This window comes from Dyella thiooxydans (genome assembly GCF_001641285.1).
GTDB classification, from domain to species: Bacteria; Pseudomonadota; Gammaproteobacteria; order Xanthomonadales; family Rhodanobacteraceae; genus Dyella_A; species Dyella_A thiooxydans.
Genome location: NZ_CP014841.1, coordinates 3,598,483 through 3,711,099, shown reverse-complemented (window position 1 = coordinate 3,711,099; position 112,617 = coordinate 3,598,483). Strand labels below are relative to the sequence as shown.

General features: G+C 69.2%; 106 protein-coding genes (2 of these 106 cut by a window edge). 66 read left to right on the top strand and 40 right to left on the bottom strand.

The annotated features are described in order from the left end of the window. Window positions 1-1,090 carry the 3' portion of a hypothetical protein gene (locus ATSB10_RS16660; RefSeq protein ID WP_063673848.1) on the top strand. The gene continues 323 nt to the left of window position 1, outside the view, so only the last 1,090 of its 1,413 coding nucleotides appear in the window; the start codon falls outside the window, past its left edge; the stop codon is at window positions 1,088-1,090. Window position 1,091: 1 nt separating this feature from the next. Here ATSB10_RS16660 and mpl read toward each other — a convergent pair whose 3' ends face one another. Both mpl and ATSB10_RS16650 read right to left on the bottom strand, forming a co-directional pair. Then, complete coding sequence (mpl, locus tag ATSB10_RS16655) at window positions 1,092-2,456, bottom strand: UDP-N-acetylmuramate:L-alanyl-gamma-D-glutamyl-meso-diaminopimelate ligase (protein WP_063673847.1); 1,365 nt, start codon at window positions 2,454-2,456, stop codon at window positions 1,092-1,094. A 120-nt stretch (window positions 2,457-2,576) separates the two neighbouring features. Next, complete coding sequence (locus ATSB10_RS16650; RefSeq protein WP_063673846.1) at window positions 2,577-3,161, bottom strand: adenylate kinase; 585 nt, start codon at window positions 3,159-3,161, stop codon at window positions 2,577-2,579. A 186-nt stretch (window positions 3,162-3,347) separates the two neighbouring features. Between ATSB10_RS16650 and ATSB10_RS16645 the strand changes: the two genes are divergently transcribed. The 6 genes from ATSB10_RS16645 (at window position 3,348) to ppa (ending at window position 11,314) form a co-directional block, all read left to right on the top strand. Further along, window positions 3,348-4,619, top strand: a complete 1,272-nt coding sequence (locus ATSB10_RS16645; RefSeq protein WP_063673845.1) for a 6-phosphofructokinase — start codon at window positions 3,348-3,350, stop codon at window positions 4,617-4,619. 137 nt (window positions 4,620-4,756) lie between these two features. Further along, window positions 4,757-5,215 carry an RcnB family protein gene (locus ATSB10_RS16640; protein WP_063673844.1) on the top strand — a complete coding sequence of 153 codons (459 nt, stop codon included), beginning with the start codon at window positions 4,757-4,759 and terminating at the stop codon, window positions 5,213-5,215. A gap of 212 nt (window positions 5,216-5,427) precedes the next feature. Next, window positions 5,428-7,497, top strand: coding sequence for a sodium-translocating pyrophosphatase (locus ATSB10_RS16635; RefSeq protein WP_063673843.1), 2,070 nt, complete (start codon window positions 5,428-5,430; stop codon window positions 7,495-7,497). 182 nt (window positions 7,498-7,679) lie between these two features. Next, window positions 7,680-9,791 carry a prolyl oligopeptidase family serine peptidase gene (locus ATSB10_RS16630; protein WP_063673842.1) on the top strand — a complete coding sequence of 704 codons (2,112 nt, stop codon included), beginning with the start codon at window positions 7,680-7,682 and terminating at the stop codon, window positions 9,789-9,791. 75 nt (window positions 9,792-9,866) lie between these two features. After that, entirely contained in the window at window positions 9,867-10,700 is an 834-nt protein-coding gene (locus ATSB10_RS16625; RefSeq protein WP_063673841.1) for a 2OG-Fe(II) oxygenase, read from the top strand. A gap of 77 nt (window positions 10,701-10,777) precedes the next feature. Then, the gene (ppa, locus tag ATSB10_RS16620) at window positions 10,778-11,314 is read left to right on the top strand and encodes an inorganic diphosphatase (RefSeq protein WP_063673840.1); all 537 of its coding nucleotides are present in this window, start codon (window positions 10,778-10,780) and stop codon (window positions 11,312-11,314) included. A gap of 69 nt (window positions 11,315-11,383) precedes the next feature. Here the strand turns inward: ppa and ATSB10_RS19490 are convergent, their stop codons facing one another. The 3 genes from ATSB10_RS19490 to ATSB10_RS16610 form a co-directional block, all read right to left on the bottom strand. After that, window positions 11,384-11,764, bottom strand: a complete 381-nt coding sequence (locus ATSB10_RS19490) for a GFA family protein (protein ID WP_157469335.1) — start codon at window positions 11,762-11,764, stop codon at window positions 11,384-11,386. 48 nt (window positions 11,765-11,812) lie between these two features. Then, on the bottom strand, window positions 11,813-12,388 hold the full coding sequence (locus ATSB10_RS16615) for a ferritin-like domain-containing protein (RefSeq protein ID WP_063673839.1): 576 nt from the start codon (window positions 12,386-12,388) through the stop codon (window positions 11,813-11,815). Between the two features lie 130 nt (window positions 12,389-12,518). Then, entirely contained in the window at window positions 12,519-13,169 is a 651-nt protein-coding gene (locus ATSB10_RS16610; protein WP_063673838.1) for a TetR/AcrR family transcriptional regulator, read from the bottom strand. 80 nt (window positions 13,170-13,249) lie between these two features. On the opposite strand from ATSB10_RS16610, the gene ATSB10_RS16605 reads away from it, so the two are divergent. From ATSB10_RS16605 to ATSB10_RS16595, 3 genes are all read left to right on the top strand, one after another. After that, window positions 13,250-13,633, top strand: coding sequence for a hypothetical protein (locus ATSB10_RS16605; protein ID WP_157469333.1), 384 nt, complete (start codon window positions 13,250-13,252; stop codon window positions 13,631-13,633). 111 nt (window positions 13,634-13,744) lie between these two features. Beyond that, window positions 13,745-14,404: a protein-L-isoaspartate O-methyltransferase family protein gene (locus ATSB10_RS16600; protein WP_063673836.1), complete on the top strand. Its 660-nt coding sequence runs from the start codon at window positions 13,745-13,747 to the stop codon at window positions 14,402-14,404. Between the two features lie 27 nt (window positions 14,405-14,431). Next, window positions 14,432-15,850, top strand: a complete 1,419-nt coding sequence (locus ATSB10_RS16595; protein WP_063673835.1) for a TolC family outer membrane protein — start codon at window positions 14,432-14,434, stop codon at window positions 15,848-15,850. A 71-nt stretch (window positions 15,851-15,921) separates the two neighbouring features. Here ATSB10_RS16595 and waaA read toward each other — a convergent pair whose 3' ends face one another. Further along, the gene (gene waaA, locus ATSB10_RS16590; RefSeq protein WP_205631068.1) at window positions 15,922-17,196 is read right to left on the bottom strand and encodes a lipid IV(A) 3-deoxy-D-manno-octulosonic acid transferase; all 1,275 of its coding nucleotides are present in this window, start codon (window positions 17,194-17,196) and stop codon (window positions 15,922-15,924) included. 80 nt (window positions 17,197-17,276) lie between these two features. Here waaA and lpxL point away from each other — a divergent pair, with 80 nt between their 5' ends. The 3 genes from lpxL to ATSB10_RS16575 all read left to right on the top strand — a co-directional run bounded on the left by lpxL (window position 17,277) and on the right by ATSB10_RS16575 (window position 20,213). Beyond that, window positions 17,277-18,194, top strand: coding sequence for an LpxL/LpxP family Kdo(2)-lipid IV(A) lauroyl/palmitoleoyl acyltransferase (lpxL, locus tag ATSB10_RS16585; protein WP_083966270.1), 918 nt, complete (start codon window positions 17,277-17,279; stop codon window positions 18,192-18,194). A gap of 133 nt (window positions 18,195-18,327) precedes the next feature. Further along, on the top strand, window positions 18,328-19,086 hold the full coding sequence (locus ATSB10_RS16580; protein ID WP_063674547.1) for a polysaccharide deacetylase family protein: 759 nt from the start codon (window positions 18,328-18,330) through the stop codon (window positions 19,084-19,086). Continuing rightward, the gene (locus ATSB10_RS16575; protein ID WP_063673833.1) at window positions 19,083-20,213 is read left to right on the top strand and encodes a glycosyltransferase family 4 protein; all 1,131 of its coding nucleotides are present in this window, start codon (window positions 19,083-19,085) and stop codon (window positions 20,211-20,213) included. The genes ATSB10_RS16580 and ATSB10_RS16575 overlap by 4 nt, the downstream gene beginning before the upstream one ends. On the opposite strand, the gene ATSB10_RS16570 is transcribed toward ATSB10_RS16575, so the two are convergent. The 6 genes from ATSB10_RS16570 to ATSB10_RS16545 form a co-directional block, all read right to left on the bottom strand. Continuing rightward, window positions 20,175-20,969: a glycosyltransferase family 2 protein gene (locus ATSB10_RS16570; RefSeq protein ID WP_063673832.1), complete on the bottom strand. Its 795-nt coding sequence runs from the start codon at window positions 20,967-20,969 to the stop codon at window positions 20,175-20,177. The genes ATSB10_RS16575 and ATSB10_RS16570 overlap by 39 nt on opposite strands. After that, the gene (locus ATSB10_RS16565) at window positions 20,959-22,227 is read right to left on the bottom strand and encodes an O-antigen ligase family protein (RefSeq protein WP_063673831.1); all 1,269 of its coding nucleotides are present in this window, start codon (window positions 22,225-22,227) and stop codon (window positions 20,959-20,961) included. The genes ATSB10_RS16570 and ATSB10_RS16565 overlap by 11 nt, the downstream gene beginning before the upstream one ends. Before the next feature lie 77 nt (window positions 22,228-22,304). Further along, complete coding sequence (locus tag ATSB10_RS16560) at window positions 22,305-23,456, bottom strand: glycosyltransferase (RefSeq protein ID WP_425478136.1); 1,152 nt, start codon at window positions 23,454-23,456, stop codon at window positions 22,305-22,307. Window positions 23,457-23,531: 75 nt separating this feature from the next. Continuing rightward, window positions 23,532-23,741 carry a zinc-finger domain-containing protein gene (locus ATSB10_RS16555; protein ID WP_063673830.1) on the bottom strand — a complete coding sequence of 70 codons (210 nt, stop codon included), beginning with the start codon at window positions 23,739-23,741 and terminating at the stop codon, window positions 23,532-23,534. Window positions 23,742-23,922: 181 nt separating this feature from the next. Continuing rightward, a complete protein-coding gene (locus tag ATSB10_RS16550) occupies window positions 23,923-24,501 on the bottom strand; it encodes a YceI family protein (RefSeq protein ID WP_063673829.1) in 579 nt (192 codons plus the stop codon). Between the two features lie 35 nt (window positions 24,502-24,536). Beyond that, on the bottom strand, window positions 24,537-25,130 hold the full coding sequence (locus ATSB10_RS16545) for a malonic semialdehyde reductase (RefSeq protein WP_063673828.1): 594 nt from the start codon (window positions 25,128-25,130) through the stop codon (window positions 24,537-24,539). 136 nt (window positions 25,131-25,266) lie between these two features. Between ATSB10_RS16545 and ATSB10_RS16540 the strand changes: the two genes are divergently transcribed. After that, window positions 25,267-26,241 (top strand): mitochondrial fission ELM1 family protein, encoded by a 975-nt coding sequence (locus tag ATSB10_RS16540; protein ID WP_063674544.1) that lies wholly within the window; start codon window positions 25,267-25,269, stop codon window positions 26,239-26,241. Here ATSB10_RS16540 and glnE read toward each other — a convergent pair. Further along, a complete protein-coding gene (gene glnE / locus ATSB10_RS16535) occupies window positions 26,238-29,084 on the bottom strand; it encodes a bifunctional [glutamate--ammonia ligase]-adenylyl-L-tyrosine phosphorylase/[glutamate--ammonia-ligase] adenylyltransferase (protein WP_063674545.1) in 2,847 nt (948 codons plus the stop codon). The genes ATSB10_RS16540 and glnE overlap by 4 nt on opposite strands. Window positions 29,085-29,198: 114 nt before the next feature. Between glnE and ATSB10_RS16530 the strand changes: the two genes are divergently transcribed. Then, window positions 29,199-31,088 (top strand): LTA synthase family protein, encoded by a 1,890-nt coding sequence (locus tag ATSB10_RS16530; protein WP_063673827.1) that lies wholly within the window; start codon window positions 29,199-29,201, stop codon window positions 31,086-31,088. A 45-nt stretch (window positions 31,089-31,133) separates the two neighbouring features. Here the strand turns inward: ATSB10_RS16530 and ATSB10_RS16525 are convergent, their stop codons facing one another. The 6 genes from ATSB10_RS16525 to groES all read right to left on the bottom strand — a co-directional run bounded on the left by ATSB10_RS16525 (window position 31,134) and on the right by groES (window position 40,747). Continuing rightward, entirely contained in the window at window positions 31,134-34,418 is a 3,285-nt protein-coding gene (locus tag ATSB10_RS16525) for an autotransporter family protein (RefSeq protein ID WP_063673826.1), read from the bottom strand. A gap of 136 nt (window positions 34,419-34,554) precedes the next feature. Next, window positions 34,555-36,915 (bottom strand): TonB-dependent siderophore receptor, encoded by a 2,361-nt coding sequence (locus ATSB10_RS16520; RefSeq protein WP_063673825.1) that lies wholly within the window; start codon window positions 36,913-36,915, stop codon window positions 34,555-34,557. A 65-nt stretch (window positions 36,916-36,980) separates the two neighbouring features. After that, entirely contained in the window at window positions 36,981-37,952 is a 972-nt protein-coding gene (locus ATSB10_RS16515; protein WP_063673824.1) for a FecR family protein, read from the bottom strand. Next, window positions 37,952-38,506 carry an RNA polymerase sigma factor gene (locus tag ATSB10_RS16510; RefSeq protein WP_063673823.1) on the bottom strand — a complete coding sequence of 185 codons (555 nt, stop codon included), beginning with the start codon at window positions 38,504-38,506 and terminating at the stop codon, window positions 37,952-37,954. The genes ATSB10_RS16515 and ATSB10_RS16510 overlap by 1 nt, the downstream gene beginning before the upstream one ends. Before the next feature lie 250 nt (window positions 38,507-38,756). Then, window positions 38,757-40,400: a chaperonin GroEL gene (groL, locus tag ATSB10_RS16505; protein ID WP_063673822.1), complete on the bottom strand. Its 1,644-nt coding sequence runs from the start codon at window positions 40,398-40,400 to the stop codon at window positions 38,757-38,759. Between the two features lie 53 nt (window positions 40,401-40,453). Next, on the bottom strand, window positions 40,454-40,747 hold the full coding sequence (groES, locus tag ATSB10_RS16500) for a co-chaperone GroES (protein ID WP_049623107.1): 294 nt from the start codon (window positions 40,745-40,747) through the stop codon (window positions 40,454-40,456). A gap of 219 nt (window positions 40,748-40,966) precedes the next feature. Here groES and cutA point away from each other — a divergent pair, with 219 nt between their 5' ends. The 12 genes from cutA (at window position 40,967) to ATSB10_RS16440 (ending at window position 52,153) form a co-directional block, all read left to right on the top strand. Then, window positions 40,967-41,323 (top strand): divalent-cation tolerance protein CutA, encoded by a 357-nt coding sequence (cutA, locus tag ATSB10_RS16495; RefSeq protein WP_063673821.1) that lies wholly within the window; start codon window positions 40,967-40,969, stop codon window positions 41,321-41,323. Window positions 41,324-41,363: 40 nt separating this feature from the next. Next, a complete protein-coding gene (locus ATSB10_RS16490; protein WP_063673820.1) occupies window positions 41,364-43,517 on the top strand; it encodes a protein-disulfide reductase DsbD family protein in 2,154 nt (717 codons plus the stop codon). Next, window positions 43,517-44,059 (top strand): TlpA family protein disulfide reductase, encoded by a 543-nt coding sequence (locus ATSB10_RS16485; protein ID WP_063673819.1) that lies wholly within the window; start codon window positions 43,517-43,519, stop codon window positions 44,057-44,059. The genes ATSB10_RS16490 and ATSB10_RS16485 overlap by 1 nt, the downstream gene beginning before the upstream one ends. Before the next feature lie 147 nt (window positions 44,060-44,206). Continuing rightward, a complete protein-coding gene (gene aroQ / locus ATSB10_RS16480) occupies window positions 44,207-44,668 on the top strand; it encodes a type II 3-dehydroquinate dehydratase (RefSeq protein ID WP_063673818.1) in 462 nt (153 codons plus the stop codon). Between the two features lie 72 nt (window positions 44,669-44,740). Beyond that, on the top strand, window positions 44,741-45,208 hold the full coding sequence (accB, locus tag ATSB10_RS16475) for an acetyl-CoA carboxylase biotin carboxyl carrier protein (protein ID WP_063673817.1): 468 nt from the start codon (window positions 44,741-44,743) through the stop codon (window positions 45,206-45,208). 19 nt (window positions 45,209-45,227) lie between these two features. Next, window positions 45,228-46,595 (top strand): acetyl-CoA carboxylase biotin carboxylase subunit, encoded by a 1,368-nt coding sequence (gene accC, locus ATSB10_RS16470; RefSeq protein WP_063673816.1) that lies wholly within the window; start codon window positions 45,228-45,230, stop codon window positions 46,593-46,595. Between the two features lie 103 nt (window positions 46,596-46,698). Further along, window positions 46,699-47,595, top strand: coding sequence for a 50S ribosomal protein L11 methyltransferase (gene prmA / locus ATSB10_RS16465; RefSeq protein WP_063673815.1), 897 nt, complete (start codon window positions 46,699-46,701; stop codon window positions 47,593-47,595). An 80-nt stretch (window positions 47,596-47,675) separates the two neighbouring features. After that, window positions 47,676-48,479, top strand: coding sequence for a zinc-ribbon and DUF3426 domain-containing protein (locus ATSB10_RS16460; protein ID WP_063673814.1), 804 nt, complete (start codon window positions 47,676-47,678; stop codon window positions 48,477-48,479). 159 nt (window positions 48,480-48,638) lie between these two features. Beyond that, on the top strand, window positions 48,639-48,926 hold the full coding sequence (locus tag ATSB10_RS16455) for a helix-turn-helix domain-containing protein (RefSeq protein WP_052329393.1): 288 nt from the start codon (window positions 48,639-48,641) through the stop codon (window positions 48,924-48,926). 148 nt (window positions 48,927-49,074) lie between these two features. Further along, a complete protein-coding gene (purH, locus tag ATSB10_RS16450; protein WP_063673813.1) occupies window positions 49,075-50,685 on the top strand; it encodes a bifunctional phosphoribosylaminoimidazolecarboxamide formyltransferase/IMP cyclohydrolase in 1,611 nt (536 codons plus the stop codon). 13 nt (window positions 50,686-50,698) lie between these two features. Further along, window positions 50,699-51,376, top strand: a complete 678-nt coding sequence (locus tag ATSB10_RS16445; RefSeq protein ID WP_063673812.1) for a GNAT family N-acetyltransferase — start codon at window positions 50,699-50,701, stop codon at window positions 51,374-51,376. 72 nt (window positions 51,377-51,448) lie between these two features. After that, on the top strand, window positions 51,449-52,153 hold the full coding sequence (locus ATSB10_RS16440; RefSeq protein WP_063673811.1) for a glutathione S-transferase: 705 nt from the start codon (window positions 51,449-51,451) through the stop codon (window positions 52,151-52,153). Between the two features lie 116 nt (window positions 52,154-52,269). On the opposite strand, the gene ATSB10_RS16435 is transcribed toward ATSB10_RS16440, so the two are convergent. Further along, window positions 52,270-52,701, bottom strand: coding sequence for an EamA family transporter (locus ATSB10_RS16435; protein WP_063673810.1), 432 nt, complete (start codon window positions 52,699-52,701; stop codon window positions 52,270-52,272). A 10-nt stretch (window positions 52,702-52,711) separates the two neighbouring features. Continuing rightward, window positions 52,712-53,227: a DUF2782 domain-containing protein gene (locus ATSB10_RS16430; protein ID WP_063673809.1), complete on the bottom strand. Its 516-nt coding sequence runs from the start codon at window positions 53,225-53,227 to the stop codon at window positions 52,712-52,714. A gap of 114 nt (window positions 53,228-53,341) precedes the next feature. Here ATSB10_RS16430 and polA point away from each other — a divergent pair, with 114 nt between their 5' ends. From polA to ATSB10_RS16405, 5 genes are all read left to right on the top strand, one after another. Next, the gene (polA, locus tag ATSB10_RS16425; RefSeq protein ID WP_063673808.1) at window positions 53,342-56,089 is read left to right on the top strand and encodes a DNA polymerase I; all 2,748 of its coding nucleotides are present in this window, start codon (window positions 53,342-53,344) and stop codon (window positions 56,087-56,089) included. A 351-nt stretch (window positions 56,090-56,440) separates the two neighbouring features. Further along, on the top strand, window positions 56,441-56,659 hold the full coding sequence (locus ATSB10_RS16420; protein WP_063673807.1) for a hypothetical protein: 219 nt from the start codon (window positions 56,441-56,443) through the stop codon (window positions 56,657-56,659). A gap of 94 nt (window positions 56,660-56,753) precedes the next feature. Beyond that, window positions 56,754-58,961: a DNA helicase II gene (gene uvrD / locus ATSB10_RS16415; protein ID WP_063674543.1), complete on the top strand. Its 2,208-nt coding sequence runs from the start codon at window positions 56,754-56,756 to the stop codon at window positions 58,959-58,961. An 88-nt stretch (window positions 58,962-59,049) separates the two neighbouring features. Continuing rightward, on the top strand, window positions 59,050-59,388 hold the full coding sequence (locus ATSB10_RS16410) for a hypothetical protein (RefSeq protein ID WP_063673806.1): 339 nt from the start codon (window positions 59,050-59,052) through the stop codon (window positions 59,386-59,388). A 103-nt stretch (window positions 59,389-59,491) separates the two neighbouring features. Further along, the gene (locus ATSB10_RS16405; protein WP_063673805.1) at window positions 59,492-60,706 is read left to right on the top strand and encodes a hypothetical protein; all 1,215 of its coding nucleotides are present in this window, start codon (window positions 59,492-59,494) and stop codon (window positions 60,704-60,706) included. 25 nt (window positions 60,707-60,731) lie between these two features. Here the strand turns inward: ATSB10_RS16405 and ATSB10_RS16400 are convergent, their stop codons facing one another. Genes ATSB10_RS16400 through ATSB10_RS16390 form a run of 3 tightly spaced genes read right to left on the bottom strand, consistent with a single transcriptional unit; the run spans window position 60,732 to window position 63,898 of the window. Continuing rightward, entirely contained in the window at window positions 60,732-61,985 is a 1,254-nt protein-coding gene (locus ATSB10_RS16400; protein WP_063673804.1) for a heme biosynthesis HemY N-terminal domain-containing protein, read from the bottom strand. Then, complete coding sequence (locus tag ATSB10_RS16395) at window positions 61,982-63,094, bottom strand: uroporphyrinogen-III C-methyltransferase (RefSeq protein ID WP_063673803.1); 1,113 nt, start codon at window positions 63,092-63,094, stop codon at window positions 61,982-61,984. Before ATSB10_RS16395 ends, ATSB10_RS16400 begins: the two co-directional genes overlap by 4 nt. A 36-nt stretch (window positions 63,095-63,130) precedes the next feature. Next, window positions 63,131-63,898 (bottom strand): uroporphyrinogen-III synthase, encoded by a 768-nt coding sequence (locus tag ATSB10_RS16390; protein ID WP_063673802.1) that lies wholly within the window; start codon window positions 63,896-63,898, stop codon window positions 63,131-63,133. A gap of 134 nt (window positions 63,899-64,032) precedes the next feature. On the opposite strand from ATSB10_RS16390, the gene ATSB10_RS16385 reads away from it, so the two are divergent. The 4 genes from ATSB10_RS16385 to ATSB10_RS19485 all read left to right on the top strand — a co-directional run bounded on the left by ATSB10_RS16385 (window position 64,033) and on the right by ATSB10_RS19485 (window position 66,206). After that, the gene (locus ATSB10_RS16385; RefSeq protein WP_063673801.1) at window positions 64,033-64,527 is read left to right on the top strand and encodes a YiiD C-terminal domain-containing protein; all 495 of its coding nucleotides are present in this window, start codon (window positions 64,033-64,035) and stop codon (window positions 64,525-64,527) included. Window positions 64,528-64,600: 73 nt separating this feature from the next. Then, entirely contained in the window at window positions 64,601-65,017 is a 417-nt protein-coding gene (locus tag ATSB10_RS16380; protein WP_063673800.1) for a hypothetical protein, read from the top strand. 91 nt (window positions 65,018-65,108) lie between these two features. Further along, entirely contained in the window at window positions 65,109-65,549 is a 441-nt protein-coding gene (locus ATSB10_RS16375) for a rhodanese-like domain-containing protein (RefSeq protein WP_063673799.1), read from the top strand. A 396-nt stretch (window positions 65,550-65,945) separates the two neighbouring features. Further along, window positions 65,946-66,206, top strand: coding sequence for a hypothetical protein (locus ATSB10_RS19485; RefSeq protein WP_157469329.1), 261 nt, complete (start codon window positions 65,946-65,948; stop codon window positions 66,204-66,206). 356 nt (window positions 66,207-66,562) lie between these two features. On the opposite strand, the gene ATSB10_RS16370 is transcribed toward ATSB10_RS19485, so the two are convergent. Then, window positions 66,563-67,639 carry an IS110 family RNA-guided transposase gene (locus ATSB10_RS16370; RefSeq protein WP_063673798.1) on the bottom strand — a complete coding sequence of 359 codons (1,077 nt, stop codon included), beginning with the start codon at window positions 67,637-67,639 and terminating at the stop codon, window positions 66,563-66,565. Between the two features lie 755 nt (window positions 67,640-68,394). On the opposite strand from ATSB10_RS16370, the gene ATSB10_RS16365 reads away from it, so the two are divergent. After that, entirely contained in the window at window positions 68,395-68,766 is a 372-nt protein-coding gene (locus ATSB10_RS16365) for a hypothetical protein (protein WP_063673797.1), read from the top strand. Between the two features lie 140 nt (window positions 68,767-68,906). Here ATSB10_RS16365 and ATSB10_RS16360 read toward each other — a convergent pair whose 3' ends face one another. Beyond that, on the bottom strand, window positions 68,907-69,959 hold the full coding sequence (locus ATSB10_RS16360; RefSeq protein WP_083966352.1) for a 2Fe-2S iron-sulfur cluster-binding protein: 1,053 nt from the start codon (window positions 69,957-69,959) through the stop codon (window positions 68,907-68,909). A gap of 64 nt (window positions 69,960-70,023) precedes the next feature. Here ATSB10_RS16360 and ATSB10_RS16355 point away from each other — a divergent pair, with 64 nt between their 5' ends. From ATSB10_RS16355 to ATSB10_RS16320, 8 genes are all read left to right on the top strand, one after another. Then, window positions 70,024-70,467 carry a hotdog fold thioesterase gene (locus ATSB10_RS16355; protein ID WP_063673795.1) on the top strand — a complete coding sequence of 148 codons (444 nt, stop codon included), beginning with the start codon at window positions 70,024-70,026 and terminating at the stop codon, window positions 70,465-70,467. Between the two features lie 13 nt (window positions 70,468-70,480). After that, a complete protein-coding gene (locus ATSB10_RS16350; protein ID WP_063673794.1) occupies window positions 70,481-71,428 on the top strand; it encodes a serine/threonine protein kinase in 948 nt (315 codons plus the stop codon). 133 nt (window positions 71,429-71,561) lie between these two features. Next, the gene (locus ATSB10_RS16345; RefSeq protein WP_063673793.1) at window positions 71,562-71,999 is read left to right on the top strand and encodes a hypothetical protein; all 438 of its coding nucleotides are present in this window, start codon (window positions 71,562-71,564) and stop codon (window positions 71,997-71,999) included. Between the two features lie 39 nt (window positions 72,000-72,038). Next, entirely contained in the window at window positions 72,039-72,374 is a 336-nt protein-coding gene (locus ATSB10_RS16340) for a VOC family protein (protein WP_063673792.1), read from the top strand. 38 nt (window positions 72,375-72,412) lie between these two features. Continuing rightward, window positions 72,413-73,594, top strand: a complete 1,182-nt coding sequence (locus ATSB10_RS16335; protein WP_063673791.1) for a class I SAM-dependent rRNA methyltransferase — start codon at window positions 72,413-72,415, stop codon at window positions 73,592-73,594. A gap of 78 nt (window positions 73,595-73,672) precedes the next feature. Further along, window positions 73,673-74,581, top strand: a complete 909-nt coding sequence (locus tag ATSB10_RS16330; protein ID WP_063673790.1) for a hypothetical protein — start codon at window positions 73,673-73,675, stop codon at window positions 74,579-74,581. Window positions 74,582-74,626: 45 nt separating this feature from the next. Further along, window positions 74,627-76,057: a DNA recombination protein RmuC gene (locus ATSB10_RS16325; protein WP_063673789.1), complete on the top strand. Its 1,431-nt coding sequence runs from the start codon at window positions 74,627-74,629 to the stop codon at window positions 76,055-76,057. Further along, window positions 76,054-76,644 (top strand): FUSC family protein, encoded by a 591-nt coding sequence (locus tag ATSB10_RS16320; RefSeq protein ID WP_063673788.1) that lies wholly within the window; start codon window positions 76,054-76,056, stop codon window positions 76,642-76,644. The genes ATSB10_RS16325 and ATSB10_RS16320 overlap by 4 nt, the downstream gene beginning before the upstream one ends. Here the strand turns inward: ATSB10_RS16320 and ATSB10_RS16315 are convergent. Then, window positions 76,641-77,486: an energy transducer TonB gene (locus tag ATSB10_RS16315; protein WP_063673787.1), complete on the bottom strand. Its 846-nt coding sequence runs from the start codon at window positions 77,484-77,486 to the stop codon at window positions 76,641-76,643. The genes ATSB10_RS16320 and ATSB10_RS16315 overlap by 4 nt on opposite strands. Window positions 77,487-77,670: 184 nt before the next feature. On the opposite strand from ATSB10_RS16315, the gene folE reads away from it, so the two are divergent. From folE to ATSB10_RS16275, 8 genes are all read left to right on the top strand, one after another. After that, a complete protein-coding gene (gene folE / locus ATSB10_RS16310) occupies window positions 77,671-78,270 on the top strand; it encodes a GTP cyclohydrolase I FolE (RefSeq protein ID WP_063673786.1) in 600 nt (199 codons plus the stop codon). A gap of 2 nt (window positions 78,271-78,272) precedes the next feature. Further along, window positions 78,273-78,614, top strand: coding sequence for an EF-hand domain-containing protein (locus tag ATSB10_RS16305; RefSeq protein WP_063673785.1), 342 nt, complete (start codon window positions 78,273-78,275; stop codon window positions 78,612-78,614). A gap of 68 nt (window positions 78,615-78,682) precedes the next feature. Continuing rightward, on the top strand, window positions 78,683-80,014 hold the full coding sequence (locus ATSB10_RS16300) for a TCR/Tet family MFS transporter (protein ID WP_157469327.1): 1,332 nt from the start codon (window positions 78,683-78,685) through the stop codon (window positions 80,012-80,014). Continuing rightward, complete coding sequence (locus ATSB10_RS16295; RefSeq protein WP_063673784.1) at window positions 80,011-80,517, top strand: DUF1993 domain-containing protein; 507 nt, start codon at window positions 80,011-80,013, stop codon at window positions 80,515-80,517. Before ATSB10_RS16300 ends, ATSB10_RS16295 begins: the two co-directional genes overlap by 4 nt. A gap of 65 nt (window positions 80,518-80,582) precedes the next feature. Next, window positions 80,583-80,885, top strand: a complete 303-nt coding sequence (locus tag ATSB10_RS16290; RefSeq protein WP_063673783.1) for a hypothetical protein — start codon at window positions 80,583-80,585, stop codon at window positions 80,883-80,885. A 345-nt stretch (window positions 80,886-81,230) separates the two neighbouring features. Beyond that, a complete protein-coding gene (locus ATSB10_RS16285; RefSeq protein WP_063673782.1) occupies window positions 81,231-81,455 on the top strand; it encodes a hypothetical protein in 225 nt (74 codons plus the stop codon). Window positions 81,456-81,667: 212 nt separating this feature from the next. Further along, window positions 81,668-83,299, top strand: coding sequence for an NAD(P)/FAD-dependent oxidoreductase (locus ATSB10_RS16280; protein WP_063673781.1), 1,632 nt, complete (start codon window positions 81,668-81,670; stop codon window positions 83,297-83,299). A gap of 71 nt (window positions 83,300-83,370) precedes the next feature. Next, window positions 83,371-84,021, top strand: a complete 651-nt coding sequence (locus ATSB10_RS16275; RefSeq protein WP_063673780.1) for a DsbA family oxidoreductase — start codon at window positions 83,371-83,373, stop codon at window positions 84,019-84,021. Between the two features lie 7 nt (window positions 84,022-84,028). On the opposite strand, the gene ATSB10_RS16270 is transcribed toward ATSB10_RS16275, so the two are convergent. Then, complete coding sequence (locus tag ATSB10_RS16270) at window positions 84,029-86,968, bottom strand: bifunctional diguanylate cyclase/phosphodiesterase (RefSeq protein ID WP_063673779.1); 2,940 nt, start codon at window positions 86,966-86,968, stop codon at window positions 84,029-84,031. Between the two features lie 131 nt (window positions 86,969-87,099). On the opposite strand from ATSB10_RS16270, the gene dinG reads away from it, so the two are divergent. The 6 genes from dinG (at window position 87,100) to ATSB10_RS16240 (ending at window position 91,936) form a co-directional block, all read left to right on the top strand. After that, window positions 87,100-89,205 (top strand): ATP-dependent DNA helicase DinG, encoded by a 2,106-nt coding sequence (gene dinG, locus ATSB10_RS16265; protein WP_063673778.1) that lies wholly within the window; start codon window positions 87,100-87,102, stop codon window positions 89,203-89,205. Then, a complete protein-coding gene (locus tag ATSB10_RS16260; protein ID WP_063673777.1) occupies window positions 89,202-89,768 on the top strand; it encodes a HutD/Ves family protein in 567 nt (188 codons plus the stop codon). The genes dinG and ATSB10_RS16260 overlap by 4 nt, the downstream gene beginning before the upstream one ends. Window positions 89,769-89,816: 48 nt before the next feature. Next, on the top strand, window positions 89,817-90,395 hold the full coding sequence (locus ATSB10_RS16255) for an NnrU family protein (protein ID WP_063673776.1): 579 nt from the start codon (window positions 89,817-89,819) through the stop codon (window positions 90,393-90,395). A gap of 45 nt (window positions 90,396-90,440) precedes the next feature. Continuing rightward, window positions 90,441-90,638, top strand: coding sequence for a hypothetical protein (locus tag ATSB10_RS16250; protein WP_063673775.1), 198 nt, complete (start codon window positions 90,441-90,443; stop codon window positions 90,636-90,638). Between the two features lie 265 nt (window positions 90,639-90,903). Next, window positions 90,904-91,470 (top strand): lipocalin family protein, encoded by a 567-nt coding sequence (locus tag ATSB10_RS16245; RefSeq protein ID WP_063673774.1) that lies wholly within the window; start codon window positions 90,904-90,906, stop codon window positions 91,468-91,470. A 73-nt stretch (window positions 91,471-91,543) separates the two neighbouring features. After that, entirely contained in the window at window positions 91,544-91,936 is a 393-nt protein-coding gene (locus tag ATSB10_RS16240) for a YchJ family protein (protein ID WP_063673773.1), read from the top strand. A 7-nt stretch (window positions 91,937-91,943) separates the two neighbouring features. Here the strand turns inward: ATSB10_RS16240 and ligB are convergent, their stop codons facing one another. The 4 genes from ligB to ATSB10_RS16220 form a co-directional block, all read right to left on the bottom strand. Next, window positions 91,944-93,638 (bottom strand): NAD-dependent DNA ligase LigB, encoded by a 1,695-nt coding sequence (gene ligB, locus ATSB10_RS16235; protein ID WP_063673772.1) that lies wholly within the window; start codon window positions 93,636-93,638, stop codon window positions 91,944-91,946. A 143-nt stretch (window positions 93,639-93,781) separates the two neighbouring features. After that, the gene (locus tag ATSB10_RS16230; RefSeq protein WP_063673771.1) at window positions 93,782-94,546 is read right to left on the bottom strand and encodes an NRDE family protein; all 765 of its coding nucleotides are present in this window, start codon (window positions 94,544-94,546) and stop codon (window positions 93,782-93,784) included. Between the two features lie 259 nt (window positions 94,547-94,805). After that, window positions 94,806-95,675 (bottom strand): methylglyoxal synthase, encoded by an 870-nt coding sequence (locus ATSB10_RS16225; protein ID WP_063673770.1) that lies wholly within the window; start codon window positions 95,673-95,675, stop codon window positions 94,806-94,808. 23 nt (window positions 95,676-95,698) lie between these two features. Beyond that, complete coding sequence (locus ATSB10_RS16220; protein ID WP_063673769.1) at window positions 95,699-96,928, bottom strand: nucleoside recognition domain-containing protein; 1,230 nt, start codon at window positions 96,926-96,928, stop codon at window positions 95,699-95,701. A gap of 112 nt (window positions 96,929-97,040) precedes the next feature. Here ATSB10_RS16220 and ATSB10_RS16215 point away from each other — a divergent pair, with 112 nt between their 5' ends. From ATSB10_RS16215 to ATSB10_RS16205, 3 genes are all read left to right on the top strand, one after another. Beyond that, a complete protein-coding gene (locus tag ATSB10_RS16215) occupies window positions 97,041-97,274 on the top strand; it encodes a hypothetical protein (protein WP_063673768.1) in 234 nt (77 codons plus the stop codon). A gap of 123 nt (window positions 97,275-97,397) precedes the next feature. Further along, the gene (locus ATSB10_RS16210) at window positions 97,398-97,763 is read left to right on the top strand and encodes a hypothetical protein (RefSeq protein WP_157469325.1); all 366 of its coding nucleotides are present in this window, start codon (window positions 97,398-97,400) and stop codon (window positions 97,761-97,763) included. Between the two features lie 59 nt (window positions 97,764-97,822). After that, window positions 97,823-98,362 (top strand): hypothetical protein, encoded by a 540-nt coding sequence (locus ATSB10_RS16205; RefSeq protein ID WP_063673766.1) that lies wholly within the window; start codon window positions 97,823-97,825, stop codon window positions 98,360-98,362. 21 nt (window positions 98,363-98,383) lie between these two features. Here the strand turns inward: ATSB10_RS16205 and ATSB10_RS16200 are convergent, their stop codons facing one another. Beyond that, the gene (locus ATSB10_RS16200) at window positions 98,384-99,805 is read right to left on the bottom strand and encodes an FAD-dependent oxidoreductase (RefSeq protein WP_063673765.1); all 1,422 of its coding nucleotides are present in this window, start codon (window positions 99,803-99,805) and stop codon (window positions 98,384-98,386) included. A 100-nt stretch (window positions 99,806-99,905) separates the two neighbouring features. Further along, window positions 99,906-104,351 carry a glutamate synthase large subunit gene (gene gltB / locus ATSB10_RS16195; RefSeq protein ID WP_157469323.1) on the bottom strand — a complete coding sequence of 1,482 codons (4,446 nt, stop codon included), beginning with the start codon at window positions 104,349-104,351 and terminating at the stop codon, window positions 99,906-99,908. 237 nt (window positions 104,352-104,588) lie between these two features. Between gltB and ATSB10_RS16190 the strand changes: the two genes are divergently transcribed. Then, a complete protein-coding gene (locus tag ATSB10_RS16190; RefSeq protein ID WP_063673764.1) occupies window positions 104,589-105,779 on the top strand; it encodes a murein hydrolase activator EnvC family protein in 1,191 nt (396 codons plus the stop codon). Between the two features lie 121 nt (window positions 105,780-105,900). Further along, window positions 105,901-107,247, top strand: a complete 1,347-nt coding sequence (locus tag ATSB10_RS16185; RefSeq protein WP_063673763.1) for a S41 family peptidase — start codon at window positions 105,901-105,903, stop codon at window positions 107,245-107,247. A 10-nt stretch (window positions 107,248-107,257) separates the two neighbouring features. Here ATSB10_RS16185 and ATSB10_RS16180 read toward each other — a convergent pair whose 3' ends face one another. The 5 genes from ATSB10_RS16180 to ATSB10_RS16160 form a co-directional block, all read right to left on the bottom strand. Continuing rightward, window positions 107,258-107,725, bottom strand: a complete 468-nt coding sequence (locus ATSB10_RS16180) for a cupin domain-containing protein (RefSeq protein ID WP_063673762.1) — start codon at window positions 107,723-107,725, stop codon at window positions 107,258-107,260. Window positions 107,726-107,729: 4 nt separating this feature from the next. Further along, window positions 107,730-108,494 (bottom strand): twin-arginine translocase subunit TatC, encoded by a 765-nt coding sequence (tatC, locus tag ATSB10_RS16175; protein ID WP_063673761.1) that lies wholly within the window; start codon window positions 108,492-108,494, stop codon window positions 107,730-107,732. Further along, entirely contained in the window at window positions 108,481-108,933 is a 453-nt protein-coding gene (tatB, locus tag ATSB10_RS16170; protein ID WP_063673760.1) for a Sec-independent protein translocase protein TatB, read from the bottom strand. Before tatB ends, tatC begins: the two co-directional genes overlap by 14 nt. A gap of 21 nt (window positions 108,934-108,954) precedes the next feature. After that, window positions 108,955-109,206 (bottom strand): twin-arginine translocase TatA/TatE family subunit, encoded by a 252-nt coding sequence (tatA, locus tag ATSB10_RS16165; RefSeq protein ID WP_063673759.1) that lies wholly within the window; start codon window positions 109,204-109,206, stop codon window positions 108,955-108,957. Between the two features lie 64 nt (window positions 109,207-109,270). Beyond that, entirely contained in the window at window positions 109,271-109,960 is a 690-nt protein-coding gene (locus tag ATSB10_RS16160) for a lipid-binding SYLF domain-containing protein (RefSeq protein ID WP_063673758.1), read from the bottom strand. 117 nt (window positions 109,961-110,077) lie between these two features. On the opposite strand from ATSB10_RS16160, the gene hemH reads away from it, so the two are divergent. Both hemH and ATSB10_RS16150 read left to right on the top strand, forming a co-directional pair. Then, complete coding sequence (gene hemH, locus ATSB10_RS16155; protein ID WP_063673757.1) at window positions 110,078-111,196, top strand: ferrochelatase; 1,119 nt, start codon at window positions 110,078-110,080, stop codon at window positions 111,194-111,196. Continuing rightward, window positions 111,193-112,044, top strand: coding sequence for an alpha/beta fold hydrolase (locus ATSB10_RS16150; protein ID WP_063673756.1), 852 nt, complete (start codon window positions 111,193-111,195; stop codon window positions 112,042-112,044). Before hemH ends, ATSB10_RS16150 begins: the two co-directional genes overlap by 4 nt. 169 nt (window positions 112,045-112,213) lie before the next feature. Here the strand turns inward: ATSB10_RS16150 and ATSB10_RS16145 are convergent, their stop codons facing one another. Beyond that, window positions 112,214-112,617, bottom strand: partial view of an ABC transporter permease gene (locus ATSB10_RS16145; protein ID WP_063673755.1) — the final stretch only. The gene runs 802 nt beyond the window's last position; the window shows 404 of its 1,206 coding nt (coding positions 803-1,206); the start codon falls outside the window, past its right edge — the gene reads right to left on this strand; it ends in the stop codon at window positions 112,214-112,216.

The following is a 112,617-nucleotide window of genomic DNA, read 5'->3' as shown; positions in this document are numbered from 1 at the left end:
GCCTCATGCCGTCATGGGCGCCGCCGGACTGTTGCTGGTGACCGCGGTCGGGCTGGCCAGCGGCACAGGCAAGCGGGTCGGGCTATTCATCTGGGCGGGTTTCATCGCCGTCGGCTGGAAGCCGCATCTGGCCGCGCAGGTGGTCGACATCGCCATGCACTCGCCATGGACGCCTGCACTGCTGGCACTCGCCGCCGTGCTCGTGTTCCGGCTGGCGCTGCGGCCGCTGCTGCGCATCGAGGACATCGAACCGGATACCTCGCCGCTGGAGAGCACGGGGCTGGGCCGGATGCAATCGCAGGCCATGCAGGGACGTCCCGCGCGCGGGGCGATCGGCAAGCGCATCCAGGGCTGGTTCGACGGCATGGCGCAGCGCGCGATGGAGCGGGCCTTGGCCGCATACCGCCGACATCCCGGCACGCGCCAGCGGATGACGCTGATCCGCAGCCTGCTGCTGCCCCACGACAACCCGGAGGCGATCGCGCTGCGCCTGGTGCTGGTCGCGGCGATCGTCGGGGTGTACTTCTTCGCCATCCTGCACCGCCCGCACTACAACGCGGCGGTGATCGGCGCCTACGCCGTGCTGCTGTCGCTGACCCGCTTCCCACAGCTGGGGCGCGGCATGCTGCGGATGCGACCGAACCTGGCCGACCTCTATCTCACGCTGGCGCCGGAGAGCCGCGCCGACTACCAGCGGACCCTGGTGCATGCCCTGCTCCTGCTGGTACCCGTCACCGTGCTGAGCGCGCTGGCCTACACCGCGCTGGGCATCGTGCTGGTGCACGCCACCGAACCGGGCCGGATGTTGCTGACCGCGGCGATCGTCGGTGCCGCCGCCAGCCTGGTGGCGCTGGCGGTGCACCTGATCGGCCCGGAAGGCAGCTTCGGCCGCGGCCTCGTCAACATTGCCGTGGTGCTCGGCGCGATGGCCAGTTACTGGGGCGGCTACCTGCTGCTCGGCCTGCTCGGCGTGGAGCTGGGCGGTGCACTGCTGGCACTGGTGGCGATCAGCTTCGGGCTGGGCGTGTGGTTCGCCGCGCAGCGCGAGTACCAGCGCCGCACCCCCTGCTTCGATCCACCGCCGGCCTGAATCAGCCGCCGCGCTGCCTCAGCGCCTCGGCGAAGCGCCGTGGTGCCGCCTCGAAGCCGCCGTTGGACATGAACACCACGTGGTCCCCGGGCCGGACCGCCGCCTGCAGCGCATCGATCAACGCATCGACGGTGGGCACGGTACGGCCGCGACCGCCCAGGGCACCGGTGATCTTCTGCGCATCCCACGGCAGCTCCGGACGATGCAGGAACACCACCGCATCGGCATCGGCCAGCGAGGGGGCAAGGCCTTCTGCGTGCGCGCCCAGCCGCATCGAGTTCGAGCGCGGCTCCAGCGCCACCAGGATGCGCGCATCGCCGACCTTCGCCCGCAGCCCGGCCAGCGTGGTGGCGATGGCCGTGGGGTGGTGGGCGAAGTCGTCGTAGATGGTGATGCCCGACGTCTCGGCCACAACCTCCATGCGGCGCGCCGCGCTGCGGAAATCGGCGAACGCCGGCAGCAGCGCGACCGGATCGGCACCGGCCGCCGCCGCAGCAGCGAGTGCGGCCAGTGCGTTCATCACGTTGTGCCGGCCCAGCAGCGGCCAGGCGACCTCGCCCAGCCGCTTGCCACGATGGCTCACCGCGAACCGCGTGCCGTCCGCCTCGACCAGCTCGGCCTGCCAGTCGCCCTGGCCGATGCCGAACGTCTCCACCGGCGTCCAGCAGCCCATCGCCAGTACCTCGGCCAGGTAGGTGTCGTGCGCGTTGACGATCAGCCGGCCGTTGCCCGGCACGGTGCGCACCAGGTGATGGAACTGGCGCTGGATCGCCGCCACGTCGGGGAAGATGTCCGCGTGGTCGTACTCGAGGTTGTTGAGGATGGCGATGCGCGGACGGTAGTGCACGAACTTCGAGCGCTTGTCGAAGAACGCGGTGTCGTACTCGTCCGCTTCGATCACGAACGGCTGGCCCTCGCCCAGTCGCGCCGACACCCCGAAGTTGCCCGGCACGCCGCCGACCAGGAAGCCCGGCGCCAGTCCGGCGCTCTCCAGCAGGTGCGCCAGCAGGCTGGTGGTCGTGGTTTTGCCGTGGGTGCCGGCTACCGCCAGCACCTCGCGACCGGGCAGCAGCGTCTCTCCCAGCCACTGCGGGCCGGAGACGTAACGCAACTGCTCGTCCAGCATGTACTCGATGGACGGGTTGCCGCGCGTCATCGCATTGCCCACCACGACCAGATCCGGCGCCGGCTGCAGGTGCTCGGCCGCGTAGCCCTCCATCAGGCGGATGCCGAGCGCCTCGAGCTGGGTGCTCATCGGCGGATAGACGTTGGCGTCGCTGCCTTCCACGGTCTGGCCGAGCTCGCGCGCAAGCGCCGCCACGCCGCCCATGAAAGTGCCGCAGATGCCGAGGATGTGCAGACGCATGAAAAGTCCTTCTGGAAACCCGCGCGGAGCGCGTCGTCGCGAGTATGCCCGCCGGATACGACGACGGCAGCGCACCAGGCGCTGCCGTCGCGGAAACGTGCCCCCGGATAGGAAGCCGGATCAGCCGTTGACCGTCGCCGAGTCGCCCGCCAGTGCCCGCTTCACGCGCGCGGTGACTTCGTCCAGGTCGCCGACACCATCGACCACCTGCAGCTTGCCGCGGCTGGAATAGAAATCGGCCACCGGAGCCGTCTGCTCGGCATACACACCGAGACGGCGACGCACGGTGTCCGGGTTGTCGTCGGCCCGGCCCTCCGCCGCGAAGCGGAGCTCGCAGCGTTCGATGATCGCCTGGTTCGGCACCTCGAGCTTGACCACCGCGTCCAGCGGCTGGCCGATCTTGGCCAGCAGCTCGTCCAGCGCGGCGGCCTGGGCGAGATTACGCGGGTAGCCATCGAGGATGAAGCCGGCGCGGGCGTCATCCTGGGCCAGGCGCTCCTCCAGCATGCCGAGCAGGATGTCGTCGGACACCAGATGCCCGGCATCCATCACGGCCTTGGCCTTCATGCCCAGGGCGGTACCGGCCGCGACGGCGGCGCGCAGCATGTCACCAGTGGAGATGTGCGGAACGCCGAGTTCGGCCTTGAGACGGCCAGCCTGGGTTCCCTTGCCCGAACCGGGCGCGCCGAGTAGCACGAGTCGCATAATGCTCCACACCATCCGCGTCGGGCCGCACGCTGCGGCGCTTCGCCGGATTCATCAAAATGACGCTCAAAGTACCGTCTGGCCCCGGGGTCGTCAAACCAATCTGGCGCCCGCGATGCGGCAAGTGTCTGTCTGTCCTGCCAAAGTCGAATTGACGCGGCGCAACGAGTGAATCAAGGAGCCCGTATGACCCGTGCTACTCGCAGTCCCCAAGGCCGCCTCCTCTACGCGCAGTCCGGCGGCGTCACCTCGGTGATCAACGCCACCGCGGCCGGCGTGATCGAAGCAGCGCGCGCGAAAGGGGTGCCGGTCTATGCCGCCCGCAACGGCATCCTCGGCGCACTGCGCGAGGACCTGATCGACACCACCAAGGAAACCCGGTCCGCCATCGCCGCCCTGCGCCACACCCCGGGCGGGGCATTCGGCAGCTGCCGCTACAAGCTCAAGTCGCTGGAGGCGAACCGGGCCGAATACGAACGGCTGATCGAAGTGTTCCGCGCCCACGACATCCGCTGGTTCCTCTACAACGGCGGCAACGATTCGGCCGACACCGCGCTGAAGGTCTCGCAGCTGGGCAAGGCGATGGGCTACGACATCCGCTGCATCGGCGTGCCGAAGACGGTGGACAACGACCTGGCGATCACCGACTGCTGCCCGGGTTTCGGCTCGGTGGCCAAGTACACGGCGGTATCAACGCTGGAGGCGAGCCTGGACGTCGCCTCGATGGCCGAGACCTCGACCAAGGTATTCATCCTCGAGGTGATGGGCCGCCACGCGGGCTGGATCGCCGCGGCCGCCGGCCTGGCCGGCGACGGGGTGGACGGCGCGCCGCACGTCATCCTGTTCCCGGAGGTGCCGTTCGACGAAGCCGCCTTCCTGGCCAAGGTGAAGGCCACGGTCGAACGCGTCGGCTGGTGCACCGTGGTCGCCTCCGAGGGCGTGCGCAACGCGCAGGGCCAGTTCCTTGCCGAGGCCGGCACGCGCGATGCGTTCGGCCATACCCAGCTCGGCGGCGCCGCACCGGTGCTGGCGCAGCTGGTGAAGGACAAGCTCGGCTACAAGTACCACTGGGCGCTACCGGACTACCTGCAGCGCTCGGCCCGCCATGCCGCCTCGAAGGTGGACGCCGAGCAGGCCTACGCGGTCGGCAAGGCCGCGGTCGATTGCGCGCTGGCCGGCATGAACGCGGTGATGCCGGTGATCGTGCGCACGTCCGATGCGCCCTATCGCTGGAAGGTGGAACCGGCACCGCTGGCGAAGATCGCCAACAAGGAAAAGAAGATGCCGAAGGGCTTCATCCGTCGTGATGGCTTCGGCATCACCGCCGCTGCCCGCCGCTACCTGTCGCCACTGATCGCCGGCGAGGCTCCTCTGCCGTGGAGGCGTGATGGACTTCCCGCTTACGGCACTCTGCGCCTCGCCTCCGTAGCCAGGCGGCTCCCTCCGAAGCAAGAATGAACGACTCGCTCAGCTTGATGACCCCTGTCTGAAAAGCTGCCGGACACGACAGGTATTTGATTCAGGCTCGACTCCCTAGGCTCACAGTCGCATTACCGCAAAGGCCAATCCCGGCCGACGTCCAGAAGGAGGACGCCATGAAACTGCTCACTTCCATGCTGCTTGCGACTGCGCTGGTGACCTGCAGCGGGCTGGCCATGGCGCAGCCAGACCATGGTGATCGCGGTGACCACGGCTGGCACGATCAGGATCACGACCGTGGCCACGGTCATGACCGTGGCCACGGTCATGACCGTGGCGACGATCGCGACCACGACCGCTATGACGACAGGCGCCGGTACGAAGGCCGCCGGGACGATGACTACCGGGAACACGGTCACGGTCACGGCCGCGGCCACGATCGGGACTGGGTGCCGCCGGGCCACCGTTGGGAGCGCGGCCATCGCTATGAAGGACCGGTCTACGTGGTTCACGACTATCGCGAGTACCGGCTGCGCACGCCGCCGCGCGGCTACCACTGGGTTCGCGCCGACGATGGCGATTACCTGCTGGTCGGTATCGCCACCGGCATCATCCTGGACATGGCGCTGCACTGATACCGCGGCGAAGTGATGTATGTCCGGCAAGGCGGCGCTTCGGCGCCGCCTTTCTTTTTGCGCCACGCCCGCGGCCCCGGCATTGCAGCGCACAACGGCGAGCGTCACACGCTCTGCCTATACTCGCCGGGACCGCCTGATCTCTAGACGGCCATCTCGGGCGCGTTCCCGAACCGCCCGGCACCACGGTGACTACTCATGGGGAGGTTCCGATGCTGCAGCAGTATGGCGTGTGGTTGGTATTGGCTTGTGCGGTGGTAGCGATTCTTTACGGGGGATTGTCGGTGCGCTGGGTCCTGACGCAGTCGGCCGGCAACGAGCGGATGCGGGAAATCGCTGCAGCCGTGCAGGAAGGCGCCCGCGCCTACCTGAACCGCCAGTACTCCACGATCGCGATTGCCGGCGTGGTGCTGTTCGTGGTCATCGGCTTCGGTCTGAACTGGCTTACCGCGGTGGGCTTTCTCGTGGGTGCGGTGCTATCCGGCGCCGCCGGCTACATCGGCATGAATGTCTCGGTGCGCGCCAACGTGCGTACCGCCGAGGCGGCACGCCATGGCATGCGGCAGGCGATGGACGTGGCGTTCCGGGGGGGCGCGATCACCGGCATGCTGGTGGTCGGCCTGGGCCTGCTGGGCGTGGCCGGCTACTACCTGGTGCTCGGCCACCTGGGCGCCAGCGGCGAGTCTGCGCTGCACGCGCTGGTTGGGCTGGCCTTCGGCTCCTCGCTGATCTCGATCTTCGCGCGTCTCGGCGGCGGCATCTTCACCAAGGGTGCGGACGTCGGCGCCGACCTCGTCGGCAAGGTCGAAGCAGGTATCCCCGAGGACGACCCGCGCAACCCGGCTGTGATCGCCGACAACGTGGGTGACAACGTGGGCGACTGTGCCGGCATGGCCGCCGACCTGTTCGAGACCTACGCGGTGACCATCATCGCCACGATGCTGCTGGCCGGCCTGAGCTTCGCCGGCAACGTCGACGCGGTGATGTACCCGCTGCTGCTGGGCGGCGTATCGATCATCGCCTCGATCATCGCCACCTTCTTCGTCAGGGTGAAGGAAGGTGGCTCGATCATGGGCGCGCTGTACAAGGGCGTGATCGTCTCGGCGGTGCTCTCGGCGATCGCCTTCTGGTTCGTCACCGCGGGCCTGCTGCCACAGGGGCTGACCGACGCCGACGGACTGGTCATCTCCAGCCACGCGATCTTCTACTGCTCGCTGATCGGCCTGGTGCTGACCGGCCTGATCGTGTGGATCACCGAGTACTACACCGGCACCCAGTTCAAGCCGGTGCAGCACATCGCGCAGGCCTCGACCACCGGTCACGGCACCAACATCATCGCCGGCCTCGGCATTTCGATGAAGGCCACCGCGCTGCCGGTGATCGTGATCTGCGCGGCGATCTGGAGCGCCTATGCGTTCGCCGGGCTGTACGGCATCGCCATCGCCGCCACGGCCATGCTGTCGATGGCCGGCATGATCGTCGCGCTCGATGCCTACGGCCCGATCACCGACAACGCCGGCGGTATCGCCGAAATGGCAGAACTGCCGCCGGAGGTACGTGCGATCACCGATCCGCTCGATGCAGTGGGCAACACCACCAAGGCGGTGACCAAGGGCTACGCGATCGGTTCGGCGGCGCTGGCGGCACTCGTGCTGTTCGCCGACTACACGCACAACCTGGCCACGCACTTCGGCGGCCACGCGCCGTCGTTCGACCTGTCCAACCGTTACGTGATCATCGGCCTGCTGATCGGCGGCCTGATCCCGTACCTGTTCGGCGCGATGGCGATGGAGGCGGTCGGCCGCGCGGCCGGTGCGGTGGTCGAGGAGGTGCGCCGCCAGTTCCGCTCCATCCCCGGCATCATGGAAGGGACCGCCAAGCCGCAGTACGACAAGGCGGTGGACATGCTCACCCGCGCAGCGATCAAGGAGATGATCGTGCCGTCGCTGCTGCCGGTGCTGGTGCCGGTGGTGGTGGTGGTGGGCTTCAAGTGGCTGGGCGGCTCGGAAGCCGGCGCGCAGGCGCTGGGCGGCGTGCTGATCGGCACCATCGTCACCGGCCTGTTCGTGGCGATCTCGATGACCACGGGCGGCGGCGCCTGGGACAACGCCAAGAAGTACATCGAGGACGGCCACCACGGCGGCAAGGGCTCGGAAGCGCACAAGGCCGCCGTCACCGGCGACACCGTGGGCGACCCCTACAAGGACACCGCCGGTCCGGCGGTGAATCCGCTGATCAAGATCATCAACATCGTGGCACTGCTGCTGATCCCGCTGCTGTAGAGGCACTGCGCCCGGCCGCATCGTCGCTGGCCGGGCGCATCACCCCCGTCGCCCACCTGCCACGGTGGTGCTCGCAGCCCATGGATCCGGCAGGCCACGCATCTTCGGTCACCGGCCGGAGAACACAGGGCACTACCGGCCCCTCATCCCTGCATGACACGCCTTTGGCAAGGATCTCCCACATGACTTCGAGGCCCTCGATCTGGCTCGCACTGGCTGCCAGTGTCACCCTTGCCGGCATGAGCCACGCACAAGCACCCGCCGTACCGACAGGCGACGGCAATGACCCCTATCTCTGGCTGGAGAATATCCACGGACAGAAGCCGCTGGCCTGGGTGGAGCAGCAGAACGAGGCCACCGCCAAGCGGTTCGCCGACGACGCCCCGTTCGAAAAGACGCGCAAGCAGATTCTCGAGGTGCTCGACTCGGACGAACACATCCCCTACGTCAGCCGGATGGGGGGGTATCTGTACAACTTCTGGCGCGACAAGGCGCATCCGCGTGGCCTGTGGCGTCGCACCACGCTGGCGGAGTTCCGCAAGGAAAAGCCGCACTGGGACGTGCTGCTGGACGTCGACGCACTGAACAAGGCCGAGAACAAGCGCTGGGTGTTCAAGGGCGTGCAGTGCCTGAAGCCCGATTACACGCGCTGCCTGGTCTCGTTGTCACCGGACGGCGGCGACGCGGTGGCCGTGCGCGAGTTCGACCTGCCCTCGCGCTCCTTCGTCAAGGACGGCTTCGTGCTGCCGGTCGCCAAGAGCGAAGTGGACTGGATCGATCGCGACACCCTCTACGTGGGCACCGACTTCGGCCCGGGTTCGATGACCGAGTCCAGCTATCCCCGCATCGTCAAGGAATGGCGTCGCGGCACACCACTGGACCAGGCGACGGTCGTATACGAAGGCACCCCCAAGGATCTGGCCGTGGGTGCCAGCCACGACGACACCACCGGATTCGAGCGGGACTTCGTCTCGGTCGCCAAGGACTTCTTCCACAGCCAGCTGTTCCTGCGCAAGGACGGCAAGCTGCAGCGGGTCGAGGTGCCCGAGGACGCCACCGCCGACGCCCATCGCGAGTGGCTGCTGGTCGAGACGCGATCGCCGTGGACCGTGGGAGACACCACCTATCCCTCCGGTGCCCTGCTCGTCACCCGCTTCGACGACTTCATGGCAGGCAAGCGGCAGTTCGAGGTCCTGTTCCGGCCCGATGCGCACACCTCGCTGGCGTCCTACAGCTGGACGCGCCACCACCTGATCCTCGACGTGCTGGACGACGTGAAGAGCCGGCTGGAAGTGCTGACCCCGGAAGCGGGCGGCTGGAAGCGGGCCCCGATGGAAGGCGCGCCCGCACTCAGTACGGTCAGTGTGGTGGATACCGACCCGGACCACAGTGACGAATACTGGCTGGGCGTCACCGGCTTCCTCACCCCGTCCTCGCTGCAATACGGCGTCATCGGGGGCGCGGCCCCGGAAACCCTCAAGCGCGAACCGGCGTTCTTCGATGCGTCGAAATTCGTGGTCAGCCAGCACTTCGTGGCCTCGAAGGACGGTACCCGCGTGCCTTATTTCGAGATCGCGCCGAAGACGATGAAGCTGGACGGCAGCAACCGTACGCTGCTCTACGGCTACGGTGGCTTCGAAGTCTCGCTGCTCCCTACCTACAGCGGCAGCATCGGGCGCGCCTGGCTCGATCGCGGCGGCGTCTACGTCATCGCCAACATCCGCGGCGGCGGCGAGTACGGCCCGGCCTGGCACCAGGCCGCACTCAAGGCCAAGCGGCTGCGCGCCTACGAGGATTTCGCCGCAGTGGCGCAGGATCTGGTACGCCGGGGGATCACTTCGCCGAAACACCTAGGCGCCGAGGGTGGCAGCAACGGTGGCCTGCTGATGGGCAACATGCTCACGCTGTACCCGCAACTGTTCGGGGCGATCGCCTGCGAGGTGCCGCTGCTGGACATGAAGCGGTACAGCCACCTGTCCGCCGGCGCTTCGTGGATGGCCGAATACGGCGACCCCGACACCTCGGACTGGAACTTCATCCGCACCTTTTCGCCGTACCAGAACGTCAAGCCGGGCATGCACTATCCGCCCGTGCTGTTCTACACCGCTACCAGCGACGACCGCGTCGGTCCGGTGCAGGCACGCAAGATGGCCGCGAAGATGCAAGGCATGGGCTACCGCAACGTCTGGTTCTACGAGAACACCGAGGGCGGTCACGGCGCGGGTGCGGACAACCGCCAGTCGGCGTACATGCACGCACTGGCCTACTCGTTCCTCTGGGATCAGCTGCACTGATTGCGAAGCCCCGCTGCCGACACAGGCGGCGGGGCTGGCTTATCATCGGATTTTCAGCTTTCCCCCGGTTCCGGTATGAAGCGAAATACCAGCATCCGTCCCGAACTGCGCCAGTGGATCCTCGACTCCACCCGCAACGGCCAGAGCGTCGACCAGATCCTGCAGCAACTGAAGGAAGCTGGCTACGACCCGCGGGAGAGCCGCAGCATGGTCGCCACGGTCCTCAAAATGCCGCTCGCGGCCTTGACCGGCGTGGCACATCCCCATGCCCTGCGGCCACGCCACCCGGAGGCACCGGCAACCCACGCCGGCGACCGCGACGTGCGGGTACTGGCCTCGCTGGATGAACCGGTGGTGCGCGTGCTCGATCAGCTGCTCGATCCGCAGGAATGCGACGAGCTGATCGCGCTGGCCCGTCCCCGCCTCGACCGGGCCCGAACCGTCGACGCCCAGGGCGGGCAGCAGGTGGACCAGCGCCGCACCAGCGAGGGCATGTTCTTCCGGCTCGGCGAGACACCGCTGATCGAGCGGATCGAGTCCCGACTAGCCGCCCTGCTCGGGATTCCAGTCAGTCATGGCGAGGGTCTGCAGGTGCTTCACTACGGCCCAGGCCAGGAGTACGAGCCGCATTACGACTGGTTCGATCCGACCCAGCCCGGCTTCGAGGCGGTTACCGCCCACGGCGGGCAGCGCATTGCCAGCGTGGTGATGTATCTCAATACCCCCGAGGCCGGTGGCGGCACCGGCTTCCCCAACGCCGGACTCACCGTCACGGCGCTCAAGGGGGCGGCCGCCTATTTCGCCTACGAGACGAACGACACGTCCTCCCTGCATAGCGGACTGCCGGTGGAACGCGGCGAAAAATGGATCGCCACCAAATGGCTGCGTGAACGCCCGTTCGTCCGCTGACCGCGGGAGTGCTGCGTCGCAACAGCAGTTGCCTTATCCTATCCGGCCCTACTTTCTCCTAGTGCAGGATCACCTTCATGGGTCTGGATCTGGTCAGCGCCGGCCGCAACGTGCCGGACGAAATCAACGTCATCATCGAAATCCCCAAGGACGCCGAGCCGGTCAAGTACGAAGTCGACAAGGCCTCGGGCGCGATCTTCGTCGACCGCATCCTGTCCACCCCGATGCGCTATCCGTGCAACTACGGCTACGTGCCGGGCACGCTGGGCGACGACGGCGACCCCCTCGACGCGCTGGTCATCCTGCCGCTGCCGCTGATTCCGGGCTCGGTGATCCGCTGCCATCCGGTCGGCATGCTCCGCATGACCGACGAAGCCGGCGGCGACGAGAAGCTGGTGGTGGTGCCGGTGGAGAAGATCTTCGCGGGCTACGCCCACATTCAGGACATCGATGGCGTCTCTGGCCACTGGCTCGAACGCATCGGCCACTTCTTCGAGCACTACAAGGATCTGGAGAAGGGCAAGTGGGTCAAGCTCGAGGGCTGGGCCAAGGCGGCCGAGGCCAAGGCGGAAGTGCTCAAGGGCATCGAGCGCTACGTGCAGGACAAGGGCTGATCCATCCCTCCGCAGGAATGAAAAGGCGCGCCCGGGGCGCGCCTTTTTCGTTTCCGGTCGTCGATACGACTATCCGGCAGGGGCCGGCGTGACGCTGATCAGCGGAACCCGCGGCAGAGGCCGCACGTGCGAGCGTGAGCCGATTGCCCCCTCGTCATCCAGCAGGCTCGCATCCAGATCCACGAGGCTTCCACCGGGCGACCATGTAGCCAGCGTACTACCGCAGACACCGCAGACCGCACGCACGCCCCTACCCTCGTCCTCGTAGAGGACCGGCGCCTGGCCATGCCAGCTCAGGCCACCTCGCGGCACGACCATCACGCCCACCACCACACGGTGATCGAGCAATCCGCGACAAAGCGGGCATTCGCAAAAGCGGCGATCGAGGTAATCCACGCGTGCCTCGTAAACGATCGTTCCACAGGCACAACGTCCGTGCAGGATGCTCATGGGGTGGCCTCTCGGTTCGATGCCGGAGATGGCCCGGCGCACGTCGGATCAGTGAGTCTTCCGGGCGGGCCGGGCAGGCTCACCTTTCTTGCCGAGCTCCTCCAGCAGGGTGGCCATGTCCTCGGCGTGCTCTTCCTCCATGGCGAGGATCTCTTCCATCATCCGCCGGGTGGTCGGGTCGTCGTTGCCCAGGAAGCGGATGATGGCCCGATAGCTGTCGATCGCGATGCGCTCGGCGACCAGGTCCTCCTTGATCATGTCGACGAGGTCGTCGCCTTCCACGTAGTCGGCATGGGCGCGGGTGAGCAACCCGTCCGGATTGAAATTGGGCGCGCCGTCGAGCTGGGTAATGCGTTCGGCGATGCGATCGGCATGCGATTGCTCCTCGTTGGCATGTTCGAGGAACTCGGCCGCGACACTCTTGGCATGGATGCCGGAGGCCATGAAGTAGTGCCGCTTGTAGCGCAGCACGCAGACGATCTCGGTCGCGAGGGCCTCGTTGAGCAAATTGACCACGGTATCGCGGTCGGCGCCGTAGCCGGCGGTCACGGCGCCGCGCTCGATATGCTCGCGGGCGCGCTTGCGGATCGTCTCGATATCGCTGACGAAAGGTTTGCTGGACATACCGCAACTCCTTGGCTTGATCAGGGGCTCGCCTGCCTTTGGCGGCAGGCACCCGTACCATCCTAGGAATTCGGTGCGAAGCGCCGGTGAAGCCGACGCGAGGATTTCGCGAGGGAGGCCTGGGGCCAGCTCAGTGTTGCTGGTAAGCCCGCAGGAATGTCGACACGCCTGCCCTGGCGGTCGCCTCGATCTCCTCCGCGTAGGCCTGCTGGCAATCGTCACAGCCGAACATGCGGCGCAGGACCAGATCCCCCTTGATCAGCGAAAGGAACTGCACGGCGGCGCGCGGAATGTCTTCTATGCAGAGCAGGCCTGCGTCAACGGCACGCTGCAGCAGGCGTTCCATCAGCCTGTGCGTGCGCATCGGGCCCTCTTCCCACAGCAGGCGCCCGTAACGGGGGTTGCCCTGGCGACAGTCGCTGAGGATGGCGCGGAACGTGCCGACGGTCTCGCGATCGCAATCCAGTCGCGCGTGGGTCAGCGCGATCCGGAGCAGGGTCTGGCCGATGTCGGTGGAGGGGTCGAAGTCGTAGATGTTGTCCGGAATGAGATCCTGCACGCGGGCACGGATGACCTCGCGGAACAGGTTGTCCTTGTCGCCGAAATGGCTGTAGACGGTCAGTTTGGAGACGCCGGCCTCGGAGGCCACCGCGTCCATGCTGGTGCCGGCGAAGGCATTCCGGACGAACAGCGCCTTGGCCGCTTCGAGGATAGCGGCGCGCTTCTCCATGTCTTTCGGGCGGCCCGGGCCTTGGCACTTCACGGGCGAGGCAGAACTCATCGACACACCTTCACATTGCTCGGCAGCAAAATTATTATACGGTTCGGTCCAATTATTTCCAGCTCAGGGAAATTCCGCCGGTGCAGACGACATTCATGGAACTGACCCTCTCGCCAGTGTATCGCCACGCGCAGCGCGTACTTTCGCAGTGGATCGATGCCCGGCATGCGGCCGCGCGACGCGAGGCGTTCAGGACACGGGCCGCCGTGGCCCAACTGGGCCCGGCCGATCGACACCGGCTCGCCCGCTGGCTGGCGTGGATCGTCAGCGCCGAGCGCTGCCGGGGTAGCCGGCGCCTGGACGAACGCCTGCGACAACTGGACGCATCCCTGCATGCCCTGATGCGGACCACTCTGGCAACATTGCCGCCCATGTCGCCGGCGGATGTCGTGCGTCTGGCCGTCGAACCGCCGGTGTCCGCGGACACCGCGCCACGCATGACTTCCGTCAGCGCCACGCGGTGACTTCCGGCACTTCGGCCGCGCGCGCTCAGCCCGCACGCTAACGATTGTCGGAAATGGCCTAAGCGCTTATCCTTTTTGACCTTTTTCGATCCGTACGGGACGTGACAGAACATGGCGATGAACTTCGAACAGGCGCGGCAGAACATGGTGGAAAACCAGGTGCGCCCCTGGGAGGTGCTTGACGCGCGGGTGCTGGACGTCCTTGCACGGGTGCGGCGCGAGGATTTCGTGGCAGCCGAACATCGCCAGCTTGCCTTTGCCGACGTATGCCTGCCGCTGGGCCACGGCGAAGTAATGATGAAGCCGGTACTCGAGGGTCGCCTGCTGCAGGCGCTCGAGCTCAATCCGGATGACCGGGTGCTGGAAGTCGGCACCGGTTCGGGCTTTTTCACGGCCTGCCTGGCGGGTCTTGCCGGACAGGTGGTCAGTGTGGATATCCATGCCGACTTCACCCACTCCGCCGCGCAGCGGCTGACCGCCGCCGGCGTCGGCAATGTCACGCTGGATACCGGCGATGCCGTGATCGGCTGGTCGCCCACCGGCCAGTTCGACGTGGTCGTGCTGACCGGCGCCGTGGCCCACCTGCCTGAACGCATGCTCGCCTGGCTCAAGCCCGGCGGTCGCCTGCTGGCGATCCGAGGCATGTCTCCGGCGCAGCAGGTCGTGCTGATGACCCAGGAAGGCGCCGGCCGCTATCGCGAAGAGGTGCTGCTGGAAACCGACCTCCCCTACCTGGTGCACGCTGAACCGCCGCGCCAGTTCGTTTTCTGACCCCATTCGAGACCTGCGAGGCACCTCATGCGTTTGAAGCTTCTCACTCTTGCCCTGGCTCTGTCGGCAATCTCGCTGCCCAGCCACGGCGAGGATTTGCTGGATGCTTATCGGGAAGCGCGCGCCAATGACCCGGTGCTTTCCCAGGCAGATGCCCAGCGCCTGTCGGTCGGCGAGGGGGTAACCCAGGCACGTGCGCTGCTGCTGCCGCAGATCTCGGCGGGGCTGACGCTGAGCCAGACCAATGGCACCAGCAGCAGCACCAGCAGCAGCTCGCAAAATTACGGCGCCGACAGCTACCTCTGCAGCGGCATCGCGGCGGGGAGCGGCAGCTACAACTGCACTGGCCCGTTGCAGTCGAGCGCGGCCAACAGCAATGTCGGCCACTCTCGTACGCGGGATATTTCGGCCACTCTCAGCCAGAGCGTCCTCGACCTGAGCAAGATTGCCGATCTCAAGGCCGCGCATTCCCAGGCGAACGCGCAGGATGCGCTGTACCAGGCGGCGCTGCAGGATCTGTTCGTACGCGTGGCCACCGCCTATTTCAACGTGCTCACCAGCCAGGACTCGTTGACCTTCGCCAAGGCCAATGAAGAAGCCTACCGGCAGCAGTACGAGCAGTCGGACCAGCGCTACAAGGTCGGCCTGTCGGCGATCACCGACGTCTACCAGGCCAAATCGTTCTACGAATCGGCCAAGGCGCAGACCATCGCCGCACAGAATGCGTTGGACGACGCGCGCGAAGCGCTCGCGCAGATCACCGGCAAGCCCACCGGCGAGCTGAAGAAACTTCGCGACGACCTGCCGATGGATCCGCCGCAGCCGAACGACCAGAAGGCCTGGGTGCAGCAGGCGCTGCAGAACAATCCCAACCTCTTGTCCGACAAGTACAGCGTGGATGCGGCCGAACACAGTATTTCCGCGGCGCGCGCCGGCCACCTGCCGACGATCAGCGCAACGGTGAACTATGGCAAGGGCGCGACCTGGTACCAGAACTCGACGGACCATTTCCGTCGCCCCAGTTCCACCACGGTCGGCCTGACGCTGTCGGTGCCGCTGTTCTCCGGTGGCGCTACCCAGTCGCGGGTACGCCAGTCGATCTATCAGCGCGATGCCGCCCAGGACTCGCTGGAAGCCGATCGTCGCCAGGTCCAGCGCAACACGCTGAACTACTACCGCTCGGTGATTGCCGGGATCAGCCAGGTCGAGGCGGCCAAGTCCGCCGTCGAGGCGGGCCAGAAGGCACTGGACGCCACGCGAGCCGGCTTCAGCGTCGGTACCAAGACCATCCTGGACGTGCTGACCGCCATCCAGACCCTGACGTCCTCCGAAAGCCAGTACTCGCAGGCACGCCACCAGTTCATCCTCGACAAGCTGCTGCTGAAGCAGGCCGCGGGTGCGGCGGACTTCAAGGACATGGAGTCGATCAACACCCTGCTCGAGTGACGCCGCTGGCGGGCGACCCTCGCAGACCCGTCAAGGAAGGCCGCCTCCGGGCGGCCTTCCTGTTTCCGCACTCACTCCTGCAGCATGCGGTCGATCAGGGTCATCACGCGTTGTACCGCGCCCTGCTCGCTGGCAAAGACATAGTGCGCGCACCGCCCCATCTGCCCCAAGCTCGGAGCGTCCCGCAGCAACTGCTGAACGGCGGCGCCGAGTCGATCGCCACTCCCGATCCGGACGGCCCCTCCCTCGCGAACCAGCGTCTGCGTGATGTCGTCGAAATTGAAGGTATGCGGCCCCACCAGCACCGGCCGCGAAAGCGACGCCGGCTCGAGCACGTTGTGGCCGCCGATCGGCACCAGGCTGCCGCCGACAAACGCAAGATCCGATGCGGCGAAAAACGGCATCAGCTCGCCCATCGCGTCGATCACGAACACCTGGTGCCCCGCCGCGGGAACCCGGTCGGCGCTGCGCGTGCCCGCGGTGAAGCCGAGATTTCGCACAAGATGTTCGACCAGCCGGAAGCGGTCGGGGTGGCGCGGCGCCAGCAGCAGCAGGGCATCGGGGAGGCGTTGCAGCACTTCCAGGTGAGCCTCCAGCACGGCCAGTTCCTCACCCTCATGGGTGCTCGCCGCCATCCAGACGGGGCGCAGGCGTCCCCAGCGATCACGCATCGCCTCGCCGTCCACCTTCGCCTGCGCGGGCACCGGCATGTCGAACTTGAGGTTGCCGCTGACCACCACCCGCTCGGCCGGTGCGCCGAGCACCCGATAGCGCGCGGCATCGGTCCGCGACTGCGCCGCCACCAAGCTCACGCAACGCAGCGCGGCCCGCACCAGTCCGCGTGCGGGCCGGTATCCGCGCATCGAGCGCTCCGAGAGCCGCGCGTTGACGATCATCAGCGGAATGCCGCGCCGGCGGCAAGCAAAGTAGAGGTTCGGCCAGATCTCCGTCTCCACGATCACCGCCAGCCGCGGACGCACCCGGAGCAGAAAGCGCCGCACCGCGAACGGCAGGTCGTAGGGCAGATACACATGGAACACGCTGTCGCCGAACAACTGGCGCACGCGCTCCGAGCCGGTCGGCGTCACCGTGGTGATCACCAGTGGCGCGTGCGGGTAGGCCAACCTGAGCGCCTTGATCAGGGGCTCGGCCGCATTGACCTCGCCGACGGAAACCGCATGCACCCACAACGAGCCGCTCAGCCCGGGCGCGGGGAACAGTCCGAACCGCTCCGGCCAGCGCTGGTGGTAGCTGCCATAGCGGATCCCGCGCGTGAGCAGTCGCAACACGATCACCGGTGTCGCCAGGTACATCAGCAAGGTGTAGAGATAACGCAACGGCAGCATCCCCTGTGCGGTCCGCCAGTATAAAGCGCGCACCCCGCGGCTCGGCGCGATGCCTTGGCTACAATGAGCGGATGCCCGGCATGCCCCGCCCCCCTTTTCGTGCCTCCCTGCTGTCTCCCCGCCATTGGCCCGCCTGGCTCGGCGTGGGATGCATCTGGCTGATCGCCCGCCTGTCCTATCCCGCGCTGATGCGCGTGGGACACTGGTTGGGCGCGCTCGCCATGCGCATCGACTCGGCCCGTCGTCCGGTGGCCGAGGCGAACATCGCGCTGTGCTTCCCCGAACTCGACGCGGACCAGCAGGCTGCGCTGGTCGATGCCCACCTGCGCGACATCGGCCTCATGCTGGTCGAGTTCGCCCTCGGCTGGATGGGGCGGGACGAGGCGATCGCCCGCCTGCCGCTGAGCATCGAGGGACTGGAGCATCTGGAACAGGCGCGCGCCGCAGGCAAGGGCGTATTGCTGGTCGGCGGTCACTTTTCGCACCTGGAACTGTGCGCCCGGCTGGTCTCCCAGCGCATCCGCATTGCCGGCATGTACCGCCGCATGGACTCGACCGTGTTCGAGTGGGTGGTGCTGCGCTCGCGCCTGCACTATGCCGACGCGATGTTCGAGAAGGACGACATCCGCGGCACCGTCAAGTACCTGCGCGGCGGCGGCACGCTCTGGTACGCCCCGGACCAGGACATGCGCAGCAAGGACAGCGTGTTCGTGCCGTTCTTCGGCGTGCCGGCGGCCACCATTACCGCCACACATCACCTGGCGCGCATGGGCAACGCCGTGGTGATCCCGTTCTTCCACCGTCGCCTGCCCGGCAACGGTGGTTATGCGCTGCGCCTGGGCGCCCCGCTGCTGGGCATTCCAAGCGACGACGTGCTGGAGGACACCGCGCGGGTCAACGCCTGCATCGAGCAGATGGCGCGCGAGGCACCCGAGCAGTACCTGTGGGTACACAAGCGGTTCAAGACCCGCCCCGAAGGTAAACCGTCGGTGTACTGAGCACACGCCAGCGCCTGTATCGACAGCCGGCTGAAAGTCACGGCGCGGAAGCTCCGCGCCACAGCCGGCGCAGGCCAGGGAAGTGGTGCAGCGGCACCCGCCATGGCGCCGGCACGCGCTCAGCAGCATGACCATGCCCTCGTCCCTTAAACAGCAGCACGTGGAACCCACCTTTCCCGTGCCCATCCTCATGTATCACAACGTCTCCCGGCCGCCGCGGGAGGCACGCGTCTACCGTAGCCTGTATGTCGCACCGCGAGCCTTCGCGCGTCAGATGGCCCTGCTGCGACGCGCCGGCTACACCGGCCTGTCGATGCGCGACGCGATGCCTTACCTGCGTGGCGAGCGGCGCGGCCGCGTCGCCGTGATCACGCTGGACGACGGCTACCTGGACAATCTCGAGAACGCGCTCCCGGCGCTGCTCGCCCAGGGTTTCACCGCCACCTGCTACGTGGTCAGTGCCACCCTGGGAAGCCACAACCTTTGGGACGAGCAAAAGCTCGGGGTGCGCAAGCGGCTGATGGACGGCGCCCAGCTGCGCCAGTGGCACGACGCCGGCATGGAGGTCGGAGCGCACAGCCGCAGCCATCCGCGCCTGACCCGATGCGACGAGCCGTCGCTGCGCGACGAGATCGCCGGCTCGCGCGCCGAGCTCGAGGACGTGATCGGCGCGACCGTGAACCAGTTCTGCTACCCCTACGGCGACACGGACCAACGGGTCGCCGAGGCCGCGCGCCAGGCCGGTTATGAAGCGGCCACGGCTACCCGGCGCGGCCGTGCCCGACCCGGCATGGACCTGTTCCAGCTTCCGCGCGTGCAGGTAGCCCGTCACCACTGGCTGCTGCCGTTCGCCCAGCGGGTGTTCACCGCTTACGAGGACCGCCGCGCATGAGGTTCCTGTTCGTGGGCACCCATCCGGAGAACACCGGCGCGGCCACGCATTTCGTGGCGCTGGCGCAGGCGCTGGTCGAATCGGGACATGACGTGGACGCGATCCTGCGTCCGGACACCCTGATCTGGCAGGGGCTGGCCTACAGCGGCGTGCGCTGCCGGCCAGGCTTCTTCCGCAACGCGCTGGACCCGCGCGGCTACGCCACGGTGCGACGGCAGATCGCCGAAGCACGACCGGACTGGATCGTTGGCAACTTCGGCAAGGAGTACTGGCCACTGGTGCTGATCGGCCGTGCCCTCGGCATTCCGGTGGCGCTCTTCCGGCACCGCACGCCGCCGATGAAACGGTTGTCGGCGCTGCTCCTGCCGCGGCTGGCCTCGCGTTTCTTCGCGGTCTCGCAGCACGCGCGCCAGGCCTACCTGGACCGCGGCATCCCTGCGCAGCGGGTGCAGGTGCTGTACAACCCGGTGAACGCCTCATTGTTCCGGCCGGACGCGGATGCCGGCGCCGCCATGCGCGCGTCGCTGGGGATCCCCGATGACGCGATCGTGCTCGGCTACGTCGGCCGCATGCACACCGGCAAGGGCGTGTTCCCGCTGCTGGAGGCGGCCAGCGCGGCCATGCGACGCGAACCCCGCCTGTACTGCCTGTGGGTCGGCGACGGACCGGACGCGGCCCGGCTGCAGGCGCTGGCGGCCGCGGACACCGGCGTCGGCAGCCGGCATCGCTTCGCCGGCTGGAACAACCACACCGCGGACTACTTCCGCAGCCTGTCGATGCTGGCCTTCCCCTCGATCGCCACCGAGACGTTCGGCCGGGTTTCGATCGAGGCGCAGGCCTGCGGGGTGCCGGTGCTGGCCAGCGACATCGGCGGCGTGCCGGAAACCCTCGCCGACGGGGAGAGCGGGCGGCTGCTGCCCCCAGGTGACGTGGCCGCATGGTGCGAGGCGATCCTGGCCCTGTGCAACGACGCTACCCGCCAGCACATGGGTTCGACGGCCCGCGAGTTCGTGCTGCAGCACTTCGCGACCCACGTGATTGCCCGCGAGTTCGTGGTCCAGCTGCAACCGGCAGCCGCCGGCCAGGCCTCAGCGGGGCTCGACCGGCTCGGAGCCACGTCGGGATGAAGCGCGCTGACGCTCACGCGCTTCGTGCAGCTTGGCGTATTTGAGAAAGGCGTAGAACGCCCCGGTGACGCTGGCGATGAAGCCGGCCCAGCCATTGAGGAAGTAGCGCTTGCCGATGTACTGGCGCAGGAAGAACACCGGCGGGTAGAGCACCATGCGCAGGCCGGTGAAGCGCTGCCGCCTGCGCAGTTTGTACGCCACCATGCCGGTCGTGTAGCGATTGATCTTGTCCACCCGGGTGGTGATGTCGCCATCGCCATCGTTGACGAAGTCGGCCGCGCGCAGGGTCTTCACCGGGCCGTCCACCTCGACCGCGGCATGCACCTCGACGTCGTTCATGCGGCCGCGCCGGCGATCGAACAGGCGCAGGTGGCCGTTGCGCCAGCTGCGCCGGTGCTGCACGGTCCAGAACATGCGCTCGCGGCGCGGCAGTCGATAACCCGCGTGGCGGGGGTGCTCCAGCGCCCGCTCGATCACGCCGCGCGTGCCCGGCGAGAGGATCTCGTCGGCATCGAGGTTGAGCACCCAGTCGTGGCGCGCCAGGTCGATCGCGCGCTGCTTCTGCGGACCGTAGTCGTCGAACGGATGCACCGCCACCCGCGCACCATGGCGCTCGGCGATGGCCACGGTGTCGTCGGTGGAGCCGGAATCGAGCACCACGATCTCGTCAGCCCAGTCCACTTCCCGCAGGCAGGCGTCGAGGGTGTCGGCGTTGTTGTAGGTGATCACCACCACCGACAGCGGTTCACGCGGCATCGGCGCGCTCCTCCGGCAGCGCGCCGAGCGACGCGCACCACAGGCCGAGCAGCCAGGCAAACAGCAGCCCCCACCAGGCCGAATAGAACGCCAGGTGCGTGTTCAGCGGAAACAGCATCGCGCCCAGCGCCACCGTGGCCGGAAAAGCCAGCGCGCGCGCCTCGTGCCCGACCCGTCGCCAATAGCGCAGCGCCCAGGCCAGCGCGGCCAGCCACAGCAGCAGCCCGATCGTGCCGGTCTCGGTCAGTACCTCCAGCACCACCTGGTGGGCGTGGCAGGCGCCCTCGCCCACGCCACAGGCCTCCGCCGTGACGAAGTGGTCGTTGGCCGGTGCGAACTCCGGGTAGGCATAGCGATAGCCGCGCACGCCGACGCCGTTCACCGGGTGCGCCGCGATCATGCGCAGGCTGGTGCCCCAGATGTCGAGCCGCCCGGTGAGCGCCTGATCCACCGCGTGCTCGCTGCCGTTGAAGACTTCCAGCGTGCGCTCCATACGTGCATGGAAGCGGGTCGACGTCTTCCAGGCCAGCGCGCCGGCCAACGCCAGCACCACGGCGGCAACCAGCCCGAACGTCAGGAACCGGCGCAACGAGCCCAGATCCCGCCAGGCGAACGCCAGCACCACCACCGCGTAGCAGACCCACGCCGCGCGCGAACCGGCCAGCAGCACCGGCCCGAGCAGCACCAGCGCGGCCAGCCACAACGCCCAGCGCCCCCACCGTGCGTGCGCAGCCCACAGCACGAACGGCGAGAGCACGGCGAGGGTCGGCCCCAGCTTGAGATTGTCGGCGCCGAAGATGCCGGACAGCCGTTCGGCGTCGGCATGTCCGCCCAGGCTCCAACCGGTCAGTGCCTGGACCCAGGCGTCGAGCACCCAGAGCGCGACTACCGCGGCCACCGCGATGTAGAGCGTGCGCACGCGGTCGGCCCGCCGCAGGGCGAAGCAGGCGTAGATGCCCAGCGGCGCGAAACGCAGCAGGCCTGCGACCGTCTCCCAGCTCTTGCCCGGCGCCACCGAATCCGGCGAGGAAACCAGTGCCGCACCCACGTAGCCGGCCAGGATCACCAGCAGGCATCGCGCGCCCTCGTGCTGTGACAGCGCATGCGGGAAGCGCAGGAACAGCATGACCGTGCCGAACAGGCACAGCGCGGTTCCCAGCTCGGCACTGCGTCCGAACGGCAGCAGCGCCACCACCAGCCAGAACGGCAGCAGCGGCGAGCGCAGCGCGGCGACAAGAGACGAGGCAAACGGGGGCATGCTGCGACCGGCCTGGAGGAAGCCGGCATTGTAGGGGAGCGCTCGAACGCGGAGCGATGGCTCGCGCAGGGAGTGGGTCAGCGCTTGTCCGCGCCCGCCACTTCCTCGTACAGCTCCAGCGTGGCCTGTTGCATGTCGGCCAGCCGGTAGCTTTGCAGCATCGGGATCGGGGGCGCGACACGCAGCAATTCCGCAGCCCGCTCGACCAGCTTTTCACGGTCGCCCAGCGGCACCCGGCCAGCCGGGTAGAGCTCGGCCAGCAATTCGCCAACCCCGCCGTGCGCATAACCGAGCACCGGCCGGCACAGCGACAGCGCCTCCACCACGGTCCGCCCGAAGGCTTCCGGTTTGTTCGACAACTGCAGCACCAGCGCGGATATCGCGTAGATGTCGCGGATATCGTCGCGCGGCGGCGTCATCACCACCTCTGCCTGCAGTCCGCGCGAGCGGACCAGCTCACGCAATTCCTCGGCATAGGCCTCGCGCCCGGGTTCGAGCACACCCAGCAGAAGCAGCCGGGCCGCCACGCCCCGATCGCGCAGGTCGGCCAGCAGTTCGATGGCGTCGTGGTGACCCTTCAAGCGGGTGCCGCGCCCGGGGAGGGTGAGCAGGGGGGCACCGTCGAGCTGCGGGAATTCGGCGAAGAACGCCTTCTGCCAGGCATCGTCGGGGCGGTGACCGTAAGGGAAGGCCTCGGGATCGATGCCGCGGGGTATCACCCGCACGCGCGCCGGCTCCAGCCACCGGTAGTGACCCAGTACGTAGGCGCGCACGGTCTGCGACACCGCGATCACCCGCTCGCCGCGAAGCATCACCGCGCTGTATCGGCCCGGCGAGTTGAGCCCGTGCACGGTCGTGATGAAGTGCGGCTTGCGCTCCATGCCACGGATCGCCAGACGACCGATCCAGGCCGGCATGCGCGAGCGGGCGTGCACGATGTCGGCATCCAGCGACTTCAGCACCCGGCGCACCGCGCCCACCCGGGTGAGCGTGCCGAGCGACTTGCGGCCGATATCCAGCGTGACGTGCTCGCTGCCCTCGGCCAGCAGGCGGTCCACCAGACGGCCGCCGGCCGACACCACCACTGAACGATGCCCCGCCGCCACCAGCGCACGGGCAATCTCCAGCGCGGACCGTTCGGCCCCGCCGGAATGCAACGCCGGGATCAGCTGGACCACGGTCAGGACCCGGGCGGGATGACTGGCGGCTGCAGGCATGGTGTCTTGCATCAAGGCCTTCATCCCTTCAGGCAAGCAGCGATCGTGCCTAAAGCCGCGATCCGGCCGAAGTTCCCGGCCCCATGATCAGTCGCGCAGGACGTAATGCGCGCCGCAGTAGGGACAGGTGGACTCCCCGCCATCGTCGACGATCGGCAGGTAGACCTTCGGATGGGAGTTCCACAGGGCCATGCCAGGCATCGGACAGGACAACGGAAGGTCGCTGAGCGTCACTTCGTAACGATTTTGGGCATTCGCCGGGATCGGGGTGACCGCCGCTGCAGAGGGGGACGACATGGATCGGGCTCCGGGAGGGGATGCAAGAAGGCGATCTTAGCAGGCGATGGGGAGAACCCTCCGTGCCAACGCCGCACGGACACCCCGGCCGGGCCCGGGGTGGACCCGACGCCCGACCCAATGACAAGGGCCGCACCCGGAGGTACGGCCCTTGTCCAGACAGGTACCGCAGGTAACCGGATTACTTGGCGATTTCGCCTTCGGTGGTGATCTGCAGCTTGATCTCGTCGCTGACGTACGGCACGTAGTTCGACACACCGAAATCCGAGCGCTTGAGGGTACCGGTGGCGTCGAAGGCGATCGCCTCGACCTTGGCCATCGGGTGCATGCCGAGCTTGTTCAGGTGGGCGGTCAGCACCACCGGCTTGGTCACGCCGTGCAGGGTCAGGTCACCGGTCACCTTGTACTTGTCGCCACCCAGCGCCTGCACCTTGGTGCTCTTGAACACGGCGTTGGGGTACTTCGCGGCGTCGAAGAAGGCCGGCGACTGGAATTCCTCGTTGAGCTTGGCCACGTGGGTGTCGAAGCCGGACACCGGCAGGGTCACGTCGACCGAGGACTTGGACGGATTGGCCTTGTCGAACACCACCGTGCCCGAGCCCAGTGCTGCGTAGCCGCTGGGGTTGGAGAAGCCCAGGTGGTTCCAGGTGAACGTCACCACGGTGTGGGTGGGATCGAGGTTGAAGGTCTGCGGGGCCGCCTGGGCAGCGAACGCGGCGCCAAGCAGGCCGGCGAGGGCGAATACTTTCAATGCACGCATGGGAAAACTCCGAAGGGAAAGGGAGGAACGGCCGATCAGGCGATCGTGCACGCTTCGTCGAACGACAGGCGCGGGCTGCGCGGGAACAGGTCGCGGCTGGCATCGCCGTAACCGATGTTGATCAGGAAGTTGGACTTGACCGAGGTACCGGCGAAGAACGCGGCATCGACGCCGGCGTTGTCGAAGCCGGACATCGGGCCGCAATCCAGGCCCACCGCACGGGCCGCCAGGATCAGGTAGGCGCCCTGCAGCGTGGCGTTGCGGAACGCGGTGGTGTCGATCAGCGGCTGGTTGCCCTCGAACCAGCTCTTTGCGTCGGCGTGCGGGAACAGCTGCGGCAGCTTCTCGTGGAAGGCGTGGTCGTTGGCGACGATCGCGGTGACCGGGGCCGCCATGGTCTTGGCGCGATTGCCCTCGGACAGGAATGGCGACAGCTTCGCCTTCGCCTCGGCCGACTTCACGAACACCAGCCGCATCGGCGAGCTGTTCGCACTGGTCGGGCCGAACTTCAGCAGGTCGTACAGCTGGTGCAGCTGCGCGTCGGTCACCTCACGGTCCAGCCATGCATTGAAGGTGCGCGCATGGCGGAAGAGCTGGTCGAGGGCGGTATCGGAAAGCATCTCGCTCATGGGTATCCTTGTTCCGGCGTGACGCGCCGATGCTGGCGCAGGAAGCCGTCAGTTTACGTGGACGGCCCAGCCCACAGGACCCCGCCGCGTGGAACGAACTGTGCTCGATCCGGAAACAATCGCCGCGGCGACGCGCATGCTGAGGTCCGCGGGCGAATGCTGGGCGATCACCGACGACGCCGCCGGCAACCAGCGGCAGGCGCTCGCGCTGGCCGAGCGGCTGGCCATGCCCGTCCGCCACCTGGTGCTGGAGCCGCGCGCCCCCTGGTCGTGGTTCGCGCCACGCCTGCTCTCCGGCGGCCGGCTTGCCCTGCCCGCAGCGCAGCGTGAACTGTTCGCCCCACCGTGGCCAGTGGCCGCGATCGGCTGCGGTCGCGCCGCGGCGCTGTTCACGCGGATGCTGCGCAGACTCTCCGACGGTGACTGCTTCACCGTGCAGATCCTCGATCCGCGCATCGATCCGGGCGAATGGGACCTGGTCATCGCGCCACGGCACGACGAGCTCGCCGGCCCCAACGTGCTCCACCCGGTCGGCTCGCTGAATCCCGTCGACGACGCCTGGCTGGACGACGCCCGCGAGGCGTTTCCCGCCCTGGGCGAGCTGCCGGGGCCACGCCTCGGCGTGCTGCTCGGCGGTCCGCGGCGTGGCATCCCGATGGACGCCGGCTACGCCCGCGCGCTGGGCGACGCGGTGCGCCGGCAGATCGCCGGAAACGGCGGCAGCGCCATGGTGGTCGCATCGCGACGGACGCCCTCGTCGCTCTGCGATGCAGTGGGTCATGCCGTGCGCGACCTGCCCGGCCTGTTCTGGCGTGGTCCATCGGATGGGCCCAACCCCTACCCGGGCGTGCTCGGCTGGGCGAACCGGCTGCTGGTGACGCCGGACTCGGTCAACATGCTGAGCGAGGCCTGTGCGGTCGGCTGCCCGGTCGAAACACTGGCACCCGCTCCGCTGCCACCGCGCATCGCCAGCTTCCACCGGACCCTGCGCGACGGTGGCTGGCTCGGCGATGGCGGCCCTGCCGCCGGACCGCTGCGCGAAACCGCCACCCTCGCTGCCCGGGTGAGCCAGGCGATCCGTGCCCGGCACCCGGACATCGACGCCTCCTAGGATTCGAAGGCGAAACCCAGCGCACGCGTCACCGCCTGCACCGTGGCGACCCGCTGCATCAGCTCGGGCTCGCGTTCGCCGATGCGCGAGCGCAGGTCGAGTGTGCAGGTCAGCGCGCGCTGCAGCAGCTCGGCATGGGCATGCAGGAACACCTCCGCCTGGCCGGCATCGAGCAACGCTGCTTCGCGACAGGCTTCGATCAGGGCTGCATTGCTGGTCATCTCGAGCAGGCTCGGATGGCGCACCGCATGGGCGAGCACCAGTCCCTGCAGGGCGAACTCGATGTCGAGCAGGCCACCCGGCCCCTGCTTCAGGTCGAAGCGTGACGGGTCCGAACGATCGCGTTCGGCGCGCCAGCGGCGACGCATGCTCGACACTTCGTCGTACACCACGTCCACATCGCGCGCGATCGCCAGGATCTCCCGCCGAAGCGCCGCCAGGTCGGCATGCAACGCGACGTCGCCGGCCACCGGCCGCGCACGCAGCAGGGCCTGATGCTCCCAGGTCCAGGCGCGCCCCCGTTGATAGGCGGCGAACGCATCGAAGCTGGATACCAGCAGGCCCTTGGAGCCATCCGGGCGCAGCCGGGTATCGACTTCGTACAGGCGTCCGGCGCGGGTCATCACGGTGAGCCAGTTCATCACCCGCTGCGCCAGCCGCTGGTACCAGCGCGAGCCTTCCAGCGGCCGGGCACCATCGCTCATCGCCTGCGCGCGACGGCCGTCATAGACGAACACCAGGTCGAGATCCGAGGCGAAACCCAGCTCTTCGCCGCCCAGGCTGCCGTAGCCCAGCACCGCGAAGCCCGAGCCCGAGCCCGGCAATCTTCCATGCTGGGCAGCGAGTTCGCGCTCGGCCAGCGCGGTCACCGCCACCACCACCGATTCGGCCAGCGCGGCCAGCCGGCGCGCGGTCGACACCGCGTCGGCACGCCCGTCGCTGAAGGCCAGGCCCAGCCGGAACGCCACGCTGGCCTTGAACTCGTTGATGCGATCGAGCTCGGCCTCGGCCTCGCGCTCGTCGAGCGTCGACAGCACACGGGCGATCTCCGCGCTGATGTCGGCGCGCTTGAGCGGCAGTTGGTCGATCCGCGGATCGAGCACGTCGTCCAGCAGCAGCGGCTGGGCGATCACCCGCTCGGCGAGGAAGGCCCGGTCGGCGAACAGCCGTGCCAGCCGCCGCCGCGCCGCCGGCTGCTCCTCCAGCAGCGCCAGATAGGACGAGCGCCGCGCCACCGCCTGCACCAGTTGCACCAGCCGCAGCAGGCAGGCCACCGGCGCGGCGGTCTGCCGCGCAGCGATCAGCAGCTGCGGCATCACCCGGTCCAGCCGCTCGCGCGAACCGGGCGACATCGCCTTCACGTTGGAGCCCTGGGGCAGTTTCACCAGCGCCTCGGCCGCGGCGTCGCCGGGCACGAAGCCGGAACCTTCCATCGCCGCCGGCTCCAACGTGCCGGCGCAGGCGTCGTGCCACAGCCGGGTGTCGGCGACCGGGGCGCTGGCGGCGCGTCCGCCCTGCGGCATCAGCACCGCGGCGAACTCCTCGCTGACCACGGCCCGGTGACGCGCCAGCTCGGCGGCCAGCGACAGCCAGTCGTGATGGCCCAGGCCACGGGCGATCCGCTCGCGGCTGAGCGCGTCCTCGGGAATGTCGTGGGTCTGCGCGTCGCGCAGCATCTGCACCCGGTTCTCCACCCGACGCAGGCAGAAGTACGCCTCGCGCAGGGCGCGTGCGCGGGCCGCCGGGATGTGTCCGCGTGCCTCGCAGGCGGTGAGCGCCGGCAGCAGTCCGCGCACGCGCAGGGTCGGCTCGCGGCCGCCGCGGATCAGCTGGGTGAGCTGCACGATGAACTCAATCTCGCGGATGCCGCCCGGACCGAGCTTGAGGTTGTCGGCCAGGTCCTTCCGGGCCACCTCCGCGTCGATCAGCGCCTTCATCTCGCGCAGCCCGGCGAACGCCGTGTAGTCGAGGTACTTGCGATAGACGAACGGGCGCAGCAGCTCCTGCAATTGCTTGCCTGCCACGCGGTCGCCGGCGACCGGGCGTGCCTTGATCCAGGCATAGCGCTCCCAGTCGCGTCCCTCGCTCTGGTAGTACTGCTCCATCGCGGCGAACGGCAGCGCCAGCCGCCCGGCCGTGCCGAACGGGCGCAGGCGCAGATCGACCCGGGCGCAGATCCCGTCGACGGTCGGCTCGTTGAGCAGGCGTACCAGCTGGCGCACCAGCCGCACGAAGTATTCGCTGTTGTCCAGGCTGCGCGAACCGTCACTCTGGCCTCCCTGCGGATAGGCCATCACCAGGTCGATGTCGGAGGAGAAGTTCAGCTCGCTGCCGCCGAGCTTGCCGAAACCGACCACGACCAGCCGCTGCAGGCTGCCGTCGGCTCCGCGCGGCTGGCCGTAGCGGCCGGCCAGCATCTGCTCGGACCAGGCCAGCGCCCGGTCAAGCAGCACCTCGTACAACACGCTGGTGTCGGCCAGCGTGGTTGGCACGTCGTCCAGGTCGTTGACGTCGCGGAACACCAGCCGCAGCGACTCGGCCCGGCGGAACCGGCGCAGCAGCGACAGCGTTTCGGCCTCGTCCACCGGCAGACGCAAGGCCTCGCCGCGCGACGCCGCGTCGGAAGAGGAGCGCAGGCGTTCCAGCCCCGCCGGGGCGAGCAGTTGCGGCTGGCTGCGCCAGACTTCGAACGCAAAGTCGCTGGCCAGCAGGGTGCGCCGGATGCGCTCGGCGACACCGGCATCGTCCTGCACGGCCACGCCCGCGCTGCGGCAGGCCGCCACCAGCTGGGCATAGCGATCGTCGATCAGCGCCTGCAGCGCGGTGGATTCGGGAGCATTCATGGCGACCATTGTGCCGCAGCAACCGACGCCGACCGGCGATCCGGCCCCATGCCGGCGGTTCATCTGGACGGCGTTACATTCGTGCGTCCAGATCGTGACATCTTACGGACAGCCATGAACCCCTCTCCGGATCGCCCGGTTCGCCTGCGCCCCGCCTGGCAGAAAGCCCTGGCGCTGGCGGTCATGGTGCTGGCGTTCACCCTGCTCACCGGCACCATCGACGGTGGTGTCGGCGTGGTACCGCGACGGCTGCTGGATCAGCCGTTCTACGTGTTCGCCAATGCACTGCCGGGCCTGCTGCTGGCGTTCACCCTGCTGGCACTGACCCGCCGCGCATTGCTGTCCTTCGGCCTGGCGCTGGCCGCCGAGGGGCTGGTGTACGCGGTGAATGGGCTGAAGGTCGACAACCTCGGCACTCCGCTGATTCCGGCGGACTTCCACATGCTCGGCCAGCTCGACAAGGGCGGCATGCACGTGCTGGGCGCCTATCTGCCGCACAGTCCGTGGCCTTACCTGGCGATCGTCGCCGCCATCGCACTGGTGGTGGCGCTCTGGCGGCTCGAGCCGGCCTTGCTGGCCAGACGGCCGCGCTCGCCCAGGATGGCCGCAGGCGCCGTTTCGTTCGTCCTGCTGGCGACGCTGCTGGCCGGCACCCCGGCCTGGGCGAAGCTCTACAACGGACGCACGCTGTGGCTGGAGCCGTGGTCGGCCAGCTCGACCGCCACCCACTCGGGCCTGGTCAGCTCGCTGATGATCTACCACCTGCAGTACGGCAAGCACGACCGCAAGCCCGACCCCAGCGCCGCGCGCGAGCTGATCGGCCGCAACGACGACGCGCTACGGCAGGAGCTGCAGACGCCGGCCGCCGATGGCGCGCAGCCGGACATCGTGGTGGTGCAGAGCGAATCGTTCTTCGATCCGCGCATCCTCAAGGGCTACCAGCATGCCGACCTGACCCCGAACCTGGATCGCCTGGCCCGCCACGGCATCAGCGGCGCGCTGCACGTGCCGACCTTCGGCGGCGGCACCATCCGCACCGAGTTCGAGGTGCTTACCGGGTTGTCGCTGCGCTACTTCCGCAACCTGCAGTTCCCCTACCTGCAGCTCAACGCCAAGGTGGTGCCGAGCCTGGTGCGCACGCTGCGCGCGCATGGTTACGAGACGGTGGCGATCCACGGCAACGACCCGTCGTTCTGGAACCGCACCAGCGCATTCAAGGCGATCGGCTTCGACCGTTTCGTCTCGCAGTCGTCGTTTCCGGCCAGCGCCACCAACGACGGCCAGTACATGGCCGACCGCGGCATGACCGACGAGATCCTGACCCAGCTGAAAGACAGCGGCCCGCCGCAGTTCCTGTTCGCGATCAGCATCGAGGCGCACGGTCCGTACGACACGGTGCCTGCCGATCCGGCCGCGCGCGACGCGATCCCGGTGCCGGCCGGCATCACCGGCAAGGACAAGCTGGAATTGCAGAACTACCTCTACCACATCGGCCACGCCGACCAGGAACTGGGGCGCCTGGCCGCTGCGCTGGCCCGGCGCGACCGGCCGACCCTGCTGATGTTCTACGGCGACCATCTGCCCGCGCTCAGCGGGGTGTTCCAGACCGACGGCTTCGTCGATGGCGGCGACATGCTGGGCGAGCCCGGCACCTGGCTGCTGGTCGACCCGCGCAAGGCGATGACACCGCAGCACGTGGACACCGCCTCGTGGATGCTGCCTGGCCGTCTGTTGCAGGCGGCCGGCATCCACGATGCCTACTTCGCGCTCACCCAGGTGGTCGGTCCGGACCTTGCGGCGCTGACCCGCGCGCCCGATGCACCGCCGCCGCCGGAAGACGCTCAGGAGCGCCAGACCGACCACGAGATGTCCGATGTCGCGCTGCTCCGCCTGGACGGCAAGCTGGAAGCACTGCTTCCGCAGCAGCAGCTGGCCACGTCCCCGGCCACGAACGCGCCGCCGCCGCACGGACCGTCCGACGGCAGCGTCGGCGCCACGCAATGAACGCACTCGTCCGGTCGGCGATCCGCCGACCGGACGAGCCACGGCTCAGAGCCTCCAGACGATCCCGCCCCGGACGGCACCGTCCACGCTGCGATGGCCGAGCAGGCCGTCGTACGCCAGGGTGAGGGTGGTGCTGCGCGACAGCGGCAAAGCCAAGTCCGCGTCCAGCACCATCGCATCGCGCGCCATCGGCACGCCGTCGACGACGAAGCTCGAGCTGCCTTCGAACGCCACCGCCGCATCCGGCCGCATCCGGCCGAAGCCGTGGCGCCAGCCCAACTGCACGTGCGCGTCGAGCACGCTGTGGCGGAAGGCGAAGCGGGTGCCCGCGCGAGCGCCCAGCGTGCCATAGGCCACCACATCGTCCTGCCCCTGCACGGCCAGGGCGGACGCACCGCCGCGCTCGGCAAAGGCGGGGCTGGCCAGGCGCACGTAGGCCGCGCGGGCAAACGGCTCCAGCGCCACGCCGTGCCACGAGACCCGGCGGCCCACTTCGGCAAACGCCTGCGAGGTGGTCGCGCGACCGTGCGCGAACAGGCGCTCGGAGAGACCGGTGAAGGCGACGGTGCGTGCCGCGTCGAACCGGTGCCAGCTGAAGGCGAGACCGCCGCGCAGACGCCAGTCGCCGCGCTGCTGCCCGGCGTAGAAGCCCAGGTGCGTGTCGTCGCTGCGGTCGGTGCCGGCGCGGCTGGGCACGCGCAGCGAGGTGCGGGTATAGCCCGCCATCGCACCGATGCGGGATGCCTCGCCCACCGGCAGGTCGCCACCGACCATCGCGCCGCCCAGCGAGCGGGCTGCGCCGGCCGCGTTGCCGTCGCCGGCACGGTGACCCCAGGCGCCGAGCACCTGGCCCCACGCGGTGAAGCCGTGGCTGCCCGGCGTACCGGTCGCGGGGCCGGCGGCAAGGTCGTCGCCACTGGCCTGCACCAGTCGGCTATCGGCCGCATCGCGGATGAAGCGGCTGTCGTCGAGCAGGGTGCCTCGAAAACTCGGATGGATGTCGCCGGAAAGCGCATCGCCCGCGTTGCGGATCGCGGCATCGGTCGGCTGGTTGGCGACCGCGGTGAACACCGGGTTGGCAACGGCAAGCGTCTGCAGGCCACCGAGCACGGCGCGCTGGTTCCGGGTCCCGTCGATGCTGGCGAGGCTGCGCTGCTGGACCACATCGAGATAGACGTGATCGGCATCGTAGGCAGGCGCCACGCCGAGCACCGCGCTGACCGCACCGTTGCCGGCCAGGGTATACCGCCCCTGCACGCCCCGCCCCGCGCTCAGCACGGTGTAGCGCGCGCCAGCCTGATAGAACCGGCCGGGCACAGAGGGTGCCGCTCCGAGCAGGGCCCCGGCGGCCAGGTACGCCGAACCGTCGACGGCGATGCCGGCGGCGGCGTCCGGCTGGCTGGCCAGCGGCTGCACGCGGAGGGTCGCCCCGGCGGACTGGCGGTAATCCCCTGCGCCGAGCAGGCCCCTTCCATCCGGTGCGATGCCGCCGGCGCTGGCCAGCAGATCGCCGCCGATCCGGCCCTGTCCGGCAAGGATGCCGCTGCTGTCCAGGCCACCGCCGATGTCGCCACTGTCGTTCAGCAGTCCCTGGTTCACCACCGAGCCACCGATACGGCCCTGGTTGTCCAGCACGCCGAGGTTGAGGACTCCGCTGGCCAGCGAGCCGGTCAGCAGCAGTTCGCCACGGGCCGCCACCCCGGTCGTCCCGGTGTAGGTGTTGCTGCCGCTGAGTTGTTGACGCCCTCCCGCGACCACCAGGGCACCACCGCCCGTACCGCTCAGGCCACCATCGGCGAGACGGCCGGTGAAGTTGCCCGAGGCCCCGGTCAGCATCAGCACGTTGCTGCCGAGCAGCACCTCGCCGCCACCGGAAAGCGACGCCAGCTCGGTGGCTTGCGCGGTACGCGAGATGTCCAGCGCCCCATCGACCTGCGCGCCCGATGACTGCGCGATGCTGCCCGGCCCGGCCAGCCCCAGCCAGCCGCCGCGCTCGACCAAGGTCGCGCCGGTGTAGGTATTACTGCCGCTGAGGTTGGCCACGCCACCGCCCGCCACGGTGAAGGCGCCGCTGCCGGAGATGGTGCCGGCCAACCCCAGCGGCCCCATCGCGGCGGTCGCGGTGAATGCCGCGGTGATGGGGGCATCGGTCACGTAGAACGGGGTGTAGCCGGTCGACTGGTTGGCCAGGTCGTACATCACCGCGTTGTGCATGAAGAAGCTGATGCCGTAGATCGCACTGCTCGGGAAGCCGCCGTAGGGGCCCAGCGTGACCACGTTGCTGTAGTCGCCGCTGGCATCGTTGCCGGTGGTGATCGAGGCGGGCAAGGCACCGTGCGCAGCCCCGGTCACCGTGAGGGTGATGCCCGGGTTCTCGTCGCCATAGGGATTGAGATGGCCCGCAGCGGTCTCGCCGGCGACCAGGCCCACGCCGTTGTCGATCAGCATGATGTTCGGCGTGCCGGTATCGAACAGCGTGGGAAGCACTGCCGTGGAGGTGTGCCTGCCATCGCTCAGTGCGTACACGAACTGAGTGTCGAACTGGCTGGCCGAGGGCGCCCCGGACAGCGCGAATTGGCCCTGTGCGCCACCGCTCCAGGACACCACGCTGAGGAACTGTGCCCGCAACGCGGGCGTCAGGCCAAGGATCATGCAACCCTGGCCGCACTGGCCCGGCACGCCGGCACCGCCGTTGGCCTCGACGATGTAGCCGCTCTTGGTAAGCATGCCCGGCACGCCGTTGCCGAAGTCGCCGGCACCGAAGGTGCCGTAGAACGCCCCCTCTTCCGGCGCCTTGCCGTCGGCGAGGTTCTTCTGGAAGTCGGTGTCGATCTTGAGCGTCACGTTGCCGACGGTGCCGACCGGATCGCCGGTGGCGGTGGAGCTCACCCAGGCGTAGTTGACGGCGACCGGCGCGCCGGCGGCAGTGCCGAAGCTGCCCACCCGCGTGCCGGAGCCACTGTTGTAGAACTGCATGCTGGACACGGTCGTGGAGGACTGCAGGTAGCCGTAGCTGCCGTCGCCGTACAGGTAGAACTGCAGCGGCCCGGTGCTGGCGCCGGCCTCGTTGGGAAACCAGTCGGGCGAGCTGCCCTGCAGGGCGCCCAGGCCCACGTCGATGTTGAACGAGTCGGAGCCGGTGTCGAACAGGTACTCCTTCGGGGCAGCGCCGTTGACGCCCACGTTGATGCCCAGGCGGTAGCCGTACTGGCCGTTGCCGTAGTCCTGCCTGATCACGTCCAGCGGCACGTCGGTGGTCTGTGCCCAGACGTGGGACGCGAACGCGTACGCCAGTGCGATGGCCAATGGCCGGTATGCAATCTTGCTCACCCCTGTCTCCCCGGTTTCTGTCTTGACGGTCTCGCCGGGCCCAGGCGGGCCCGACGAAAGGGACCGGCTGCCGCACGGGCAACCGGCCCCTTCGCTCACAGGACGTGCGAGCGCGGGGAAACGGAAATGGCGGGCGTCAGAAGTCGACGCTGCCGCTGAGACGCAGCCGGGTGCGGGTGCGCACGGGCACGAATGTCTCGTCGAAATCGGCGGCATAGAGCCTTCGACCGAACAGATTGGCAGCCCCGAGGGCGACCCGCCAGCGCGGGGTGCGATAGGACAGGGCAAGATCGAACTCGGCCTGCCCGGGTACGCGATACCGGGTGCTGAAGTCCGAACTCTGTCCCAGCGAACGGCTGCGTGCGTGGACCCCGCCACCGATACCCCAGCCCCGCAGCCATGCCCCCCGGAACCGGTAATCCAGCCACAGGTCCAGGCGCTGTCGCGGCGCACCGGGGGCCGCGGTCCCGTCGCTGTTGGCGATGCGCGCGCGGGTGTAGCCCAGGCTGGCGTCCAGTCCGCTGGCGAGGCGCCCGACCAGTTCCACCTCCGCACCGCGGTTGGTCTGACCCGGCCCGAGCGAGGCGAAGCCCGGTTGCTGCACGGACACCAGCAGGTAACTGTGATCGAGCCGGATGCGATAGGCCGCAACGGTCAGCCGCGCCCGATGGTCGAACAGCTCGAACTTGGCACCGGCCTCCACCTGGCGGGACAGCGCCGGCGGCAACAGGCGACCGTCGCTGCCCAGGTAGGATAGCGACTGGAATCCGCTGGCCACGCTGGCGTAAAGCGTCGCTCCCGGCATGGGCTCGAAGGCCACGCCGGCATCCGGCACCCATCGCACGCGGCGCAGTCGTACGGTCCGCCCCTGCGCATCCACGGCGAATACCTCGTAGGCGGATCGCCGGGCCGTGGCGATCAGGTTCCAGCGCTGGCCGATCGCCCATTGATCCTGCACGAACAGCCCGGTATCGGTCTGCCAGGGCGAACCCGGCTGTGGCTGATCGTCGGCGGGCGTGAGAACGGACGCAGCCGGAGGCAGGGTGGCGGTCCCGTTGAAGTCGAAGAACGGGTTGCTGTCCAGGCCGACGCGGTCCTCGATGTGGCCGACGTGGGCGCGTGCATAGTCCAGCCCCAGCGTCACCGTGTGCTCGGTCGCGGCGGTGGTGAACGTGCCGATCAGGTCGTTCTGCAACGAAGCGTAGGCGTCGCCGTAGCGGTACTGCTGGGCGATCGCCAGCACCTGTCCGCCGGGCTGCGGGTCGGTCAGCGTCCATGCCGATGAGGCGTTGCGCTGCCGTACGTATTGGCCGCGGCTGCGCCAGGTCCAGCGCGCGTCGAGCTGGCGGTCGAACAGGTAGTAGAGACGGCTGGTGCGATAGCTGGCGTAGTCACCCGGGTAGCCCGGCAGCACGCCAAACGGCGAGGCCTGCGAAAGGCTCCCGCCAAGCAGCACCAGATGATCCGGCACCGGCAGGCGGTTGGCGATGCGCTGGTAGCCCACCACCAACCGGCTGCGTTCGTCCTGCCAGGCGATCGAGGGAGCGAGGTAGCCGTTGCGACGGTTGCGATACCCCTGGACCGAATGGTCGGTATAGCCGCCGTACGCGATCAGGCGGTAGGCGAATCCGGGATGTCCATGCAGCGGCCCGGTCAGGTCCACGCCGAGGCTGGTCCGACCGCCGCCGTCGAGCGCGTACTGCAGCACGCGTGCCGGACGGTCCTGCGGTTGTTTCAGGGTGACATTGAGCAGACCGCCGAAGGTGTTGCCGGTGCTGTCGCCGAGGATCGACTGCGGCCCCTTGAACACCTCCACCCGGTCCAGCCCGATCAACGGTGGCAGGTCACCCGATCCGGCGATGCTGCTGGGCATGCCGTCGATCAGCCCGTTGCCGGTATCGAAGCCGCGGATCCGGAACGACGGCAAGCCACCGGCGCCGGCGATCGCCTGCACCCCGGCGACGTTGCGCACCACGTCGGCCACGCTCTGCGCCTGCTGGGCGTCCATCAAGTCGCGGGTGATCACGCTGACCGACTGCGGCACGTCGATCAGCGCCGCGTCGTCACGCGCCGCGGTGCTGGTCAGCATGGCCAGGAAGCCACGATCCCTGGCTACCATCGCGTCGGCCTCCACCGGCGCCAGTTCGCGGGTTGGCGGCGATGCAGGCCGCGAAGCGGCGCGCGCAGCCAGTGGCGTCACCGCCACGGTGTTCGCGCCGCTGAACGAGAAGCCGAGCCCGGTGCCCTGCAGCAGATCCGCCAGCGCGACCTCCGACCCGAGGCAACCGCGGACACCCGGCGAGCGCACCCGCGCCACGGCGGCACCGTCGGTGAGCACCTGCAGGTTGGACTGCCGGCCGAATGCGATGAGCGCCGTGGCCAATGGCTGCGCGGGCACGTCGAAGTGGCGGCATGCGGTGGAAGGGACCGCCGCACAAAGCCGGGGCAGCCCGATCAGCAGGCTGCCCAGCAGCCAGCACGCCCTTGCCCTCCCCATGTGCCCCCGCGCTCCCCGGCGAAAGTCGGCAGTGTGGCATGGGCTGCCCGCCCCGGCGACAGATGTCAGCGTGGCCTGCGGTCGCTCCCGGTGCGCTCGAGCACGGTCGAGCCGGCCTGCTGGCGCACCACCACCGGCAAGACCTGCGGCAGCGTGCGCAGCCACTCGTCAATGGCATCGGTGCGCACGGTGCCGGTGAAGGTCAATGCCTCCAACCGGGCATCGCCGATACGCAGCGGGGACGGCCGATAGCGATTGATGTTGGCCACCACCACCGGCAACGGCTCATTGTCGAAGTCCAGCCGGCCGTCGCGCCAGGTGGCAACCTGGGCCGGATCGATCGCGATCACCTGCATCGCCGGATGCGCGGGATCGAAGCGGATGGCCTGGCCGGCGCCGGCCTCCAGGCTGCCTCCATGCCCGTCGGCCACGCGCACGCGACCCTCGGCCACGGAGATGGTCACTTGCTCACCGGTGCGGCGCACGTCGAACGCGGTACCGATGTCCTGGATCGTCACCACGCCCGCGCGCACCAGGAACGGTCGCCGGGGGTCGTGCACGACGCGGAAGAGAGCCTCGCCGCGCTCCAGCTCGACCGCGCGCCGTCCGTCGTCCAGCCGGGTGCGGAGTGCCGTGGCTGCGCCGAGGACGATCTGCGAGCCGTCGGCCAGGCGGATCTCCAGGCGAGCACCGATCCCGCTGGCATAACGTTGTGTGGTGCTGCCGCGATCCGGCCAGGCGAGATAGCCAAGCCCCACCGCCAGCAGAACGGCCGCGGCGGCGGCCAACGGCACCCAGCGCGGGCGCACGCGCGCGGGAGCGAACTCGGCCACCAGCCGGGCCCGGGTCACTGCGCCGGCTTGCCCGAGCCGCTCGGCCATTTCGCCGATCTGTTCGAAGGCCGACAGGTGACTGGCATCCTGGTCGATCCAAGCCAGCCACTCCTCGGTCGTGCGCTCGCCGGCATCGGCGGCGCGCAGGCGCATCCACCAGTCGGCGGCCGTGCGCAGGGTCTGTTCGTGGGCGGGACGGGGCATCAGGGGTTCTCCGGTTCGTCCACCCGTGCCCGGCAATGGGCGAGGGCACGGGTGACGTGGTAGCGCACCATGCGCTCGGTGATCCGCATGTCGCGGGCGATCGCGCCGACGTCGCGGCCGTCGATCATGTGGGCGACAAACGCCCGGGCGGTCTTCGCGGGCAGTTCGCGCAACGCTGCGGCCAGCTGGTGCAGGCGCTCGCCAGCCTCGGCCGTGCGCTCCGGCACCGGTGCAAGATGCAGTGCCGGCTCCTCCGGCTCGAACGCATGGGTGGCGCGCACCTGGCGCATCCGCAGCCGGTCCACCGCGAGATTCGAAGCGATCCGGAACAGATACGCCCGCAGCGAATCCACTGCCTCCGGATGCTCCAGCGTCACCAGTCGCACATAGGCTTCCTGCGCCACCTCCTGTGCGTCGGCGAGCGAGTCGAGCCGGCAGCGAAGGAACGCCACGAGCGCGCGGTTGTGCTCGCGGAACAGCTCGGCCACGCGCAGTGCATGTGCCGGATCGGGCGATTCCCGCATGGTGCCGCGATCGTGATCTGGCGTATGCATGGGCGGTGTCCGGTGTTCATCCGGGTTCGGCAGGGGCCTGCCGATGGTAGCCATCGCCGGATCTGGCGGCATGGTTCCCGCCATTCCGGCGTCAGCGAAAGACAAGGCACTCTCCCGAGGCATGCATGGAGCATCCGTGTGGTGACTGCCTGCATGACGTTCGAGCCGGGCCAAACGGAAATCACCCCCCGGAAAAAGAAAACCCCGCCTTGTGGCGGGGTTTTCGGGGTACTGCGATGGCAAACCGGACTTAGAAGTCCATGCCACCCATGCCACCCATGCCGCCGGCCGGGCCGTGGGCGTGGGCTTCTTCCTTCTTCGGCACTTCGGTCACGGCCGCTTCGGTCGTGATGATCGAGCCGGCCACCGAGGCGGCGAACTGCAGCGCCGAACGGGTCACCTTGGTCGGATCCAGGATGCCGAAGGCGATCATGTCGCCGAACTCGCCGGTGGCGGCGTTGTAGCCGAAGTTGCCCTGGCCTTCCTTCACCTTGTTGAGCACCACGCTCGGCTCTTCACCGGCGTTCGCCACGATGGCGCGCAGCGGGGCCTCGAGCGCGCGACGGGTGATCGCGATGCCCAGGTCCTGGTCGGCGTTGGCGCCCTTCAGGCCCTCGACCGCCTTCAGCGAGCGGATCAGCGCCACGCCGCCGCCCGGCACCACGCCCTCTTCCACCGCCGCACGGGTCGCGTGCAGGGCGTCTTCGACGCGCGCCTTCTTTTCCTTCATCTCGACTTCGGTGGCGGCACCGACCTTGATGACGGCCACGCCGCCGGCCAGCTTGGCCACGCGCTCCTGCAGCTTCTCGCGGTCGTAGTCGGAGGAGGTCTCCTCGATCTGCGCCTTGATCTGCGCGATGCGGGCCTGGATCTTGTCGGCCTCACCGGCGCCGTCGATGATGGTCGAATTCTCCTTGGTGATCACGACCTTCTTGGCGCGGCCGAGATCGGCGATGGTCGCCTTCTCGAGCGACAGGCCGACTTCCTCGGAGATCACCTGGCCGTTGGTCAGGATCGCCATGTCTTCCAGCATCGCCTTGCGACGGTCGCCGAAGCCCGGCGCCTTCACGGCGGCGACCTTCACGATGCCGCGGATGGTGTTGACCACCAGGGTCGCCAGCGCCTCGCCTTCCACTTCCTCGGCGACGATCAGCAGCGGCTTGCCGGCCTTGGCCACGCCCTCGAGAATCGGCAGCAGCTCGCGAACGTTGGAGACCTTCTTGTCGTGCAGCAGGATGAACGGGTCATCCAGCTCGACCTGCTGGCTCTGCTGGTTGTTGATGAAGTACGGCGACAGGTAGCCGCGGTCGAACTGCATGCCCTCGACCACGTCCAGCTCGTTCTCCAGGCCCGAGCCTTCCTCGACCGTGATCACGCCTTCCTTGCCGACCTTCTTCATCGCGGTGGCGATGATCTCGCCGATCGCCGCGTCGGAGTTGGCCGAGATGGTGCCGACCTGGGCGATCGCCTTGTCGTCGGTGGTCGGGTTGGAGAGCTTCTTCAGCTCGCCGACCGCGGCGACCACGGCCTGGTCGATGCCGCGCTTGAGGTCCATCGGGTTCATGCCGGCGGCGACGGCCTTGAGGCCTTCCTGGATGAACGCCTGGGCCAACACGGTGGCGGTGGTGGTGCCGTCACCGGCCACGTCGGAGGTCTTGGACGCGGCTTCCTTGACGATCTGCGCGCCGATGTTCTCGTACTTGTCGGCCAGCTCGATCTCCTTGGCCACGGACACGCCGTCCTTGGTCACGGTCGGAGCGCCGAAGCTCTTCTCGAGCACGACGTTGCGGCCCTTCGGGCCGAGGGTGACCTTGACCGCGTTGGCCAGGGTGTTGACACCCTTGAGCATGCGGGCGCGGACGTCTTCGCTGAAGCGGACTTCTTTGGCTGCCATCTTTGTATTCCTCGAAATTCAGTGGGTTTGGCGAGAGATGCGGGAGAGGCCGATCAGCCTTCGATCACCGCGACGATGTCGTCTTCCTTGAGGAAGACCAGCTCTTCGCCGTCGATCTTGATTTCCTGGCCGGCGTACTTGCCGAACAGCACGACGTCGCCTTCCTTCAGGCTCATCGGGCGGACGTTGCCGTCCTCGAGGATGCGGCCGGTACCGGCGGCGATCACCTTGCCGCGGGTCGGCTTCTCGGTGGCGCTATCGGGGATCACGATACCGCCGGCGGAGACGCGCTCCTCTTCCAGGCGCTTGACGATGACGCGATCGTGCAGCGGACGCAGTTTGCTCATGGGTGGCTCCAGCTCACTTTGGATGGTTGAGGAAAAAGGCCCGGTCCGATGCCGTTGTTAGCACTCGGTACCGATGAGTGCCAATTCTAGCGATGCATGAACCCCATGCAAGGCCCGGGCGGCTCGCTGCCAAGTTGGGACGTAACCCCGCCATCTCAAGGGGCGAACACCCCAGTGCCGCCTGCTAGGCTGCATTTTCCGTTCTCGCCCTCACCCGCCATGCCCGATGACGTCCTGGTCTGCCTGAGCACCTGTCCCGGAGCCGAAACCGCCCGGGCGCTGGCCGAGACGCTGGTGGCCGAGGGTCTGGCCGCCTGCGTGAACCAGTTGCCCGGGGCGATTTCCACCTATGCGTGGCAGGGCCGCCTGCACTCCGATCCGGAGGTGCTGCTGGTCATCAAGACCACCGCCGGCCGCTTCGAGGCGCTGCGGGAGCGGCTGGTCGCCCTGCATCCGTACGAGGTACCCGAACTGGTCGCCCTGCCGGTGGTCGATGGTCACGCAACCTACCTGGACTGGGTGCGCGCCCACGCCGCGGTCGGGGGCGACGGCCCCGCGCCCTCCCCTGCCCCATAATCCCGGTTCGCTCTCCGCGAACCGAAACGCTGGAAACGTGATGCGATTGATCAACCCGGGGCGGCTCGTCGCCCGCCTCCTTCTCGCCGCGCTGTCGCTGTCCGTCGGCCCCGCGATGGCCCAGGACGCCTCCAGCCTGCTGCCGGTCACCGAGGCCTACAAGCTCAGCGCCGACGCCAGCCAGCCCGACGTACTCAAGCTGCACTGGGACATTGCCCAGGACTACTACCTCTATCGCGGGCGGATGAAGTTCACCGCCGGCGACGGCATCACCCTCGGTACCGCGCAGTTGCCCGATGGCGACAAGCACCACGACGAATACCTCGGCGACGTCGAGACCTATCACCACGGCATCGACGCCCGCCTGCCCTATACCGCGGCCGCGGGCGCCACGAGGCTGCAGGTGGCGGTGCAGTTCCAGGGCTGCCATGAGGTGGACCCGAAGATCTGCTACCCGCCGCATACCGAGAAGCTGGACCTGCCGCTGCCGGCGGCCGCCACCGGCGGCACCGGCCCGGCCGGCTTCGGCGCCACCTTCGGCAAGCTGGGCGCGACCGGTGCGCCGGGCACGCCACTGCCGCCGGAACAGGCATTCCGCCTGGAGGCCGTGGCGACGGCCCCGGATCGACTGCTGCTGCGCTGGTCCATGCCGCACGGCTATTACCTGTATCGCGACAAGACCGAACTCTCCGCGCCCGGCACCACCGGCCTGAAGCTGCAACCGGCCTGGCCGGCCGGCACGCATCACCAGGACGACTACCAAGGCGAGACGGTCATCTACTACGACGAGGTGGACGTCCCGGTCGGCATCGCCGGCGACCTGGGCGGTCGCCATCAGCTCAGCGTGCAGGCGCGCTTCCAGGGCTGCCAGGACGGTGGCATCTGCTACCCGGTCATGACCCGCACGCTCCAGGTGTCGCTGCCCGCCGCCCAGGCATCGGCAGCTACCGGTGCGACTGGCGGCGATACCGGCCCCGCCGCCCCGCACGACGGGCTGCTGCTCGCCCTGCTGCTCGCCTTGGGCGGCGGCCTGGTGCTCAACCTCATGCCCTGCGTACTGCCGGTGCTGTCGATCAAGGCGGTGAGCCTGCTGGAAAGCGGCGAGAGCCCGGCCCGCGCGCGTCGTCACGCGCTGACCTACACCGCCGGCGTGATGAGCAGCTTCGCCGTGCTCGGCGTGGCGATCGTCGGCCTGCGCGCGGCCGGCCACGCGCTGGGCTGGGGCGCCCAGCTGCAGCAGCCGCTGGTGGTGGCGGTGCTCGCTTGCGTGATGTTCGCGGTCGGCCTGTCGATGTCCGGCGTGGTGCAGTTCGGGGCTTCGCTGGGCAACACCGGCGCCGGGCTGGCCAGCCGGTCCGGCCCGGCCGGCGACTTCTTCACCGGCGTGCTCGCCGTGGTGGTCGCCAGCCCCTGCACCGCACCGTTCATGGGCAGCGCATTGGCGTACGCCTTCGCCGCGCCGGTCGCCGCCGCACTCGCCGTGTTCCTGATGCTCGGCGTGGGTCTGGCGCTGCCGTTCCTGCTGGTGGGCTTCGTGCCGTCGCTGGCGCGCCGCCTGCCGCGGCCGGGTCGCTGGATGGAGACGCTCAAGCAGGTGCTGGCGTTCCCGATGTACCTCACCGCCGTGTGGCTGGCCTGGGTGCTGGCGCATCAGCGCGGCGCCGACGCGATCGGTCTGCTGCTGGTGGCGATGGTGTTGCTGGCGATGGCACTGTGGTGGTTCGAGCGTAGTCGCGGCGGCCGTCCGGCCAGCCGCTTGCTGGTGCTGCTGCTGGCGGTAGCGACCGTGGTGCCGCTCTACTACCTCGCCCATGTGCCGCCGCCGTCGGCCACACCGGTGGCGACCGAGGGGGTGGTGGCCTACTCCCCAACGAAGCTGGCCGAGCTGCGCAACGCCGGCACGCCGGTGTTCGTCGACATGACCGCCGACTGGTGCGTCACCTGCAAGGCCAACGAGCACACCGTGCTCGATACCGACCGCTTCCACGACCTGCTCCAGCGCACCGGCGCGGTCTACATGAAGGGCGACTGGACCGACGTGAACCCGACCATCGCCGCCTTCCTGCAGCGCTACCACTCACCCGGCGTGCCGCTGTACGTGGTGTTCCCGAAGGGCGGCGGCGAGGGCAAGGTGCTGCCGACCGTGCTCACCTCCGGCATCGTCGAGCAGGCCCTGACCGAGGCGAGCCGCTGATGTTCACTCGCCAGACCTGGATCGTGCTGCTGGTCGCCACGCTGTTTGCCGCCGCCGGCGGCTGGCTGCAGCATCGCAGCCGGCTGGCCCGCGTGCCGGCCGGCGTGCATGTGGCGGCGATCGGCGACATCGCTCCCGACCTTGCCCTGATGGGCACCGATGGCCGCCAGCACCGGCTGTCCGACTACCGCGGCAAGCGCGTGCTGCTGAATTTCTGGGCGAGCTGGTGCGGCCCCTGCCTGGAAGAGATGCCGGCGCTGGCGCAGGCCGCCCGGCAGCATGCCGGTACCGCGACGGTGATCGGCATCGCGATGGACGATCCGGCCCGCGCCCGCGCCTTCCTCGCCGCACACCCGGTGGATTACCCGACCCTGCTCGGCGAGCTGGCCTCGCCCAGCACCTCGCTGCGTTTCGGCGATACGGCGCAGGTGCTGCCGTACAGCGCCCTGCTGGATGCGGACGGGCGCCTGCTCGCCACGCGCCGCGGCCCGCTGGACGCGACGACGCTGGCGCGCTGGCTCGGCGGCGGCCCGGTGGACTGAACTCGATTGGCCACATACGTCCGCGCACGGTTTAACGCGGACTTCTCCGTCAAACATCGCCGATCTGCGCCGAACTGGACAACTCGTATCGGTGCGATCACACTGCGGCGCTTCCGGACCCGTTCCGACCTTGGCGAAGGCAGCCGCATGGCGAAGATCCTGGCCCTGCACGGCCCCAACCTGAACCTGCTGGGTGTGCGCGAGCCAGACATCTACGGCCGCGAGACGCTGGCCGATATCAACGCCGGCCTGGCCGAGCAGGCGCAGGCAGCCGGGCACGAGCTGAGCTGGTACCAGTCCAACGCCGAGCACGAGCTGATCGGCCGCATCCACCAGGCACGCGACGACCAGACCGCGCTGATCCTGTGCAACGCCGGCGCATTCACCCACACCAGCATCGCCCTGCGCGACGCGTTCGCTGCCGTGGCGATCCCCTTCATCGAGGTGCACCTGTCCAACGTGCACGCCCGCGAACCGTTCCGCCATCACTCCTACCTGGCGGACATCGCCGTCGGTGTGGTCAGCGGCTTCGGCAGCGACAGCTACCGGCTGGCGCTGGATGCCGCGATCCGTCGGCTGGCCCGACCCGAGGCCGACACGCCGCGCTGAGCGCGGCGGTTCGGATTCCGTTTTTCCTTTCCAGCCGCCTGCGGGCGGTAACCCTGCAAAAAGGTTTGTCTTATGGACCTGCGCAAGATCAAGAAGCTCATCGACCTGCTCGAGGAGTCCAACCTCGCCGAACTGGAAATCAAGGAGGGCGAGGAAGTCGTCCGCCTGTCGCGCGTGCCCAAGGGCGGCATCACCGTGGCCGCCCCGGCACCGGCGGCAATGCCGGTCGCGGCGCCTGCTCCGGCGGCCCCGGTGGCCGCCGCCCCGGCAGCCGACGCGGCGCCTGCCGCCGACGCGCTGCCGGCCGGCCATGTGGTCAAGGCGCCGATGGTCGGCACCTTCTACGCCTCCTCCACCCCGGGTGCCCCGGCGTTCGTGAAGGTCGGCCAGCAGGTCAAGCAGGGCGAGACGATCGGCATCATCGAGGCGATGAAGATGTTCAACCAGATCGAAGCCGACGTCGGCGGCACGGTGCAGGCCATCCTGGTCGAGAACGGCCAGCCGGTGGAATTCGACCAGCCGATGTTCGTCATCGCCTGATCCGGCAGGACATATTCCGATGCTAGAAAAAGTCGTCATTGCCAACCGCGGCGAGATCGCGCTGCGCGTGCTGCGCGCCTGCCACAGCCTTGGCATCAAGACGGTCGCAGTGCACTCCACCGCCGACCGAAACCTCAAGCACGTGGGCCTGGCCGACGAGGCGATCTGCATCGGTCCGGCGCCATCGACCGACAGCTACCTCAACATCCCGCGCATCATCGCCGCGGCGGAGATCACCGACGCCCAGGCGATCCACCCGGGCTACGGCTTCCTCTCCGAGCGCGCCGACTTCGCCGAGCAGGTGGAGCAGTCCGGCTTCATCTTCATTGGCCCGACCGCCGACGTGATCCGCCTGATGGGCGACAAGGTCGAGGCGATCAAGGCGATGAAGGCGGCCGGCGTGCCCTGCGTGCCGGGCTCCGGCGGCCCGCTGGGCGAAGACAATGAAGAGAACATGCGCATCGCGCGCGAGATCGGCTACCCGGTGATCATCAAGGCCGCCGGCGGCGGCGGCGGCCGCGGCATGCGCGTGGTGCGCACCGAGGCGCACCTGGGCAATGCCATCACCATGACCAAGCAGGAGGCCAAGGCAGCCTTCGGCAACGACATGGTGTACATGGAGAAATTCCTGGAGAACCCGCGCCACGTGGAGATCCAGGTGCTGGCCGACGGCCAGGGCAACGCGATCCACCTGGGTGAGCGCGACTGCTCGATGCAGCGCCGCCACCAGAAGGTGGTGGAGGAGGCGCCGGCGCCAGGCATCACCCCGGAGCTGCGCGAGCAGATCGGCAAGGTCTGCGTGGATGCCTGCATCCGCATCGGCTACCGCGGCGCCGGCACCTTCGAGTTCCTGTTCGAGAACGGCCGCTTCTACTTCATCGAGATGAACACCCGCATCCAGGTCGAGCATCCGGTGACCGAGCTGATCACCGGGATCGACCTCGTGCGCGAGCAGCTGCTGATCGCCGGTGGCGAGAAGCTGTCGATCCGGCAGGAGGACATCAAGATCACCGGCCACGCGATCGAGTGCCGCATCAACGCGGAGGACCCGGACAACTTCATGCCCTCGCCCGGCACGGTGAAGCGCTTCGAGGCTCCGGGCGGCCCGGGCGTGCGCGTGGATACCCACCTGTACGACGGCTACCGCATCCCGCCGAACTACGACTCAATGATCGGCAAGCTGATCGTGCACGGGCGTGATCGCGCCACCGCCATCGCGCGCATGCGCCTGGCGCTGGCCGAGACGGTGATCGAAGGGGTGAAGTGCAACATCCCGCTGCAGCAGCGCATCATGGCCGACGTCGGCTTCCAGCAGGGCGGGCAGAACATCCACTACCTGGAAAAGCGCATGGCCGAGCAGAAGGGCCATCCGCCCGCGGATCACTGACGCAACCCTGTAGGAGCGCACCCTTTGCGCGAACGCTCTCGATCATCGATCTAGGAGAAGCGTTCGCGCACAGGGTGCGCTCCTACCGTTTTCTGGACACACCATGCCCTTCCTCGAACTCTCCCTCACCGTCCGCGCCGAACAGCAGCCCCAGGTCGAGGAGGCGCTGGAGGAGCTCGGCGCGCTGTCCATCACCCTGCGCGACGCCGATGCGGAAACGCCCGACGAGCAGGCGATCTTCGAACCCGGCGTGGGCGAGCTGCCGCTGTGGCCGACGATCACGCTGAACGCGCTGTTCGAGGCCGACACCGACCGCCGCGGCCTGGGCGAGGCGGTGGCCGAGCTGCTGCCCTGGGTGGAACCGGACCAGCTCGCCTTCACCGACGTCGAAGACCAGGACTGGGAGCGCGCCTGGATGGACCAGTTCCAGCCGATGGCCTTCGGCCGTCGGACCTGGATCTATCCGTGGAACATCGAGCCACCGGCCGACGACGCCCTCGTGGTGGTGCGGCTCGATCCGGGCCTGGCCTTCGGCAGCGGCACCCACCCCACCACGGCGCTGTGCCTGGAGTGGCTGGACTCGCTCGACCTCACCGGCAGGACGGTGACCGACTTCGGCTGCGGTTCCGGCATCCTCGCCATCGCCGCACTCAAGCTCGGCGCCGCCAGCGCGGTCGGCGTGGACAACGATCCGCAAGCGCTCACTGCCTCGCTCGACAATGCCGAGCGCAACGGCGTGGCGGAACGTCTCAGCGTTTGCCTGCCGGAAGATTTCCACGCCCCGCCGGCCGACGTGTTCGTCGCCAACATCCTGGCCGGACCGCTGTGCGAACTGGCACCGACCTTCGCCGCCGCGGCGAAGCCGGGTGCGCCGTTCGCCATCTCCGGCATCCTGGACGGCCAGCAGGACGAACTGCTCGCGCGCTACGCCGAATGGTTCGACGAACTGCGCGTGGACCGGCGCGAGGACTGGGTCCGCATCAGCGGGCGCCGCCGCTGAGCCACCGGTTCTGCGCAATGCCCCGATGATTTGTCGCCGCCGCTGCACTAGGCTGGCGGCACTTCGCCGCGCCGGTCCGCATGTACACCCAGTGCCCTGACTGCCTCACCGTCTTCTCGCTCGACGCCGACGCCCTGATGCCGGCGGGTGGGCACGTGCAATGCGGACATTGCCAGACGGTGTTCGATGCGCTCGCCTGCATCGCCAGCCAGCTACCACCCGAACCCTTCCAGCGCCTGGCGCCGCCGGCCGTGGCCGGCCCTCCGCCCCAGCTGGAGCTGGCCGTGTATCGGCCACGCCCCGAGCCGGAGGCCGTGGTGGGGGCGAACGGACTTCCCGTCGCCTGGCAGGACCAGGACATCGCCCCGCGCTTCGCCCGGCGGCGGCGACGCAGCGCATCGGACGACGGTCTGGGGGAGCGCCGATGGCCCTGGGTGACGGTGTGTCTGCTGCTGACGCTGCTGCTCGGCGCCCAGGTCGCATGGGCCCAGCGCAACACCCTGTTGTCGGATCCGGTGACCGGCCCCTGGCTGCGGCAGGCGTGCACCGTCCTTGGCTGTCGGCTGCCACTGGTGCGCAGTGTGCAGCAGATGCACCTGATCGCCCGCGACGTGGAGGCGCACCCCAGCGTCAAGGGCGCACTGATGATCAGCGCCACGTTCCGCAACGATGCCCCGTTCGCCCAGCCCTATCCGATCATCACCCTCGTGCTGTCCGATCCGCAGGGGCATCACGTGGCGATGCGCCGCCTGCGACCGTCCGAGTACCTGGACGACAGTGAAAGCCTGCGCGCCGGCATGGCGCCCGGCGCGACCACCGCCGTCGTGCTGGAGGTCGAGGATCCCGGCCGCAGGGCCGTGGCGTTCGAGTTCGGCTTCGAATAGTCAAGGGCGCCACGCACTTAATTTTGCACCCCGGCGCGAGTACACTCGGTGCCTTCGCGCAGCAGGTCGTTCGACATCGGCTGCCTGCCGCTTCCGCGGCAACCACCAATCAGATCGAGGCGACGGCCGATGCAGCCGTCGCCCTAGGACGTGAGGGATATGCCTTTGAATGCCGTGAGACTGCCTGTCCCAGAGGCCGGCCGGGATGCCTCGTCGCAGAGCGCGCTGAGCGAGTGTGTCGCGCGCACCGTGCGTCGCTACCTCGCCGACATCGGTGACACGGAATGCAGCGAGGGGCTGCACGCGCTGGTGATCCACGAGGTCGAGGGGCCGCTCCTGCGCGAGGTGATGGCGTTCCATGAAGGCAACCAGAGCCGCGCGGCCACCGCGCTGGGCATCAACCGCGCCACGCTGCGCAAGAAGCTGGCCCAGCACGGCCTGCTCTGACCTTCGGCAAGCCGCCGCGCGATGATCGGGGCCCTGCGGGGTCCTTTTCGTTTGGCCGTCCATACCGCCGGTTGATTCCCTGCAACGGGCGGAATGCCGCGGGCCTCCTGGGCTATAATCGCCGGCTCCCGAAGCCCTGGAAGCCGCCATGCCCGCCCCCGCCGTCACGCCCGTCCGCCGCGCCCTGCTCAGTGTCTCCGACAAGACCGGGCTGCTCGACCTGGGCAAGCGCCTGGCTGCCGCCGGCGTGCAGCTGCTGTCGACCGGCGGCACGGCGAAAGCCCTGCGCGAGGCCGGCATCGCCGTCACCGACGTCAGCGAGATCACCGGCTTCCCGGAAATCATGGACGGTCGCGTCAAGACGCTGCACCCGAAGGTGCACGGCGCCCTGCTCGGCCGTCGCGGCACCGACGACGCGGTGATGGCCGAACTCGGTATCGCGCCGATCGACCTGCTGGTGCTGAATCTGTATCCGTTCGAAGCGACCGTCGCCAAGCCGGATTGCACGCTGGAAGACGCGATCGAGAACATCGACATCGGCGGCCCCGCGATGCTGCGCTCGGCGGCGAAGAACTGGAACGACGTGGGCGTGCTCACCGACCCGGCACAGTACGACGAGGCGATCGCCGAGATCGAACAGCAGGGTGGCCTGACCCGCGCCACCCGCTTCAGGCTGTCGGTCGCCGCGTTCAACAACGTGGCCAACTACGACGGCGCGATCAGCGACTACCTCTCCGGCCTCAAGCTCGACGACGCGCACGCGGCGATCGCCGGCCACGAGGCCTTCCCGGCGCAGAGCAACGGCCGCTTCGTCAAGGTGATGGACCTGCGCTACGGCGAGAACCCGCACCAGAGCGCGGCGTTCTACCGCGACCTGTATCCGCACGCCGGCACGCTGGCCACGTTCCGGCAGCTGCAGGGCAAGGAACTGTCCTTCAACAACATCGCCGACGCCGATGCCGCGTGGGAATGCGTGCGCAGCTTCGTCAAGCCGGCCTGCGTGATCGTCAAGCACGCCAACCCCTGCGGCGTGGCGGTGAGCCTGGACGGCATCGGCAAGGCCTACGACCTGGCCTACCAGACCGACCCGACCTCGGCCTTCGGCGGCATCATCGCGTTCAACCGCGAGTGCGACGGCGCCACCGCGCAGGCGATCGTGGCGCGCCAGTTCGTCGAGGTGGTGCTGGCGCCGTCCTACAACGACGACGCGCTGAAGGCGTTCGCGAAGAAGGGCAACGTGCGCGTGCTGGAGATTCCGGTGCCGCCGGGTACCGACCTGGTTGCCGCGCACCCAGGCAACAACGTCAAGCGTGTCGGCTCGGGCCTGCTGATCCAGACCGCCGACACCGGCATGGTCAAGGCCGAGGACCTGAAGGTCGTGACCAAGGTGGCACCGACGCCGCAACAGATCGACGACCTGATCTTCGCCTGGAAGGTGGCCAAGTTCGTCAAGTCCAACGCCATCGTCTACGCGAAGGACCGCCAGACCATCGGCATCGGCGCCGGCCAGATGAGCCGCGTGTACAGCGCGAAGATCGCCGGCATCAAGGCCGCCGACGAGAAGCTGGAAGTGCGCGGCTCGGTGATGGCCTCCGATGCGTTCTTCCCGTTCCGCGACGGCATCGATGCGGCCGCCGCAGCCGGCATCAGCGCAGTGATCCAGCCGGGCGGCTCGATGCGCGACGCAGAAGTCATCGCAGCCGCCGACGAGCACGGCATGGCGATGGTGTTCACCGGCATGCGCCACTTCCGCCACTGATCGCCGCGACGCCGTGCATCCGCTCGACCGCCCGGTCTGGTCCAGCCTGTCGACGGCGCACGAAGCGCTGTCGCTGGGCGACGCGCGGGCGCGGCGTTATCTCCCGGATGTGAACCTGTTTGCCTCGGCATGCGACGACGGCGACGAGGCGCTCGCTGCACTGGCCGCCCTGGTCGGGGCCGGCGAGCAGGTCTACCAGCTGCAGGTGCCGGCCATCACCGTCCCGCCCGGTCTCGCTGCCGTGAGGCAGGCCTGGGGTGTGCAGATGGTGGCGGATGCGCCGCTCGCGCCGGAGCCGGACACCGGCGACATCGTTCCGCTGGGTGACGACGATGCGGCCGAGATGCTGGCGCTGGCGCAACTCACCCAGCCCGGGCCGTTCCTGGCGCACACGCATCGCATGGGCCGGTTCCACGGCGTCCGCATCGCCGGCCGGCTGGCCGCGATGGCCGGCGAGCGCATGCGCTTCCCCGGCTGGACCGAGCTCAGCGGCGTCTGCACCCATCCCGACTTCCGCGGCCGCGGTCTGGCGCGCCGGCTGTCGCAGCACGTGGCATCGCTGATCGCCGCGCGCGGCGATACCGCCTTCCTGCACGCGTGGCGCGACAACGCACCGGCGATCCGCCTCTACGAAAGCCTGGGTTTCGCCTGGCGCAGCGACGTGCACGTCGCCGTGCTGGCCCGCGTCTAGCGGTCCGGCCGAACACGCCGGCTTGAACCGGTGCCGGCTAGCCTCCGCGCATCTTCCGGCGAGGACTCCGCCATGCGCTATCAGCTCTACTACTGGACCGGCATCCAGGGCCGCGGCGAATTCGTGCGCCTGGCGCTGGAAGACGCCGGCGCGGATTACGTCGACGTGGCGCGGGTCGAAGGCGATCGGGCGATGCGGCCCTTCCTGGACGGCAAGATGGCCGGGGCGAGGCCGTTCGCGCCGCCGTTCCTCAAGGCCGGGCGATCGGTGATCGCGCAGGTCGCGAACATCCTGCACTTCCTCGGTCCGCCGCTGGCGCTGGTGCCGAAAGCGGAATCGCGGCGCCTGCAGGCGCTGCAGTGGCAGCTGACCATCGCCGACGCCGTTGCCGAGGTCCACGACAACCACCATCCAGTCGCCGGCTCGCTGTATTACGAGGAGCAGCGCGACGAGGCGATCCGGCGCGCCGAGGTGTTCCGCCGCGAGCGCCTGCCGCGCTTCCTCGGCTACTTCGAGCAGATGCTGGAGGCGGCCGGCGGGCGTCACGCGCTGGGACGGCACTCCTACGTCGATCTGTCGCTGTTCCAGCTGGTGCGCGGACTCGAGTATGCCTACCCGAAGGCGATGCGCCGGCTGGCGCGGCGGACGACCCGCCTGCGTGCGCTGGCGGACCGGATAGAGCAGCGTCCGAACATCGCCGCCTATATCGCGTCGCCGCGTCGCATCGCATTCAATACGCAGGGCATCTTTCGCCACTACCCGGAGCTGGATGGCTGAGGAAGCGAAGGCCCCGTAGGAGCCCGCTCGCGGGCGATGCTCTTTCTCTTTCCTTTTCTTCGATGGAGATCAGGAGCAGGAGCATCGCCCGCGAGCGGGCTCCTACGGCGGGATGCTTAGAACAGGGCGATCACCATGGCGCCCGCCACGATCAGGGTACCGCCGACGAGCAGCGGCAGGCTCGGCTTCTCGCCCAGGAACACCAGCCCCAGCACGATGGCGATCGCCACGCTGAGCTTGTCGATCGGCGCCACCTTGCTCACCGGGCCGAGCTGCAGCGCGCGGTAGTAGCACAGCCAGCTCAGGCCGGTGGCGATGCCGGACAGCACCAGGAACAGCCAGCTGTGCCAGGGCAGTCCGGAGGGTTTCGCCCATTCACCGCGCAGGCTGAGGATGGCGGCCGTCACGCCGAGGATCACCACCGTGCGGATGAAAGTGGCGAGATTGGAGTTGATGCCGGCCACACCCAGCTTGCCGAAGATCGCGGTGAGCGCGGCGAAGCACGCCGAGCCCAGCGCGAAGAGCAGCCAGCTGTCGCGCAGCGGCATCCTGCGCGACTCAGTTCGAGCCGTTGTCGCCGCTGTCCCTGGTCTCGGCCGGCGGGCGACTCTTGCCCCATTCCAGGATCTTGTACATCACCGGACCCACCGGCTTCTGGCCGTGTTCGTCGACCCAGCGCCCGTTCGGGTCGACCATGTAGGTCTGCTGGATCCCGTTCTTCGGAGTTACCACCACCATGTACAGGCGGCCGCTGCGACGGTACTCCTGCACCGTCTGGTCGCCCTCGCGATGCACGCTGACCTGGGGGATCGCCTCCGTCGGACGGTGGTCGCCCGGTGCCCGCGGCAGCGGGATCGGCTTGCCGGGCAGATGGGTCGGGGTGAGCTCGGCGGGCGTCGATTCCGGAGCCGGCGCGGTCTTCGCCGGAGCGGGGGCGGTGGCCGTGTTCACGCCCGGATCGTTGAGGCCCGGCGGCGGCAGGGCCGGCAGGTCGGGTTTGGCCGGAACATCCTGCGCATGCACCTGCGCAGCGAGCAGCAGGGTGGCGAGAGCCAGGGGAAGGCGGGCGGACATGGCGCGTAACCTCACGCAGGGGACAGGTCCGCAGCATAGCAGCGGCCACCCCGCGCAAATGCTGAAGGCATGTCGCAGCGGTCGCCAGCGCAAGCCCATGCGAGAATGCCTCGCATGGCCAAGCTCATCCTGATCGACGGTTCCTCCTATCTCTACCGCGCCTTCCACGCACTGCCGCCGCTGACCAACGCCCAGGGCGAGCCGACCGGCGCGCTGTTCGGCGTGGTCAACATGCTGCGCGCCACGCTGAAGGCGAATCCGGACTACCTCGCCTTCGTCAGCGATGCGCCCGGCAAGACTTTCCGCGACGACATGTACGACCAGTACAAGGCGAACCGACCGCCGATGCCGGACGACCTGCGCGCGCAGGTCGAGCCGATGCTGGCGATCGTCGAGGCGCTGGGCTTCCCGATCCTGCGTGTGCCCGGAGTGGAAGCCGACGACGTGATCGGCACGCTGGCGCGGCAGGCCGAGGCGGCCGGCATCGAGGTGGAGGTCTCCACCAGCGACAAGGACATGGCGCAGCTGGTCAGCCCGCACATCACCCTGGTCAACACCATGACCGGCACGGTGATGAATGCCGACGCCGTCAAGGACAAGTTCGGCGTGCCGCCCGAGCGCATCATCGACTTCCTCGCGCTCACCGGCGACACCGTCGACAACGTCCCCGGCGTGCCCAAGTGCGGCCCGAAGACCGCCGCCAAGTGGCTGGCCGAATACGACTCGCTGGACGGCGTGATCGCGCACGCCGGCGAGGTCGGCGGCAAGATCGGCGAGAGCCTGCGCGCCGCGCTGCCGCAGCTGCCGCTGTCGCGCGACCTGGTCACCATCAAGACCGACGTCGCGCTCGAACAGGGGCCGACCGACCTGGCCCGCCGCGAGGCCGACGTGGCGACGCTGCGCGAGCTCTACACCCGCTACGAGTTCAAGCAGGCGCTGAAGGAACTGGACAGCGCCGACGCCCCGGTAGGAGCGCACCCCGTGCGCGATGCTCTTGCTCCTGATGCGGCCGAAGACGATCGCGCACAGGGTGCGCTCCTACCCGCAGACAACGCGCCGGGCAGCTACGAACTGGTCACCACCCCGGCCCAGCTCGACGCCTGGCTGGCGAAGCTGGAGAAAGCCGAGCTGATCGCCTTCGACACCGAGACCACCAGCTTGGACGCGATGCAGGCAGAGATCGTCGGCGCCTCGTTCGCGGTCGAGACCGGCCACGCCTGCTACATCCCGCTGGCGCACGACTACCCCGGCGCGCCCGCGCAGCTGGACCGTGCCGCCACGCTGGCCGCGCTGAAGCCGCTCCTGGAGAACCCCGCGCGACCCAAGCTCGGCCAGCACGCCAAGTACGACATCAACGTGCTCAGCCAGTACGGCATCACCGTGCAGGGGTTGAAGCACGACACCCTGCTCGAGTCCTTCGTGTGGAACGCCACCGCCACGCGGCACGACATGGATTCGCTGGCGAGCAAGTACCTCGGCTACGAGACGATCAAGTACGAGCAGGTGGCCGGCAAGGGTGCCAAACAGATTTCCTTTTCCCAGGTCGATCTGGAGACCGCGCGCGACTACGCCGCCGAGGACGCCGACGTCACCCTGCGTCTGCACCGTGCGCTATGGCCGAAGCTGGAAAGCGAACCGAAGCTGCGCCAGGTCTACGAGACCATCGAGATGCCGCTGGTGCCGGTGCTGGCGCGGATGGAACAGCGCGGCGTATTGATCGACGTGAACGAACTGCGCAAGCAGAGCCAGCAGCTCGGCAAGCGCATGCACGAGATCCAGCAGCAGGCGTATGCCGAAGCCGGCCGCGACTTCAACCTCGATTCGCCCAAGCAGCTGCAGGCGATCCTGTTCGATGAGCTCGGCCTGGCGGCCAGGGTGAAGACGCCCAAGGGCCAGCCCTCGACCAACGAAGAGGCACTGGAAGCGATCGCCGACGACCACCCGCTGCCGCGGCTGATCCTCGACTACCGCGGCCTGGCCAAGCTGCGCTCGACCTATACCGACAAGCTTTCCGGCATGGTCAATCCGCGCACCGGTCGCGTGCACACCAGCTACCACCAGGGCGGCGCGGCGACCGGTCGGATCTCATCCTCCGATCCGAACCTGCAGAACATCCCGGTGCGCACCGAGGAGGGCCGGCGCATCCGCCAGGCTTTCATCGCTCCCGAAGGCTGGCGGGTGATGGCGGCGGACTATTCGCAGATCGAGCTGCGCATCATGGCCCACCTGTCCGGCGACGAAGGCCTGCTCAAGGCCTTCCACGAGGGCGGCGACGTGCACCGGGCCACCGCGGCGGAGGTGTTTGGCCTGCCACCGGAGGAGGTCAGCGCCAACCAGCGTCGCGCCGCCAAGGCGATCAACTTCGGCCTGATGTACGGCATGAGTGCCTTCGGCCTGGCCAAACAGCTCGGTGTGGACCGCGGCGAGGCCGGCGACTACATGGCGCGCTACTTCGCCCGCTACCCCGGCGTGCACGCCTTCATGGAGACCACCCGCGCGCAGGCGCACCGCGACGGCTACGTGCAGACCATCTTCGGCCGCCGGCTGTACCTGGAGAACCTCAGCGCCCGCAACCAGGCGTTGCGACAGGGCGCCGAGCGCGCCGCGGTGAACGCGCCGATGCAGGGCAGCGCGGCGGACATCATCAAGCGGGCGATGATCGCCGTGGATGGCTGGCTCGCCGGCCGCGACGACGCCCGCATGCTGATGCAGGTGCACGATGAACTGGTGTTCGAAGTGCGCGCCGACGCGGTCGACGCGGTGCGTGAGGGCGTGGTCGCGCGGATGAGCGGCGCGGCCGAACTGAAGGTGCCGCTGCTGGTCGACGTGGGCGTTGGCGCCAACTGGGACGAGGCGCACTGAACCCGCGCGGTTGTTGGATTTTCGTCAAATGAATCGGCGCTAAATCTTTCCTGGAAGCGAGGGCAACTTTTCCCGGCTTCGGACGATCTATCCCATCGGATGCACGCAACGGCATCCATGGGTTCAACCCCTCCCTGGAGAACCCATCCGATACGCGCCTTCCCCTGGGCCTCCGTATCGCGGCGATACCGGTCTTCCCCTGGGCCGCTTCGCCAAACCCGGCCCCGAAGGCACCCCCTAGCCTTCGGGGTTTTTTTTTCGCCCGCCGGACATGAACGAAGCGGGCGACGTGCACCCGGCCTGCACGCGCCGACCCCGTATGATCGGCGCACCCAAACAGGAGGATCACCCATGCGCGCAGGTCTCATCATCGTCGGCGTCGTGCTGTTGGCCGCTGGCATCTGGGTCACCCTAGGCAACGGCAGCTACAAGAAGACCGATACCGTCGCCAAGCTGGGCCCGGCACAAATCACCGCAACCCACGACAAGGCCATCCCGCAGTGGGTCGGCATCGCCGGCATCGTGATCGGCGGCGTACTGGCCATCGGCGGTTTCGTCAGCAAGCGCTGAGGCCTCATCCGCGAGGACATCCGGCCGTCGCCCGCAGGGGCGGCGGCCTTCTTTTACCCGGAGCAATCGCCTCGGCGCCGCTACAATGGTGCGGATGGATGTCTCGCACCTGATCGATTCGCTCAACGACGCGCAACGCGAAGCCGTCTGCGCCCCGCCCGGCCACTACCTGGTGCTGGCCGGCGCCGGCTCCGGCAAGACCCGCGTGCTTACCCACCGCATCGGCTGGCTGTGCGAGGTGGAACAGGTACCGCCGTGGGCGATCCTCGCCGTCACCTTCACCAACAAGGCCGCCGGCGAGATGCGCGCGCGGCTCGGTGCACTGATCCCGCAGAGCACGCAGGGCCTCACCGTCGGCACCTTCCACGGCATCGCGCATCGGCTGCTGCGCCGACACTGGGCCGAGGCCGGGCTGCCGGAGGGCTTTCAGATCCTCGATTCGGACGACCAGCAGCGGCTGGTCAAGCGCGTGGTCGCCGGGCTGGGGCTGGACGACGCGAAGTTCCCGCCGCGCCAGGCCTGCTGGCAGATCAACAGCTGGAAGGACGAGGGCAAACGCCCGGAGAACATCGAGCACCACGACCACCCGGTCACCCGCGCCTTCGTGCAGATCTACCAGGCCTACGAGGATGCCTGCCGCCGCGCCGGCCTGGTCGACTTCGCCGAGCTGCTGCTGCGCGCCCACGAGCTGTGGCTGAAGAACCCGGCCGTGCTGGAGCACTACCAGCACCGCTGGCGCTACCTGCTGATCGACGAGTTCCAGGACACCAACACCCTGCAGTACGCGTGGATCCGCGTGCTCGCCGGTGCGACGGGCCAGGTGTTCGTGGTCGGCGACGACGACCAGGCGATCTACGGCTGGCGCGGCGCGAAAGTGGAGAATGTGCAGCAGTTCCTGAAGGATTTCCCCGGCGCCCGCACGATCAAGCTGGAGCAGAACTACCGCTCCACCGCGACCATCCTGAAAGCCGCCAACGCGGTGATCGCACGCAACGGCGGCCGCCTCGGCAAGCAGCTGTGGACCGACGGCGGCGACGGCGAGCGCATCGCGCTGTATGCCGCCTACAACGAACAGGACGAGGCGCGCTTCGTGGTCGAGCGCATCCGCGAATACATCGAGGAGCACGGCGACGCCAAGGACTGCGCGATCCTCTACCGTTCCAACGCGCAGTCGCGCAACTTCGAGGAACAGCTGTCCCAGCGCAACATCCCGTACCGCGTGTACGGCGGCCTGCGCTTCTTCGAGCGCGCGGAAATCAAGGACGCGCTGGCCTACCTGCGGCTCACCGCCAACCGCCACGACGACGCCGCCTTCGAGCGCGCCGTGAATACGCCACCGCGCGGCATCGGCGACCGCACGCTGGACGTGCTGCGCCGGCGCGCCCGCGTCAGCAACACCTCGATGTGGGAAGCGGCGCTGAGTGAACTCTCCGGTGCCAGCGAGCTGGCCGGACGCGCCAAGAATGCGGTGAAGGCCTTCCTCACCCTGATCGAGCAGATGGCGCGCGACTTCGCCCCGCCGGCGGACGATCCGGACGGCCGCGGCCTCACCCTCGCCGAGCAGATGGACCACGCCATCAGCCACACCGGCCTGCGCGACTTCTACGAGAAGGACAGCCGCGGCAACGCCGAGTCGCGCACCGAGAACCTGGACGAGCTGGTCAACGTCGCCAGCCGCTTCGAGCCAACCGCCGAGGACGTCGACGCCGGCCTGTCGGAGCTGGCCGCCTTCCTCTCGCACGCCGCGCTGGAAGCCGGCGAAGGCCAGGGCGAGGCCTGGGACGACTGCGTGCAGCTGATGACCCTGCACTCGGCCAAGGGCCTGGAATTCCCGGTGGTGTTCCTGGTCGGCATGGAGGAGGGCCTGTTCCCCAGCCAGCGCTCGGTCGAGGACGAAGGCCGGCTGGAAGAGGAACGCCGGCTCGCCTACGTCGGCATCACACGCGCCCGGCAGAAGCTGTTCCTCACCCACGCCGAATCGCGCCGCATGCACGGCACCGAGATGCTGGCGCGGCCCTCGCGCTTTCTCGCCGAGATGCCGGCCGAGCTGGTCGACGAAGTACGCCCGCGCGTGCAGGTCAGCCGCCCGATGTACAGCGGCGCGCCACGCTACGGCGGCAGCGCCTCGCTGGAAGAAGCCTTGCCGGTGAAGCTGGGCCAGCGCGTCAGCCATCCCACCTTCGGCGAGGGCGTGGTGCTCAGCGCCGAAGGCGCCGGTGCGCACGCGCGGCTGCAGGTGAATTTCGCCGACGCCGGCAGCAAGTGGCTGGTGGCGGCCTACGCCAACCTCACCCCGCTCTGAGGACGGCCTGACCCATCCCCGGGAACTCGTCGCGCCCGCGTTGTCCAACGCTCCGTTTCCCCCGGAGCCCACGACCGGAGCGCGAACCATGCGCCGCGACGATCCCGCCAGCCGCCTGCTCGACTACGACCTGTGCGTGCACATCTTCACCGCCTCGGCGGGGATGGTCGGCGTGTGCCTGACGGTGATCGGCATCATCCGCGTGGTGATCTCGCTGCGTAAGGCGGACCTGTTCGTCGACGACCTGCTGGCCGGCGACGCGATCCTCTACCTCGCCGCCTGCCTGCTCGCCTACTGGGCGCTGCGCACCCGTCACCACAAGCGCAACCATCGGGTCGAGCGCACCGCCGACGTGGTGTTCCTGGTCGCTCTCACGCTCACCGCGGTGAGCGCCGGCCTGATCACCTGGGCGATCTCGGTGCGCTGAGCGCGGCGCCGAGTCCCGGAACCATGGCGCGCCCCGCCCGCCACTGGGCGAGCGCCCCGGCGTCGCGCTAGCCTCGCATCACCTTCGCAAGCCAGACGAGCACATGGACGTCCCCTGGTATCTCCAGCACCTCGACCTGCCCGCCGGCGCCGACTCGCGCGCGATCAAGCAGGCCTATGCCAGGCAGCTCAAGCGGCTCGATACCGCCACCGACATCGAGGGCTTCACGCGCCTGCGCCAGGCCTACGAGGCGGCGCTGCTAGCGCTCGACGGGGAGCCCGTGGCAGCACCCGCCACGCCGTCCCACCCACCGACGAGCACACCCGCGTCCGGCGCATCCGCCGCACCGCTGGAGAACCCGGTCGTCACCGAGGCCCGGCAAGCCCTGGCAAGGCTGCGGCAGGCCTTGTCATCCGGCACCCCGCCGACCGCCGCGCTGACCGACGTGCTTGCCGGGGTCCGCCAGGGCCACCTGCAGCTTCCGGCCATCTTCGAGTGCCTGCTGATCGATGCTCTCGCCTCCGGCGCGCTGGATGCACCGCTGGAGGTGTTCAACGCGGCACGCGAGGTCTTCGACTGGATGGACGTGACCCGGCTGGCCCAGCTCGGCCCGCGCGGCCAGTGGCTGCAGCAGGTGATGCACGAGCAGCGCCATTGGGAGCAGGCCACCGCACCGTGCCACGGCGCCGGCTGGTTCGAACGCCTGATGCGCGGTGACCGCACGCCGCCGGATCCCGACATGGCGGCGCAGTGGCCGTTTGTCCTGCAGGCACTGCGCCTGTTCCCCAACCTGATTCCACTGCGCGCGGGCCGGCCGATGCTGGAGGCGTGGCAACAGGCATTCGCCGCGTTGCCGGAACTTCAACGGGGACTGGCCGAGGAGCGGGCCAGTGCTGCGCCGGCGTCGCCGGCGGCCTATCGTCGCGCACAGCCTCGGCAACGCGCTCGCCGGGGCTTCCCCGGATGGGCGTTCGGAATCGCCGTGTTCTTTGCGCTGCGCATGCTGCTCGATCTGGTGGGCAGTCATTCGTCACAGATAGCGTCGATCTTGACGCCGCCCCCTCAGCAGGTCAGCGAGCAGACCGCCGACGTGCCCCGACCCGTGTCGTTGCTGGTCTCCGCACCACCGGCAACGGTCGACGGACCGGACTGCCAACGCGTCGAAAACCGCGTGCACGGACGGGGCTGGACGCCGCCGGCGTCCGATGACGAGAAGCGTCGACTCGGACACTACATCCGCCAGTGCGTGCAATTGGGCTACTGGCCGCACTGGCGCATGGCCGATCCCCGGCTGGCCAGTCTCGGCGTGGTGCTCTAGCGGATCCGGTCGCGAAGCGCCTGCGCTATTCGCGCAGGCGCGGCATGCCGTGCTCGTTGCGGTCCTCGATGGCGATCGGGCGGGTGTCGATCGCGCCCAGCGATGCCGTCGGCACGTTCAGCACCGAGTCGCCGCGGGTCAGCGCCAGTGCGTTGCGGTAGCAGCGCTGCGCCATCACCGCGTCGCCCTGGCCGGTCCACATCTCGGCCAGCGCTTCCCATGCGCCGGCACTGGGGGCGAGCGCGATGGAACGCTCCAAGTGCTTGCGAGCCTGGCCCCACAGCTTGAGCTTCACGCACAGCCGGCCCATCGCCAGCAGCAGACCGGCGTCGTTGGGATGCGCGTCCAGCCAGCCTTCGGCGCGGCGCAGGCGGGCTTCCAGATCCTCGTCGCCCAGTGCACCCCACACCTGCACCAGCGAAGACGACCACTCGCGGCGCAGCGCCGAGTCCAGTTCGTCCATCGCCGGCAGGATCATGCCCAGCGCCGCGGCGCGGCGGGCATAGGCCTCGATCACCGCCGGCGTCCGTCGCTGGTTCTTCGGCAGTTGCGACCACAGCTGGTTGAGCGCGGCCGCATCCGGCGCGGCGGCCACGCTGGCCACCAGCACCTGGGTCTCCAGCGCCTGGTAGCTGCGGGTGCCGAGCGCCGAACTCTTCTGCAGCGGGGCCAGCGCGGCACGCGCGCGGCGGCTGTCGCCGGCCGCCAGTGCAGCCAGCGCCAGTTCGCGCCAGCCGCCGGGAGTCAGCTTGCCGTTGTCGGCTTCCGGCGCCAGCAAGGCGACGGCCTCGGCCGGCTTGCCCTCGCGGCGCAGCAGCGAGGCGCGCAGCACGCGCGCGGCCGGCGGTACGTCCTGCGCGGCCTGGTCGAGGAATTCGCGGGCCCGCGTGGTCTCGCCGCGGCGGGCGGCGGCTTCGGCGGCGGCGAGCAGCGCCGGGCCGCGCAGCGCATCCAGCCGCGAGGCGCGGGCCAGGTCGCGCTCGGCGTCGCCGTGGCGACCCTCGGCCAGTGCCACCAGGCCATCGGCCAACCGGCGCCGACTGACCCGGCGATGCCGGCGGGTGAACGCGCCCAGCGGCCAGCGCACGAGCTGCCACAACGCGCCCAGCACGGCCCACAGCAGCAGCAGGATGACGACCGCCGCCAGCACCGTGGTTTCGGCATACCAGCCGCGGATGCGCACCAGCACGTAGCCGGGGTCTTCGGCGACCCAGTGCCAGCCGAACGCCGCCAGTGCGGCGATCAGCACCAGCAGGAGAATCCAGCGCCACAGCTTCACGGGCGTGCTCCGTTCGCAGCGGGCTTGACCGGGGTAGCGCCAGCCGACGGCTTGAGCGCGTGCACCGCGCGCAGGTTGCGCAGCTCCGTGAGCGCCTCGCCCAGTTCCACCGGCGTGCCGGGCGCGGCGTCCTTGATGAGGCCGGCCAACGTGTCGCGCGCCGCCTTCACCGTCGCATCGGCGGCGTCGAACTGGCCGGCCAGGCCGGTGTCGGCCCGCTGCAGGGCGGCGCGATAGGCCGTGCCATCGTGCGCGAGCAGCGCGGCCTCGGCCTGGGCCAGGTCCAGCGCCACCAGTTCACGCGAGAGACGCGCGTCGGCCACGGCCATCGGCGCGCCGTTGTCGCGACCGATCCGCACCACGCTGGACAATGCCTGCCCGATCCGCGCCCACGCGCCACTGCTGGACGACGAGGCCGGGGCGTCCAGCGGACGCAGCGGCAGGCCGCCGATCTGGCCGCGCAACTGCTGCAGCCTGGCCAGCGCGGCGCTGTCGTGGCTGGCGGCGGCACGATCGAGCGCCTCGCGCTCGGCGGCCACGCTCTGGCGCAGGCCGTAGAAAGCACTGTCGTCCACGCCGGACAGCGCCTGGTCGGCCAGGCCGTAGGCGGCGGCCGCACCCGCGGCGTCGTGGAACAGTTCGTAGCGTTCCTTGCCCATGCGCAGCAGCGACTCGGCTTCGTCCAGCAGCATCGCGTCGTGGCTGGACAGGCTCTTTTCCGACAGCTTGGCCACCGCGTCCTCGAGGTTGCGCAGGCGCTCGTTCTGGCCGAGCACCTCCTCGCGCAGACCGCGGTTCACGTCGTCGGCGTCGCGCAGCCGCGCGCTGAGCGAGCGGCGATCGTCATCCAGCGCCTTCAGGCTGGTTTCCAGCGTGGCGACGCGGGTATCGAGCTGGGCCACGGTACCGGCGGCAGCGGCATCGCCGCGGGCCCGCTGCCACTGCTGCCAGCCGACGTAGGCCGTGCCGGCGATGGCCAGCAAGGCGAGCAGGAGGGCCAGGGCAAGCGCGCTGCCGCCGCCCTTCGGCTCGGACGGACGCGGCGCGACGGGGCGCGAGGAAGCGGGGGCGACCTTGGCGGTCTCGTTCGGAGCGGCATCGTTGTTCATGCGCGCATGCTAGCAGCGGCGGCACGCCGGGCCGCATCAAGGCAGCGTGAAGTCACCGCCGGCGGCCGCCAGCAGGTCGGTGGCGCCGGCCGAGCGGGCCAGCGCCATGCGGGAAAATCCGGCGATGCGGGCGGCCTCGGCCAGCCGCTCGCTGCTGACCACGACCACCGCCCGCTTCAGGACCGCCCAGGCCTCCGGTGGCAGCGAACGGGCGAGGTTGTGCAACGCCTCGGCACTGGACAGCAGCACCCGTGCGTCGGCCGGCAGGGCGCGCACGGCCGCGATGTGGCGGCGGTCCAGCCGCGGCGCGGCGCGCGTATAGACGTGCACCTCGTCCAGCCGCGCACCGCGCGCGACCAGCGTTTCGCGCAGCAGGCCGCGACCGCCGGCCGCGCCGACCAGCGCCACGGGCCGGCCGGTCAGCGACTGCAGCGCCGGCAGCGCCAGCACGCCCTCGCTGTCCTGCCGGGCCGGTGCGAGCGGCGCCGCGATGCCCGCCCGGCGCAGGGCGCGCGCGGTGCCCTGGCCCACACCGACCGCCACGCAGCCGGCCGGAATCGGAGCCAGCGCCGCCGCGTAGCGCACCGCGGCCGGACTGGTGAAGACCACCACCTCCGCCCGCAGCGCCCGGAGCAGCGCCGCCCGCGTCGCCCCGTCGCCGATCGCATGCAGCGACAGTCCCGGCAGCAGCAGCGGCCGGCCGCCCAGCGCGCGCACCCGTCGCGCCAGGCTGGCGCCGGTGCCGGCCGGACGGGTGATGACCACCGCGCGGCCATGCAGCAACGGAACAGGCGATGAGGACATGGCGATGGATTCCTCGCGTTCGGGGACGTCGGCGACGATGCGCGGCAGGGTCGCAGTCTAGCGTTGCCGCCGCTTACACTGGCCCGCCCCGCCCGGCGCGCCGGGCTGCTGTCCCCCTGCACCACGAGATATCGATGTCGACTTCCTCCCCCGCGCCCTCCGGCGCCCGCGACGCTACCGCCGATGCGCTGGTGCGATTCATCCGCGACGAGATCCCGCTGGCCCGCGCGATGGACCTGCATCTGGACACCCACACCCCGGATCGCCTCAGCCTCGCCGTGCCACTGGCGCCCAACGTCAACGACAAGGGCTGCGCCTTCGGCGGCAGCCTGGTCAGCCTGATGACGCTGGCCGGCTGGGCCCTGGTGGAGCTGGCGCTGCGCGAGCGTGGCGAGGACTGCGACGTGTTCGTCGGCGAGTCCACCGTGCGTTATCTGGCGCCGGTGTGGACGGATTTCCGCGCCGATGCCGTGCTGGCGCCGGAGTCGGACTGGACCACCTTCTTCGCCACCCTGGCCGCTCGGGGGCGCGCCCGCATCGAGGTGAGCTGCGCCGTCCCCGGCGAGGACGGCAAGCCCGCCGCCACGCTGGCCGCGCGCTTCGTCGCCAAACGCCGCGCAAGTTCCTGAGCCGGTGGCGGGCTTGCCCGCACGGCGTCATCCGGCACAATGGCCGACGCCCTTCCCGCGAAGAGAACGCGCCATGCGTCGTATCGCCCGCATCACCGCCGCCGCCGCCCTGCTGCTGGTCGCCGGCTGCGCCACCGACCAGCGCAACCAGACGCTGACCGCCACCCTCAACGCCTACGCCAGCACCGTCCGCTGGGGCAACCTGGCCAACGCCGAGCAGTTCGTCGACCCGGCGATCCGCAACGAGCACCCGCTCACCCCGATCGAGCTGTCCCGGTTCACCCAGTACCGGGTCAGCGACTACGACGACGGTTCGGGTCCGGTCGCCACCGGCGAGAACGAGGTCAAGCAGGTGGTGCACATCGGCATCGTCAACGTGCACACCCAGGTCGAACGCACCCTGGTCGACCGCCAGACCTGGAAGTACGACCCGCAGGCCAAGCACTGGTGGCTGACCACCGGCCTGCCCGACCTGGAACCCGCGCAGTGATGCCGCAGGGGCGGCGCCACCGCTTGCCCCTATAATCGCGTTCCTTTCCGCATGCCCAGGCGACCCGAGCGGTCGCACCAATCGAGTCCCGATGAACGATTTCCTGCACAAGCTGCCCGCCTTCGTGGGCAACCATCTCGCGCTTTCGGCGCTGTTCGTCGTCCTGCTGCTGGCGCTGATCGTCACCCAGCTGATGACCCTGCTGCGCAAGTTCAAGGAACTGACGCCGGCCGGCCTCACCCTGCTGATGAACCGCGAGAACCCGCTGCTGGTGGACATCTCCCCGCGCGACAGCTTCGAGAAGGGCCACATCCCCGGCGCGAAGCATGTGCTGATGAGCCAGTTCGACCCGGAGAGCAAGGACCTGGCCAAGGCCAAAGACCTGCCGGTGGTCGTTATCTGCCGCTCCGGCCAGACCGCCCAGGGCGCCGCCCAGCGCCTGGTCAAGGCCGGCTTCCAGAAGGTCTTCTACCTCGGCGGCGGCATGGGTGCGTGGACGCAGGCGCAGTTGCCGGTGGTGAAGGGGAAGTAATCCCCAGACCTGCAAAGCATCGAGACATCCGACTCGGCGCGATGCCGGCAAGAACGAGAAACCCGCCGAGGCTATGAGAGCCAAGGTGGGTCTTTTTTGCGCGCGGCTCGCATCGTGCCGACCGTACGCGTTATTACCCCGGATCCGAGCGATATCGGATATCAACCCGAAAAGTGCTATATGCGATCGCTGAAGATCGGCGGATTTCACCGCAGGCCACATCACAGATAATTGATGTAGCGGAAAATTTCTGGCTTGACGCCGCATGATGCTGCAAGGGGGCATCGATGCATATACCCCGACATGGAGTCTACTAAGCGTTAGAGGTAAGGCTCGCGGTCAGCGACACCAAGGCTCCGGAGATGATCACGTGCCACTTGAAGGAAGGGATGTGAAATGAAAGGGATGCAAATCGGCGCAGTAATGGCCATTTTTGCTGTGTTCGGGACTCTTGGACTTTTTGGCGCTGCGGCCATCGCCATCCAGTGCACCGACTCCCGAATGGTCCGTGCAAACGCTGCGAAGTTGCTGTCTCCTTCCGAGCTAAAAACGTTGCGTTCTGCGAATGGCCTCTGTTCGGACACATATATTTTTATCCGCAAAGGCAAGAAGATGTGCATCAGTGCGGGCATGGAAACTGCCGGCAGCTGTGGGTAGCCTCTAACCAGTCCGTAAGAGACTTCCGATCAACCCCGGGTGCATGACGCTTTTGCCCCAGGCGTTCGGGCCACTGCCAATCATCATGTTGTCCTCCGATGGTGCGTGTTGCGTGTCGATGCGATGCGACCTCAACGGATGCCAGACTGCATTTCCGTAAACGGTCTTGTGGGGTCGATGCTGCCGACCCGGACCAGGGTATAAACCGCACCCGGCGACCTCATTCATTCATCGGACTGTCCGGCGTGCGGGGATCAGCCGCGACGCGGGATGGACGTCCAAATGGTTAGTCAGGTTCTCGCCGGGTCGGTCTGACCCGTTGTCTACCGCGTCGCACGGACAGTGAATCGAATCTCTCAAGCGGCCTCGGCTGCGCTTGCTTGCCGATGCCTCGGATGCTGCAGGCAGGCGTGCGGATCGTAGTCGACGTCCCGGGTCAGCATCGCCCACATCTGCCGCGCATGCTTGTTGGCGATCGCCACCAGCACCTTGCCGAATGGCAGTCGTCGATCCAGCGTGCGTATCCACAGTTGCTCCGGCGTGGCCTGCTCCGTCGCCACCGCCTTGGCCCGCTGCAGGCTGCTGCGCGCGCCCTGGATCAGCAGCGTGCGCAGATAGGCATCGCCACGGCAGCTGATCGTGCCCAGACGCGCCCGCCCGCCCGTGGAGTGCTGCATCGGCACCAGACCCAGCCAGGCGGCCAGCTGCCGACCGTTGCGGAAGTCGGTCGCGGCGCCCAGCGTCGCCACCACCGCGTCGGCGGTGATCGGCCCGATGCCGACGATCGAGCGCAGCCGCATGCAGCGCGTATCGTCTCGCGCGTGGGCGTCGATACGGGCATCACATGCCTCGATGCGCTCGCGCACCTGCGCCCAGTGGGCGGCCAGGTCGCGCAGCAGCTCGCGGAACTCACCGGGCAGTTCGTAGGCCTCCAGGTCGGCCAGCACCCGGCGTAACGCCACGTCGCTGTTGGCCACCACGATGCCGAACTCGGCCAGCAGGCCACGCAGCCGGTTGCCGATGGCCAGGCCCTCGGCCTTGTAGCCCTCGCGCACCCGGTGCCAAGCCAGCCGAGCCTGCTGCTCCACCGACTTCACCGGCACGAAGCGCATGTTGCCCTGCCGGGCGGCGGTGGCGATCGCCTCGGCGTCGTTGCGGTCGTTCTTGGTCGTGCGGCTCTTGCGGAACGGGCCGACGAACTGGGCGGCGATGATCTTCGGCTGCAAGCCCAGCACCAGGCAGTGCCGGGCCCAGTGATGCGCCCCGCTGCACGCCTCCATCGCCACCACGGTGCCGGCCGGCTGCTGGCCGAGCCACGCGGCAAAGGCGTCGCGCTTCAACTCCTGCCGCCGCAGCACATGTCCGGCCGAGTCCACCTCGCACACCGAAAACACCCGCTTCGCCAGGTCCACACCCAGAGTTATAGTGCCCATGGAGACTTCCTCCTCTGCTGACGGTTGTGTCGCAACACCATCATGGCCCTCGAGGCCGAAAGGGGAGGAAGTCTCTTTTTACTCATCCAAGCGGACGGCTCCGCCGCCGCTTAATTCCAGCGTTGGCCAATATGCAAGATGACTCTACAACCCCCGGTTTCGATGGCCTTTTGAATCTACTCAATGCGCCAGACAAAAGATCGGCGCAGAAAATATGCAAAGACCTCGTGATTGAGAGTCAAGACCTCTTCGATTTCATCATTGCAGGCAGAAATGGGCTTCTTCAGCCATACCGGTACGCTTGCCACTTCTCCGATTACACGCCCGAACACGTCATACCATCATCCGAGCAGTTGTCTGCGCTATCCCATCACGGCGTAGGGTTGTTCACCGGAAAAGCAAAGACAGCCGTAAACAAAATGTTCCAGGCAATCAATGATCGTCGCATGTTTGCTGCACATCTCTTGTACCTGCCACCACAGGATTATTGGTCACTCTTCTACTTCGACCAGCGAGATCAGACTGAGTTTGGTAACCACTGGAAAATCGGTGGGTCGCATATCCACTATTCGTGTGAGGCGTTCACTCGCGACTCCATGCAAAGTATGTGGCAAGCTGTTTGCCAGCTTCGACCATCACCGCCGAGCGCGGAGCACATCCGTTACAGGAGGTCATCCGCTCATGGCTAACATCTCGTTCGAGGCGGACGGCTCCGCCGCCGCTCAACTCCTGCGTTAGGCCGTCATGGAGCAACTATGAGCACGTTCGAAGAGGCGAAGCACATCTGGCAGACGTACGTTCCCAGGCGCGGCCAAGCCGAAACGGTGCAGGGCGAGCTGCTCAGAGCAGTGGAAAAGCTTCGCGACGAGGCTGTCCGTAATGGAAACTGCAACTGGGATGAGGGGTTCGACCTCCTCGTTGCCTATTTGGCGAACCACCTGCTTGATCCGGCAGTCTACTCAGCGGAGACGGTCGCCCAGACGAGCTCGGCGCTGCAGAGGCTTCGGGACTATGACGCCCCGTACCTAGACGACGACCTCTACGACCAGCTAGGCGACCGTGTAGTCGAGTACTTTCGGTTCTATGGCTCACGCCCGCATGTACACAATGACCAGCTTCATCGCTGAGCGGGGTGAATTAACACTCGAAGTGCGACACCCCGAGTCATTCATCGAGTCGTTCGATGGGCGTCCTGAAGCCATATCTCTTCCTCGGGCGTTGGTTGAGCTTCTGGGCAATCAAATCGCAGTGCCGTCGACGCCCGCCGCTACCCCTGCGCCCGGATCCCCGCCCGTCCCGACAGGATCTGCGCCAGCACGTCTGGCGCGTATTCGAACGAGTCGTAGTAGAGACGGTCTTCCGGCAGGCCGGCGTCGACGAAGCGGTGGCGGGCGCTGTCGATCATGGCGGGCGGGCCGCTCATGTAGAGGTCGTGGGCGGAGAGGTCCGGATGGTCGGCGAGCACGGCTTCGTGCACCAGACCCGTGCGTGCGCTGGCGTCGCCGGCCTCGGACAGCACCGGGATGAAGACCAGGTCGTGCGCGTCGCACTGCCATTGCTCGGCGAGCGCGCGCAGATAGAGATCGCCAGGCTGGCGGGCGCCCCAGTAGACGCGGATGGCGCGGCGGGTGCCCAGCGCGAGGAAGTGCTCGACCACCGCCTTGACCGGCGCGAAGCCGGTGCCGCCGGCCATGAAGATCATCGGCCGCTCGGAATCCTCACGCGGCACGAAGGTGCCGAGCGGGCCCTCGATGCGCAGCGTGTCGCCCACCTTTGCCCGGTCGCTGACCCACGAGGTGAAACCGCCGCCGGCGATGTGCCGCACGTGCAGCTCCAGGCTGCCGTCGGGCGCGGGCATGTTGGCGATGGAGAACGGGCGACGCTTGCCTTCGTCCAGCAGCACGTCGAGGTACTGGCCGGCCAGGTGACGCAGCGGGCGTTCGCCGGGGACCGGTTCCAGCCGCAGTCCGATCACCTCCGGCGCCAGCCGGCGCTTGTCGACGATGCGTACGTCCAGCGCGCGGCGGACGATATCCTCTACTGAAGTGATTTCGCGCGCGGCGATCAGCAGGTCGCTGGTCGCCACCGCCTGACACAGCAGCACGGCGCGATGCGCGCGCTCGCCGGCGTCCAGGGCCAGTGGGGGATGCCGCGGATAGTCCACCTGGCCCTCGAGCAGGATCGCCTTGCAGCTGCCGCACACGCCGGAGCGGCAGGAATACGGCAGCGCGATGCCGGCGCGCTGCGCCGCTTCGAGCACGGTTTCCCCCGGCTGCGCCGCGAAGCGGTGACCGGTGGCCTGGAGGGTGATGGTGAACACGTCTGCGATTGTCGCCGCGGCGGGTGTCAGCCGACAATGCGGGTTCGTCATACGGGTATCAAGCATGAGCATCTGGAAGCAGGACATCGGCGTCGACACCATCAACGGCTGGTCGAAGAACACGCTGATGGAAGCGCTGGGCATCCGCATCACCGAGCGCGGCGAGGATTTCCTGCGCGGCACGATGCCGGTGGACGCGCGCACCCACCAGCCCTACGGCCTGCTGCACGGCGGCGCCTCGGTGGCGCTGGCCGAGACGCTGGGCTCCACCGCGGCCATGCTCACGCTGGACCCGACGCAGGAACTCACCGTGGGCCTGGACATCAACGCCAACCACGTGCGCGGCGTGCGCAGCGGCCTGGTCACCGGTACCGCGCGGCCGCTGCACATCGGCCGCACCACCCAGGTGTGGGAGATCCGCATCGAGAACGAGGACGGCTCGCTGGTGTGCATCTCGCGCCTGACCATGGCGGTGGTGCCGGCCCGCGTGATCGGGAACAAGGGCTGAGCCGCCCGCCCCGATGTCGAACGAAGCGCCCTACGCGCAACTCACCCCCGACCTGGTGCTGGATGCGGTCGCCGCCTGCGGGCTGTGGCCGGATGGTCGCCTGCTGGCACTGAACAGCTACGAGAACCGCGTGTGGCAGGTCGGCATCGAGGATGCCGCGCCGGTGATCGCCAAGTTCTACCGGCCCGGCCGCTGGAGCGACGCGGCGATCGAGGAGGAACATGCCTTCGCGCAGGAACTGATGGACGCGGAGATCCCGGTGGTCGCGCCGCTGCGCTTCGACGGCCGCAGCCTGCTGCACCACGGCGGCTACCGCTACGCGCTGTCACCGCGCCACGGCGGCCGCGCGCCGTCGCTGGAATCGCGCGATCAGCTGGAATGGCTGGGCCGGCTGATCGCGCGCATCCACACCGTCGGCGCGCGCACCCCGTTCGCCCATCGCGGCCGGCTCGACCGCGCCACGATGATTGCCGCGCCGGTGTCCGCCGTGCTGGCCTCGCTGCTGCTGCCGGCGTCGCTGGAAGGCGCCTACCGCACCGCCACCGACCGGCTCGACCGGGCTGTCGCCGATCGGCTGGATGCCGTGGGCCCGGTGCGCACGCTGCGCCTGCACGGCGACTGCCATCCCGGCAACGTGCTGTGGACCGACGCCGGGCCGCACTTCGTCGACCTCGACGACGCGCGCAGCGGCCCGGCGGTGCAGGACCTGTGGATGCTGGCCAACGACGCCGCGGCGATGGAGGCCCTGCTCGAGGGCTACGCCACCATGCGCGACTTCGACCCGGCCGAGCTGGCGCTGGTGCCGGCGCTGCGCGCCATGCGCCAGGTCCACCACGCCGGCTGGATCGCCCAGCGCTGGCACGATCCGGCGTTTCCGCTGGCGTTCCCGTTCGTGGCCGAACCGCGCTGGTGGGAGCAGCACGTCACCGACCTGCACGAACTGGCCGAGGATCTGGAATGATGCCTCCCCCCGTAGGAGCGCACCCTGTGCGCGACCGGGCCGCAGCCTGCGGTGATGCCTGTCGCCCACAGGGTGGGCTCCTACCCGGTGCCTGTCAGCCGCATAATCGCGCCTTTCGCTCTGGAGCCACTGCATGCGTTCGTTCCTGTTCCGCCTGATCGGCATCCTCGAAGTGGCCGGCGGCTTCCTCGGCGTGGTGGCGATGATCCGCCGGCTGCTGCCGCTGGGTTCCACCTACGAAACGCTGATGGCGGTGATCGGGCTGGCGCTGTTCGGCTTCATCCTCATCGCCGGCGTGCTGCTGCTGGAAGGCAGCGAGCGCGGCGTGTCGCTGTCGCGCGTGGCGCAGCTGCTGCAGTTGCCGCTGGTCGCCACCCCGGTGTTCAGCTACGCGCTGCACGCCGGCGGCTTCGTCAACGTGTTCGCGGTGATCCACGACGGCATGCGGCTGGGACTGGACTATCACATCGGCTCGCACGGCTTCGTGCTGGCGGTGGCCGGGCCGGGCGTATCGCGCATCGGCCTCAACCTGCTGGCGCTGCTGTCCTGGCTGGTGCTCAAGCTGCGCTGATTCCCGACAACCGGCATACACGAACCACGGAGAGGTTTCATGGCACGTCCCTGCTACATCGAACTGCCCGCCGCCGACATCGCGGCGTCCAAGGCCTTCTATGCCCGGGCTTTCGGCTGGACGCTCGCCGACTTCGGCCCGACCTACGCGGCGACCACCACCGGCGACGTCGACATCGGCCTGCAGGGCGATGCCAGCGAGGCACCGGCCGCGCCACTGCCGGTGATCCAGGTGGACGACCTGGAAGCCGCACTGGCCGCCGTCACCGAGGCCGGAGGTATCGTGGTGCGGCCAATCTTCGGCTTCCCCGGCGGCCGCCGCTTCCAGTTCCGCGACCCCCACGGCAACGAACTGGCGGTGATGCAGGCAGAGTGAGCCAGCGGGGCGGAGGGCGCAGCCGGTAGAATGCGGCGATGAATACGCCCGCCACGCCCGCTTCGCTCCCCGTGATCCAGCTCAAGTCCGACCGCACGCCCGGCCATCCGTGGGTGTGGTCGGCGCAGGTGCACAAGCCGGAGGGTCGGCTGCCGCCGGGCAGCGTGGTGGAGGTGGCCGATGCCAAGGGCCGCTTCGTCGGCCGCGGCTTCTGGAACGGCCACGCGCGCATCGCGCTGCGCCTGCTGAGTAACCGGCCCGACGAGGCCATCGACGCCGACTGGATCGCCCGCCGCATCGGCGAGGCGGTGCAGCTACGCCGCGACTGGCTGCAACTCGATGGCGTCAGCGACGCCTGGCGCGTGGTGCACAGCGAGGGCGACGGGCTCTCCGGCCTGATCGTCGACCGCTACGCCGACATCCTGGTGGTGGAGTATTTCGCCGCCGGCATGTGGAAATTCCGCGAGGCGATCCACGCCGCCCTGCTGGCGCACTTCCCCGGCGCGCGGCTGTACTGGTTCGCCGAGAACCACGTGCAGAAGCAGGAGTCCTTCGACTGCCGCAGCCCCGAGCCGCCGCAGCCGGTGCAGGTGCACGAACACGGCCTGGCCTTCCACGCCGCGCCGGGGCTGGGCCACAAGACCGGCTTCTTTGCCGACCAGCGCGACAACCGCCACCGCTTCGCCGAACTGGCCAAGGGCCGCCGCGTGCTCGACCTGTGCTGCAACGCCGGCGGCTTCGCCGTGCACGCGATGGCCGCCGGCGCGCAGTCGGCGATCGGCGTGGACATGGACGCCGGCATCCTGGAGATCGCCCGCGCCAACGCAGCAGCGAACCAGCTGGACATCGCCTTCGAACAGGCGGACATCTTCGACTGGGTGCGCGCGGCGGTGGCCCGCGGCGAGCGCTACGACGCGGTGATCCTCGACCCGGCGAAGCTCACCCGCGACCGCAACCGGGTGATGGACGCGCTGAAGAAATACTTCGCGATGAACCGCATGGTGCTGGACGTGATCCCGCCCGGCGGCCTGCTGCTCACCTGCTCGTGCACCGGCCTGGTCAGCGAGGCGGATTTCCTGGAGATGCTGCGCCGGGTGTCGCTCAACGCCGGCCGCGAGATCCAGATCCTCGACGTGCGCGGCGCCGGCCCGGACCACCCGGTGCGCGCCGACGTGCCGGAAAGCCGCTACCTGAAGGCGGTGTTCTGCCGGGTCGGCTAGGCACGCATCCCGCGGCCGGCTCTTGAGCGGTGCCGCCGAGTTGCGGATAGTGCATCCACCAACCACGGGGGATGCACCATGCGATGGATCGCTGCTTTTTGTGCCGCCACGCTGGCCTGTGCCTCCGCACACGCCGACAAGCCGCCGGCACGCCCGCGGCCGGTGATCGAGAACACTTACGTTTCGGTGCCGCACGACATCGGCAGCTATGTCCTGCGCGGCAGCACCAATTACGCCGACAAGGGCGATCCGCGAGCCGGCATCGGCATGAAATGGACCGACCGCAACGATCCGGCGCTCAATGCCGACCTGTTCGTCTATCCGATCGGCGAGTCCGCCACCGATGACGACATGGTGCGGGAGTTCCGCGATGGCATCGACCAGGTCCGGCGCGCAGGGCTCTACCGGCACGTCAGCTGGGGCGAATCGGAAGCCCGTACCTTGATGCATGGGGACGGCAGGCCCTGGCGCGGCCGGGTGCTCTCGATGACCGCGACGCTGAAGAACGGCCATGCGGTGATCTCGCGGACCTACCTGTTCCACCAAGGCTTGTACGCATACAAGTTGCGCGCCGATCTGCCGATCGAGCGTGCCGCTGACCTGCCGGCCGATGCCAATGCCATGGCCGGCGAGCTGCTCGGCGCGATCCGGGTGGTCAGCGTCGGCAGCTGCGGCCAGCGGCTCGAGGTACGCATCATCAAGGACTCCGACCCCGCACCGGCCACGTCGGTGGCGGATACCGCCGCCGGCGATCCGGTCTCGGCGGACGGTTTCGCGGTGACGATCCGCCAATCCCAGCTCGAATCCGGACCCAAGTCGGCGCTGCAGTCGCCGGCCGTGGCCAAGCTGCTGGAGCAGGCCGCCGCGCGCCAGGTGGCCCACGGATGCACCGCCCTGCCCTACGAACCCCCTGCGGACATGACCACCCTGACGATCCACTATCCGGCCGATTTCTGGCGAGCCGGGAGCGACAATCCAAAGGGCTGAGATTCCAGCCCGTAGAATGGGCGGCACTCCATCACGGTCCCGCGCATGCCCTCCACCGATACCCTGCTTGTTCTCGTCCTGCTCGCCACGGTCGGCATCCTCCTGTTGCAAGTGGTGCAGCTGCTGCGCGGCCGCACCGACGCCGGCCTGGCCTCCCGCCTGGACGCACTGAAGGACGACAACGAGCGCCTGCAACGCGTGCTGCGCGAGGAGCAGCGCGCCGGCCGCGAGGAGCTGCAGCAAGGCTTCGACCGCTTCCGAGGACACGTGGGCGAGCAGCTCGGCACCGCGTCGCTGCAGCAGCTGGAGCGCATCGATGCATTCGGCCAGCGGTTGGCCACACTGACCGACCGCACCGAGCGCGGCCTGGACGCGCTGCGCAACGGCCTCGCCGAGGACGCCCGCAAGTCCCGCGAGGATCTGCGCCAGACCCTGGGCCAGTTCGGCGAGCAGATGCAGGCGCGACTGACTGCCGTGGCCGAGGGCAACGAGCGCCGCATGGGCGAGGTGCGCACCACCCTCGACGCCCAGCTCAAGGCGCTGCAGCAGGACAACGCGCAGCAGCTGGAGAAGATGCGCGCCACCGTCGACGAGAAACTGCACGCCACGCTGGAGACGCGACTGACCGAGAGCTTCGGCAACGTCACCAAGATGCTGGCGCAGGTGCACCAGGGTCTGGGCGACATGACCAAGCTCGCCGCCGACGTCGGCGGCCTGCAGCGGGTGCTGACCAACGTGAAGTCGCGCGGCGTGTTCGGTGAGGTGCAGCTGGCCGGCCTGCTCGAGCAGGTGTTCACCCCCGACCAGTACGCCGCCAACGTGGCCACCGTGCCGGGCAGCGCCGAGCGGGTGGAGTTCGCGGTGAAGTTTCCCGGCTCCAGTCCGGAAGCGCCGGTGTGGCTGCCGATCGACGCCAAGTTCCCGCGCGAGGACTACGAGCGCCTGCTCGACGCGCAGGAGCGCGCCGACGCCGACGCCGCCCGCGCGGCGGGCGACGCGCTGGAGCGCCGCGTGCGCGAGGAGGCCAAGCGGATCCGCACCAAGTACGTGGCGCCGCCGCACAGCACCGAGTTCGCCGTGCTGTTCCTGCCCACCGAGGGCCTGTACGCCGAGGTGCTGCGCCGGCCCGGCCTGTTCGAGGCGATGCAGCGCGAGCACCGCATCACCCTGGCCGGCCCGACCACCCTGCTGGCGCTGCTGACCAGCCTGCAGGTGGGCTTCCGCACGGTGGCGATCGAGCAGCGCTCGTCGGAGGTGTGGCGCATCCTCGGCGCGGCCAAGACCGAGTTCGGCAAGTTCGGCGACGTGCTGGACAACGTGAAGAACAAGCTCGACCAGGCCAGCAAGCAGATCGACCAGACCGGCGTGCGCACGCGCGCGATCGAACGCAAGCTGCGCGACGTGGAATCGCTGCCGGGCGAGGATGCCCCGGGCCTGCTCGGCAACGGCGAGAGCGAAGCAGACAACGACGCATGAGCGAGACTCCGCGCCCGCTGGCCGAGCTGCTCCGGCGCGTCGAGCAGGTGGGCGAGGAGGTGGCGCAGCTGCGCCGCGCGCTGTCGCGGCGCGACCGGCTGCTGACCGGACTGGCCTATGCGTTGCGCGCCGCCGCCGCCGCCGCGCTCGGCTATTACGGCGCGCTGGCGGTGGGGCTCACGCAGGGTTTCTGGGCGGCGATCACCGCGATCTCGGTGACCCAGGCCAGCTATGCGGAAGTGAGCCATTCCTCGCGCGACCAGTTCATCGGGGCGATCATCGGCGGTGTGGTCGGCATCGCCGCCGCGGCGCTGGTGCACAACCAGTTTCCCGCCTACGCGCTCGCGCTGGTGGTCGGCCTGACGCTGTGCTGGATGCTCGACCTCGGCGCCGCCGGACGCGTGGCCGGCGTCACCGTCACCATCGTGATGCTGGTGCCGCACGAGGGCACCTTCCTGCAGTTCGCGCTGTTCCGGCTCGGCGAGGTGGTGCTGGGCGCGGTCGCGGCGCTGCTGGTCACCCGGCTGTCCGCGCCGATCGAGCGGCGGCTGCTGGGGCCGACCGGCCTACCGGGCGACCACAGCTAGCTGCCCATCGGCGACTTGAGACGCAGACCGGCACCCAGGGTCTGCGTGCTGCCGTTCGGCACTGCATCGGGCGCACCCCCGGCCAGGCGCTTGCCAGCCCACGGCGCCTGCTCACGCGGGCCGGGGATGTAGCGCTGCCAGTGACCGTAGGCCAGATCCTTGCCAGGGCCACCTTCGCCACCCAGGTTGAAGTGCACCGGTATGCGCGCGACCCAGAACGGCGCGCCGGCCCGGGGCCCGACGGTAGGTACGCGGAATGTCCAGGCATGGGCGGCATCCAGCGATGCATCCGCCAGCAGTCGGCGGAAATAGCGCATCTGCAGTTCGGTGCCGTACTGGTCGAGGTTCACCTGTTCGGCGATGGCATCGAGCACGTGGCCATCCCGTCCCACCTGCACCAGAAGATAGACGGTGCCCGAGACACCCGCTTTGGCGGCGCCGCGCGGATAGAAGGGTGCCCTGCGCGTGAGCAGCGCAACCGCCTCGCCGGGATTGGGCGGACCACCGAACGAGCTGCCCGCGATGGTCAGCTTGTAGCTTCCGTCATCCTGAGGGCGCGCCAATACCCGCAGGCTCATCGACGAATCGACCACCTGACTGTCCGAACCGGTGGGCTGGAACGTCCAGTGCGGCAGCAGTCTGCCGATCAGGGCCTGCACCGGTGCCGGCAAGGCCTGCCAGTGATCGATGGTGTAGCCCTGCATCGTGCCGTCCGGCTTCACCTGAACATGGCCGGTCACCAGCATGCTGGCCTCGGCGGTCCTGCGCACGGCACGGGCATCGGCATGCGCGACACCGCACGCCACCAGGGAACCAAGCAGGATCAGAGCAGTACGCTTCATCATCGACTCCTTTCGTGGATGAGCCGCGAGTCTAGGCTCGCCCGACGGGGACGACAACGCGTCGTTTCGCATCCGACCAGCAACGCCCCACGTATGCCTCCAGCCCGCCCCTCATTCGGCTTCGGCCGCCCCCATCGGCGGCATGCCGTTAAACTCTCCCGCCTGATCTGATCCAGGAACACGCATGAGCGACCAATCCACGCGCCACGACGTCACCCGCGAGCAGGCCGAGGAGGCCGTGCGCACCCTGCTGCGCTGGGCCGGCGACGACCCGTCGCGCGAGGGCCTGCTCGACACCCCAAAGCGCGTGGTGAAGGCGTACGGCGACTGGTTCTCCGGCTACGTGGAAGACCCCGCCGATTACCTCAAGCGCACCTTCGAGGAAGTCGAGGGCTACGACGAGATGGTGGTGCTGCGCGACATCGAGTTCGAGAGCCACTGCGAGCACCACATGGCGCCGATCATCGGCCGCGCGCACGTCGGCTACCTGCCGACCAACCGCGTGGTGGGCATCAGCAAGCTGGCCCGCGTGGTCGACGGCTATGCGCGCCGCTTCCAGGTGCAGGAAAAGATGACTGCACAGATCGCCCAGTGCATCAACGAGACACTGCAGCCGCGCGGCGTGGCGGTGGTGATCGAGGCCAGCCACGAGTGCATGACCACCCGCGGCGTGCACAAGCGCGGCGTGTCGATGGTCACCAGCCAGATGCTCGGGGTGTTCCGCGAGGATCCGCGCACGCGCGCGGAGATCCTGCAGTTCCTCGGCATCCAGCGCACCTGCTGAGGATGCGCCAGCAAGCCGGGTATCTCGCCATCGCCATGGCCATGCTGGCCGCGGCCGGCGTGCGGGCACAGTCCTCGCGCAGCGCCTATCTGGCGATGTTCGACCGCAACGGAGACGGCCGGGTCAGCGAGGCCGAGTACGTCGGCTATCTGGACCGTGGCTTCGTCGCCATGGATACCAATCACGACGGCACGCTGGAGCCGTCGGAACTGCCGGGCGGCCGCGGTCGTGCCGTGACCCTCGCCCGGCACGAAGCCGACCTGCGCCGTCAGTTCCGCCGGCTCGACCGCAACCACGATGGCTCGCTCGACGCCCGCGAACTGACCGCTCCCCCCGGACCCTGAACCCCGGCACTGCCCGCCCACCCGGCGCTGGGCTATCGTGCGCGTTTCGCACTGACTCTCCGGACGCTTTGGATACCGCTTCCTCCCCGCGCCGCGCCGCCCTCGCCTTCATCTTCGTGACGGTGCTGCTGGACATGCTGGCTTTCGGCATCATCATCCCGGTGCTGCCGCATCTGGTTGAGCAGCTGATCGGCGGCGGCACCGCCCGCGCCGCCTGGTGGGTCGGCGTGCTGAGCACGGTGTTCGCGATCACCCAGTTCATCTTCTCGCCGATCCAGGGCGCGCTGTCGGACCGCTTCGGCCGGCGGCCGGTGATCCTGATCTCCAACTTCGGGCTGGCGATCGATTTCTTCGTGATGGCGATGGCGCCCACGCTGTGGCTGCTGTTCGTCGGCCGCACCGTGATGGGCATGACCGCGGCCAGCTTCAGCACCGCCAACGCCTACATCGCCGACATCACGCCGAAGGAAAAGCGTGCCGGCGCCTACGGCCTGCTCGGCGCCGCATTCGGCGTGGGTTTCGTGCTCGGCCCCGGCCTCGGCGGCTGGCTCGGCGCGATGCACCTGCGGCTGCCGTTCTACGTGGCCGGCACGCTGGCGCTGTGCAATTTCCTCTACGGCCTGTTCGTGCTGCCCGAGTCGCTGCCGAAGGATCGCCGCGCGCCGCGCTTCGAGCTGCACAGCGCGCACCCGATCGGTGCGCTGAAGCTGCTGCGTCGCACGCCGACCCTGCTCGGGCTGGGCGCCGCGAGCTTCCTGGTGTTCCTCGCCCACTACGCGCTGCAGATCACCTTCGTGCTGTACGGCGATTACCGCTACCACTGGGGCCCGCAGGCGGTCGGCCTGGTGCTGATGCTGGTGGGTGCCTGCGACGGCCTGGTGCAGGCGCTGCTGACCCGCCGGCTGACGCCGCGCTTCGGCGAACGACCGGTGCTGCTGTTCGGCATGCTGTGTGGCATCGCCTCGTTCGTGCTGATGGGGCTGGCCAGCACCGGCGGGGTGTTCCTGCTCGGCATCCCGCTGATGGCGCTGTGGGGCCTGTCCAACCCGCCGCTGCAGTCGATCATGACCCATCAGGTCGAAGCGACCGAGCAGGGCCGGCTGCAGGGTGCGAACACCTCGCTGGGCAGCTTCGCCGGCATCTTCGGTCCGTATCTGTTCGCCCAGGTGTTCGCCTGGTCGATCGCCCCGGGCAACGCCATGCACGTGCCCGGGGCCGCTTTCCTGCTGGCCGCCGCTCTGCTCGCGGTGGCGCTGCTCACGGCGATGCGCGCCACCCGCGGACTGGCGGCGGCGGGCATGCCGACGAGCCCGGACCCGGCCCACGCCGCTCATGCGGCCGCGCTGGCGGTTCCGGCGAACGACTCTTCCATCCCCGACCCCACGGAGCACCACCCATGACGCTTTCGATGTACCAGGCCTCGGTTCCCGTTTTCGTGCGCGCGCTGGAAAACCTCACCGCCGTGCTGAAGAAGGGCCACGCCCACGCCCAGGCCAAGGGCGTGGACGACGCCGTGCTGCTGCAGACGCGGCTGATCCCGGACATGCTGCCGCTGGTCAAGCAGGTGCAGATCGCCTGCGACATGGCCTGCCGTGGCACCGCCCGCCTCGCCGGCGTGGAACCGGCCTCGTTCGAGGACAACGAAGTCACTTTCGAGCAGATCTACGACCGCATCGGGCGGGCCGTCACCTACGTCAAGGGTTTCGGCGCGGAGCAGATCGACGGCAGCGAGACGCGTGCGATCCACCTGAAGATGCGCAGCGGCGAGCTGGACTACGAGGGGCGGGCCTACCTGCTGGAATTCGTGCTGCCCAACGTGTTCTTCCATTGCACGACCGCGTACAACATCCTGCGCGAGGCCGGTACCGAGATCGGCAAGCAGGACTTCATCGGCCGCCACTGACGACCGATGGCCGTCCGGCACCTCGTGCCGGACGGCAGCCCTCCAGCAGTGACCGGGAGTGCACCATGAACACGGACGACCTCGCCCAAGTGATCCGATTGATTTCCGCCCGTCAGCAGGCGGACAGCGTGGTGATCGCCGCGCTGCTCACCGCCCACCCGGACCCCCGGATGGTGCTGGACCGGCTGAGCCGCCTGGCCGATGCCGACTCGGAAGACGCCGAGCTCAACCAGCCGCCGGATCCGGAAAGCATGGCGATGTATCGCGAGCGTCTGACCCATTGGATCGGACTGGCCCGGCGCTGCGTCGCCGACCGGCTGCCGCCGCTCGAGCCGCCCCTTCCGGACCCGACCGGCCGGGACGGGTGACGCGGGACGTCAGTCCGGACCTGTTTGGTCGCATTCGAACGCTCCGATCGCCGATCAGGGCCACTTTCCCGGGCGGGAACCGTCCCTCCGGGGTCGGTGAGCCCCTCTCCGGCAGCCTGAAGCGGCGTTTTCCGGCCGGCATCGAGCGCAGACCGATGATCGATCCGGGGGCACGCGTCGCAGCGCCTTTCCGAACTGTGATCGATCCCGCAATTGCGCCCGCTTCGCTGGCGCGGCCCCTGCTTCCTTTCAGCCAGGACAGACCGGCGGCTCCCCCATCCCCCCCCCCCGACGGTCTTCCCGGTGCGATCAAAGGATGCTCCCTCGCCAGTTGAGGACAGGACCATGGAAACCATCATCGAGTACGTCATCGTCGGAGGCCCGCAACACGGCATGACCTGCCGCCACCCGCTGCCGTCGCTGCCCGCCGAGGCCATCGCCATCGCGAGCGGCGACGGAGAGCTGTGTCGCGCCGCCGCGCGCCGGCACACCCGCGGTCCCGGTCCCCGCATGCTGCTGCTTCACCCCAAGGCCACGGGTGATCAGTTCCTCACCATGCTGGCAGCCTGATCGCACCGCTTTCCCTTTCAGCGTCCGGCGGAGCAAGGCATCCCCCTACCCCCGCCAGCCCTCCGCCGGCCGCTGATTTTTTCCTCCCCGCCGCTCACCCACGGCCCGCCTCCGGCGGGCCGATCCTTGTCCGCGCCCCGCGCGGCCCGGACAATGCGCGCCTGCGGCCCTCGTGGCCGCCGCCATCCCGCCGAACAAGCGAGCGCGCCGACATGCTGCGACTGACCGACCTCAAGCTGCCGCTGGACCACACCGAGGCCGATCTCGAGCAGGCGATCCTCACCCGTCTCAAGCTCGGCAAGGGTGCGCTGCGCGGCTACAGCGTGGCCAAACGCAGCACCGACGCGCGCAAGCGCGGCGCGATCGCGCTGATCTACGCGCTGGACCTGGAGCTGGCCGACGAGGCCGCCGTGCTGGCGCGCTTCGCCGACGACCGCCACCTCGGCCCGACGCCGGACACCAGCTACCGCTTCGTTACGCAGGCGCCGGCGAAAAGTCCGCACCGGCCGATCGTGATCGGCATGGGACCGTGCGGCCTGTTCGCCGGGCTGGTGCTGGCGCAGATGGGTTTCTGCCCGATCATCCTGGACCGCGGCAAGGCCGTGCGCGAGCGCACCAAGGACACCTGGGACCTGTGGCGCAAGCGCAACCTGCACCCGGAGTCGAACGTGCAGTTCGGCGAGGGCGGCGCCGGCACCTTCTCCGACGGCAAGCTGTACAGCCAGATCTCCGATCCGAAGCACTACGGCCGCAAGGTGCTGACCGAGTTCGTGAAGGCCGGTGCGCCGGAGGAGATCCTGTGGATCAACCGGCCGCACATCGGCACCTTCCGGCTGGTATCGATGGTCGAGCACATGCGCGCCACGATCGAGTCGCTGGGCGGCGAGATCCGTTTCAGCCAGCGCGTCGAGGACCTGCTGCTGGACGCCGAAGGCAGCGAGCGCCAGCGCGTGCGCGGCGTGCGCCTGGCCAGCGGCGAGGAACTGCGCAGCGAGCACGTGGTACTGGCGGTGGGCCACAGCGCGCGCGACACCTTCGCCATGCTGCACGCGCGCGGCGTCTACGTGGAGGCCAAGCCGTTCTCGGTCGGCTTCCGCGTGGAGCATCCGCAGTCGGTGATCGACCGCGCCCGCTACGGTCCGCAGGCCGGCCACGAGCGCCTCGGCGCGGCCGACTACAAGCTGGTGCACCACGCGAAGAACGGCCGCAGCGTGTACAGCTTCTGCATGTGCCCGGGCGGCACGGTGGTGGCGGCGACCAGCGAGCCGGGCCGGGTGGTCACCAACGGCATGAGCCAGTACTCGCGCAACGAGCGCAACGCGAACGCGGCGATCGTGGTCGGCATCGATCCGTCCGACTACGCCGCCTTCGATCCCAGCGGCAGCCCGCTGGCCGGCATCGCCCTGCAACGCGCGCTGGAAAGCCATGCCTACGTGCTGGGCGGCGAGAACTACAACGCACCGGGCCAGCTGGTCGGCGACTTCCTCGCCGGGCGGGCCTCGTCGGCCTTCGGCGAGGTGCTGCCCTCGTTCAAGCCCGGCGTCACCCTGGGCAGCCTGGACAGCGCCCTGCCCGACTACGCGATCGCCGCGATCCGCGAGGCGATGCCCGCGTTCGACCGGCAGATCCGCGGCTTCGGCATGCACGACGCGGTGTTCACCGGGGTGGAGACGCGCACCTCCTCGCCGATCCGCATCAAGCGCGACGAGTCGCTGCAGAGCCTGAACACCACCGGCCTGTACCCGGCCGGCGAGGGCGCGGGCTACGCCGGCGGCATCCTCTCGGCGGGGGTGGACGGCATCCGCGTGGCCGAGGCGGTGGCGCTGAGCCTGACCGGCGGTTGAGCCCGCGGCGATCCGCCTCCATCTGGGGCGGATCGGCCAGCCTGTCGCTGGCGCCCCACGGAATCCCCGCCATGTCCGACCCCCAGCCGCTGCGCATCGACTTCGTCTCCGACGTGGTGTGCCCGTGGTGCGCCGTCGGCCTGGCCTCGCTGGAACGCGCGCTGGCCGCGCTCGACGGCGAGGTGCGGGCCGAGATCCACTTCCAGCCGTTCGAGCTGAACCCGCAGATGGCGCCGGAGGGCGAGGACATCGCCGAGCACCTGGGCCGCAAGTACGGCCTGAACGCCGTGCAGCTGGCGCAGAACCAGGAAGCGATCCGCCAGCGTGGCGCCGCGGTGGGCTTCACCTTCGCCCACCAGGACCAGCGGCGCATCGTCAACACCTTCGACGCGCACCGCCTGCTGCACTGGGCCGAGGAGACCGGCAGGCAGCACGCGCTCAAGCGCGCCCTGCTGGTGGCCTATTTCACCGATGGCCGGGATGTCAGCGACCACGACGTACTGGCGGACGTGGCCGGCTCGGTGGGGCTGGACGCCGGAGAGGCCCGCGCCGTGCTGGCCAGCGACCGCTACGCGGAGGACGTGCGTGGCGACGAGCAGTTCTTCCTGCGCGCGGGCATCCATTCGGTACCGGCGGTGATCGTCAACCGGCAGCACCTGATCTCCGGCGGGCAGCCGCCGGAAGTCTTCGAACAGGCACTGCGCCAGATCGCCGGACGCTGAGCCACCCTCAGGCCGGCTCGACCACCCAGTGCTCGACCGGCTCGGGCCGGCCGAGCAGGAAGCCCTGGCCCAGCTCGCAGGCCATGTTGCGCAACAGTGAGCGCTGTCGCTGGGTTTCGATGCCTTCGGCGATCACGTGGATGTCCAGCGCCCGCGCCAGCGCCAGGATCGCCTCGACCACGGTGGAGCTGTTGGCATCGCCGGCATCCAGTGCCTGCACGAAGCTGCGGTCGATCTTGAGGATGCGCAACGGCAGCGAGTGCAGGTAGTTGAGCGAGGAATACCCGGTGCCGAAGTCGTCCAGCGCCGCACCCACGCCAGCCAGGCGCAGGCGCTCGAGGATGTTGCGCACGCGGTCGGGATCGTCCAGCAGCGAGCCCTCGGTCACCTCCACGATCACCCGCGACGGCGACACGCCCACGCGCGCGATCATGCCCAGCAGGCGACGGTCGAAGTCGCCGTGGCGCAGGTGCTGTGCCGACACGTTGAGGGTGAGGAATTCGCTGTCTCCCGGCAGCCGAAGGAGCGCCTCGCAGGCGCGCTCGAACAGTTGCCAGTCGATCGCCTCGATCTGCCCGCAATCCTCGGCCACCCGCAGGAAGGCCCCGGGCAGCAGCGTGCCGCGCTCGGGATGGTGCCAGCGCAGCAGCGCTTCGTAACCGACCAGCTCGCCGGTCTCCAGCCGACAGATCGGTTGCAGGTAGGGCTGGAACTCGCCGCGCTGCAAGCCCTGGCGAAGCTCACCCTCCATGCTCAGCTCGTCCACCACGTTCTTCGCCAGGGTGTCGTCGAACATCGCGTAACGCTTGCGGCCGAGCTCCTTGGCGCGATAGAGCGCGATGTCCGCATCGCGCAGAAGTTCGTCGGCATGGGTGTAGCGGCTGTCGCCCAGTGCGATGCCCAGGCTGGCACTGGGCTGCAGCTCGCGGCCGGAGACCGGCAGCGCATGCCCCACCGCATCGAGCACGCGCTGGGCCACGCGGGCCGCGGACTCGGGGGTGTCCACGTGCTCGAGCAGGATCGCGAACTCGTCTCCGGCCAGCCTCGCGACTACGTCCGGCTCGCGCACGCAGGCCTGCAGGCGCAGCGCGACCTCCTTCAGCACGGCATCGCCGGCCAGGTGGCCGAGACTGTCGTTGATGATCTTGAAGCGGTCCACGTCGATGTAGAGCAGCGCGCAACGGATCTGCGGGTCCAGCGCCATCCGCTCCAGCGCGCGGTCGATGCGGCCGCGCAGGAAGTCGCGGTTGGGCAGGCCGGTGAGCGGATCGTGCATCACCTGGTGGCGCAGTTGCTGCTGCATGCGCTCGCGCTCGCGGATCTCCCGGCGCAGTTCGCGGGTACGTTCGTGCACGCGCTGTTCGAGCTGCGCATAGGCGTGCTGCAGGGCGTCGGCGACGCGGCGACGCTGCAGGCTGGTGGCGATCTGCGAGGCGACGAAGCCGAGCAGTTCGAGCTCCGAGGGACCATAGGTCTCCGCGCCGGTGTAGCTCTGCACGGCGACCACGCCGATCGTGCGCTCGCCGTCGCGCAACGGCACACCGAGCCAGCACAGCGATGGCGTGCCGGTGTTGTGGACGTCGATCATCCCCCGCCTGCGCATGTCGTCCATCGCGTCGGCGTCGAGCAGCAACGCGCCGTGGCCCAGCACGTATTCGCACAGGCCCCGTCCGAGCGGTCGCGGCGCGTAGGACTCGCCGGTGATGTCCACCGCGTAGGGGAACTCGAGCATGCCGGTCGTCTCGTCGACCAGCGCGATGAAAAAGTTGCTGGCCTCGATCAGCCCGCCGACCGTGGCGTGCACCTCGCGATAGAAAGCCTGGCGGTCGATCTCGTCGGTGGCCAGGCGGGCAATGCGGAACAGGGTGCCCTGCAGGCGCTCGGCACGCTGGCGTTCGGCCACCTCCTGCTTGAGGCCCCGGTTCAGTGTGTCCAGCTCGGCGGTGCGCTCGCGCACGCGCCGCTCGAGGTCCTCGCGCCCTTCCCGGCGCTGCAGCGCGGTGAGCATGTGGTTGCCGACGAACTGCAGCAGCGCCTGGTCCTCGGGCGTATAGCGGCTGCCCGGCTCGTAGGTCTGCACGACCAGCGCGCCACAGACCGCCCCCTCGCAGAGCATCGGCACACCCAGCCAGTAGACGCATTGCGGCCCGACCAGCCGCAGCGTGGCGCCGAGCTCGCGCTCGATCTCCTCGGGCGTCCCGCGCAACGGCCGCCCACCGGTGAGCAGATGCCAGGTCCAGGTGCCCTCCAGCCGATCCAGCGGGGTCTCCTCGGCCGGCTGCCCCTCCTCGTCGAGGGTGTCGGCGTAGTACAGGAAGCGCAGCATGCCGCGGACGGGATCGTGGCGGACGATGAAGAAATTCTCCGCGTACATCAGGCCACCCACGATGTCGTGGACGGCCCGCAGCATGTCCGGCATCTCCAGCTCCGAGGCGGACAGCTCGGAGATGCTCAGCAGGGCCCGCTGCAGCAGCTCCGAGCGCTCCAGCTGGTCATGCGAGCGCTGCAGGTCGGTCAGTTCCAGCGTGCGCTGTAGCTGGCGGCCGGCCAGCTGGAGCAGCGCCGCGGGCAGGCTCGCCATGGCCTGCACGGGGTCCCGTTGGGCCTCGCGCCAGCGCAGCAGCAACACCGCGCGCGCCGGACGGCACAGCCGCCACGCCAGCAGCGAGCCGTCGGCACTGCCGTGCAGCCGCTCCTGTCCGGTCACGGCAAGGACGGCAGCGGTCGCGTCCGCGTCCAGGCGCATCGGTGGACAGCATTCCGGCTGCATCTGCCCGGGCATCCACCACAGCACCCAGGCCGCCTCGACCTCCGGCGCGCTCAGCGCCATGTCCGTCACCACGCCGGCGACGGCCGACGGGCTCGGCGCTTCCAGCAACCGCTCCAGCCACGTCAGCGGGCTGGCGACGGGCGTGCTCGGCATCTCGTCGTGCGGTAGTGGCTTCATCGGGTCTCGTTGCTCCATGGCCGTCGGCGAAGCCTGCCGGGGCGATCCGATACACTGGTCTGCCCGCGTGCCTGCCCTCGCTTCCACGCCTCATCGCCCCTTATCGACCGTTTCCCCTCCGGCTTGACCCCGTGCTGACCGACGACACCAAGGACGCCATCCGCGCCGCCTACACCCGTCTCAAGGACGGCCTGCCCGGGTTCCGTCCGCGCGCCTCGCAGGGGCGGATGATCGCCGAGGTGGCCAAGGCGCTGGCCGAGGCAGGTGGCGCGGCGGTGATCGAGGCGCCGACCGGCACCGGCAAGTCGATGGCCTACCTGATCGCCGGTCACGCGGTGGCGCGGGCGCAGAGGAAGAAGCTGCTCATCGCCACCGCCACCGTCGCGCTGCAGGAGCAGCTGGTGCAGCGCGATATCCCGCTGTACCTGTCGCTCAACGGCATCGAGGCCAAGGTGGCGCTGGCCAAGGGGCGCGGCCGCTACGTCTGCCCGCGCAACCTGCTGATGGCCGGCAACAGCCTGGCCGCCGACGCGCAGCTGGGGCTGGGCTTCGACACCGACCTGGCGCTGTGGAGCAAGCCGCCGGGCGAGCGCGACAAGGCCGCATTGGGCAAGCTGGTGACCGCGCTGGACACCGGCCGCTGGGACGGCGACATGGACGCCGCGCCCGAGCCGGTCGGCGACATGGTGCGCGCGATGATCACCACCAGCGCCGGCGGCTGCACCGGTCGCCGCTGCGCGCAGTTCATGGGCTGCCCGTTCTTCGCCGCGCGCCGCGCGGTGGCCGATGCCGAGATCGTGGTGGCCAACCAGGACCTGGTGCTGGCCGACCTGACCATGCCCGGCAGCGAGGAGGACAGCTGGGGCGGGGTGATCCTGCCCAAGCCGGACGAGACGCTGTACGTGTTCGACGAGGCCCACCACGTCGCCAGCAAGGCGATCGACCGCGGCACCGCCGAGGTCTTCCTCGGCGCCGCGACGCGCCAGCTGAGCCGGCTCGGGCGCCAGGTGCACGCGGCCTACTCGCTCACCGACAAGGAACTGCTGGGCAAGCTCACCCTCGACCTGGGCGACGCCAAGCTGCAGGAGCTCAGCGACGCGCTGGAGGAACTGGAGCGCGAGATCCGCCTGGCCTGGATGCCCGACCCCGGCGAACAGGAGCCGATGTACCGCGGCTCGCTCGGCCAGCTGCCGGAACAGTGGACGCTGCACGCCGAACACCTCGCCGTGCTCACCGGCGAGGTGCAGCGCTGGCTCAACGCGGTGCGCCGCGCGGTGGTGGAGATGAGCGAGGGCGGACCGACCCAGGAAGCGCTGGCGCGCGAGCTGGGCATCGCGCTGGAACGGCTGGAGCGGCAGGGCCGCTGCTGGCGCGCCTGGTCCACGCCGGACCACGAACATGCGCCGCCGCTGGCGCGCTGGGTCACCCAGGCGGCGGACCAGCAGCTGGTCTGCCACGCCTCGGCGGTGTCGGCCGCGGGCCTGCTGCGCAACGTGCTGTGGGGCAACGCCAGCGGCGTGGTGATGACCTCGGCCACGCTCAGCGCCGGCGCCAACTTCCGCCACTTCGCCGATGCGGTCGGCCTGCCCGACGAGGCGGTCACGCTGAGCCTGCCCTCGCCCTTCAACCTGGCCGAGCAGGCGCGGCTGGAAGTGCCGGCGATGGAAAGCCTGCCCGACGCCCGCGACGCGCACGCCGAGGAAGTGTGCGAATGGCTGGCGGAAAACCTGGATTGGGATGCCGGCAACCTGGTGCTGTTCACCTCGCGCGCCAAGCTCGACCGCGTGCTGCAGAAGCTGCCGATCGCGATGGTGCGCAAGGTGCGCGCGCAGGGCTCGCTGGGCAAGTCGCAGCTGGTCGCCGAGCACATCGCCGACATCGAGGCCGGCAAGGGCAGCACGCTGTTCGGGCTGGCCTCGTTCGGCGAGGGTCTCGATCTCCCCGGCAAGCTCTGCGAGACGGTGGTGATCACCCAGCTGCCGTTCGCGGTGCCGACCGATCCGGTCGGCGCCACCTACGCCGAGTGGCTGGAATCGCGCGGGCGCAATCCCTTCATCGAGGTCACCGTGCCGGAGGCCACGCGCCTGCTGATCCAGTACTGCGGCCGGCTGATCCGCAGCGAGGCCGACCGCGGCCGCATCGTGCTGCTGGACCGCCGGGTGGTGGTCAAGCGCTACGGCGAGCGCATGCTGCAGGCACTGCCGCCGTTCGAGCGCGTGATCGAGCGCGCCGCATGAGCACCGCCGGCCGCATCCTGCGCGCGGACGAACTGCAGGCGGTGCCGTGGCGCAACGGTCAGGGCATCACCCGCGAGCTGGCGGTGATGCCGCCCGGCGCAGGCGCCGACGATTTCCTCTGGCGGGTGAGCCTGGCCGACGTGGTCGGCGCCGCGCCGTTCTCGCGCTTTCCCGGCGTGGACCGGACCATCGTGCTGCTCGACGGCGCCGGCTTCCGCATGACGCTGGACAGCGCGCAGGTCCACGAGCTCACCACGCCGTGTGCGCCGTTCGCCTTTCCCGGCGAGGCCGACGTGGCGGTGGCCCTGGCGGGCGGCCCGACCCGCGACTTCAACCTGATGCTGCGGCGTGGCCGCGCCACCGGCGAGGTCGAGGTATGGCACGACGCAGCCCTCCGGCCGGCTCCGCCGGACCTCGTGCTGCTGCACCTCGTGCGCGGCCAGGCCCGCACGCCGGACGGCGACCTCGGCCCCGGCGACAGCTGGCTGCCCGGTGCAGAAGCGCCCGGCACGATCCGGATCGACGGCAAGGCCCTCGCCGTGCGGGTGCACCTCGCCGGCTGAGCCACCGCTACACTCGCCCCATTCCCTCAGGGCACGGAGCAACGTTCGATGGCGATGCTGATCCTCGGTCTGCTGTTGTTCCTGGGCGTGCACTCGGTGCGCGTGTTCGCCGACGGCTGGCGCACGCGGCAGGTGGCTCGGCTCGGCGAGAAGGGCTGGAAGGGGCTGTATTCCATCCTCTCGATTGCCGGCTTCGTGCTGCTGGTGTGGGGCTTCGGGCTGGCGCGCCAGCACCCGGTGGTGGTGTGGGTGCCGCCGATGGCCCTGCGCCATCTCAACGCCCTGTTCACCCTGCTCGCCTTCGTGCTGCTGGCGGCGGCCTACGTCCCGGGCAATGCGATCAAGGCACGTATCGGCCACCCCATGCTGGCCGCGGTGAAGCTGTGGGCGTTCGGCCATCTGCTGGCCGCCGGCATGCTGCACGACATCGTGCTGTTCGGCGGCTTCCTGCTGTGGGCGGTGGCGGATTTCATGGTCTCGCGCCGTCGCGACCGTGCCGCCGGCGTCACCTACCCGAAGGGGCCGGCCTCGCGCACCGTGATCACCGTGGTGGTGGGCATGGCGGCCTGGGCGGTGTTCGCGTTCTGGCTGCATAGGCTGATCGTTGGGGTGAGCCCCTTCGGCTGACGGCGTATCATCGGAGGCCTTCCCCACCCGAGCGCGAGGTGCGCCATGGTCGGTTTCCTGCTCTGGTTGCTGCTGCTGGTGTTCTGCTGGCCGATCGCCCTGCTGGCGCTGGTGCTGTACCCCATCGTGTGGCTGCTTGCGCTGCCGTTCCGGCTGGTCGGCATCACCGTCAGCGCCGTGTTCGCCTTCCTCGGTGCGCTGCTGATGCTGCCGGCGCGCGTGCTGCGGGGTCGCCCCGCCTGACGACCCTGCGGGCAGCCGCGCGGCCTGCCCTTTAACCGCTTCTCCCGGGTGATCGTCCGCCGGTCGCTGGACCGGTCTCGTGCAACTCGGGCGTTCCCGCGAGAACGCCCCAACGCGACTCAAGCTTTTCCGCGGGATGCCGATGTCCTAGGGCAGTGCCCGCGCATCCCGCACGCCTGGGTGTCTGCAGAGCGTCGTCTCCGGCCGGGTCCGCGAGCGGCGGAAACCCGCGGCATGCGGGCCGGCTGCATCCAAGGAACGCGACATGAACTGGTCCCACCCGTCCTCCCTGCCGATCACGCTGACCACCGGCGTGGCGCTGTCCGTGTCGACCCCGGGCGTGATGAAGGCCGTACCGCAGCTGGACCTGGCGCGAATGCTGGGACGCTGGCACGAGATGGCGCGCCTGCCCTCGCCGCAGCAGCACACAACCGACCGCGATATCCGCCTGGACCTGGAGGAGCCGGAGCCCGGCATGCTGCGGATGCGCCGCACCTCGACCGAGCCGAACGGCAACGAACGGATCGACGACCTGCAGGCCCGTCGCCGGTTTGCAATGGAGGAGCCAGGCCAGTTCCAGCGCACCGCTGCACCGGCGTGGGCGCAGTGGCTGCCCTCGGCCTGGAAGGACCTGTGGGTGCTGGCCAACGACCCCGACTTCCAGTGGCTGATGCTGGGTGAGCCGCGTCGCCGCGAGCTTTGGATCCTGTCGCGCGCGCCGACCATGGAGCGCCAGGTCCTCGAGGCGCTGAAGTCGGTCGCCCGCGGCCTGGGTTACGACCTGGCTCCGCTGGTGGTCAGCGGCCGGCTGCAAACCTTCCACGTGCTCTGAGCGGAAGCACCTTGGCAGGACGCGGCCCGGCGCGCACCATCGCCGGTCCCTGCTGCTATCTCCGCCCGGTGCGATGCCTGCCCTTCGTGATACCTGTCCCTGCGGCCTGCCGCGCGACTATTCCCGCTGCTGCGGTGCGCTGCACGCCGGCGCTCCGGCCACCGATGCCGAAGCCCTGATGCGCTCGCGCTACAGCGCCTACGTGCGCCGCGACGAGGCCTATCTGCTGGCCAGCTGGCACGCCAGCACGCGACCGCCGTCACTCGATCTTGCCGCACAGCAGCCGGCACCGACCTGGCTCGGGCTGGACGTGAAACGCCACGTCCCGGAGGGCGACCGCGCCGTGGTCGAGTTCGTCGCGCGCCTGCGCCATGGTGGCGGCAAGGCGCAGCGCATGCACGAGGTGAGTCGCTTCGTGCGCGAGGACGGCCGCTGGTATTACGTCGACGGCGACATCGGCGACTGAGCGACCGTCAGAAGCCGGCCACGCCCGCCGCGTGCAGGCGCGTGGCCAGCGCCACCACGTCGGGATGGCGGAAGAACGCGTGCAGGCGACGGGCGCGGAGTGCACCGATACCGGGCGCCTGCTGCCACTGGGCCACGCTGCGTGATGCCAGCGTCGCCCAGTCCGGTGCGGCGGCATCACCCATCGGTGGCGGCGCCAGCGCCGACAACCAGCGCGGGAAGGCCATGCGCCGCGCCGCTGCGAAGGCCGCGGCGATGGTCCTGGCGCGTGCCGGGCCGATACCGTCCACCCGGGCCAGCCTGGCCTCATCCAGCGCCATCCAGTCCAGCAGACCGTGCAACTGCCCGGCCTCGGCCAGCCGCTGCCAGGTCCCCTCACCCACCCCCGCGAGGTCCAGGCCATGGCGACTGCCCAGCCACGCCAGCCGCGCGAGGAACTGTGCCCGGCAGCCGGGGATGTAACGCCAGCAATCCATCGGGCCGTGACGAGGGGGCGGCTGCGGCAAGGGCGCGCGTTGCGCCGGCCGCCAGGCCACGCCATCGAGGCGGGGGATGGTAAGGCCGGCCAGCGAGAGATCGACGCGATCGCCGGGACGCACGTCCAGCCGCCGCCAGCGGGCCAGCGAACCGACGTTCACCCGCTGCACCCGGTGGTCGCCCAGCTGCACCGGCTCGAGCGCCAGCACCACGCTTACCCTTCCGCTGCGACCGCTGTGGAACTCGACCGCACGCACCGTGGCGAGCGCCTGCGCGGCGGGAAACTTCCAGGCCACCGCCCAGTCAGGCGGCGCGGCGCGCCAGGTCCCGGCGGCCGGCCGCGTCCCCTGTCGCAACACCACGCCATCCGCGGCGAACGGCAACGCCTGGCGATACCAGCGCTCGCGCCAGGCGGTGGCCCCGACGACCGTCGTCACCGGCTCGGTCAGCGCGGCGCTGTCACCCAGCCCCATCGCACGCAGGCCGGCGAGCCGGTCGCGCATGGCCAAGGGACCAGTCGGCCAGTCCCAGACGAACAGCCCGATGTGCGCCGCGGTGACCTCGTCCAGCGAGCCGCGTGCCAGTGCACCGGCGACCCGCGAGCGGGCATTCCCGCCGCCGTCGCGCGCCTGTACGTGGCCGGGCAGACGCCACACCAGTTCGCCCTGCAGTACCACCCGCGCCGGAGCGTTCGGCAGATGCTTCGGCACGGCGGCGATGCGGCGCGCGACCGCCGTCCAGTTCGAACCGTGGGTGCCATCGCCGCGGCTCACCGCCTCGCGCAGGTCGCCGTGCTCGTAGAGCAGCGTGACCGCCACGCCGTCGGCCTTCGGCTGGATCCAGAGATCACGACCACCGCGCGCGGCGATCCACGACTGCACCGCTGCCGCATCGGGCAGCTTGGCCAGCCCGGTCTGCGCTACCGGTGCCCGCACGCGGCCACCGGCATCGGCCAGGTGCGGCAGCTCGGGAGGGGCCAGTGGCGGGAAGCAGCTGCGCCATTGCTTGTACTGCGCCAGCGATTGGTCGTAGACCGCATCGCTGACCGGCGACGTGCCGTCCACCCGATAGGCGTGGTTCCACGCCGCCAGCCGGTCGTGCAGCCCCTGCAGCTCCTGCCGGGCGCGCGCGCGCGGCCAAGCCGGGCAGCCGGCTTGCGCCGCGCCAGTTGCCATCCATGCCAGGGCCAGCAGCACGCTGCCGGCCGGTTTCGCTGTCCATCGCATCGCGGCTCTCCGCCGGCGCGTTCCATCCGCCGGTCACCGGCCACCCTAGCCGCCGCTACCGACCCACGGCAGCCGGCGGAGCGGTGGATCGCTGTGGGTGCCGGCGGATGCCTGAAGCCGGTTGCGGCCGTCGACTGTGCCGGTCAACCGCCCGACCCGAAGGGCAGCGTCGTCTGGCCGTCATCACGACCGTATGGCCCGAAGCGACGCTCGACGATGGTGCCCACACCGTCATGGCCGATCAGCACCACGGTGCTGGCCCGCGTACCGTAGCGCTCGCCGCGGATGAAGGCCGAGGACAGCCAGCGCTCGCGCTCCAGCCCGATCCCGGTATCGGGCAGGAGATCGTCCGGGGCCTGATGCTCGTCGGCCAGCGCGGCGAACAGAGGCTCGACCTCCTGCGCATCGTGCGCCAGCCACGCCTCGATGCGCGCCATCAGCGCACGGGTCTTCGGCCACGGTGTGTTGAAGTCGGCATTGGACAGGCCATGCACGCCCGGCGTGACGGCCTGCACGCGCGGCTCGGGCCGGTTGCCGAGGTAGAACCCCGCCTGCGCGTCGAAGGTGAGCAGGTTGAACGGCCGGTAGTGCGCCGCGTCGGCATGCAGGTGCGCGGCATGCGCCACCGCGTCGTCTCCGCCGGTGAGGTAGTCCAGTGCCAGCAGCCCGCGCGAGCGACCCAGCTGCGGATCGCGCGGGTCGCGCACGTTGGTCACCACCGCGCAGCGGCCGTCATCGGTCACCCCGAGCCAGGTGCCCCCCGCCTCCAGATCGCGGCCGGCGGCCATCGTCGTATCCGGCCAGCGTGCCAGCGGCGCGGCAGGTCGCGGGTGGAACTCGTCGCGATTGCCGGCGAGCACCAGCCGCCAGCGGGGATGCGCGTTCCAGGCGAAACCGATCAGGCACATGGGACGAAAAGACGAGAAGTGAGTGAAGAGGAGTGAGAAGTGAGGAATGGAATCGCTCGCTTCGTGCGACGGCTGGTACCTGGCAGCTTCCCGCTCGTCATCCCAGCGAAAGCTGGGATCCAGCGCCTTGAAACCATGAACCGCCCAGTCGCCGGATTCCTGCGTCCGCAGGAATGACCCACTACATCGCAACCGCCCTCATGACGAGGCAAGCGCCATCCTTCCTTATCCCCATCTCTCACTTCTCACTCCTCTTCACTCACTCCTGCGCCCTGCGCCTTGCCGCCTCGGCCCAGCGCGCCGCCACCCGCGGCGTGGTCATGCACACCGCCTCGTCGGTCACCGTGGTGACCGCTCGTTCGAGCAGCTGGATGTCGGCCTCGTGCTGGCGCGGTACGTGCGGGTCCTCGAAGAAGATCGCGCGCTGGCAGCGGTGCTCCAGCACCAGGTCGGCGATCTGCGCGTCGCCGCCCATCGGGCCGCTCTGGAAGCGCTGCACCCATTCGCGGTCGGTCGGCCAGCCGCGACTCCAGGCCAGCTCGTTGAGTCGCTGCCCGGTGGTGCCGGTGGCCACGCGGCCGGCAAAGCGCGAGAGCACGTCGAACTGCTCGGCGGCGTAGGCCAGCATCTGCGGCTTCATCGCGTCGTGGGCGATCAGCGCCAGCGTCTGCGTCTCCAGGGCATGCAGCGCGTCGGCGCCGGGGTCGGGCGGCAGGCCGGCGTGCACGCGCTCCATCTCGATCCAGTCGCGCGCCGAAGCCACGGTGGAGATGAACGGCTTGCCGTGGATCACGCACTGGCGCTTGAGCGCCACCGCCTCCGGGAAGATCGAGGACGGATCGACCGGATCGATCAGGTAGATCGCCCCGTCCAGCGTGCGCTCCGGTCCCATCCCGACCACTTCGGCCACCAGCTTCATCAGGCCGCCGGCGCGACCGTAGGGGTAGCGCTGCAGGCCCTCGTAGCCGAACAGGATCCGTTCGCCGGCCAGCGCGTCGTAGGTGCGTCCGACCGCGTGCAGGTCCACCCCCAGCTCGCGGATGCCCCGCTCGCAGGCGCGCAGCCAGCGGAACAGCGCCGCCTCGCGGTGGCTGTGGTGGAGTCGGTTGGCGGCAAGGCCCAGGCGCATCGTGTGGCTCCGTGTGGATAAGGTCAGCCGAAGAACCAGTAGCACACCGCGATCGAGGCGACCACGCCGGCGAGGTCGGCCAGCAGCGCGCAGCCCACGGCGTGGCGGATGCGGCGGATGCCCACCGCGCCGAAGTACACGGCCACCACGTAGAACGTGGTCTCGGTGCTGCCCTGGATGGTGGCGGCGAGCAGCGCGGGGAAGCTGTCCACACCGCTATGGTGGATGGTTTCGATCAGCATGGCGCGCGCGGCGCTGCCGGACAGCGGCTTGACCAGTGCAGTGGGCAACGCCTCGACGAAGCGGTCGTCCCAGCCGCCTAGGTGCACCACCCAGCGGATGCCGTCCAGCGCGAACTCCAGCGCGCCGGAGGCGCGCAGCACCCCGACCGCGCAGAGCATGCCGATCAGGTAGGGCAGCAGGTCCTTCGCCACGTCGAAGCCCTGCTTCGCCCCGTCGATGAAGGTTTCGAACAGCGGCACGCGGCGCCACGCGCCGGCACACAGGAAGGCGACGATCACGCCGAACAGCACCAGGTTGCCCAGCAGCGAGGACAGCGAGGCCAGCGCCGTCGCCGACAGCGTCAGCAGCATCGCGATGAAGCCGCCCAGCAGTAGCGCGCCACCGAGCAGCCAGCCCAGCACCACCGGGTCGAACAGGCGCAGGCGCTGCACCGCGGCCACGCCGAGCAGGCCGACCAGCGACGACGCGCTCGTCGCCAGCAGGATCGGCAGGAACACCAGCGTGGGATCGGCAGCGCCGGCCTGCGCGCGGTACATGAACACGGTCACCGGCAGCAGGGTGAGCGATGAGGCGTTGAGCACCAGGAACAGGATCTGCGCGTTGCTGGCCGTGTCCTGCGAGGGGTTGAGCGACTGCAGCTCGCGCATCGCGCGCAGGCCGATCGGGGTGGCGGCGTTGTCCAGGCCCAGCATGTTGGCGGCGAAGTTCAGCGTGATCAGGCCCACCGCCGGATGCCCGCGCGGCACCTCCGGCATCAGCCGCGCGAACAGCGGCCCGAGCAGGCGCGCCAGGCCGTCGACCACACCGGCACGCTCGGCGATCTGCAGGATGCCCAGCCACAAGGTCAGCGTGCCGAACAGCAGCACCATCACCTTCACCGACAGCTCCGCCATGTCGAACAGCGCCGCCACCATTGCGGCAAACACGCCCTCGTCGCCGCCCACCAGCCAGCGGGCCAGTGCGGTAACGGCCGCGACAAGGAAAAAGCCGAACCAGAGCCGGTTCAGCATGACCGATGGGCATCGCGACGGGAGGGCATGCGTGGCATTCTCGGCCAGCTGGCGAGGCTTAGCCAGACGGTCGAGGTGTCTGGGGGGCATACACATGCGATGGACACCGTGGATGACGATGCTGCTTGCGCTGGGGACAGCGCTGCCCGGGGCAGTTCGCGCCAAGGACGAAGCGGCCTGGCGCCGGGCTCAGGTGACCGCGGCGGAACTCTCCGAACGGATCATGGCCTCGGCGATGCGCCGCAAGACTCTGCTCGGCGAGCACCGCGTGATGATGGACGCCGCGGCCAACGCGCAGGCGGATGACCGTGCCTTCAACGTGATCTTCAGCCAATACCTGAGCTGATTCCAGACATACGTCGGTGACTACCCGGGTGCCGCGGCCAGTTACTCGATCACACAGCCGGCGCAGGCGGATGACGCACCCTCGCCACTCACCGCAGGCTGGACCGCCCAGCCCGCCACCGAGGTGCTGACTCGCTTGGTGCACGGCCGGCAGGTGGTGTTCTTCAACGAAGCACACAACCTACCGCTGACCCGCACGCTGACCGTGGCCATGCTACCGGCACTGCGCCGCGAGGGCTTCGACTACCTGGCGGTGGAGACACTCTACGACGATGACACCCATCTGGCCCGGCGCGGCTATCCGACAGCCCTCAGTGGTTTCTACATCAACGAGCCGATCTACGGCGAAATGGTGCGCAGCGCGCTGAAACTGGGCTTCAAGGTGGTGGCCTACGAGTCTGACCAGCCGGGCACGCCGGACGCGCGCGAGCGGGCGCAGGCCCACAATCTCGTCGCGCGCATCTTCCGCAAGGCCCCCAAGGCCCGGTAGTACTGAACGCCGGCTACGCGCACATCCAGAAGCAAGGGCCTTACCTCGGCGGGCGAAGCATGGCCGAGTATTTCCAGTCGATCACCGGCATCGAGCCGCTGTCGATCGAGCAGGCCATGATGATTCCCCATCCGGAGCCCGACAGCGACCATCGCTGGTACAGCGCGGTGATGCAAGCAAAACGGCCAGATGTACCGTTCGTATTCGTCGGAGTCGGCGGCAAGGTGTGGTCGCTACGTGACGGTTACGACGCCAGTGTGTTCTTCCCGCCGGTGAAAATGCGCCGCGAGCGGCCCACCTGGCTTGAGCTGCTCGGCCTGCGCCGCCCCATGTTCATCAGCGGCAAGACCCTGTGCGACGACACTTGGCCCTGCCTGGTCGAGGCACTGTACGCGGACGAGGGTGACAACGCAGTGGCCGCCGACCGCGTGCTGTTCGACCCGCCACCAAATCCGCCGCCGCTGCACGACCGGTTGCGCTCGCTGCGTGGCGCCACCCAGGCCGAGCTCTACCTGCGGCCGGGCAGCTACCGCCTGCGCGTGACCGCAGGCGACGGCACGCCGCAGGTGAAGCAGACCCTGCGGGTGCCGGCGCGCTGAGGTCCGCGGTTCGTTGCCTGATCAGGCGGCGACCGCAGCCTGGGCCAGCATCCGCGCGATCGACACGGCGGCCTCGCGACCGTCGTAGACCGCGCGCACCACCAGGTCGGCGCCACGCACGTTGTCGCCGCCGGCGAAGATCTGCGGGTTGGCCGTCTGCAGCGGCAGCGCGCCGTCGGCGCCGGTGACGACGCGGCCGTTGCGCTCGAGGGTGACGCCGTGCGCCTTCAGCCAGTCCGGCGGGCTGGGCAGGAAGCCGAACGACTGGATCACCACGTCGGCCTCGATCTCCGCCTCGCTGCCCGGCACGTTCTGCGGGCGCGGGCGGCCGTGGCCGTCGGCCACCAGCTCGGTGGCGATCACCCGCACGCCGCGCACGTGGCCATGGCCGTCGTCGAGGATTTCCAGCGGCTGGCGGTGGAACACGAACTCCACGCCTTCCTCGCGCGCATGCTTCACCTCGCGCGCGGAGCCCGGCATGCTCGCCTCGTCGCGGCGATAGACGCAGCTCACCGCCGAGGCGCCCAGGCGCACCGCGGTGCGCACGCAGTCCATGCCGGTATCGCCGCCGCCCAGCACCACCACGCGCTTGCCGTTGAGGTCGATCGGCGAGGGTTCGTCGCGCAGCAGGCGCTCGGTGTTGGCGATCAGGAACGGCAACGCGTCGTGCACGCCGTGCAGCGCTCGGCCCGGCAATTGCCCGTCGACGAAGGTGTAGGCGCCGGTGCCGACGAACACCGCGTCGTAGTCGTCCAACAGCTGGCCGAACTCGATGTCGCGCCCCACCTCCTTGCCGAGGTGGAAGACCACGCCCATCTCCTCCAACACGGCGCGGCGCGTGCGCACCACGTCCTTCTCCAGCTTGAACGGCGGGATGCCGAAGGTCAGCAGGCCGCCGATCTCGCTCTGCCGGTCGTACACGTCGGCGGCGATGCCGGCGCGGCGCAGGCGGTCGGCACAGGCCAGGCCGGCCGGGCCGGCGCCGACGATGGCGACACGCTTGCCGGTCTCGCGCACGTGGCTGAGGTCCGGACGCCAGCCCTGGCGCAGCGCCTCGTCGGTGATCCAGCGCTCGATGCTGCCGATGGTGACTGAGCCGAACGCGGTCTGCTCCAGCGTGCAGGCGCCTTCGCACAGACGGTCCTGCGGGCAGATGCGGCCGCAGATTTCCGGCAGCGGATTGGTCTCGTGCATCAGCGTGGCCGCTTCCATGATGCGGCCGTCCTGCACCAGCTTGAGCCAGTTCGGGATGTAGTTGTGCACCGGGCAGGCGTGCTCGCAGTACGGGTTGCCGCAGTCGATGCAGCGCCCCGCCTGGGCATCGGCCTGGCCGGCGTCGAAGCCGCCGGAGATCTCTCCATAGCCGAGCACGCGCACGTTGACCGGCACGGTGCGCGGCGGCTGTCGCGGCAGGTTGAGGAACTGGAAGGTCTTGTCGGTCATGCTTTGAACCTGGAAGTGAGTGCAGAGGAGTGAGAAGTGAGAGAGAGCATGTGGAGCGCGGATTTCTCTCGCTCCTCACTCCTCTCCCCTCGCTCCTGTTTCATGCTGCGCTCCGCAGCTCGTCGGCGAGCGCCGCCAGGCTCGCGGCCTTCGGCTTGACCAGCCAGAACTTGTACTGCAGGCCGCGGAAGTCGCGCAGGATCTGCCGCCCCCAGGCGCTGCCGGTGTATTCGACGTGGCGCATCACCAGACCGCGCAGGTGCTGCATGTAGTGCTCCATGCCCTCCGGCGAGATGCGCAGGATGTCGACCAGCTCATGGTTGTAGCAGTCGACGAAATCGCGCTCGAGGTCGAGCACGTAGGCAAAACCGCCGGTCATGCCGGCGCCGAAGTTGAGGCCGACCTTGCCGAGCACGGCGACCACGCCGCCGGTCATGTACTCGCAGCAGTGGTCGCCGGCGCCTTCCACCACGGCGAGTGCACCGGAGTTGCGCACCGCGAAGCGCTCGCCGGCGCGGCCGGCGGCGAACAGCTCACCGTCGGTGGCGCCATACAGGCAGGTGTTGCCGATGATCGCCGCGTCCTGGCTGGCGAACGGCGAATCGGCGGGTGGCCGCACGATGATCCGTCCGCCCGCCATGCCCTTGCCGACGCCGTCGTTGGCCTCGCCGGTCAGCTCGATGTGCACGCCGCCGGCGTTCCACGCGCCCAGGCTCTGGCCGGCGGCGCCGGTGAGCTTCAGCGTGATCGGCCGGTCGTCCATGCCGTGGTCGCCGAACAGCCGGGCGACGTCGCCGGACAACCGTGCACCGATGGCGCGGTCGGTGTTGACGATCGGGTAGGTGAGCGTGCCACCGCGGCGCGCCAGCACCGACTCGCGCGCGTCGGCACTGATCCGCGCGGCCAGCTCGGCCGGATCGCGCATCGGATTGCGCGGCAGGGTGCACGCGGTGTCGACACTGGCGCCGAGGCCGCGACCATCGGTGAGCGGCGTGAGGTCCAGCCGGTGCTGCACCGGCGTGGTGCCCTCGGCCTGCCTGAGCAGCTCGCTGCGACCGATCAGCTCGGCCAGCGAACGTACGCCCAGCCGCGCCAGGTGCACCCGCACGTCCTCGGCGATGAAGCGGAAGTAGTTCATCACCATCTCGGGCAGGCCGACGAAGTGGTCCTTGCGCAGCACCGGATGCTGCGTGGCCACGCCGGTGGCGCAGTTGTTGAGATGGCAGATGCGCAGGTACTTGCAGCCCAGCGCGACCATCGGGCCGGTGCCGAAGCCGAAGCTCTCCGCACCCAGCATCGCCGCCTTGATCACGTCCAGGCCGGTCTTCAGGCCGCCGTCGGTCTGCAGCCGCACGCGGCCGCGCAACTCGTTGCGGCGCAGGGTCTGCTGGGTCTCGGCCAGGCCGAGTTCCCACGGAGTTCCCGCGTATTTGATCGATGTCAGCGGGCTGGCGCCCGTCCCGCCGTCGTGGCCGGACACGGTGATCAGGTCCGCGCCGGCCTTCACCACGCCCGCGGCGACGGTGCCGACGCCGGCGTGCGACACCAGCTTCACCGAGACCAGCGCCTGCGGATTCACTTCCTTCAGGTCGTGGATCAGCTCGGCCAGGTCCTCGATCGAGTAGATGTCGTGGTGCGGCGGCGGCGAGATCAGGCCGATGCCGGGCTTGGCGTAGCGCAGGCGGGCGATGGTGGCGTCGACCTTGTGGCCGGGCAGCTGGCCGCCCTCGCCGGGCTTGGCGCCCTGGGCCACCTTGATCTGCAGCACCTCGGCATTGACCAGGTAATGCGGCGTGACGCCGAAGCGGCCGGAGGCGACCTGCTTGATCTTCGACATCTTCTCGGTGCCGTAGCGCGCCGGATCCTCGCCGCCCTCGCCCGAGTTGGAGCGCGCGCCGAGCCGGTTCATCGCGATCGCCAGCGCCTCGTGCGCCTCCGGCGACAGCGCGCCGAGCGACATGCCGGCCGAGTCGAAGCGCTTGAGGATGGACTCCACCGGCTCGACCTCGTCCAGCGGGATCGCCGCACCCAACGGCTGCGGCTGCAGCAGGTCGCGCAGCGCCGAGGGCGGCCGCTGGTCGACGTGGTCGGCGTAGATGCGGTAGTCGTCCGCGTTGCCGGTGCGCACCGCCAGCTGCAGGCTGCCGATCACGTCCGGGTTATACATGTGGTATTCCCCGCCGTGCACGTACTTGTACAGGCCGCCGGCGCGCAGCGGCAGCGCTTCGTCCCACGCTTCGGCGGCGAGCAGGCGCTGGTCGTGCTCCAGGTCTTCGAAGGTGGCGCCGCCGATGCGCGAGGGCGTGCCGGGAAAGCACAGGTCGACCACTTCCGTGGACAGGCCGACGATCTCGAACAGCTGCGCACCGCGGTAGCCGGCGATGGTCGAGATGCCCATCTTGGAGAGGATCTTCAACAGGCCCTTGCGGATGCCGCGGCGATAGCTGCGGCCCACCTCGGCGCGGTCGGCGTCGATGTGGCCCTGGCGGCCCAGCTCGAACAGGCTCTGGTAGGCCAGCCACGGGTAGATCGCGGTGGCGCCGTAGCCGATCAGGCAGGCGAACTGGTGCGGGTCGCGCGGGGTGGCGGTCTCCACGATCAGGTTGCACTGGCAGCGCAGGCCCTCGTCGATCAGATGCGCATGCACCGCACCGGTGGCCAGCAGCGCGTGGATCGGCAGCTTGTCGCGCTCGGGATAGCGGTCGCTGAGGAACACCAGCTGGTGACCGTCGCGCACCGCCTGCGCGGTCTCCCGGCACAGGCGGTGCAGCGCCTGTTCCAGGCCTTCCTCCGGCGCGTACATCAGGTCGAAGCGCGGGGTGCCGGCGAACTGCGGCAGCGCCAGCAGCTGACGCAGCTTGCGCTGGCTCAGCACCGGCGAATTGATCAGGGTCTGCTTCGCGTTCTCCGCCGACAGCTCGAACGGATTGCCCTCCGGACCGAGCTGGGTGACCAGCGACATCACCAGCTTCTCGCGCAGCGGGTCGATCGGCGGATTGGTGACCTGGGCGAAGGCCTGGCGGAATCTGTCGCACAACGGGCGCACCTGGCGCGACATCGCCGCAATCGGCGTGTCGTCGCCCATCGAGCCGGTGGCCTCGGCCTCCAGGTCGGCCATCACCTTGAGCACCGACTCGCGCTCCTCGCGGGTCAGGCCGTAGAGCTTCTGGTAGCGGTGCAGCTCGTCCGGCGGCAGCGGTTCGGCGGCCAGCGAGGGGTCGATCAGGTCCGACTCCAGGTAGCTGACGCCGGCGCGCAGCCAGTCGCGGAACGGCGCGCGCGAACGGTTGATCGCATCGATGTCGGCGTCGCGCAGCAGGCGGTGCGCCTTCAGGTCCACCGCGATCATCTCGCCCGGCGCCAGCCGGCCCTTGGCCACCACCTGGGCGGACGGCACGTCCCACAGGCCGGCCTCGGACGCGACGATCAGGTGGTTGTCGGCCGACAGCGCCCAGCGCGCCGGGCGCAGGCCGTTGCGGTCCAGCGTGCAGGCGGCGTACTGGCCGTCGCACATCACCAGGCCGGCCGGACCGTCCCAGGGCTCGGAATGCAGCGCGTAGTACTCGTAGAACGCGGCGAGGTCCTCGTCGATGCCCTCGCGCGCGGCGAACGCCGGCGGCACCAGCACGCGCATCGCCGCGAGCATGTCCAGCCCGCCGGCGAGCAATACTTCCAGCGCGTTGTCCAGACTTTCGGAATCCGAGCCGGTCTGGCGCACCAGCGGCCCGATGTCGCTCAGGTCGACCCGCGGCGAACGCAGGATCGCCTCGCGCGCCTGCATCCAGCGCCGGTTGGCGCGGATGGTGTTGATCTCGCCGTTGTGCGCCAGCAGCCGGAACGGCTGCGCCAGCCGCCACTGCGGCATGGTGTTGGTGGAGAAGCGCTGGTGGAACACCACCGCGTCGGAGGTCAGCGCGGCGTGCTGCAGGTCCGGGTAGACCTCGCGCAGCCGGCCCGGCGCGGCCATCGCCTTGTAGCCGACCACGTCGGCCGCCAGCGTGATCACGTAGAAGTGCTCGTCGTTGCGCAGGGCGTGTTCGGCGCGGCGGCGTGCGCGGAACAGCGCCAGCTCGAATGCCTCCTCGGCCATGCCTTCGCCCGGCTCGACGAAGATCTGCCGCACGCGCGGCTGTGCCGCCGCGGCGAGCGGCCCGCAGGCCTCCGCATTCACCGCCACCTCGCGCCAGCCGGCGGTCTCCACACCCTCCTCGCGCAGGCTGCGCTCCAGCTGCACCGCCGCCGCATCGCCACCGGCCGGGTCGAGGAACACCACGCCCGCAGCGAAACGCTCGCCGAGCGCGATACCGGCCGCCTTGGCCAGCGCGCGCAGCCACGGTTGCGGGCGATGGATCAGCACGCCGCAGCCGTCGCCGCTGACGCCGTCGGCGTTCACGCCGCCGCGATGGGAAAGTTTGGCCAGCGCCTCGAAAGCCGTATCCACCACCCAGGCGCTGGCGCGCCCGTCCACGTTCGACACCAGGCCGAAGCCACAGCTGTCGTGTTCGAAACTCGCGTCGTACAAGCCCGGGGTGGTGTGTTGTCGCAAGGGTGCCTTCCTCTCTCGATTCGCCAGTTGGAACGGTGGGAGACAGCAAAGCCTGCGGCGCACGCGCCGCAGGCGATTGACAAGACGTGCCCCCCGACTGTACGCACAAATGACGCGCCGCGTCAAAGGCATTTGGGCGTCTAAACGTAAAAACGCGATCGCCGGTCGCAAGGTGTTCCGGATCGGTCCGACCCGGCCGGCTCGCCGCGGTCATGGCGCTCGGTGATAATCGGCCGTATGCCCAACACCGCCCGACGCCACCTGCCCCTGCTGCCGCTGCTCGCCGGCCTCCTCCTGCTCCCCACCCCGCCTGCGCTGGCCCATGCCAGCCGGCAGAGCGCGACCGAAAAAGCCCAGGCAGAACAACGGCTGGATGACGTGCGCAGCCGCATGGAAGCGCTGACCAAGAGCCGCGAACAGACCGCTGGCGAGCGCGACAGGATCAACGCCGAACTGGCCCGGCGGGCCCGTGCGCTGGCGGCGGCGGCGAGCGCGGTCCGCGCCACCGAGCAGCAGATCGCGGCCAAGCAAAAGGACCTGGAACAGTTGCAACAGCAACGATCCCAATTGCAGGGCAAGCTCGACCGGCAGAAGGCGGCGATCGCCGAGCTACTGCGCGCCACCTATGCGCTCGGCCAGGGCTCCGACCTGCGCCTGCTGCTCGGCGACGAGGACGTGGCGCGCATCGCCCGGTCGCTGGCCTATTCGAAGTATTTCCAGCAGGACCGGCTGCAGCGCGTGCAACAGTTGATGGCCGACCTCGCCAAACTGCAGTCGCTGCAGGACGCCATCACGCAGGAACAGCAGGCGCTGGAAGCCACGCGCGCGCAGCAGGCCGAGCAGGCCAGGGCGCTGGGCGCGCGCCGCGCCGAACAGAAGAAGCTGGCCGACGCCATCGATGCCACCTACCGCAATGAAGGCGATCGGCTGGCCGCACTGAAGCAGGACGAGCGTTCCCTGACCTCGCTGGTCAACAAGCTGCAGGCGGCGATCGACAAGGCGGCTCGCGAGGCCGAGCGACGCGGCGGCGGGCATGCCGGCCCGGGTGGCGGCAGGGGGCCGGTGCTGGCGAACATCCGCGGCAGCCTGCCCTGGCCGGCGCCCGGCGAGGTGCACAGCTACGGCAACGGCGTGCTGATCCGCGCCCCGGGCGGCAGCGAGGTGCATGCGGTGGCGAAGGGGCGGGTGGTCTACGCCAACTTCCTGCGCGGCTACGGCATGCTGGTGATCCTCGACCATGGCGGCGGCTGGATGAGCATGTACGGCAACAACGAAGCGCTGCTGCACCGGGTCGGCGACACCGTGGAGGCCGGCGAAGCGGTCGGTACCGCCATGGCACCGACCGGCGTCAACACCGGCGCCTACTTCGAGCTGCGCCACGCCAACAAGCCGGTCGACCCGCGCAGCTGGCTGGCCCGTCATCGTTGACGCCGCGCCAGCCGGCGCGCAGGCTGGCCGGCGCGACGTGCGACGGAATTTCCGCCCCGCTTTCGTGGTCCAATCGGGAACGCGCGAAGCGCCCCCAAGCCTGGTACTCCGGAGTCCCCCGATGCGTGTTTCCCCCTACGGCCTGATCGCCCTGCTGCTGCTCGCCCCGACCGCCTGGGGCCAGGCTGCCCCTGCCGCGGCCGCCAGCAGCGATGCGCCCGCCGCGGCCAGCTCGGCGGCGGGGAACGACCCGGTCGATCTCGAGGACATCCGCAACTTCAGCCGGGTCTACGAAGTAGTGCGGCAGGCCTACGTGGAGAAGGTGGACAACAAGACGCTGATGAAGGCGGCGATCACCGGCATGCTGGCCGGCCTCGACCCGCACAGCGAGTACCTGGACAAGGAAGGCCTCGCCGAACTCAACGAGGACACCACCGGTGCCTACAGCGGCCTGGGCATCGAAGTGATCGAGGACGGCGACACGCTGCGCATCGTCGCACCGATCGACGACACCCCGGCCTCCCGTGCAGGCATCAAGCCGGGTGACGTGATCGTCAAGATCGACGGCAAGCTGGTCACCGACGAGAACATCGACAAGATGTTCAAGGACCTGCGTGGCGCACCGGGCACCAAGATCACCCTGACCATCGTCCACGAAAACAGCGACAAGCTGATCGACCTGCCGCTGGTGCGCGAGAAGATCTCGGTACCCAGCGTCCGGGTCCGCGAGATCGAGCCCGGCTACGCCTACATCCGCATCAGCCAGTTCCAGGAAGACACCGCGCCCGACCTGGAGAAGAAGCTCGGCGAGCTGATCGCCAAGCACGGCCAGCCGAAGGGCGCGATCCTCGATCTGCGCTCCAACCCGGGCGGCCTGCTGACCTCGGCGGTGGCGGTCAGCGACGATTTCCTGAACTCCGGCACCATCGTCACCACCAAGGGGCGACTGGCCGACGCAAACATGAACTTCAGCGCGCATCCGGGCGACCTGCTCGACGGTGCGCCGCTGGTGCTGCTGGTGGACAACGGCACCGCCTCGGCCGCCGAGATCGTCTCCGGCGCGCTGAAGGACAACCATCGCGCGCTGGTCGTCGGGCGCCGCACCTTCGGCAAGGGGGTGGTGCAGACCGTACTGCCGCTGGATGCCACCCACGCGGTGAAGATCACCACGGCGCGCTACTACACGCCCAACGGCACCTCGATCCAGGCCGAGGGAATCAAGCCGGACATCGCACTGGCCGACCTCACCGTGCGCAAGGCCGACAGCGCGCCGCAGCTGATCAGCTCCGAGGCGGACCTCAGCCACCACCTGGCGAACGAGGACGGCAGCAACGGCAAGGACATCAACAACGACGGCAGCGCCGAGAACGCCAAGCTGGCGACCAAGGACTACGCCCTTTCGCAGGCGATGAACGTGCTCAAGGGCCTGGCACTGAATCGTCCGGCTGCCTCGCCCGCATCGCGCTGAGGGCAGCCGGTCAACGCCGGATCTGCGGTGCCAGCTCGCCCAGCCGCGCCGCCAGCGCGGGATCGTCGAGCAGGGTGAAGCCGGCGAACTCGAACGCCGGCGCCACCAGACAGGTGCACAGCGTGTAATCGCCCAGCGGCCGGGCCGCCTGCCAGGCCCCCGCAGGCACCACGTGGACGGGCCCGGCGACGCCGTGCTCGCGCCCGAGCGGACCGAGCCACAGACATTCCAGGCGGTCCTCCGCGGGGAAATAGACCAGCAGCTCCAGCGGATCGCCCTCGACGAAATGCCAGGCCTCGTGGGCATCGACCCGATGCCAGGTGCTCTGCTCGCCCGCAGCGAGCAGGAACTGGATCGCGCTGAGAGGCGGTCGCTCGCCGACGGACGCAGCGGCGGTGTGGATGCGACGGAAGTATCCACCCTCGACATGCGGGCCGAGCGCGAGCTGCCCGATCAGCTGCGCCGCACGCGGATGCATGCGATCAGGCAGCCTTGTCCGCCGGCGCCTTCGGCTGCGGCTTGAGCAGCCAGGCCACCGCCAGGATGCCCAGCTCGTAGAGCAGGCACATCGGCACGGCCAGCATGATCATCGAGGTGATGTCCGGCGGCGTGATGAAGGCAGCGACGGCGAAGGCGCCGACGATCGCGTAGCGACGCCCGCTGCGCAGCTTGTCCAGGCTCACCAGGCCGATCGCGGCAAGAATCACCACCGCCACCGGCACCTCGAAGCACAGGCCGAAGGCGAAGAACATCAGCATCACGAAATCGAGGTAGTGGCTGATGTCGGTCATCATCTCCACACCCTCGGGCGTCACCGCGGCGAGGAAGCGGAACGCCGCCGGCAGCACCAGGAAATAGGCGAACGCGCAGCCCATGTAGAACAGCACCAGCGCGGCGCCCAGCAGCGGGCGCGCCAGCCGCTTCTCGTGCTTGTACAGCCCCGGGCTGACGAAGGCCCACAACTGGTAAAGGATCATCGGCATCGAGATGAACAGCGCCGCATAGAACGCCAGCTTCAACGGCGTCACGAACGGGCTGGCCACCTCGGTGGCGATCAGGTGGGCGCCGTGCGGCAGGCGCGCGACCAGCGGCGCGGCCAGCTCGGTGTAGAGATGGTTGGCCACCGGCACCAGCGCCAGCAGCACCAGCAGCACGGTGACGCTGGCGCGCACGATGCGCGAACGCAGCTCCAGCAGGTGCGAGAACAGCCCCTGTTCGAGGTCGATCGATTCGTCAGCCTTGGCCACGCGGCACCTCGTCGTGCGGATCCGGCGGTGGCGTGGACGGCGCCTCCCCGGGCTTGCCGGTCATCAGCGTCGCATCCGTCGGATTCGGTACGGCGGCGACCGCCGGCGGCTCAGCGGCCGGGGCGTCGGCCTGTGCCAGCGTAGAGACGTCCGCCGCCGCCTGCCCCGCCTTGCGCGCCGTCTCATCGACCCGCGCCTGCACCTGGTCGAGTTTGGCCTGGGCCGCCTCGGCCTGCGCGGCGGCCTCGCGTGCGGCGCGGCGGATCTCCTCCACCTGCAGCTCGCGCTCGACCTCGGCACGCACGCTGTCCCAGCCCGAGCGCAGTCGTCGCAGCAGGGTGCCGGCGGTACGCGCGGCCACCGGCAGCTTCTCCGGTCCGAGCACGATCAACGCGATGACGGCAAGCAGCAGCAGCTTGCCGAAGCTGATCTCGATCATGGCCGCACGCCGTCGACGTGCTTACTTGGCGTCGCTGGAGTCGCGCTGACTCTGCGTCGTGCCGGCGTTGGTCGACGATGGCGGCGGGTCGGCCCGCAGGCGCTCGTCATCCTGGCGCGCCTTGGCATCGGCATCGGACGCATCGTCGCCGTTCAGTCCCTTCTTGAAATCGCGGATCGCGCCACCGAGGTCCGAGCCGACGTTGCGCAGCTTGCCGGTGCCGAAAATCACCACGACCACGATAAGCAGGATGATGAGATGCCAGATGCTCATGATGTCCTCAGGAAGCCCAACCGTTGGGAGGGCGGACCCCGCAGGGCGGGATCGCGCCGTCCGATCAGCGGGAAGTGTACTCCTCCAGGCGGTCGCGGAAATCGACCACCGGACCGGGCACGTTGCTGACGCCGCCCTCGAAGATGCGCCGCGGGGTGATGCCGGCACCGTACACGGCGGCATTGGCGTCGTAGTCGATGCGCAGCGCCGAACCGTCCAGTGCCACGCCGGCGAAGAGGCCGCGAGAGCGCGAATAGGAGTAGATCTCGGCCTTCATCTGGCTGTCGGTCGAGGCGCTGGCGGTGCGACCGACCGGGCCGGCAGCGGCCGACGCGTCGGCACCGAGGGTGAACTTGCCGTTGACGATGGAATCCACGCCACGCTGGGTGCGGAAGACCAGGATCACGTCGGTCGAGGACACGCCGGCCTGGAAGCCGATGCTGCCGCCGGTCATGGTGATGAAGCTGGGATTGGACCAGGTGCCGTCGCGGGTCTTCACCGAGATCAGGCCTTCGCCGCGGCGACCGCCGAAGATGAAGCCGGCCTTGACCATGTCGGGAATGACCGCGATCGCCTTGGCATCGCGCAGCAGATCCTGCGGAATCGCCTTGTCCGGCGCCTGCATGATCTCGTTGAGCACGCGCACGGCGTTGTGCGCACGGTCCAGCGGGGCGTCCTCGGCGCGCACGGCCATCGCCGGCAGCAGCAGGACCAGGGCAAGCAGCGACCATCGACGCAGGGAAGCTTTCAGCATGGGGTGGCTCCGCAATTTCTTGAAGGTTGGGGTGACGATCGTGCGGTCGCGGACCTGGCGGGCCGGAGCCGGCCCTGTGGCAGACTGGACGGCCCTTCCAGACCGACGCCGACGCACATGAGCCGCCACTATACCGGCCTGGCCGGATACGCCCACGACCAGCCGCCCAAGGCTGGCGTATTGCTGGTGAACCTTGGCACACCGGAAGCACCGACGGCTGCCGCCGTGCGCCCCTACCTGGCGGAATTCCTCGGCGACCCGCGCGTCATCGAGTACCCCCGCTGGCTGTGGTGGCTGATCCTGCACGGCGTCATCCTGCGCGTGCGCCCCAAGCGCTCGGCCCATGCCTATGCGCGCATCTGGACCGAGCACGGCTCGCCGCTGCGTACCGGCAGCGAGGGACTGGCCCGCGCGTTGCAGTCGGAACTGGCCGGGCGGCTGCCCGGGCCGGTGCGGGTCGACCTGGCGATGCGCTACGGCCGCCCCTCGGTGCGCGAGCGGATCGAGGCGATGCAGCGCGAAGGGGTCCGCCGCCTGCTGGTGCTGCCGCTGTATCCGCAATATTCCGCGACCTCCACCGGCTCGGTGATCGACGCGGTGGCCGATACGCTGAAGACGCTGCGCTGGCCGCCCGAGCTGCGGTTGGTCAACGACTACCACGACCAGCCCGAGCACATAGACGCGCTGGCGCGCAGCATCGAGGCGTTCTGGGCCCAGCGCGGCCGCGGCGACAAGCTGCTGCTGTCGTTCCATGGCATCCCCGAGCGCTACCTGCGCGCAGGCGACCCATACTTCTGCCAGTGCCACGCCACCGCGCGACTGCTGCGCGAAAAGCTCGGGCTGGACGAGGAACAGATGCTGGTGAGCTTCCAGTCGCGCGTCGGCCGCGAGCGCTGGCTGCATCCGTACACCGACGAAACGGTGAAGCGGCTGGCCAGGGAAGGCGTGAAGAGGCTCGACGTGATCTCGCCCGGCTTCGCCGTGGACTGCCTGGAGACGCTGGAGGAGATCGCGATGCAGAACCGCGAGTTCTTCCTCGCCGGCGGCGGCACCGACCTGCGCTACATCCCCGCGCTCAACGATTCGCCCGACCAGGTGAAGGCAATCGCCGGGCTGGTGCTGCGCCATGCGCAGGGCTGGCCGGAATTCGCGCCGGACTACGACGCCAAGGCCGCGCTGCTGCGCCAGAACGCGGCCAAGGCCCGCGCCGACGCGATGGGCGGTCGCACCGGATGAGCGTCGCCGAACCGCCGCGCGAACGGCGCATCACCCTGCCCGCGCTTTCCCTCGCCGCGCAGTGCTGGGGCGACGAGCGCCTGCCGCCGCTGCTCGCCCTGCACGGCTGGCTGGACAATGCCGGCAGCTTCGCCCGGCTGGCGCCGCACCTGGCCGCGCGCCATCACCTGATCGCGCTGGACCTGCCCGGCCACGGGCATTCCGACCACCTGGCCGAAGGCGCCAGCTACCACTGGCCCGAATACGTGCGCGCCGTGCTCGCCGCCGCCGACGCGCTGGGACTGGCCCACTTCACCCTGCTCGGCCATTCGCTCGGCGCCGGCATCGCCTCGATGGTCGCCGCGGCACGGCCGGAGCGGATCGAGCGACTGCTGCTGATCGAGGGCCTGGGCCTGCTCGGCGACGACGGCACGCAGACCCTGCAGCGCTTTCGCAACGCGCTTGCCGCGGAGGCTGGCGGCAAGCCGCTGCGCACCTTCGCCAGCATCGAGCAGGCGATCAGTGCACGAACCCTCGCCACCGGCCTGCCCGCCGACCAGGCCCGGCCGATCATCGAGCGGGCCGTTCGCGCGGTCGACGGTGGCTGGCAGTGGCGCAGCGATCCGCGGATCAACCGCCTCACGCCGATGCGCTTGGCCGAAAGCCAGATCCATGCGCTGCTCGCCGGCATCGAGGCGCCGACGCGCCTGCTGCTGGCCGAGCCGGCCACCTCCTACCTGCCCAGCGAACCGATGCAGCGGCGTGCGCAGTGCGTGCGCGCGATCCGCGTCACGCACCTGGCCGGCGGGCACCATCTGCAGCTGGAGCATCCGGAGGCCGTGGCAGATTGGGCCTCGGATCGGAAGTGAGTAGAGCGGAGTGAGAGAAAGCAAAAGCAAGGCCTCGCACTTGCCCTACCTCACTCGCAGGCTCGCACTTGCGGCGAAATGAGTGGCAAGAGGAGTAGGTGAGCAAAAGCGCGCGCACCACGCTTTTCTCTCATTCCTCACTCCTCTTGGCTCACTCCTCGCTTTTCAGTTAGCCCGAAATGGCCAGCCGCTCCGACCGGTACAGCTGCATGGTGATGCCGGCCGCGACCACCGCGGCGACCGCGCTGCCGCCCAGGCACAAGACCAGGTGCAACGGACTGACGCCGGAACCGCGCACCAGGTCGAGGATGCCCAGGTGCTGGCCCATCAGCGGCACCGAGTACATCCAGTCCTGCGGCTTGATCGGCATCACCATCAGCACCACGCTGGGCAGGATCGGCAGCATCATCAGCAGCGACACGTAGGTCTGCGCCTCGCGGTAGCTCTTGGCGAACGCCGCCACCAGCGACTGCAGCGAGGCCAGCAGCACGATCATCGGCGCCTGCAGCAGCAGCACGTGCAGGGCGAACGACGGCCCCAGGTGCAGCTCCATGCCGAGCTTCTCGGTGGGCA

Excerpts from the sequence above, each read along its gene's own strand:
- ATSB10_RS16540 (WP_063674544.1), top strand. The coding sequence starts at position 25,267 with ATGCTGAGGTCCGCGGGCGAATGCTGGGCGATCACCGACGACGCCGCC.
- ATSB10_RS16550 (WP_063673829.1), bottom strand. The coding sequence starts at position 24,501 with ATGCGTGCATTGAAAGTATTCGCCCTCGCCGGCCTGCTTGGCGCCGCG.
- ATSB10_RS16560 (WP_425478136.1), bottom strand. The coding sequence starts at position 23,456 with ATGCAAGACACCATGCCTGCAGCCGCCAGTCATCCCGCCCGGGTCCTG.
- ATSB10_RS16430 (WP_063673809.1), bottom strand. The coding sequence starts at position 53,227 with ATGTCCGCCCGCCTTCCCCTGGCTCTCGCCACCCTGCTGCTCGCTGCG.
- glnE (WP_063674545.1), bottom strand. The coding sequence starts at position 29,084 with ATGAATGCTCCCGAATCCACCGCGCTGCAGGCGCTGATCGACGATCGC.
- ATSB10_RS16355 (WP_063673795.1), top strand. The coding sequence starts at position 70,024 with ATGAGCATCTGGAAGCAGGACATCGGCGTCGACACCATCAACGGCTGG.
- ATSB10_RS16530 (WP_063673827.1), top strand. The coding sequence starts at position 29,199 with ATGAACCCCTCTCCGGATCGCCCGGTTCGCCTGCGCCCCGCCTGGCAG.
- aroQ (WP_063673818.1), top strand. The coding sequence starts at position 44,207 with ATGGCGAAGATCCTGGCCCTGCACGGCCCCAACCTGAACCTGCTGGGT.
- ATSB10_RS16230 (WP_063673771.1), bottom strand. The coding sequence starts at position 94,546 with ATGTGCCTGATCGGTTTCGCCTGGAACGCGCATCCCCGCTGGCGGCTG.
- ATSB10_RS16555 (WP_063673830.1), bottom strand. The coding sequence starts at position 23,741 with ATGTCGTCCCCCTCTGCAGCGGCGGTCACCCCGATCCCGGCGAATGCC.
- ATSB10_RS16320 (WP_063673788.1), top strand. The coding sequence starts at position 76,054 with ATGAGCGAGACTCCGCGCCCGCTGGCCGAGCTGCTCCGGCGCGTCGAG.
- tatA (WP_063673759.1), bottom strand. The coding sequence starts at position 109,206 with ATGAGCATCTGGCATCTCATCATCCTGCTTATCGTGGTCGTGGTGATT.
- ATSB10_RS16635 (WP_063673843.1), top strand. The coding sequence starts at position 5,428 with ATGCTGCAGCAGTATGGCGTGTGGTTGGTATTGGCTTGTGCGGTGGTA.
- ATSB10_RS16305 (WP_063673785.1), top strand. The coding sequence starts at position 78,273 with ATGCGCCAGCAAGCCGGGTATCTCGCCATCGCCATGGCCATGCTGGCC.
- ATSB10_RS16225 (WP_063673770.1), bottom strand. The coding sequence starts at position 95,675 with ATGCGCCTGGGCCTTGCCGCCAACCGACTCCACCACAGCCACCGCGAG.
- ATSB10_RS16375 (WP_063673799.1), top strand. The coding sequence starts at position 65,109 with ATGAACGATTTCCTGCACAAGCTGCCCGCCTTCGTGGGCAACCATCTC.
- ATSB10_RS16420 (WP_063673807.1), top strand. The coding sequence starts at position 56,441 with ATGCGCGCAGGTCTCATCATCGTCGGCGTCGTGCTGTTGGCCGCTGGC.
- ATSB10_RS16610 (WP_063673838.1), bottom strand. The coding sequence starts at position 13,169 with ATGAGTTCTGCCTCGCCCGTGAAGTGCCAAGGCCCGGGCCGCCCGAAA.
- ATSB10_RS16220 (WP_063673769.1), bottom strand. The coding sequence starts at position 96,928 with ATGCTGAACCGGCTCTGGTTCGGCTTTTTCCTTGTCGCGGCCGTTACC.
- ATSB10_RS16630 (WP_063673842.1), top strand. The coding sequence starts at position 7,680 with ATGACTTCGAGGCCCTCGATCTGGCTCGCACTGGCTGCCAGTGTCACC.
- ATSB10_RS16255 (WP_063673776.1), top strand. The coding sequence starts at position 89,817 with ATGGCGATGCTGATCCTCGGTCTGCTGTTGTTCCTGGGCGTGCACTCG.
- waaA (WP_205631068.1), bottom strand. The coding sequence starts at position 17,196 with ATGCTGCCGTTGCGTTATCTCTACACCTTGCTGATGTACCTGGCGACA.
- ATSB10_RS16185 (WP_063673763.1), top strand. The coding sequence starts at position 105,901 with ATGCGTGTTTCCCCCTACGGCCTGATCGCCCTGCTGCTGCTCGCCCCG.
- ATSB10_RS16565 (WP_063673831.1), bottom strand. The coding sequence starts at position 22,227 with ATGCCCCCGTTTGCCTCGTCTCTTGTCGCCGCGCTGCGCTCGCCGCTG.
- ATSB10_RS16395 (WP_063673803.1), bottom strand. The coding sequence starts at position 63,094 with ATGAACAACGATGCCGCTCCGAACGAGACCGCCAAGGTCGCCCCCGCT.
- ATSB10_RS16295 (WP_063673784.1), top strand. The coding sequence starts at position 80,011 with ATGACGCTTTCGATGTACCAGGCCTCGGTTCCCGTTTTCGTGCGCGCG.
- ATSB10_RS16640 (WP_063673844.1), top strand. The coding sequence starts at position 4,757 with ATGAAACTGCTCACTTCCATGCTGCTTGCGACTGCGCTGGTGACCTGC.
- ATSB10_RS16250 (WP_063673775.1), top strand. The coding sequence starts at position 90,441 with ATGGTCGGTTTCCTGCTCTGGTTGCTGCTGCTGGTGTTCTGCTGGCCG.
- ATSB10_RS16575 (WP_063673833.1), top strand. The coding sequence starts at position 19,083 with ATGAGGTTCCTGTTCGTGGGCACCCATCCGGAGAACACCGGCGCGGCC.
- polA (WP_063673808.1), top strand. The coding sequence starts at position 53,342 with ATGGCCAAGCTCATCCTGATCGACGGTTCCTCCTATCTCTACCGCGCC.
- ATSB10_RS16405 (WP_063673805.1), top strand. The coding sequence starts at position 59,492 with ATGGACGTCCCCTGGTATCTCCAGCACCTCGACCTGCCCGCCGGCGCC.
- ATSB10_RS16580 (WP_063674547.1), top strand. The coding sequence starts at position 18,328 with ATGCCCTCGTCCCTTAAACAGCAGCACGTGGAACCCACCTTTCCCGTG.
- ATSB10_RS16190 (WP_063673764.1), top strand. The coding sequence starts at position 104,589 with ATGCCCAACACCGCCCGACGCCACCTGCCCCTGCTGCCGCTGCTCGCC.
- ATSB10_RS16345 (WP_063673793.1), top strand. The coding sequence starts at position 71,562 with ATGCGTTCGTTCCTGTTCCGCCTGATCGGCATCCTCGAAGTGGCCGGC.
- ATSB10_RS16270 (WP_063673779.1), bottom strand. The coding sequence starts at position 86,968 with ATGAAGCCACTACCGCACGACGAGATGCCGAGCACGCCCGTCGCCAGC.
- ligB (WP_063673772.1), bottom strand. The coding sequence starts at position 93,638 with ATGCGATGGACAGCGAAACCGGCCGGCAGCGTGCTGCTGGCCCTGGCA.
- ATSB10_RS16485 (WP_063673819.1), top strand. The coding sequence starts at position 43,517 with ATGTTCACTCGCCAGACCTGGATCGTGCTGCTGGTCGCCACGCTGTTT.
- ATSB10_RS16380 (WP_063673800.1), top strand. The coding sequence starts at position 64,601 with ATGCGTCGTATCGCCCGCATCACCGCCGCCGCCGCCCTGCTGCTGGTC.
- ATSB10_RS16510 (WP_063673823.1), bottom strand. The coding sequence starts at position 38,506 with ATGCATACGCCAGATCACGATCGCGGCACCATGCGGGAATCGCCCGAT.
- ATSB10_RS16385 (WP_063673801.1), top strand. The coding sequence starts at position 64,033 with ATGTCGACTTCCTCCCCCGCGCCCTCCGGCGCCCGCGACGCTACCGCC.
- ATSB10_RS16545 (WP_063673828.1), bottom strand. The coding sequence starts at position 25,130 with ATGAGCGAGATGCTTTCCGATACCGCCCTCGACCAGCTCTTCCGCCAT.
- groL (WP_063673822.1), bottom strand. The coding sequence starts at position 40,400 with ATGGCAGCCAAAGAAGTCCGCTTCAGCGAAGACGTCCGCGCCCGCATG.
- ATSB10_RS16350 (WP_063673794.1), top strand. The coding sequence starts at position 70,481 with ATGTCGAACGAAGCGCCCTACGCGCAACTCACCCCCGACCTGGTGCTG.
- ATSB10_RS16335 (WP_063673791.1), top strand. The coding sequence starts at position 72,413 with ATGAATACGCCCGCCACGCCCGCTTCGCTCCCCGTGATCCAGCTCAAG.
- ATSB10_RS16390 (WP_063673802.1), bottom strand. The coding sequence starts at position 63,898 with ATGTCCTCATCGCCTGTTCCGTTGCTGCATGGCCGCGCGGTGGTCATC.
- groES (WP_049623107.1), bottom strand. The coding sequence starts at position 40,747 with ATGAGCAAACTGCGTCCGCTGCACGATCGCGTCATCGTCAAGCGCCTG.
- ATSB10_RS19490 (WP_157469335.1), bottom strand. The coding sequence starts at position 11,764 with ATGAGCATCCTGCACGGACGTTGTGCCTGTGGAACGATCGTTTACGAG.
- ATSB10_RS16330 (WP_063673790.1), top strand. The coding sequence starts at position 73,673 with ATGCGATGGATCGCTGCTTTTTGTGCCGCCACGCTGGCCTGTGCCTCC.
- ATSB10_RS16315 (WP_063673787.1), bottom strand. The coding sequence starts at position 77,486 with ATGAAGCGTACTGCTCTGATCCTGCTTGGTTCCCTGGTGGCGTGCGGT.
- ATSB10_RS16200 (WP_063673765.1), bottom strand. The coding sequence starts at position 99,805 with ATGACCGACAAGACCTTCCAGTTCCTCAACCTGCCGCGACAGCCGCCG.
- ATSB10_RS16490 (WP_063673820.1), top strand. The coding sequence starts at position 41,364 with ATGCGATTGATCAACCCGGGGCGGCTCGTCGCCCGCCTCCTTCTCGCC.
- folE (WP_063673786.1), top strand. The coding sequence starts at position 77,671 with ATGAGCGACCAATCCACGCGCCACGACGTCACCCGCGAGCAGGCCGAG.
- ATSB10_RS16280 (WP_063673781.1), top strand. The coding sequence starts at position 81,668 with ATGCTGCGACTGACCGACCTCAAGCTGCCGCTGGACCACACCGAGGCC.
- accB (WP_063673817.1), top strand. The coding sequence starts at position 44,741 with ATGGACCTGCGCAAGATCAAGAAGCTCATCGACCTGCTCGAGGAGTCC.
- ATSB10_RS16615 (WP_063673839.1), bottom strand. The coding sequence starts at position 12,388 with ATGTCCAGCAAACCTTTCGTCAGCGATATCGAGACGATCCGCAAGCGC.
- ATSB10_RS16160 (WP_063673758.1), bottom strand. The coding sequence starts at position 109,960 with ATGCTGAAAGCTTCCCTGCGTCGATGGTCGCTGCTTGCCCTGGTCCTG.
- ppa (WP_063673840.1), top strand. The coding sequence starts at position 10,778 with ATGGGTCTGGATCTGGTCAGCGCCGGCCGCAACGTGCCGGACGAAATC.
- ATSB10_RS16650 (WP_063673846.1), bottom strand. The coding sequence starts at position 3,161 with ATGCGACTCGTGCTACTCGGCGCGCCCGGTTCGGGCAAGGGAACCCAG.
- ATSB10_RS16435 (WP_063673810.1), bottom strand. The coding sequence starts at position 52,701 with ATGCCGCTGCGCGACAGCTGGCTGCTCTTCGCGCTGGGCTCGGCGTGC.
- cutA (WP_063673821.1), top strand. The coding sequence starts at position 40,967 with ATGCCCGATGACGTCCTGGTCTGCCTGAGCACCTGTCCCGGAGCCGAA.
- ATSB10_RS16340 (WP_063673792.1), top strand. The coding sequence starts at position 72,039 with ATGGCACGTCCCTGCTACATCGAACTGCCCGCCGCCGACATCGCGGCG.
- ATSB10_RS16325 (WP_063673789.1), top strand. The coding sequence starts at position 74,627 with ATGCCCTCCACCGATACCCTGCTTGTTCTCGTCCTGCTCGCCACGGTC.
- uvrD (WP_063674543.1), top strand. The coding sequence starts at position 56,754 with ATGGATGTCTCGCACCTGATCGATTCGCTCAACGACGCGCAACGCGAA.
- accC (WP_063673816.1), top strand. The coding sequence starts at position 45,228 with ATGCTAGAAAAAGTCGTCATTGCCAACCGCGGCGAGATCGCGCTGCGC.
- ATSB10_RS16625 (WP_063673841.1), top strand. The coding sequence starts at position 9,867 with ATGAAGCGAAATACCAGCATCCGTCCCGAACTGCGCCAGTGGATCCTC.
- purH (WP_063673813.1), top strand. The coding sequence starts at position 49,075 with ATGCCCGCCCCCGCCGTCACGCCCGTCCGCCGCGCCCTGCTCAGTGTC.
- mpl (WP_063673847.1), bottom strand. The coding sequence starts at position 2,456 with ATGCGTCTGCACATCCTCGGCATCTGCGGCACTTTCATGGGCGGCGTG.
- ATSB10_RS16595 (WP_063673835.1), top strand. The coding sequence starts at position 14,432 with ATGCGTTTGAAGCTTCTCACTCTTGCCCTGGCTCTGTCGGCAATCTCG.
- ATSB10_RS16455 (WP_052329393.1), top strand. The coding sequence starts at position 48,639 with ATGCCTTTGAATGCCGTGAGACTGCCTGTCCCAGAGGCCGGCCGGGAT.
- ATSB10_RS16290 (WP_063673783.1), top strand. The coding sequence starts at position 80,583 with ATGAACACGGACGACCTCGCCCAAGTGATCCGATTGATTTCCGCCCGT.
- ATSB10_RS16440 (WP_063673811.1), top strand. The coding sequence starts at position 51,449 with ATGCGCTATCAGCTCTACTACTGGACCGGCATCCAGGGCCGCGGCGAA.
- ATSB10_RS16180 (WP_063673762.1), bottom strand. The coding sequence starts at position 107,725 with ATGCATCCGCGTGCGGCGCAGCTGATCGGGCAGCTCGCGCTCGGCCCG.
- ATSB10_RS16365 (WP_063673797.1), top strand. The coding sequence starts at position 68,395 with ATGAGCACGTTCGAAGAGGCGAAGCACATCTGGCAGACGTACGTTCCC.
- ATSB10_RS16570 (WP_063673832.1), bottom strand. The coding sequence starts at position 20,969 with ATGCCGCGTGAACCGCTGTCGGTGGTGGTGATCACCTACAACAACGCC.
- prmA (WP_063673815.1), top strand. The coding sequence starts at position 46,699 with ATGCCCTTCCTCGAACTCTCCCTCACCGTCCGCGCCGAACAGCAGCCC.
- ATSB10_RS16410 (WP_063673806.1), top strand. The coding sequence starts at position 59,050 with ATGCGCCGCGACGATCCCGCCAGCCGCCTGCTCGACTACGACCTGTGC.
- ATSB10_RS16275 (WP_063673780.1), top strand. The coding sequence starts at position 83,371 with ATGTCCGACCCCCAGCCGCTGCGCATCGACTTCGTCTCCGACGTGGTG.
- ATSB10_RS16370 (WP_063673798.1), bottom strand. The coding sequence starts at position 67,639 with ATGGGCACTATAACTCTGGGTGTGGACCTGGCGAAGCGGGTGTTTTCG.
- ATSB10_RS16515 (WP_063673824.1), bottom strand. The coding sequence starts at position 37,952 with ATGCCCCGTCCCGCCCACGAACAGACCCTGCGCACGGCCGCCGACTGG.
- tatB (WP_063673760.1), bottom strand. The coding sequence starts at position 108,933 with ATGATCGAGATCAGCTTCGGCAAGCTGCTGCTGCTTGCCGTCATCGCG.
- ATSB10_RS16600 (WP_063673836.1), top strand. The coding sequence starts at position 13,745 with ATGGCGATGAACTTCGAACAGGCGCGGCAGAACATGGTGGAAAACCAG.
- ATSB10_RS16645 (WP_063673845.1), top strand. The coding sequence starts at position 3,348 with ATGACCCGTGCTACTCGCAGTCCCCAAGGCCGCCTCCTCTACGCGCAG.
- ATSB10_RS16245 (WP_063673774.1), top strand. The coding sequence starts at position 90,904 with ATGAACTGGTCCCACCCGTCCTCCCTGCCGATCACGCTGACCACCGGC.
- ATSB10_RS16215 (WP_063673768.1), top strand. The coding sequence starts at position 97,041 with ATGACGATGCTGCTTGCGCTGGGGACAGCGCTGCCCGGGGCAGTTCGC.
- ATSB10_RS19485 (WP_157469329.1), top strand. The coding sequence starts at position 65,946 with ATGAAAGGGATGCAAATCGGCGCAGTAATGGCCATTTTTGCTGTGTTC.
- ATSB10_RS16150 (WP_063673756.1), top strand. The coding sequence starts at position 111,193 with ATGAGCGTCGCCGAACCGCCGCGCGAACGGCGCATCACCCTGCCCGCG.
- ATSB10_RS16460 (WP_063673814.1), top strand. The coding sequence starts at position 47,676 with ATGTACACCCAGTGCCCTGACTGCCTCACCGTCTTCTCGCTCGACGCC.
- lpxL (WP_083966270.1), top strand. The coding sequence starts at position 17,277 with ATGCCCCGCCCCCCTTTTCGTGCCTCCCTGCTGTCTCCCCGCCATTGG.
- ATSB10_RS16260 (WP_063673777.1), top strand. The coding sequence starts at position 89,202 with ATGAGCACCGCCGGCCGCATCCTGCGCGCGGACGAACTGCAGGCGGTG.
- ATSB10_RS16520 (WP_063673825.1), bottom strand. The coding sequence starts at position 36,915 with ATGGGGAGGGCAAGGGCGTGCTGGCTGCTGGGCAGCCTGCTGATCGGG.
- ATSB10_RS16285 (WP_063673782.1), top strand. The coding sequence starts at position 81,231 with ATGGAAACCATCATCGAGTACGTCATCGTCGGAGGCCCGCAACACGGC.
- ATSB10_RS16240 (WP_063673773.1), top strand. The coding sequence starts at position 91,544 with ATGCCTGCCCTTCGTGATACCTGTCCCTGCGGCCTGCCGCGCGACTAT.
- hemH (WP_063673757.1), top strand. The coding sequence starts at position 110,078 with ATGAGCCGCCACTATACCGGCCTGGCCGGATACGCCCACGACCAGCCG.
- ATSB10_RS16205 (WP_063673766.1), top strand. The coding sequence starts at position 97,823 with ATGGCCGAGTATTTCCAGTCGATCACCGGCATCGAGCCGCTGTCGATC.